The 84,846-nt window shown below is 30.9% G+C and carries 76 protein-coding genes, 1 other RNA gene and 5 pseudogenes; 26 read left to right on the plus strand and 56 right to left on the minus strand.

What is annotated here, in order from left to right; all coding sequences use genetic code 11:
- Window positions 1-240 precede the first annotated feature (240 nt).
- Window positions 241-1,131: an NAD(+) kinase gene (gene nadK, locus CF66_RS04270; protein ID WP_034411824.1), complete on the plus strand. Its 891-nt coding sequence runs from the start codon at window positions 241-243 to the stop codon at window positions 1,129-1,131.
- A 134-nt stretch (window positions 1,132-1,265) separates the two neighbouring features.
- Window positions 1,266-1,628 carry an outer membrane protein assembly factor BamE gene (gene bamE, locus CF66_RS04275; RefSeq protein WP_034411825.1) on the plus strand — a complete coding sequence of 121 codons (363 nt, stop codon included), beginning with the start codon at window positions 1,266-1,268 and terminating at the stop codon, window positions 1,626-1,628.
- Window positions 1,629-1,665: 37 nt separating this feature from the next.
- On the opposite strand, the gene CF66_RS04280 is transcribed toward bamE, so the two are convergent.
- Window positions 1,666-1,971: an RnfH family protein gene (locus CF66_RS04280; RefSeq protein ID WP_034411827.1), complete on the minus strand. Its 306-nt coding sequence runs from the start codon at window positions 1,969-1,971 to the stop codon at window positions 1,666-1,668.
- Window positions 1,946-2,395 carry an SRPBCC family protein gene (locus tag CF66_RS04285; RefSeq protein WP_016503987.1) on the minus strand — a complete coding sequence of 150 codons (450 nt, stop codon included), beginning with the start codon at window positions 2,393-2,395 and terminating at the stop codon, window positions 1,946-1,948. The genes CF66_RS04280 and CF66_RS04285 overlap by 26 nt, the downstream gene beginning before the upstream one ends.
- Before the next feature lie 120 nt (window positions 2,396-2,515).
- On the opposite strand from CF66_RS04285, the pseudogene smpB reads away from it, so the two are divergent.
- Window positions 2,516-2,989 (plus strand): annotated as a pseudogene (smpB, locus tag CF66_RS04290) (SsrA-binding protein SmpB); the annotation flags it as partial.
- A 76-nt stretch (window positions 2,990-3,065) separates the two neighbouring features.
- Window positions 3,066-3,437: a transfer-messenger RNA gene (gene ssrA, locus CF66_RS04295) on the plus strand.
- Window positions 3,438-3,502: 65 nt separating this feature from the next.
- Here the strand turns inward: ssrA and CF66_RS04300 are convergent.
- From CF66_RS04300 to guaB, 4 genes are all read right to left on the minus strand, one after another.
- The gene (locus CF66_RS04300; RefSeq protein ID WP_034411828.1) at window positions 3,503-4,483 is read right to left on the minus strand and encodes an ion channel; all 981 of its coding nucleotides are present in this window, start codon (window positions 4,481-4,483) and stop codon (window positions 3,503-3,505) included.
- A 164-nt stretch (window positions 4,484-4,647) separates the two neighbouring features.
- Window positions 4,648-6,138: an alanine/glycine:cation symporter family protein gene (locus CF66_RS04305; RefSeq protein ID WP_016503984.1), complete on the minus strand. Its 1,491-nt coding sequence runs from the start codon at window positions 6,136-6,138 to the stop codon at window positions 4,648-4,650.
- A 388-nt stretch (window positions 6,139-6,526) separates the two neighbouring features.
- Entirely contained in the window at window positions 6,527-8,083 is a 1,557-nt protein-coding gene (guaA, locus tag CF66_RS04310) for a glutamine-hydrolyzing GMP synthase (RefSeq protein ID WP_016503983.1), read from the minus strand.
- A 193-nt stretch (window positions 8,084-8,276) separates the two neighbouring features.
- Entirely contained in the window at window positions 8,277-9,740 is a 1,464-nt protein-coding gene (guaB, locus tag CF66_RS04315; protein ID WP_016503982.1) for an IMP dehydrogenase, read from the minus strand.
- 219 nt (window positions 9,741-9,959) lie between these two features.
- On the opposite strand from guaB, the gene xseA reads away from it, so the two are divergent.
- On the plus strand, window positions 9,960-11,291 hold the full coding sequence (gene xseA, locus CF66_RS04320; protein ID WP_016503981.1) for an exodeoxyribonuclease VII large subunit: 1,332 nt from the start codon (window positions 9,960-9,962) through the stop codon (window positions 11,289-11,291).
- A 63-nt stretch (window positions 11,292-11,354) separates the two neighbouring features.
- Here xseA and der read toward each other — a convergent pair.
- The 16 genes and pseudogenes from der to CF66_RS04400 form a co-directional block, all read right to left on the minus strand.
- Window positions 11,355-12,707, minus strand: a pseudogene (gene der, locus CF66_RS04325) (ribosome biogenesis GTPase Der); the annotation flags it as partial.
- Between the two features lie 135 nt (window positions 12,708-12,842).
- Entirely contained in the window at window positions 12,843-14,024 is a 1,182-nt protein-coding gene (gene bamB, locus CF66_RS04330) for an outer membrane protein assembly factor BamB (protein WP_052541678.1), read from the minus strand.
- Window positions 14,014-14,652, minus strand: coding sequence for a YfgM family protein (locus CF66_RS04335; RefSeq protein ID WP_034411830.1), 639 nt, complete (start codon window positions 14,650-14,652; stop codon window positions 14,014-14,016). Before CF66_RS04335 ends, bamB begins: the two co-directional genes overlap by 11 nt.
- Window positions 14,653-14,685: 33 nt before the next feature.
- A complete protein-coding gene (gene hisS, locus CF66_RS04340; protein ID WP_034411832.1) occupies window positions 14,686-15,984 on the minus strand; it encodes a histidine--tRNA ligase in 1,299 nt (432 codons plus the stop codon).
- 40 nt (window positions 15,985-16,024) lie between these two features.
- Window positions 16,025-17,140, minus strand: a complete 1,116-nt coding sequence (gene ispG / locus CF66_RS04345) for a flavodoxin-dependent (E)-4-hydroxy-3-methylbut-2-enyl-diphosphate synthase (protein WP_016503976.1) — start codon at window positions 17,138-17,140, stop codon at window positions 16,025-16,027.
- 9 nt (window positions 17,141-17,149) lie between these two features.
- Window positions 17,150-18,049 carry a RodZ domain-containing protein gene (locus CF66_RS04350; RefSeq protein ID WP_034411833.1) on the minus strand — a complete coding sequence of 300 codons (900 nt, stop codon included), beginning with the start codon at window positions 18,047-18,049 and terminating at the stop codon, window positions 17,150-17,152.
- A 183-nt stretch (window positions 18,050-18,232) separates the two neighbouring features.
- Entirely contained in the window at window positions 18,233-19,339 is a 1,107-nt protein-coding gene (rlmN, locus tag CF66_RS04355) for a dual-specificity RNA methyltransferase RlmN (RefSeq protein ID WP_034411834.1), read from the minus strand.
- Window positions 19,336-19,788: a nucleoside-diphosphate kinase gene (gene ndk, locus CF66_RS04360; protein ID WP_034411835.1), complete on the minus strand. Its 453-nt coding sequence runs from the start codon at window positions 19,786-19,788 to the stop codon at window positions 19,336-19,338. Before ndk ends, rlmN begins: the two co-directional genes overlap by 4 nt.
- Before the next feature lie 126 nt (window positions 19,789-19,914).
- Window positions 19,915-20,112, minus strand: coding sequence for a Fe-S cluster assembly protein IscX (iscX, locus tag CF66_RS04365; protein WP_016503972.1), 198 nt, complete (start codon window positions 20,110-20,112; stop codon window positions 19,915-19,917).
- Between the two features lie 64 nt (window positions 20,113-20,176).
- Window positions 20,177-20,515, minus strand: coding sequence for an ISC system 2Fe-2S type ferredoxin (fdx, locus tag CF66_RS04370; RefSeq protein ID WP_016503971.1), 339 nt, complete (start codon window positions 20,513-20,515; stop codon window positions 20,177-20,179).
- An 8-nt stretch (window positions 20,516-20,523) separates the two neighbouring features.
- Window positions 20,524-22,386, minus strand: coding sequence for a Fe-S protein assembly chaperone HscA (hscA, locus tag CF66_RS04375; protein WP_016503970.1), 1,863 nt, complete (start codon window positions 22,384-22,386; stop codon window positions 20,524-20,526).
- 34 nt (window positions 22,387-22,420) lie between these two features.
- Complete coding sequence (hscB, locus tag CF66_RS04380) at window positions 22,421-22,933, minus strand: Fe-S protein assembly co-chaperone HscB (RefSeq protein ID WP_016503969.1); 513 nt, start codon at window positions 22,931-22,933, stop codon at window positions 22,421-22,423.
- 59 nt (window positions 22,934-22,992) lie between these two features.
- Window positions 22,993-23,319: an iron-sulfur cluster assembly protein IscA gene (gene iscA, locus CF66_RS04385; protein ID WP_016503968.1), complete on the minus strand. Its 327-nt coding sequence runs from the start codon at window positions 23,317-23,319 to the stop codon at window positions 22,993-22,995.
- 43 nt (window positions 23,320-23,362) lie between these two features.
- Window positions 23,363-23,749 (minus strand): Fe-S cluster assembly scaffold IscU, encoded by a 387-nt coding sequence (iscU, locus tag CF66_RS04390; protein ID WP_034411837.1) that lies wholly within the window; start codon window positions 23,747-23,749, stop codon window positions 23,363-23,365.
- Between the two features lie 87 nt (window positions 23,750-23,836).
- Window positions 23,837-25,051: an IscS subfamily cysteine desulfurase gene (locus tag CF66_RS04395; protein WP_016503966.1), complete on the minus strand. Its 1,215-nt coding sequence runs from the start codon at window positions 25,049-25,051 to the stop codon at window positions 23,837-23,839.
- 68 nt (window positions 25,052-25,119) lie between these two features.
- Window positions 25,120-25,539: pseudogene (locus tag CF66_RS04400) on the minus strand (Rrf2 family transcriptional regulator); the annotation flags it as partial.
- Between the two features lie 246 nt (window positions 25,540-25,785).
- Here CF66_RS04400 and suhB point away from each other — a divergent pair.
- Window positions 25,786-26,589 (plus strand): inositol-1-monophosphatase, encoded by an 804-nt coding sequence (suhB, locus tag CF66_RS04405; protein WP_016503964.1) that lies wholly within the window; start codon window positions 25,786-25,788, stop codon window positions 26,587-26,589.
- Window positions 26,590-26,618: 29 nt separating this feature from the next.
- Here suhB and CF66_RS04410 read toward each other — a convergent pair whose 3' ends face one another.
- The 3 genes from CF66_RS04410 to rluD all read right to left on the minus strand — a co-directional run bounded on the left by CF66_RS04410 (window position 26,619) and on the right by rluD (window position 30,957).
- On the minus strand, window positions 26,619-29,189 hold the full coding sequence (locus tag CF66_RS04410; RefSeq protein WP_034411839.1) for an AAA family ATPase: 2,571 nt from the start codon (window positions 29,187-29,189) through the stop codon (window positions 26,619-26,621).
- A gap of 66 nt (window positions 29,190-29,255) precedes the next feature.
- Window positions 29,256-29,984 carry a peptidoglycan editing factor PgeF gene (gene pgeF / locus CF66_RS04415; RefSeq protein ID WP_034411877.1) on the minus strand — a complete coding sequence of 243 codons (729 nt, stop codon included), beginning with the start codon at window positions 29,982-29,984 and terminating at the stop codon, window positions 29,256-29,258.
- Between the two features lie 4 nt (window positions 29,985-29,988).
- Window positions 29,989-30,957 carry a 23S rRNA pseudouridine(1911/1915/1917) synthase RluD gene (rluD, locus tag CF66_RS04420; protein WP_016503961.1) on the minus strand — a complete coding sequence of 323 codons (969 nt, stop codon included), beginning with the start codon at window positions 30,955-30,957 and terminating at the stop codon, window positions 29,989-29,991.
- Between the two features lie 133 nt (window positions 30,958-31,090).
- Between rluD and CF66_RS04425 the strand changes: the two genes are divergently transcribed.
- Entirely contained in the window at window positions 31,091-31,816 is a 726-nt protein-coding gene (locus tag CF66_RS04425) for an outer membrane protein assembly factor BamD (RefSeq protein WP_034411841.1), read from the plus strand.
- A gap of 102 nt (window positions 31,817-31,918) precedes the next feature.
- Window positions 31,919-33,109 carry a multifunctional CCA addition/repair protein gene (locus CF66_RS04430; protein ID WP_034411843.1) on the plus strand — a complete coding sequence of 397 codons (1,191 nt, stop codon included), beginning with the start codon at window positions 31,919-31,921 and terminating at the stop codon, window positions 33,107-33,109.
- Here CF66_RS04430 and eno read toward each other — a convergent pair.
- From eno to CF66_RS04485, 11 genes are all read right to left on the minus strand, one after another.
- Entirely contained in the window at window positions 33,093-34,391 is a 1,299-nt protein-coding gene (gene eno / locus CF66_RS04435) for a phosphopyruvate hydratase (protein WP_016503958.1), read from the minus strand. The genes CF66_RS04430 and eno overlap by 17 nt on opposite strands.
- Before the next feature lie 54 nt (window positions 34,392-34,445).
- On the minus strand, window positions 34,446-36,083 hold the full coding sequence (pyrG, locus tag CF66_RS04440; protein WP_016503957.1) for a CTP synthase: 1,638 nt from the start codon (window positions 36,081-36,083) through the stop codon (window positions 34,446-34,448).
- A gap of 228 nt (window positions 36,084-36,311) precedes the next feature.
- The gene (gene relA / locus CF66_RS04445; RefSeq protein ID WP_034411845.1) at window positions 36,312-38,537 is read right to left on the minus strand and encodes a GTP diphosphokinase; all 2,226 of its coding nucleotides are present in this window, start codon (window positions 38,535-38,537) and stop codon (window positions 36,312-36,314) included.
- 159 nt (window positions 38,538-38,696) lie between these two features.
- Window positions 38,697-39,077, minus strand: a complete 381-nt coding sequence (gene acpS, locus CF66_RS04450; protein ID WP_016503955.1) for a holo-ACP synthase — start codon at window positions 39,075-39,077, stop codon at window positions 38,697-38,699.
- Between the two features lie 3 nt (window positions 39,078-39,080).
- A complete protein-coding gene (gene pdxJ, locus CF66_RS04455) occupies window positions 39,081-39,818 on the minus strand; it encodes a pyridoxine 5'-phosphate synthase (RefSeq protein ID WP_034411847.1) in 738 nt (245 codons plus the stop codon).
- On the minus strand, window positions 39,815-40,540 hold the full coding sequence (gene recO, locus CF66_RS04460) for a DNA repair protein RecO (protein ID WP_016503953.1): 726 nt from the start codon (window positions 40,538-40,540) through the stop codon (window positions 39,815-39,817). Before recO ends, pdxJ begins: the two co-directional genes overlap by 4 nt.
- Before the next feature lie 94 nt (window positions 40,541-40,634).
- Window positions 40,635-41,588 carry a GTPase Era gene (gene era, locus CF66_RS04465; RefSeq protein ID WP_034411851.1) on the minus strand — a complete coding sequence of 318 codons (954 nt, stop codon included), beginning with the start codon at window positions 41,586-41,588 and terminating at the stop codon, window positions 40,635-40,637.
- Window positions 41,585-42,265 carry a ribonuclease III gene (rnc, locus tag CF66_RS04470; protein WP_016503951.1) on the minus strand — a complete coding sequence of 227 codons (681 nt, stop codon included), beginning with the start codon at window positions 42,263-42,265 and terminating at the stop codon, window positions 41,585-41,587. Before rnc ends, era begins: the two co-directional genes overlap by 4 nt.
- A 37-nt stretch (window positions 42,266-42,302) precedes the next feature.
- A complete protein-coding gene (lepB, locus tag CF66_RS04475) occupies window positions 42,303-43,175 on the minus strand; it encodes a signal peptidase I (protein ID WP_034411852.1) in 873 nt (290 codons plus the stop codon).
- Between the two features lie 73 nt (window positions 43,176-43,248).
- Window positions 43,249-45,042, minus strand: coding sequence for a translation elongation factor 4 (lepA, locus tag CF66_RS04480; protein WP_016503949.1), 1,794 nt, complete (start codon window positions 45,040-45,042; stop codon window positions 43,249-43,251).
- Between the two features lie 75 nt (window positions 45,043-45,117).
- Window positions 45,118-45,588, minus strand: coding sequence for a SoxR reducing system RseC family protein (locus CF66_RS04485; RefSeq protein ID WP_016503948.1), 471 nt, complete (start codon window positions 45,586-45,588; stop codon window positions 45,118-45,120).
- A 392-nt stretch (window positions 45,589-45,980) separates the two neighbouring features.
- Here CF66_RS04485 and nadB point away from each other — a divergent pair, with 392 nt between their 5' ends.
- Complete coding sequence (nadB, locus tag CF66_RS04490; protein ID WP_034411854.1) at window positions 45,981-47,597, plus strand: L-aspartate oxidase; 1,617 nt, start codon at window positions 45,981-45,983, stop codon at window positions 47,595-47,597.
- Here nadB and CF66_RS04495 read toward each other — a convergent pair.
- On the minus strand, window positions 47,594-47,863 hold the full coding sequence (locus CF66_RS04495) for an FAD assembly factor SdhE (protein WP_034411856.1): 270 nt from the start codon (window positions 47,861-47,863) through the stop codon (window positions 47,594-47,596). The two genes, nadB and CF66_RS04495, sit on opposite strands and share 4 nt — an antisense overlap.
- A gap of 112 nt (window positions 47,864-47,975) precedes the next feature.
- On the opposite strand from CF66_RS04495, the gene ygfZ reads away from it, so the two are divergent.
- Window positions 47,976-48,959, plus strand: a complete 984-nt coding sequence (gene ygfZ / locus CF66_RS04500; RefSeq protein ID WP_016503945.1) for a tRNA-modifying protein YgfZ — start codon at window positions 47,976-47,978, stop codon at window positions 48,957-48,959.
- A 78-nt stretch (window positions 48,960-49,037) separates the two neighbouring features.
- Here ygfZ and CF66_RS04505 read toward each other — a convergent pair whose 3' ends face one another.
- Both CF66_RS04505 and ubiH read right to left on the minus strand, forming a co-directional pair.
- Entirely contained in the window at window positions 49,038-50,255 is a 1,218-nt protein-coding gene (locus CF66_RS04505) for an FAD-dependent 2-octaprenylphenol hydroxylase (RefSeq protein WP_034411857.1), read from the minus strand.
- 23 nt (window positions 50,256-50,278) lie between these two features.
- Entirely contained in the window at window positions 50,279-51,436 is a 1,158-nt protein-coding gene (gene ubiH, locus CF66_RS04510) for a 2-octaprenyl-6-methoxyphenyl hydroxylase (RefSeq protein WP_034411883.1), read from the minus strand.
- Between the two features lie 385 nt (window positions 51,437-51,821).
- Between ubiH and zapA the strand changes: the two genes are divergently transcribed.
- The 3 genes from zapA to rpiA all read left to right on the plus strand — a co-directional run bounded on the left by zapA (window position 51,822) and on the right by rpiA (window position 53,531).
- Window positions 51,822-52,103, plus strand: a complete 282-nt coding sequence (gene zapA / locus CF66_RS04515; RefSeq protein ID WP_016503942.1) for a cell division protein ZapA — start codon at window positions 51,822-51,824, stop codon at window positions 52,101-52,103.
- 58 nt (window positions 52,104-52,161) lie between these two features.
- A complete protein-coding gene (locus CF66_RS04520) occupies window positions 52,162-52,749 on the plus strand; it encodes a 5-formyltetrahydrofolate cyclo-ligase (RefSeq protein ID WP_034411858.1) in 588 nt (195 codons plus the stop codon).
- Between the two features lie 89 nt (window positions 52,750-52,838).
- On the plus strand, window positions 52,839-53,531 hold the full coding sequence (rpiA, locus tag CF66_RS04525) for a ribose-5-phosphate isomerase RpiA (protein ID WP_052541680.1): 693 nt from the start codon (window positions 52,839-52,841) through the stop codon (window positions 53,529-53,531).
- Between the two features lie 292 nt (window positions 53,532-53,823).
- On the opposite strand, the gene CF66_RS04530 is transcribed toward rpiA, so the two are convergent.
- The 6 genes from CF66_RS04530 to murJ all read right to left on the minus strand — a co-directional run bounded on the left by CF66_RS04530 (window position 53,824) and on the right by murJ (window position 61,242).
- The gene (locus tag CF66_RS04530; protein WP_016503939.1) at window positions 53,824-54,096 is read right to left on the minus strand and encodes a chorismate mutase; all 273 of its coding nucleotides are present in this window, start codon (window positions 54,094-54,096) and stop codon (window positions 53,824-53,826) included.
- 112 nt (window positions 54,097-54,208) lie between these two features.
- Complete coding sequence (gene ispH / locus CF66_RS04535; RefSeq protein WP_034411859.1) at window positions 54,209-55,153, minus strand: 4-hydroxy-3-methylbut-2-enyl diphosphate reductase; 945 nt, start codon at window positions 55,151-55,153, stop codon at window positions 54,209-54,211.
- Between the two features lie 49 nt (window positions 55,154-55,202).
- On the minus strand, window positions 55,203-55,700 hold the full coding sequence (lspA, locus tag CF66_RS04540; RefSeq protein ID WP_016503937.1) for a signal peptidase II: 498 nt from the start codon (window positions 55,698-55,700) through the stop codon (window positions 55,203-55,205).
- 56 nt (window positions 55,701-55,756) lie between these two features.
- On the minus strand, window positions 55,757-58,597 hold the full coding sequence (ileS, locus tag CF66_RS04545; protein ID WP_034411860.1) for an isoleucine--tRNA ligase: 2,841 nt from the start codon (window positions 58,595-58,597) through the stop codon (window positions 55,757-55,759).
- Window positions 58,598-58,660: 63 nt separating this feature from the next.
- The gene (gene ribF / locus CF66_RS04550) at window positions 58,661-59,599 is read right to left on the minus strand and encodes a bifunctional riboflavin kinase/FAD synthetase (protein ID WP_016503935.1); all 939 of its coding nucleotides are present in this window, start codon (window positions 59,597-59,599) and stop codon (window positions 58,661-58,663) included.
- 80 nt (window positions 59,600-59,679) lie between these two features.
- Window positions 59,680-61,242: a murein biosynthesis integral membrane protein MurJ gene (gene murJ / locus CF66_RS04555; RefSeq protein ID WP_034411861.1), complete on the minus strand. Its 1,563-nt coding sequence runs from the start codon at window positions 61,240-61,242 to the stop codon at window positions 59,680-59,682.
- A 238-nt stretch (window positions 61,243-61,480) separates the two neighbouring features.
- Between murJ and rpsT the strand changes: the two genes are divergently transcribed.
- Window positions 61,481-61,747: a 30S ribosomal protein S20 gene (rpsT, locus tag CF66_RS04560; protein ID WP_016503933.1), complete on the plus strand. Its 267-nt coding sequence runs from the start codon at window positions 61,481-61,483 to the stop codon at window positions 61,745-61,747.
- Window positions 61,748-61,799: 52 nt separating this feature from the next.
- On the opposite strand, the gene CF66_RS04565 is transcribed toward rpsT, so the two are convergent.
- From CF66_RS04565 to rppH, 3 genes are all read right to left on the minus strand, one after another.
- Window positions 61,800-62,648, minus strand: coding sequence for a thymidylate synthase (locus CF66_RS04565; RefSeq protein ID WP_016503932.1), 849 nt, complete (start codon window positions 62,646-62,648; stop codon window positions 61,800-61,802).
- A 4-nt stretch (window positions 62,649-62,652) separates the two neighbouring features.
- The gene (lgt, locus tag CF66_RS04570; RefSeq protein WP_016503931.1) at window positions 62,653-63,456 is read right to left on the minus strand and encodes a prolipoprotein diacylglyceryl transferase; all 804 of its coding nucleotides are present in this window, start codon (window positions 63,454-63,456) and stop codon (window positions 62,653-62,655) included.
- A gap of 120 nt (window positions 63,457-63,576) precedes the next feature.
- A complete protein-coding gene (gene rppH, locus CF66_RS04575; RefSeq protein ID WP_016503930.1) occupies window positions 63,577-64,074 on the minus strand; it encodes an RNA pyrophosphohydrolase in 498 nt (165 codons plus the stop codon).
- 128 nt (window positions 64,075-64,202) lie between these two features.
- Here rppH and mutH point away from each other — a divergent pair, with 128 nt between their 5' ends.
- The 6 genes from mutH (at window position 64,203) to lysS (ending at window position 70,740) form a co-directional block, all read left to right on the plus strand.
- Window positions 64,203-64,868, plus strand: a complete 666-nt coding sequence (mutH, locus tag CF66_RS04580) for a DNA mismatch repair endonuclease MutH (RefSeq protein WP_016503929.1) — start codon at window positions 64,203-64,205, stop codon at window positions 64,866-64,868.
- A 134-nt stretch (window positions 64,869-65,002) separates the two neighbouring features.
- Window positions 65,003-65,416, plus strand: a complete 414-nt coding sequence (locus CF66_RS04585; RefSeq protein WP_016503928.1) for a DNA polymerase III subunit psi — start codon at window positions 65,003-65,005, stop codon at window positions 65,414-65,416.
- Between the two features lie 103 nt (window positions 65,417-65,519).
- Window positions 65,520-66,422, plus strand: a complete 903-nt coding sequence (locus tag CF66_RS04590) for a 3'-5' exonuclease (protein WP_016503927.1) — start codon at window positions 65,520-65,522, stop codon at window positions 66,420-66,422.
- Window positions 66,423-66,712: 290 nt separating this feature from the next.
- Entirely contained in the window at window positions 66,713-68,035 is a 1,323-nt protein-coding gene (gene brnQ, locus CF66_RS04595; protein WP_016503926.1) for a branched-chain amino acid transport system II carrier protein, read from the plus strand.
- 60 nt (window positions 68,036-68,095) lie between these two features.
- Window positions 68,096-69,194, plus strand: a protein-coding gene (prfB, locus tag CF66_RS04600; RefSeq protein WP_155993939.1) for a peptide chain release factor 2 whose coding sequence is annotated in 2 segments (ribosomal slippage) — window positions 68,096-68,170 and window positions 68,172-69,194 — 1,098 coding nt in all. Because the reading frame shifts where the segments join, the coding sequence is not laid out codon by codon here.
- A 31-nt stretch (window positions 69,195-69,225) separates the two neighbouring features.
- Window positions 69,226-70,740 carry a lysine--tRNA ligase gene (gene lysS / locus CF66_RS04605; RefSeq protein ID WP_016503924.1) on the plus strand — a complete coding sequence of 505 codons (1,515 nt, stop codon included), beginning with the start codon at window positions 69,226-69,228 and terminating at the stop codon, window positions 70,738-70,740.
- Between the two features lie 209 nt (window positions 70,741-70,949).
- Here the strand turns inward: lysS and CF66_RS04610 are convergent, their stop codons facing one another.
- The 3 genes from CF66_RS04610 to CF66_RS04620 form a co-directional block, all read right to left on the minus strand.
- Window positions 70,950-71,867: a DUF368 domain-containing protein gene (locus CF66_RS04610; RefSeq protein WP_034411887.1), complete on the minus strand. Its 918-nt coding sequence runs from the start codon at window positions 71,865-71,867 to the stop codon at window positions 70,950-70,952.
- 124 nt (window positions 71,868-71,991) lie between these two features.
- Window positions 71,992-72,627, minus strand: coding sequence for a pyridoxamine 5'-phosphate oxidase (pdxH, locus tag CF66_RS04615; RefSeq protein WP_016503922.1), 636 nt, complete (start codon window positions 72,625-72,627; stop codon window positions 71,992-71,994).
- A gap of 421 nt (window positions 72,628-73,048) precedes the next feature.
- Window positions 73,049-73,642 carry a YhgN family NAAT transporter gene (locus CF66_RS04620; RefSeq protein ID WP_016503921.1) on the minus strand — a complete coding sequence of 198 codons (594 nt, stop codon included), beginning with the start codon at window positions 73,640-73,642 and terminating at the stop codon, window positions 73,049-73,051.
- Window positions 73,643-73,941: 299 nt separating this feature from the next.
- Here CF66_RS04620 and CF66_RS04625 point away from each other — a divergent pair, with 299 nt between their 5' ends.
- Window positions 73,942-74,367: an RNA recognition motif domain-containing protein gene (locus tag CF66_RS04625; RefSeq protein WP_034411865.1), complete on the plus strand. Its 426-nt coding sequence runs from the start codon at window positions 73,942-73,944 to the stop codon at window positions 74,365-74,367.
- Here CF66_RS04625 and murI read toward each other — a convergent pair.
- Together murI and aroC are read right to left on the minus strand one after the other, a co-directional pair.
- The gene (murI, locus tag CF66_RS04630) at window positions 74,339-75,151 is read right to left on the minus strand and encodes a glutamate racemase (protein WP_016503919.1); all 813 of its coding nucleotides are present in this window, start codon (window positions 75,149-75,151) and stop codon (window positions 74,339-74,341) included. The two genes, CF66_RS04625 and murI, sit on opposite strands and share 29 nt — an antisense overlap.
- Window positions 75,152-75,205: 54 nt before the next feature.
- Window positions 75,206-76,291: a chorismate synthase gene (aroC, locus tag CF66_RS04635; RefSeq protein WP_016503918.1), complete on the minus strand. Its 1,086-nt coding sequence runs from the start codon at window positions 76,289-76,291 to the stop codon at window positions 75,206-75,208.
- A 396-nt stretch (window positions 76,292-76,687) separates the two neighbouring features.
- On the opposite strand from aroC, the pseudogene CF66_RS04640 reads away from it, so the two are divergent.
- Together CF66_RS04640 and CF66_RS04645 are read left to right on the plus strand one after the other, a co-directional pair.
- Window positions 76,688-77,851 (plus strand): annotated as a pseudogene (locus CF66_RS04640) (transglycosylase SLT domain-containing protein); the annotation flags it as partial.
- Window positions 77,852-78,006: 155 nt separating this feature from the next.
- Window positions 78,007-78,721: pseudogene (locus CF66_RS04645) on the plus strand (methyltransferase domain-containing protein).
- On the opposite strand, the gene rnhA reads toward CF66_RS04645, so the two are convergent.
- A complete protein-coding gene (gene rnhA / locus CF66_RS04650) occupies window positions 78,714-79,193 on the minus strand; it encodes a ribonuclease HI (RefSeq protein WP_016503916.1) in 480 nt (159 codons plus the stop codon). The pseudogene CF66_RS04645 and the gene rnhA sit on opposite strands and share 8 nt — an antisense overlap.
- A 54-nt stretch (window positions 79,194-79,247) precedes the next feature.
- On the opposite strand from rnhA, the gene dnaQ reads away from it, so the two are divergent.
- Both dnaQ and CF66_RS04660 read left to right on the plus strand, forming a co-directional pair.
- Window positions 79,248-79,985: a DNA polymerase III subunit epsilon gene (dnaQ, locus tag CF66_RS04655; protein WP_034411891.1), complete on the plus strand. Its 738-nt coding sequence runs from the start codon at window positions 79,248-79,250 to the stop codon at window positions 79,983-79,985.
- Window positions 79,986-80,125: 140 nt separating this feature from the next.
- Entirely contained in the window at window positions 80,126-81,292 is a 1,167-nt protein-coding gene (locus CF66_RS04660; RefSeq protein WP_052541681.1) for a TIGR03503 family protein, read from the plus strand.
- 98 nt (window positions 81,293-81,390) lie between these two features.
- On the opposite strand, the gene CF66_RS04665 is transcribed toward CF66_RS04660, so the two are convergent.
- The gene (locus CF66_RS04665) at window positions 81,391-81,993 is read right to left on the minus strand and encodes a thiol:disulfide interchange protein DsbA/DsbL (RefSeq protein ID WP_034411867.1); all 603 of its coding nucleotides are present in this window, start codon (window positions 81,991-81,993) and stop codon (window positions 81,391-81,393) included.
- A gap of 224 nt (window positions 81,994-82,217) precedes the next feature.
- Complete coding sequence (gene ccoG, locus CF66_RS04670; RefSeq protein WP_034411868.1) at window positions 82,218-83,624, minus strand: cytochrome c oxidase accessory protein CcoG; 1,407 nt, start codon at window positions 83,622-83,624, stop codon at window positions 82,218-82,220.
- Window positions 83,625-83,987: 363 nt separating this feature from the next.
- Here ccoG and CF66_RS04675 point away from each other — a divergent pair, with 363 nt between their 5' ends.
- Window positions 83,988-84,800: a sporulation protein gene (locus CF66_RS04675; protein WP_034411869.1), complete on the plus strand. Its 813-nt coding sequence runs from the start codon at window positions 83,988-83,990 to the stop codon at window positions 84,798-84,800.
- Window positions 84,801-84,846 lie beyond the last annotated feature (46 nt).

Consider the following 84,846-nt stretch of genomic DNA (forward strand, 5'->3'; position numbering starts at 1 on the left):
GATTGTACAGTATTTTCACTTAATTGTTCTGATTGTACAGTATTTTCACTTAATTGTTCTGATTGTACAGTATTTTCACTACTCTTGTTTTCTTCTTTGTTCATGATATCTCCTGAATCTGACATATGCCAGTATTAAACTGCTAAATTTAAATCACACAAAAATTCGCACTAACAGGTGACTTGCATTTATTATGGGGATAAAGATTTTTGATTCAAGTCTAATGAATATGGAAAATTTATGAAAAAAATATTTAATACGATTGCTATTATTGGTAAAGTAAAAAATCAACAAGCAATAGAAACCCATAAGGAACTATATCCCTGGTTAACTTCAATAGGCTACCAAGTTTTTGTTGATGATAGATTAAGTGAAACTCTGCATGATATCGATATACCAAGAAAAAAATTTTTAAATCTTATAGAGCTTGGAAAGAAAGCTGAACTAGCAATTGTCGTAGGCGGAGATGGTAATATGCTTGGAGCAGCACGTGTTCTCTCAAGGTCTAATATTCTCGTAATTGGTATAAATCGTGGCAATCTAGGATTTTTGACAGCTATAGACCCTGAAAATCTTCGATTGATTTTAAAAGATGTGCTTGCCGGAAAATACTTCGTTGAAAAACGGTTTTTATTAGAAACTGAAATTTATCATCATAAACAGATAAAAAGCCAAAATTTAGCACTAAACGAAGCTGTATTGCATTCAAGTCAAGTAGCTCACATGATCGAATTCGAAGTCTATATCGATGATACTTTTGCTTTTTCTCAACGATCGGATGGTCTAATTATATCTACACCAACAGGTTCAACTGCTTACTCACTATCAAGTGGAGGTCCAATTGTATCTCCTGATTTAAACGCTATAACTTTAGTACCAATGTCCCCACATACACTATCAAGTAGACCTTTAGTGATCAATAGCAAGCATATAATAAGACTTATTGTATCTTCTAATAACTATGGTAATCAAGAAATAATCTGTGATGGACAAAACTCCTTGTTAGTATCACCTGGTGATGAAATACTTATCTACCAAAATAGCAATCTTCTACATTTACTTCATCCTAGAAGTTATAACTATTATCATGTATTACGTAATAAATTAGGTTGGTTAAACAAATCATGTTAAAAAAATAGTTATCGAGAATATGTCACTTTTATAATTTAGTATTACTGTTATAATCGGAACACTTTATTTTATTTAAATTCTTAAACTAATTAAGTTGATTTATATAAAAAATACTATTCAGAAGAATTTTAATAGTGATATTTAAAAAATTATTTTTTTCTTGCTTATTACTACTCATATCCGTTATCTCATTAATGGGTTGTTCGAGTCTTCAAAGGCTCGTTTACCGCATTGATATTAGGCAAGGCAATTATGTTGAACAAAAATCTGTAGATAAACTAAGATTTGGCATGTCTAAAGAACAAGTTCGATATATTATGGGTTCCCCAATGTTAATTGAAAATAATCACATTAATACTTGGTATTATATCTATTATTATGCTAAGAATCACAATAATCCAGTGCAAAAAAATCTAATTCTGAATTTTAATTCATCGGAAAAACTTATTGATTTTTCTGGGGACTTTGCAATTAATTTATTTTTTAATAATATTTAATTCAAATATTATTAATAGGTTAAATCTTAGAAACACCTTATTTACGATTCTGTTTTATTCTCTTGATTCGTATTTCTTTAGGGTCACCAAGCAAAGGCCGATAAATTTCAATACGATCTTCATTTTGTGCTTTTGAGTCTAATGTTACATTTCGACCAAATATTCCTATTTTATTTTTAAGAAAATTGATTTCTGGATATAATTTTAATATTCCAGACTGCTTAATAATATTTTCTATAGTCATGCTTTTATGAACTGATAAATAAAATACTTGTTGTTCATGAGGAAGCGCATATACAACCTCAACATTAATTATATTAACTTGAATTTTCACAGCATCCATATACCTGTTTAGCTCGTTTAGTAAAAGCATTTACTATACTATTAGCAGATTCAATTAAAAAAGCATTAAATGCTAGTTCAATCAATCTATTTGAAAACTCAAACTCTAATTCTAACTTTACCTGGCAGGCTGTTTTATTGAGCAAAACAAAATTCCATCCCCCTTTTAAAATTTTAAAAGGACCATCAATTAAATTCATGATAATAGAAGAACTAGCAATAAGTGTATTTGATGTTATAAAAGTTTTAGTAATGCCTAATCTAGATACATTAATAGAAGCAATCATTTGACTATCAGAAGATTCAATTATAGAAGAACCTGAGCAACTAGGTAAAAATTCTGGATACCTAGCTACATCTTTTACTAAATCAAACATTTCTTCTACGCTAAATGAGACTAATTCGGAATAACTGACTCGATTCATAATATCTATCCCTCATATTTTTTTAAAAATGTGAAACATATGTTATTTTTATTGATTGTAATGGTAACTACAGAATTTCTTATACAAAAATTAAATCACATGATGGAAAGATTATGATAAAAAAAAAAAGGGAAAACCCATAGCAATATAATTACTTTTAACAAACAAGCTCAATATGAATATTCTATTAGTGAAGAAATGGAAGCTGGTTTAGCGTTATATGGATGGGAAGTTAAGTCCCTTCGTCATAGAAAAACTAATATTGTAGGAAGCTATGTTTTTATACGAAAAAATGAAGCTTTTATTAGTGGAATGGTTATATCTCCTTTGAATCAAGCATGCTCTCATATAACTAAAAATCCAAACCGTATTCGTAAATTACTGCTGAAACGTATTGAGTTAGATAGCCTATTTGGTTCTATTAATAAAAAAAGTATGACTCTAATAGCACTATCAGTATATTGGGTTCGTTCATGGATAAAAATTAAAATTGGTGTTGCAAAAGGGAAAAAAAGACATGATAAACGTCTTGATTTTAAAGAAAAAGATTGGGCTCGTGAAAAAGCAAGAATTATGAAAAGCAAACTACGTTAATAAAAATAAAAATTCTTGTTAGAAGAACTAGACAAACTATATTTTTATCGGTACCATTTCAGTAGGAGAGAGTATTGGGGCTGTTCCAGGATTCGACAAAAATTTTGAAGTTTGAGGTGCATGTCGTGGGGTGGTTTGCCACGTTAAAAGCCACATTAAAATAGTCGCAAACGACGAAAACTACGCATTAGCAGCTTAATAAACTGTTTATTGCTCTCCCTACTCAGCTTTGGCTCGTTAAGACGAGGATTCATGGGAGATTTAAACTAAAACGCGCTAGCTCAGTATCTTTGCCTGAAAGATAAAGGGTGAAATTAAATCAGGTTAGCCTTTTGTGCAATGCGCTGTCGATTCGCAAGCATTGGTGAATTCTAAAAAATTGACTAAGCATGTAGTGCTGATTATGGATAGTTTTTGGACGCGGGTTCGACTCCCGCCAGCTCCACCAAGACCAAGTTCAAGTTAAAAATCAATATGATACGTTTTTATTTGTTTGAATGTTTTTTTTTAAGGCTACCTAGTCATTTTTTTTACAAAAACCACTACAAAAAGCGCCATAGTAAAGTTTCCAATAAAAGCTTCCAGTGTCGCCACAAGCTTGGCAATACCAACTGGGTATATGTCTCCGTAACCTAAAGTGGTAAATGTAACAACGCTAAAATAAATTGCGTTTAGAAATTCAAATGCATAACGCTCCCAGCTATTCTCAATATGAGAATGAGATAGATTTTCTATTGCAGCAGTACCTAAGATAAAATATGCAACGGAACAAGACATTATTAAAAACAAGGAAAATAAAATAACTTTCGCTGGAGATTCACCATAACCACAAAAAATATCAACAAGCTTAGAGATGGCTCTGCGTGCGCTAATCAATGGTGTTTGATAACGCCTGAAACGCATTTCCTTTTGAAAAAAGGAGCCAGCTGTTTCAAATAAACCTTGCTTATCACACTGTTTTCTAATATTCCGACATACTTCTTCTGCTTCTTGATAAAGTGAAATGAGGTTTTCATCATTTTTGTTTAGGTTTACTAACACCTCTCGTTCTTGTTTTAGCCCTTTCCCCCAATGAATATTTTCAAGACGAGCACGAGATAAATCGGCACCTAATAAATTACAATTATCTAATTTGGCACAATGTAAATTAGCGCAAACTAACTTACACTTCATTAAAGATGAACCTCGTAAATCTAATCGAAAAAAATGCGCTTGACTTAAATCAGCACGATAAAAATCTGCATTCCGACAAGAAAAACCAAATTGATTTCCTTTATTAACCAAATTAAGATCTACTAAATATGTTCTAGCTAATTGAAAACCATCTAAAGGCCTACCAGTAGTAGCCCATTCTTCAATGTCGTCCTTTATATCGTCATTACTTTTATCAATTAAGGGATCATGCCAATAACATAGGCCAGATCTACCGGATGGTTGATCACAATACCAACCATCAAGGTTTTGATAATTACATCGACCTATTTTTAATTTCATATTGTCCGCCCCATACAGGCGGTAATGTTATATTCAAAATAAACCTTAAAAAAAGAAAATTTAGAATTAAGTTTTTTAAACAAATTGAAAAAGAGGTATACATAGGCATTATAATCATATTAAATTAGCTAAAGTTTGGAATAATACTATTTAAATTATCTTATTTAACTACTTTTTTTATTTAATTTTTCTTCCCAATAACTTGCACCTTTAATACCTAATTTTACTGGATTAAAAGTATACTTAACTATGCCTTTTCTTTTTTGATCTTCATAATCTATAAGAGACTTTATAGCTGGTTTAGAAATGAAAAAAATAATCAGCATACTTACAACGTTGCACCAGGCCATTAAACCAACACCAAGATCACCCATTGTCCATGCCAATTCAGCTTCTTCTAAGGTACCGTAGAACACAGCAGTTATTAACACTATCTTCAATATAGTCATTAACCCTTTAACTTTTATAGTACGATAAATGTAGGCAATATTAGTTTCTGCGATATAATAGTAGGCAAGTATAGTAGTAAAAGCAAAAAAGAACAATGCTAATGAAACAAATAACCTATCTATTCCAGGTAGAGCTCTTTCAATAGCAATTTGTGTAAAAATAGGTCCATTTGCACTAACATTATCTGCTAAATTTTGTATTATAAGTCTACCATCTATTCCATAAACATTATAAGCATTAGTGATAAGAATCATAAAGCCAGTTGCAGAACACACTAATAAAGTATCAATGTAAATAGAAAAAGATTGCACAAGACCTTGTTGAGTAGGGTGTTCAACATTTGCTGCTGCAGCAGCATGAGGACCAGTACCTTGACCTGCTTCATTAGAATAAACACCACGTTTAACACCCCAACCAATAGCTGCTCCAATACCTGCCATCGGACTAAATGCATCATTTATAATCATATAAAAAACACGAGGTATTTCTGAGAAATTTAAAGCTATAACGATAAAAGCTACAATCATATAGCCTAATGCCATAAAAGGCACTGCAATTTTTGTAAAATTTGCAATACGTTTTACGCCACCAAAAATGATGCTAGCAAGAAGAATAGAAATAATTAACCCTGTAGAAAATTTTACAAAACTAAATGTACCAAAAAAACTTTCAATTATTAGAACTGGACCTAATGCAGCTTCTACTGCATGAGCAATACTATTAGATTGAACACCTGGAAGAAGTATCCCACAAGATACAATACTCACAAGAGCAAAAATCCAAGAATAGCTTTTGATTCCTATTGTTTTTTCAATGTAATAAGCAGGACCACCACGAAACTCTTTACCATCGTCTTCTTTATAGATTTGAGCAAGCGTAGATTCTATATATGCTGTAGCTGCACCAAATAAAGCAACCATCCACATCCAAAACATTGCACCAGGGCCACCAAAACCAATAGCTGAAGCAACACCTGCAATATTACCAGTCCCTACACGACCAGACAATGATACAGACATAGCTTGAAAAGAAGAAATACCTTTATCAGAGGATTTTCCAAAAAATAATAATCTCCACATTTCAATAAAATGACGAACCTGAACAAATCTGGTTATAATTGAATAAAATAAACCAGCCCCTAAACATAAATAAACTAAAGCAGGGCTCCAGATAATTCCATCTAAATAATTGATTAATGACTGCATAAACATTTCCCTATTGTATTAATTGATTATCAGGTAATAAGTTAACAGATTTATAATTTATCTAAAAAAAACATTAAAACTCCAATCATTCTATATGTTTTACTCTAGCAAATTTTATTTACAAGCGTAAAAAATAAAGCTGTAGCAATCTTGAGTGATTGATTGATAACTACTAAAAAATGGAAGTAAGTGTAATTTCTTAGGTAAGAATAGATAGGAGTATAGATATATTTAAACATAAAAAACGATAATTTTACTTTTAAATTGAACATTGCTATATAATAAACCAAACGCAATTTTTAATGTACGTCCATGAATAAAATATTTCACCTTGATCAATATATTTTTAAAACTAGATATTTTAAGTTAACTAATTTAGTGATTTAATTCATTCCCATTCAATGGTTGCAGGTGGTTTTCCAGAAATATCGTAGACAACACGTGAAATACCTTCTACTTCATTAATAATTCGATTAGAAACCTTATTTAAAAAATCGTATGGTAAATGTGCCCAACGTGCTGTCATAAAATCAATCGTTTCAACAGCACGTAATGAAATAACCCAATCATATTTACGAGTGTCTCCCATTACACCAACAGAACGTATAGGAAGAAATACACAGAATGCTTGAGAAACCTTGTCATATAACTTAGCCCGATACAATTCTTGTATAAAAATAATGTCTGTTTTTCGCAATAAATCACAATATTCTTTCTTAATCTCACCAAGAACACGAACCGCTAACCCTGGACCTGGAAAAGGATGACGATAAAGCATATTACTAGGAAGGCCTAGTTCTAAACCAATTTGACGAACTTCATCTTTAAATAATTCCCTTAAAGGCTCAACAAGACCCATTTCCATACTATCAGGAAGACCCGCTACATTATGATGAGACTTAATAGAATGTGATTTTCCTATCTTGGAAGCAGCAGATTCAATAATATCTGGATAAATTGTACCTTGGGCTAACCAATTAGCATTTTTAAGTTTTTTAGCTTCTTCATTAAAAACATCAATAAATATAGAGCCGATGATCATGCGCTTTTTTTCTGGATCATGTATACCTTTTAGCGCTGAAAGAAAACGATCTTCTGCATTAACATGAATAATTTTAAAATGGAATTGGCTACTAAACATTGCCATAAGCTCGATAGATTCATTTAAACGAAGAAGACCATTATCAATAAATACACAAGTTAATTTATTGCCAATTGCTTTCTGTACAAGCATAGCTGTTACAGAAGAATCAAGACCTCCTGACAAACCAAGAATAACTTCATCTTTACCTACAAGGTTTTTAATATAAGTAATCGCATTTTCAATAATAAAACTGGAAGTCCATAAACGCTTACAATTACATATGTTCAATACGAAATTTGCTAATATTTTAACACCATTTTTAGTATGAGTTACCTCTGGATGAAATTGAACACCATAATACTTTTTTTCTTCATCTGCTATTGCTGAATAAAAACATGAATTAGTTTCTGCAATTTTAAGAAAATTATCCGGAATTTTAATAACTTGGTCCCCATGACTCATCCAAACATCCTGAATCTCTTTAAGACCTTGAAATAATAAATTAGAATTATTGGTAATCTTAACAGATGCATAACCAAACTCTCGATAATCAGAAGATATAACCTTTCCTCCTAACTGTTCAGCCATCACTTGCATGCCATAACATATACCAAATATTGGGACACCAGAATCAAATATATATTGTGAAATACGTGGAGAATTAATTTTTGTTACGCTTTCAGGACCACCAGATAAAATAATACCGCGAGGATTAAATTGGTAAATATCTTCTTTGTCTGCATTCCAATTCATCAATTTGCAATAAACACCTATCTCACGAACACGCCGAGCTATTAATTGTGTATACTGAGAGCCAAAATCTAAGATTAAAATGCACTGATTAGAAATATTCTTACTCATCTTTAGATAGTCTTATTAAAATTACAAATCAGTATTAAATTGCAGATTGCACTGGAGCTATTTCATGAAACTAACTATAAAATAAAAGAAAAAATAGAGCTAAAATCCACTATAACTACAATATCTATTTAATTATTCTTAATTGAGAATTATATTCTATTTTTGACTTATTAAATAATTAAATCTGATTAAATTATCCCAAACGATAATTAGGCGCTTCTTTTGTAATCTGCACATCATGCACATGTGATTCTGTCATTCCTGCTCCTGAAATACGAACTAGCTGAACCTTAGTACGCATATCTTCAATTGTTGAGGAACCTGTTAAACCCATGCTTGAACGAAGACCACCCATTTGCTGGTAAATTATTTCTTTTAGATAGCCTTTATATGAAATTCGACCTTCAATTCCTTCAGGGACCAGTTTATCAGATGAATCACTAGATTGAAAATAACGATCTGAAGAACCTTGGAACATAGCAGCTAATGAACCCATACCACGATATGTTTTATAAGAGCGACCTTGATATAAAATAATTTCACCTGGAGCTTCATCAGTACCAGCAAACATTGAACCGACCATAACACATGATGCTCCTGCTACAATTGCTTTGCATATATCACCAGAAAAACGAATTCCCCCATCCGCTATAACAGGAATACCATGTTTTTCTGCTACTGATGCAGAATCAGAAATAGCAGTAATTTGAGGAATACCCACACCAGTTACAATCCGAGTAGTGCAAATAGAACCAGGACCAATACCTACTTTAACTGCACTAACACCTGCTTCAATCAATGCTAAAGCACCAGAAGATGTTGCAACATTACCAGCAACAATATCAAGATCTGGATATGCAGAACGAGTCTCACGAATACAATTTAAAACTCCTAAAGAATGCCCATGAGAAGAATCTATAAGCAATACATCAACACCTGCTTTAATCAATGCCTCTACTCGTTCTTGATTATGTATAGTAGCACTAACAGCAGCACCAACACGTAATCGACCTTTAGAATCTTTACATGCATTAGGTTTAGATTCTGCTTTATGAAAATCTTTTGCAGTGATCATACCCGTTAATTGAAACTTATCATTTACTACTAATACTTTCTCTACTCGAGCTTTATGCATTTCCTCTTCAACTTCTTTGCGAGATGTTCTTTCCTTAACGGCTACCAAAGATTCTTTTCTAGTCATAACAGTTTCGACTTTTTTAGAAAGATCTGTAACAAAACGAATATCACGACCGGTAATAATACCGACAAGTTCACTATTGTCAGTAACTACGGGGAAACCAGCAAAACCATGTTTTTCTGTTAATGATATAACGTCTGATATCGTAGCGTCTGGTTGAACAGTAATAGGAGAAGATATTACACCTGTTTCAAAAATTTTTACTAAATGGACCTGCTCTGCTTGTTTTTCAATTGACATGTTTTTATGAATAAAACCAATACCACCTTCTTGAGCAAGGGCAATTGCCAAACGAGCTTCTGTTACGGTATCCATAGATGCTGATACCATTGGAATATTTAACATAATATCCTTAGTAAGCTGAGTACGGAGATCAGCAGCATTAGGAAGAATACTTGATTCTGCTGGGACGAGTAAGACATCGTCAAAAGTTAAGGCCTCTTTTGCAATTCGTAGCATCTATAAATATCTCATAACAAAATTATTCACGTAACAAAAATTAACTAACTTATTGTATCCGTATCATCATCAACTACTGCAACAAAGCTAATTAAATTAGTACGACATTATACACAAAGAAAAATCTGTACTAGAAATTTTTATACTTTTTATTTGCATTTAAATGTCACAGTATGTTAGGTATCTCAAAATTATATTCTAAATAAAAGAAATGAAAATATGCTTTTTTCAACCAATCAGAATATTTTTACTGTATCTCGTCTTAACTCTGAAGTTAAGACGCTTCTTGAAAATAAAATTGGCTTCCTTTGCTTAGTGGGTGAAATATCCAACCTATCCATGCCAATATCTGGCCACTGGTATTTTACACTAAAAGACGCTCATGCTCAAATCAAGTGTGCAATGTTTAAAAACAATAATATGCGAGTAAATTTCAAACCTAAAAATGGTGAAGCAGTGATAGTTAAGGCTCGTCTCTCTGTTTATGAACCTCGTGGAGATTATCAGTTAATAATACAAAATATGCAGATAAAAGGTGAAGGAAGACTTCAACAAGAGTTTTATGAATTAAAAATCAAATTAAAAAATGAAGGATTATTCTCAAGTCTCTGTAAGAAAAAAATACCTAAAAAGCTTAAAAATGTTGGAATAATTACTTCAAAAACTGGAGCCGCTCTTTTTGATATACTCAAGGTGCTAAAACGTCGTGACCCTAATCTATCAATAATAATCTACCCTACTGTAGTTCAAGGTGCTCATGCGGTACTAAAAATATCAGAAGCAATTCTTCTAGCTAATAACCGTAATGAATGTGATGTAATTATCATTGCACGAGGTGGTGGTTCTTTAGAAGATTTGTCCTCTTTTAACCAGGAAAGAGTTGCACGTACTATTGCTAATAGCAAAATACCAATAATTAGTGCTATCGGTCATGAAACAGATGTAACCATCACTGATTTAGTATCCGATATCCGTGCATCAACACCTTCAGTAGCGGCAGAAATGGTTAGTCATGATAGAAAAAACCAAGAAAAAAATTTAATGAATATATATTATAAAATAGTTAGCACTATCCAACATCATCTATTTCTTCAACAGAAAAAAATAACTGAGTATTATCATAGTCTAGAAAAAAAACATCCAAATTATCAAATTAATAAAGAATATCAACGACTAGATATTCTAGAAAGTTCTTTAAATTATCTAATTAAAAACTACATTTCTAACTGTAAACAAAAAAATCAGCGCAACAAACAAGAATTAAAATTATATTCCCCAAAAAATCTTTTAGAAAAACTAGAAAAACAACTAATATATGATGAACAAAAATTAATTGATATTACTAAAAAAAAATTGCTTAATAATCAGTATCAATTTTCTTTAATTCTAGAAGCATTAAACGCTATCAGCCCCATAGCTACTCTGAAACGTGGCTATTCAATTACACAAACAAAAGAAGGAATTATACTTCGCTCTAGTTGCAAAATAAAAACTGGAGATCAATTAAAAACAAAACTATTTGATGGAGAAATTCTGTCTACTGTGAATTAAACCATATTATTTTTGAAACAAGATAAAAAGCAATAACTGGAGATTTCTTTAACTTTATTTTAATTTAACACTAAATGGATTATCACTATTATGAAATTTAATATGAATAGGTGTTCCTATAATCCCTAAAGATTTACGATAATAATTTACCAAGTAACGTTTGTAAGAATCTGGGATCCCATTAAGTAAATTGCCATGAATCACTACAACTGGAGGATTATAGCCACCAGGATGTGCGTACTTCAATTTTACTCGATGAAGACCTACTATTGGTGGTTGATGATCAGAAGTTGCCATTTTTAAGATACGCGTTAATGTTGAAGCACCAAGACGCATAGTTGCAGCTTTATAAGATTCCTGTACAGATTTAAATACAGATCTAATCCCATTACCATGAAGAGCTGAAATAAAGTGAATACGAACAAAATTAATAAAGTGTAACCGACGATCTAGTTCTTTCCTCAGATATATTTTTTTTTCTTTAGATAAAGCATCCCACTTGTTAACAACAATTACAATGGAGCAACCAGTATTTAATATCATACCAAGTATACTTAAGTCTTGCTCAGAGATATGTTCATGAGCATCTATAATAAACAAAACAACATTAGAATCTTTTACCGATGCTAGTGTTTTAATTACTGAAAATTTTTCGGCTATTTCATCAATATTTTTACGACGTCGTATACCAGCTGTATCAATTAATATATACTTATGTCCATTTCGTTTTGTTGGAATATAAATAGAATCACGTGTAGTTCCTGCTATATTATCTACTATGACACGTTCTTTGCCCAAAATACGATTTATTAAAGTCGATTTACCAACATTAGGACGACCAATAATGGCAAGCTTAATCGAGGGTACCATTAAGGAGCTAGATTTCTCCTTTGTTATATGATCCTGATGAATCAATGCGTTAGAAAATAAATTCAATCCATACTCAATAAGAATTTTTATACCATGACCATTCAATGCAGAAATTGGAAAGATACACTTAAAACCTAATTGCCAAAATTCTGATATTGCAACACCAGAATCAATACCCTCAATTTTATTGACTACAAGTATAGTTGTTTTTTTAATTCGATGTAAATGTTTAGAAATTAGTTGATCTTTAATTGTTAAACCTACACGGGCATCCAATATAAACAATACGACATCAGCCTCATTAATTGCAGTTGATGTCTGCTTGACTATTTTGCTTTCTAAACTTTGCTGAACATTAGCATTATCAATACCACCAGTATCAACTACTATGAATGATTGGTTATCATATTTAGCACGACCGTATTTACGATCACGTGTCAAACCGGGGAAATTAGCAACAAGTGCCTCCCTAGTATGAGTTAATCGATTAAACAAAGTCGATTTACCAACATTAGGACGACCAATAATAGCAAAAACAGGGAGCATAAAACCTCTTGTCAATATGAATTTCTAGTTTAATATGCTTAAGTAAAAAGAAAGAACAAGGTTTTAAATTACAATAGTCCAACTAAAGTTAACCTATTTATATATGAATATAAATTTAAAATAATAACACATGATCTAATTAATCTTAAATTTCCTTACTTCTCCATTACGTGTAGTTAATAAATATCCCTCAGGAAGTTCAATTGGTCCAACTGAAAAACCACTATAATGAACTCTATATTGAGTAATAAACTCACCAGTTCTTCGATCAATCCAATGTAAATAACCTTTATTATCCCCAACGACAAGATATTCCTTAATAATTTTTGGATCAGTTACAACACGATCTCTTAGTTGTTCATTTTTCCAAATTTCATTTCCATTCTTTATATCTACGGCTACAAGACAATTATTATCAGTTGTAATGAATATACGATTACCATCGCTCTGTATATCTTTTTCAGAAGAATAAGGGCTTTCCCAAATAAATTGGCCAGAATTCAAATCGATGGCAACTAACTGAGTATTAACACCTATTACAAAAATCGTATTTCCTAAAAGCAATGGTGATGCATCTATATCCACAATATGATTAACCTTCATATTCTTTTTACTAGTCGTTTTTCTAATTGCTTTTTTCCAAATTAATTTTCCTTGTTCTAGGTTTGCTGCAGCTAAAAAACCATCTGTAGTTCCCCAAAAAACGGTATCAAAACCAATTACAGGAACACTATCCCCACGCAAACTAATGTTTGGTACTGTAGTACTAATAATCCAATTTTGTTGACCTGTTTGTTGATCTAATGAAAGCAACATACCTTGATTAGTATTAACTATTACCATATTATTACTGGTAACGGGGACAGTAAGCAATTCACTACCAATCCTAACATTCCATATTAGCTTACCAGTCTGAGCGTCTAATGATATTAATTTACCGTTTTCACTACCAATAAATAATTTTCCGTACGCGGCTGAAATTCCACCAGATAAACGAGCTGAAATATTATTTTCCTCAAGACTGGTTTCCCATAGCGTATGTCCATTTTTTGGATCTAATGCTTTAACTAAACCACTTCTGCTTGCTATATAAATTTTTCCATAAGCATACTTTGGACTTAATTTTGAGATATGATATCCAACCCCTTCACCAACGGATGTTTTCCATTCCTGCAGTTGTATAATCTCATTTTTGCTATTTTTGTAAGAAAATGAAGAAGTAGCTAGATCTTTTACCTGAACACAACCTAGACTTAGAAAAACATGCATACATACTATAAGAATAAAAATACTACCAATTCTCTTTTTAGTGTTCATGTATATCTAACCCTATATGACCCAAATCATTTAATTTCATTTTTAAGATTTGGTCCCCTTGTTGTCTTGTCTTTAAAGCTTGGACATACATAGAACGTGCAGATTCTATATCGCCTTTTCTTAACAAAATATCACCGTGAAGTTCTTTAACTCTGCTTTCCCAAAGCTGAACTTTGATAGCAGATAATTCAAAAATAGCAGCGTCAAAATCAGCTTGCTCAAGTTGAATACGAGCAATACGATAAGAAATAATTGAGCTTAATGTTTTATCTCTAGTATTGGTTTTAGCCCATTGTAACCGGGATAATGCTTCATCAAAATTACCTGCTTCTACCGCTACTTTAGCCAATTGTAATGCTGTTAATATAGAATATTCAGAATGCTTATTTGAATCAATAAAGTTCTCAATTTGATTTATATTACTCTCAGTCTGCACTTTTAGCTCTGAAATGAGATTCACATATTCTTGAGAAACTATTTCCTGTTTTCTAAAAATGATATCTTGGTAATAAATCCAGCTGCATAAAATAGCTAAACCTATTATGACAATAAAAAAAACAATCCAAGCATAACTATGCCATTTTTTTTTAACGGTCATAATTGGTTTTTCTTTAACAAAACCAAACAACGTTCTATTGTTCCTATACTATTTATAAAATAATTAATAATTTATATCTACATTTATCTTCTTATTAACTAACTTTTTTATCTGAACAGATAAGTCTCTTTGAAAGCAAATATTTTGATTACCAGACAAAAGGTCCTTAACCACTACTGTCATATCAGAAACCTCTCGTGCGCCAAGAACTAAAGCTACAGCAGCACCAAACCTATCTGCACGTTTAAATTGTTTCTTAAAGCTAGTACCACTAAAATCATTCATTATACGTAAGCCAGGGATTTCTTCACGAAGCTGATTAGCAAGTTTTATAGAGGGAAGCGTAGCATACTTGGAAGAAGCTACTATGTACACATCAACAGTGCGATGAACTTTAGTTAACTTAAGTTTTTCTAGCATTAAAACTAAACGTTCAAGTCCAATAGCAAAACCAATAGCAGGGGTCGCTTTCCCACCAAGCTGTTCAACTAAACTGTCGTAACGTCCACCTCCACAAACGGTACCCTGTGTTCCTAAAATTTCAGTTACCCATTCAAATACAGTACGATTATAATAATCTAATCCACGAACTAAACGAGTATTAATAGTATACTTAATACCAAGTGAATCTAAAGATTCACATAAACTAATAAAATGTTTATGTGAATCTTCATCTAAGTATTCAGAAAGATTAGGTGCATTATCTAATATATTTTGAATACTGGGATTTTTAGTATCAAAAACACGTAGCGGATTAACATACATTCTCTGTCTTGATATCTGATCTAACAAGTCAATATGCTTTTCTAAATATGATATTAAAACACTACGATATCTTATACGAGTCTCTAAAGAACCTAGGGAGTGTAATTCTAAATGAATATATTTATCAATACCTAATTCATACCAAAGACGTGAAAGCATCAGGATTAGCTCTACATCAATATTAGGCCCCTCTAAACCAAATACTTCAGCTCCAAATTGATGGAACTGACGATAACGACCTTTTTGTGGACGCTCATGACGAAACATAGGCCCCATATACCATAAGCGTTGTTCTTGATTATATAATAAGCCATTTTCAATACCAGCTCGTACACAACCAGCTGTGCCTTCAGGACGTAATGTTAAACTTTCACCATTATGATCCTTAAAAGTATACATTTCTTTTTCAACAATATCGGTGACTTCACCAATAGAACGACTAAATAAATCAGTCATTTCAACTATTGGAATACGTATCTCACTATAACCATATTCACCAATTACGTTTCTAATAATATGCTCTAGCTTTTGCCAAAGAGAAGATTGTCTTGGAAGACAATCATTCATACCGCGAATTGCTTGAATTTTTTTTATCACAGAAAATTACCGTAATATAGTTATTATTAATTATAAGTATTTAATTTTCGGTAACATCAATACGATTTTTTTTATCAAGCATTGATGCCTTAATCCGAATTTTTTTTTCTAGCTGACTTATAAGCTTATCATTATTTATTCGCTCTTTTTGACGATTCCCATCTTCATAAAGAGTACTTTTTTTATGGAGTCCAGCTAGACCTAAATGAGAAAGCTTAGCTTCACCTGGCCCATTAACAACACAACCAATAATGGATACATCCATTGAAGTTATAATATCCTCAAGACGCTTCTCCAAAGCATTAACAGTTCCAATTACATCAAACTCTTGACGCGAACAACTTGGACAAGCAATAAAATTAATGCCTCTGGAACGAATTCGTAAAGATTTTAGTATATCAAAACCAACTTTAATTTCTTCAACAGGATCTGCAGCTAATGAAATGCGTAAGGTATCACCAATTCCCTGCATAAGTAATAAACCTAAAGCCAAAGAAGATTTAACAGTACCAGCGCGTCTACCACCAGCTTCAGTAATACCTAAATGTAATGGTTGATCTATTTTTCTTGAAAGAAGACGGTATGAATCAATAGCAAGAAAAATATTAGATGATTTTACACTGACTTTAAATTGTGAAAAGTTTAAACTATCAAGAATATCAATATGTCTCATTGCTGAATCGACTAAAGCAGATGGTGTTAATTCCCCATATTTCAATTGAATATCTTTTTCAACTGAACCACTATTTACACCAATACGAATTGGAATATTTTTATCGCGAGCACAATCTACAATAGAACGAACCCTCATTTTATTACCAATATTACCAGGATTTATACGCAAACAATCGACACCATATTTAGCTACCTGAAGGGCAATACGATAATCAAAATGAATATCTGCCACTAATGGGATAGATACTTGCTTCTTAATTAATTTAAAAGCTTCAGCAGCATCCATAGTTGGTATTGAAATACGAACAATATCCGCACCAACTTTCTCTAAATTATGAATCTGAGTAACAGTTGCGTTAACATCTGTCGTTCTAGTATTTGTCATAGATTGTACTGATATGGGAGCACCATCACCAATGGGAACATGACCAACATAAATACGAGTAGAAGGGCGACGTTTTATAGAAACAGTATATTGCATGTTACTTTTTTAAGCTAAAGTGAATCTAGCTACTTTACCTGAGGTGTATCTAGATAGGTCAATAGATTTACCCGCAAATGTCATGGATACACTTTCTGGGACACCCAAAATAATATTCAATGGTAGTACACTAATTAATTCTAAATTGTGACCTGCTTTTTTTATCCCTGTAGATAGCAATCTTCCAGAGGAATCCTTAACTTGTATCCAACAATCAGATTGAAATGACATCGTAAGTATTTTTTTATCTCTAGATTCCAGAGAAATAGGGAATAATTCGTCTTTAACTAAAGCTAGTTCTAAAGAAGTATCTAACTCTTTAATAGATGAAAATTCATCTAAATTTTCATTATTAGTGGCTTTAGACACTACCATTTTTTCAATAGTAGGCTCATCAAGTACATTAGAGCTTAACATAATATTAGTAAAGTGACTATTATTAGCTAATTGTCCTGTTTCTTGGGTTGAAGAAAATATTCTCGTATTATCACCAAGAGTTACAGCAAGTCTGCTTTGTTCTTTCTGTTGCCACCACCAAAAAAAGGAAATAGCAATAATCATAGAAAATATTCCCCATGTGAGCATCATAATCCAACTATCACGACGGTCTTGTTTAGTTTTTTTTGAAAAACTTAACATTCTATATTCTTGATATTGAATTTCACCATAATTTTTTAAAGCATAGGATACAATTGATTCATCTAGACCGATCACCTTAGCATATGAACGTAAGTAACCACGAATAAACGTTACTGCTTGACTAGATGTAAACTGATTTTCTTCAATGCTTTGGATAACAAATAAACGCAATTTTAGTCGATCTGCAATATCTTTTTGAGAAAAACCAAGTTTTTTTCGGTGAACTTTTAATATAGTTCCAATTTTTTCTTTCTGTTGTTCAGTACTCATTTTTTTATTTATTCTTTGACTGATTTTGAAACTGAGCATTCTACTATTTAAATCCAACCTACCATTTTAATATAGATTCTTGTATTTAAAAAGAACTTGTAGAAATAAAGTAAATAACTAATCGATGTTTTTTTAACCTTTATTAAAAAAATAATACAAATCTAGAATAGCTGTTTTACTTATTTATGGAATTAATTTAGCGTTTATTATACTATTATCTCGACTAGTTCGATCAATAAACCCTCCCACTAACTGTCCACATGCAGCATCAATATCAGCACCACGAATTTTTCGCACTGTAACAGTATAATTATATTCTATTAATTTTTTGAAAAAACGAGACATTCTAGAACTACTCGTTCTATTATAAATAGAACCTGGATATGAATTAAAAGGAATCAGATTAATCTTGCATGGTGTATCTTTCATCAACTCAGCTAGTTCACAAGCATGGTCTACTTCGTCATTAATATGATCCAAAAGCACATATTCTAGTGTAACTTTTCCACGATTAGCGTGTGAAGAACTAATATAACGACGGACCGATTCGAGCAACTCTTTGATCCCCCAACGATGATTTATAGACATGATGCTATTGCGTAATGTATCATTAGGCGCATGTAAAGAAAGAGCCAGAGCTACATCTATATTACCGGTCATTTTATTAATACCTGACACAATACCCGAAGTTGAAACAGTAACATGACGTTTTGATAAGCCAAAAGCAAAATCATCTAGCATTAAACGCAAAGCTGGTAGGAGATTTTTTACATTGAGTAAGGGCTCTCCCATTCCCATAATTACTATATTACTAATTGGATAATAAGAAAACTGTTTTTTCATAACAATTTCACGTGCTGCCTGCCAAACTTGTCCAATTATTTCAGATACTTTAAGATTCCTATTAAAACCTTGCTGTGCTGTTGAACAAAATGAACAATTAAGTGCACAACCTACTTGAGAAGAAACACATAATGTAGCACGAGCATTTTCAGGAATATACACAGTTTCAATATTTTGATCCCCAACTCGCATAAGCCATTTTATAGTGCCATCAATAGAATATTTTGTTTTGCAAATCAAAGGTGCTTGAATTTTACATCTAAACTTTAATTTCTTTATTAATTTTTTATTTAGATTAGTCATTTTATCAAAATCATTCACACCAAAGTGGTAAATCCACTTCATTACTTGCTCAGCACGAAACGCTTTTTCTTTTAATTCTTCGACAAAAAAACTACGCAAACTTGAACGATCAAAATCAAATAAATTTACAATATTAATAATTATGTACCCTCATACCCACAAAGACGGCGTGAATAAATTTCAGAGGAAGAGAAAAAAAAATTAATTTCACGAGCAGCAGATTCCAAAGTATCTGAACCATGAATAGAATTATGACAAATATCTAAAGCATAGTCAGATCGAATTGTCCCACATACTGCTGTTTCAGGAGGTATTGTACCTATCAACTCACGGTAACGAATAACCGCATTTTCCCCCTCTAAAACTTGAATAATAACAGGACCAGAAGTCATGAATTGTTTAAGTTCAAGAAAAAAATCTTTATCCTTATGCTCAAAATAAAAATGATCTACTTGTTTTTCAGTTAGATGAAGCATTTTAACCGCAATAATTTGAAAACCAGCTTTTTCAATTCGGAAAAAAATTTCACCAATCAAATTCCTTTTTACTGCATCAGGCTTAATAATAGAAAATGTTCTTTCTAAAGGGCTCATTTAATCATCCTTATTAAATTTACTTTAAAATTTTTTTCTTCATTAAGATAAAAACACTTCTAGTAATAGAAGGAGGATACTCAAACTTAACCTAAAAAGAGAAATAATCAAAATAAAAAATACACCTTAGTTTTCTGATTCGTCTATCCAACATAAAATAATAGCTTCTAAAATCTTTTCATTTGAATGATTAGGATCATCATCAAAATCATCTAACTCTAAAATCCAACGATACAAATCAGTAAACCGCACCGTTTTTGGATTAATATCAGGAAATGCGTTATATAACTCAATTGCAATATCACGTGAATCTGTCCATTTCATTATAAATTACCTCATTTAATTTGGATAAAGATACCTAATTTTGAAATAATCAATCTAATGATTACTAATATCTCTCAGATATATGATTTAATGTATATTTAGGAATCTCTATCACTAAATCTACATCAAGGATTTTAGCTTGACAAGAAAGACGTGATTGAGGATCAAGTCCCCATGCTTTATCTAACATATCGTCTTCTAATTCATCACTTGGTTCTAAAGAATCAAACCCTTCATGAATAATGACATGACAAGTGGTACATGCGCATGATTTTTCACAAGCATGCTCAATATCTATGCCATATCTCAAGGCTACATCAAGAAGTAACTCACTAGGTTTTGCTTCTAATACCACTCCACTTGGACAAAATTTCTCATTTGGTAAAATAATAATTTTTGACATTTGATCTCTTAAATATCGTTAATTGATTTTCCTGACAAGAGTTTTTTAATTGACTTATTTATTCGACGAGTAGCAAAGTCTGTGCTAGCATCATCTAATTTTTTTATTCCATTTCTAATTTTATCAACACTAATACCGTTAGAAAGTTTAGTTAATTTATTAATTGCATTAAATAGTTCATCCTTTTCAAAATCCGATAACATTTTATCACCATCGATTTGAATCGCTTTAATCAGACTATCAATAATACGCTCCGCCTTTACTCTTTGTTCTGCAAGGGCACGAGCATTTATATCTTGTTTATTATAACGCAAAGATTTTCTCAATATTTCATGAATTTCATCATTACTAAAAGCAAAGGAATGCTTCACTTGAATGGCTACTTTCTTTCCAGTACTTTTTTCAACAGCAGTAATAGACAATAAACCATCAGCATCAACTTGGTAAATTACTTGAATACGAGCAATGCCCGCAATCATAGGTGGAACTTTCAGAGTAAATTTAGCTAATGAACGACAGTTACTAACCATTTCACGTTCACCTTGAACGACATGAATAGTTATTGCTGTTTGAGCATCCTTAAATGTTGTAAACTCTTGTGATCTTTCTACTGGAATCGTAGTATTGCGTGGAATAATTTTCTCAACTAAACCACCTGCAGTTTCAATTCCTAAAGATAAAGGGGTGACATCTAATAAAAGCATATTTTTTGCATTTACATTTAGTTTATTACCAACTAAAAGATCAGCCTGAATAGCGGCACCAATTGCTACAACTTCATCAGGATTAATACTAGTTAATGGAGTACGACTAAAAAAATTAGCAACCATTTCACGTACTAATGGAATACGAGTTGAACCCCCTACCATAATTACTTCCATAATTTCCTGTACATCAACTTCTGCATCTTTTAAAGCTCTATTACATATTAGTAAAGTTTGCTTTACTAAAGGTTTTATAATCTTATTCAAGTCTTCACAAGTGATGATTCCAGTCCAACCAAAAATTGAAACTTCAACTGAAGTTACATTAGATAAAGATATTTTTGCATTAGTTGCAACATCAAGCAATATACGACTCTGTTCAGCAGATAATTCGCCCTCTAGATTAATTTTATTGAGAAGATGCTCTGCAATCAAATAATCAAAATCATCTCCACCTAACTCAGAGTTTCCTCCAGTTGATAAAACTTCAAAAATACCTGATGATAATCGTAAAATTGAAATATCAAATGTACCACCACCTAAATCATAAACTACAATAATGCCTTCTTTACTTGTTGATTCTAAACCATAAGCAATAGCTGCTGCAGTTGGTTCATTTAACAGACGTAAAACATTAAGACCAGCAACAGCTGCTGCATTTTTAGTGCTCATACGTTGAGCATCATCAAAATAGGCTGGTACTGTAATGACCACCCCGTCAAGTTCACTACCTAATGCTTTCTTAGCTCGATAACTAAGGACCTTTAAAATATCAGATGAAATTTGTATAGAACTTTTATCGCCTTGATTAGTTTGAAACACTGGCAAACCACCAGTTCCTTTTTTGAATGAATAAGGCAAAAATGAATATCGCAAGCGAATATCATCAAGTGTACGCCCAATAAATCGCTTTATAGAAGTAATAGTACTATTAGAATCAGATTGGCCTTTTTCTTTTGCATTATAACCTACTAATACATCCTTATGTGTATAATGGACAATAGAGGGAAGAACACTTCGATTTTCATTATCTAAGCAAGTTCTTACTTCTCCATTTTTAACAATAGCTACTAATGAATTTGTAGTACCAAAATCTATTCCTGCAGAAGATTTATTTTTATTCAAAGAATGGTTTTGAACAGGTTCTGAAATTTGAACTAATGCCATATATGAATATGTCCTATTTTCTTTATCCTAGAATCTAGTTAAATAATTGATCTTCAATTTGCTCAATCCGGTTTTTTAATTTATCAAGAAATTTAAGTTGATTAACTCGTCTTTCTGCTTTTATCCACATATTATCCTGAAATTCCTGTTCTAGTAATACCAAATGATGTTCATATAAATTACTAATCTTACCATCAAAATCTGCAAGAGCAGATTTTGGATTAGTACCAAAAGATAGTTGATCTAATTCATCATGTAATTCTATATGCTTCACTAAAAATTCAGTGTCTTTAAATGGTTTTTGTCTAGAAATTTGTATGCCCTTTTCAGCTAACAAGTATTCAGCGCGACTGATAGGAGACTTTAAAACTCGATATGCATCATTAAGTTGCAAAGTTTTTTTAAATGCTGCTGAACGCTTCTCTTCTGAAGCAATTATAAAATTATCTGGATGAAAACATCTCTGGAGTTTTCTAAATTTAATAGAAAGAGAAACCTTATCCAATCCAAATTGCACTGGCAAACCAAACAATTCAAAATAATTCATCAAAAACAGTTCTCAGACCTAAGTTTTTTAATAAAAAAATAAAACAACATAAAATAACATTAAACATTAAAGCTTTCACCACAACCACACTTACTTTTTACATTTGGATTATCAAATTCAAAACCTTCATTCAAGCCATTTTTAACATAATTGAGTTTGGTTCCATCAAGATGGAGCAAACTTCTAGAATCAATAATTAGTTTTACTCCCATGCAACATTCAAAGACCTTATCATCTTTATTCAGTGTATCAGCAACCTCTAGAAAATATGTCATCCCAGAACAACCAGAGGCTTTTATACCAACCCGTAAACCAATACCCGAACCTCTATTTTTTAGGCAACTTTTAATCCTTCTAGCTGCTATTTCTGTCATCGTGATTGCCATATAAAACTCTCTAAATCAGGTTAGAATGCTAAATGCTATCTTTTTAAGCAGTAAAATGTTTTTTTTTATAATCTTCAATTGCTGCTTTAATTGCATCTTCAGCTAAAATAGAACAATGAATCTTTACAGGAGGAAGCTCTAACTCTTCAGCAATTTCTATATTTTTAATAGAAATTGCTTCATCAATACTTTTACCTTTAACCCATTCAGTAATCAATGAACTAGAGGCAATTGCACTACCACAACCATACGTTTTAAATCTAGCATCTTCAATAATACCTTTAGATGTTACCTTAATTTGCAGTTTCATAACGTCACCACATGCTGGAGCACCAACCATACTACTTCCTACATTTGGATCTTCTTTATCAAAGGAGCCTACATTTCTTGGATTTTCATAGTGATCAATTACTTTTTCGCTATATGCCATAACCTTTAACTTTACCTCTAATGACTTAACCTCTAACTAATATCCTTTTTTATTTTACTTATCATGTCATGATATTGAAATTATTATTTAATGATGAACCCATTCAAAAGAGTTTAAATCAACACCATCTTTATACATATCCCAAAGAGGAGACATATTACGCAACTTCTTCACTGAAATACAAATTTGACGTACTGCATATTCAACTTCCTTTTCCGTTGTAAACCGACCAAACGAAAAACGAACTGAACTATGTGCAAGCTCATCATTAAGACCTAACGCGCGTAATACGTATGATGGTTCTAAACTAATTGAAGTACATGCGCTACCTGATGATACAGCAAGGTCTTTCAAAGACATCAATAAGGATTCACCTTCAACAAAAGCAAAACTAATATTTAAGTTATTAGGCAATCGTTGCTTTAAATCACCATTAATTGTTACTGCTTCCATATTTTCAATACCATTTAAGAAAATGTTACGTAACTTCTTGGCATGTATTAAATCTTTCTGCATATCTTCTTTGGCAATACGGAAAGCCTCTCCCATTCCAACTACTTGATGAGTAGCTAATGTACCAGAACGAAAACCACGTTCATGACCACCACCATGCATTTGTGCTTCTAAACGAATACGCGGTTTTCGACGGATATAAAGCGCTCCAATACCTTTAGGACCATAAATTTTATGTGCAGATAGGGAAATTAGATCTGCATGTAACTTTTGTACATCAATAGGAAGCTTTCCCGCAGACTGTGCTGCATCAATATGAAAAATAGCTTTATGCTCACGACATAAATCACCAATAGATGCAATATCTTGAATTACGCCTATCTCATTGTTTACATGCATAATAGAAACTAATATAGTATCCTTCCGTATAGCTGATTGCAGCTTATTAAGATCAATAATTCCATTAACTTCAGGCTTAATATAAGTTACTTCAAATCCCTCTCGTTCCAGTTTACGACATGGATCAAGCACAGCCTTATGCTCTGTTTTACAAGTAACAATATGCTTACCCTTTTTATTGTAAAAATGAGCAACACCTTTGATTGCAAGATTATCAGATTCTGTTGCGCCCGATGTAAATATAACTTCACGAGGATCCGCATTTAGCAGATTTGCAATTTGCTCACGAGCTAAGTCAACTGCCTCTTCTGCCTGCCAACCATATCGATGAGAACGAGATGCAGGATTACCAAAATTACCATCCATTGTCATATATTGAATCATTTTCTTAGCAACACGGGGATCAACAGGACATGTAGCTGAATAATCAAAATAAATAGGTAATTTCATTTTTTACTCCAAAAAATAAAAATTATCATGGAAGATGGCTAATTTAAATAGAACTTTTACTTGAAAATATTTGAAATTTCAAGCAGTTGAGTATTATTCATAAGTTCACCTAGTGTAATAGTATGTAAAAGCTCACTAATACGTGAACCTAACTCTTTCCATAATGCATGCGTTAAACAAGGTGCACCAGCTCGACAATCTGTTTTTCCATTACACTTCGTTATATCAACAGATCCATCTACGGCAGTAATTATAGTACCAATTGAAATTTCAATTGAATCTGCACCAAGTTTATAACCACCTCCTGGACCACGAATACTAATAACTAACCCTGACTTACGTAATTTTGAAAATAACTGCCCTAAATAAGGAAGCGAAATACCTTGGCGTTCTGATATATCTGAAAGAGATACCGCTCTTTCTCTTGAATACAATGCTAGATCTAACATAGCAGTTGTTGCATATCTTCCTCTAGAGGTAAGTTTCATAGCAAAATATTAGATTTCTTTTACATGGGAAGGATTTTTACATACCTGACTAAAATAGTCAAGTATTATAGTGTGTAATCCAAAATAAGATAACAAATATTGAATACTCAAACAATGTTATTAATTTCTTCTAGTGATGCCAGAAAAAGTATAGTTTTCTGTGAATTCTATACTTCCATTTTTTGAGAATCATAGTACACTTGCTTCAAAAGTATTATTCTCTAATATAATAGAGAGGAGAGTTATATGCATCCAATGCTTAATATTGCGATTCGTGCTGCAAGAAAGGCAGGTAACCATATCACTAAGTCCTTCTCAAATTTTGGTAAACTCAAATTAACTCAAAAAGGACCAAATGACTTCGTCACAAATATAGATAAAGAAGCGGAAATTATAATCATTGATATTATTCAAAATGCATATCCTACACATTCCATTCTTTCAGAAGAAGTGGGATTTATCAAGGGGAATCACAGCAATGTGCAATGGTATATTGATCCACTAGATGGAACAAAAAATTTTATAAAATCCTTACCACATTTTGCAGTATCAATTGCAGCTAGTATAAATAATAAAGCCGAGGTTGCCTGTGTATATGATCCAATGCTTAATGAATTATTTACAGCTCAACGTGGGGCAGGTGCGAGATTAAACAATACACGTATCCGTATTAAAGAAGTTAAGGAACTAAAAAATATGATTGTAGCGACTAACTTCCTATTTAAAAATAAAAAATACTCTGATTCTTACATAAAGATAATGACTTCTATGCTGACTAATTTTTCTGGAATACGCTGTACTGGTTCTGCAGCTTTAGATCTTTGTTACCTTGCAGCAAGTCGGATTGATGCTTATTTTGAATTAGCTTTAAAACCTTGGGATATAGCTGCAGGGATACTAATTGCTAGAGAGGCTGGTGCTATTTTAACAGATTATGCTGGGGGTATTGAATATCTGAATTCAGGAAACTTAGTTGGTGCAGGTGCGAGAAACATAAAATTTATCATTAATCAAACTCGTGAAATAGCGGAACTGACTAAAATGCATTAAAAAGATAAATTTTTCAATAATAGTTTCATTTAACTAACGGAAATTGCATTTTTTTTAACTAGTAATTTTATTTTTTTATCTCTATAAAATTCATCAGAGAGAATTACTCTGGCGAGTTGGTTTTCTATTTTTTGTTGTATCGCTCTCTTTAATTGTCTTGCGCCAAATAGCGGGTCAAAACCAATTTGAGCAATAAAATCTAAAACATCGTTCGATACATTAAGTTCGTAACCATTTATTTCCATACGATTAATCAAATTTTCTAACTCAATCTTTGCAATTTTTTTTATATTATCTATAGTAAGAGGATTAAATACAACATTTTCATCTATTCTATTTAAAAATTCTGGACGGAATTGTTTATTAAGTAGACCCATGATTTCATTTTTAATTTCTTGGTAATCTAGAACTGTATTTCTTTGAATCCATTCTGATCCTAAATTGGATGTCATAATTATAACTGTATTACGAAAATTAACAGTACGGCCCTGAGAGTCTGTTAAACGCCCATCATCAAGCACCTGCAATAAAATATTGAATATATCAGGGTGTGCCTTTTCTATCTCATCTAATAATATTACAGAATAAGGTTTTCTACGTACAGCTTCTGTTAAATAACCACCATTTTCATAACCAACATAACCTGGAGGAGCACCAACTAAACGAGCAACAGAATGTTTTTCCATAAACTCTGACATATCTAGACGAATTAAAGAATCTTCACTGTTAAACATAAAATATGCTAATACTTTACAAAGTTTTGTTTTCCCCACCCCAGTTTGTCCTAAAAATAGAAATGTTCCTACTGGTTTATTTGGATCAGATAAACCACATCTATTTCGTCTAATAGCATCAGATACCACCTTTATAGCTTTGCTTTGACCAATGACCCTCTGATGTAGGAAATTTTCCATACAAAGTAATTTTTCTTTTTCTTCTGTAAGTATTTGACATACCGGAATACCTGTTTGCTTAGAAAGTACTTCTGCAATTTCATGGTCAGTTACTTTATTACGTAACAGTGTTGATTCTTTTATTTCAGATTGAATAATTTGCTTTAATTGCCTTTCTAACTTAGGAATACGGCTATACTGTAACTCTGACATTCTATTTAAATCAGCAATTCGAGCTGCACATTCCATATCTATTCGAGCTTGCTCTAATGCACTCTTCATATATTGAGCATCTGATAACATTGCTTTTTCCGAATTCCATATTTTTTCCAGTTTAGAAAAAGCATTTTCTTTATCTTTTAATTCTAATTTAATAGTCTCTAATCGCTTCTTACTAACCATATCATTTTTACTATTTAATGCTTTTTGCTCAATTTTAAGTTGAATAATTTTTCGTTCAAGCTGAACTAAAGATTTTGGTTTAGAATCAATTTGCATACGAATACTTGATGCTGCTTCATCCATTAAGTCGATAGCTTTATCTGGCAATTGCCGATCTGAAATATAACGATGTGATAAACTAGCTGATGCTACAATAGCAAGATCTGTAATTTCGACATGGTGATAAAGTTCATAACGCTCTTTTAGACCACGTAATATTGAAATAGTATCGTTTACTGTAGGTTCATCGATTAAAATTTTTTGAAAACGACGCTCAATAGCAGGATCTTTTTCAATATACTGACAATATTTATCTAAAGTTGTCGCACCTACACAATGTAATTCACTACGAGAAAGAGCTAGTTTTAATATATTTCCAGCATCTATTGCATCTTCAGATTTACCTACACCTGCTATAGTATGCAACTCATCAATAAAAAGTATTATATTACCTTCTTGATGAAAAATTTCATTCAATACTGATTTAAGACGTTCTTCAAATTCAGCTCTATATTTTGCACCAGTTATAAGTGCTACCATATCAAGAATAAGAAGACGTTTTCCTATCAATCCTTCTGGAACTTCATTATTTACAATACGTTGTGCTAACCCTTCAACAATAGCAGTTTTCCCTACACCAGGCTTTCCAATAATAACTGGATTATTTTTACTTCTTCTTTGTAGTATTTGTATAGTCCGACGAATTTCATTATTTCTACCAATTACAGGGTCAATCTTTCCTTCCTTTGCATGCTTTGTTAAATCAATAGTAAACTTGTTTAATACTCCTTTTAATTCTTTAGTATTGCTAATATTAATTTGCTTACTTTTATGCATTTGCTCTATTACATCTAATAGTTTTTCTTCTGTTAGATAAAATTTTTTTAACAAAATACCTAGAACGCCGTTATCTTCAATTGCTGCAAGTAAAAATACTTCAGGTGATATATAAGAATCTTGACGTTTTTTTGCTATAAGATTACATAAATTAAATAATCGTCCTATAGAACTAGAAAATTTCAGTTCATTATCAATACTACTTGCCTTTGATACATTTTCTAAAAAGAAATTTAATCTTGAATTCATTTGAAAAATATCAATATCTAGCATAGTTAATAAAACACGAATAGAATTTGCACTTCGATCATCCAGTAATGCACGCATTAAATGTATGGGTTCTATATATTTATGAAGATGACTTAATGCTAAATCATAACTATTAGAAATAGCTAATTGTAATTTATCAGTAAACCTATCCAGATGCATCTCAACTCTCTTAAAGCAATTTAATTAAAAAATAAATTACCTTTTTTACGTTTATAATTTAGGGTATTAATCTTCAATCCAAATAAAAGAGGCCTGACGTCCAGTAACACCATCTCGCCGATAAGAAAAAAAACAATCATTATTGAAAGTACATAACCCACTATTGACTACCTTTGTTACACCTATTTTATGAAGTAATTTGCTTGCTAGTAAAGGTAGGTTAACTAGATATTTATTAACAGATTGTTTCAATTGAAAAGATTGAAACATACTAATATCAGCATCAACAAATGCCTGTATGACTTCTTCTCCGACTTCAAAAAATGAATTACTAATTGTAGGGCCTAACCAAGCAATAACCTCTCCATCAAATTTATTTAACGCATTCTCAATTATGCCATTAGCAAGACCCCTCCAACCAGCATGCAATGCAGCAATTTGAGTACCTCGTATATCAGTAAGCAAAATAGGAAGGCAATCAGCCGTCATCACAGCACAAATAATATTATCAGATTGAGTGAAAATTCCATCAGCTTTTAGTATATCAATAGGTGGATAAAATACTTCTTCCACGCAATTTGAATGAGTCTGTTTAAGCCAAACAGGATATGATGGCATAGCAGTCAGTTTTGTTAAATACTGGCGATTTTTATGAACTAAATCCAAATCATCTCCAACATGAATGGAAAGGTTTAATTCATTGTATGGAAAGGAAGAAAAACCACCAACTCGAGTTGATGATATAGCTTTAACATGTTTAGGCACTACCCAATTAGGAATGATATAACTGAACATATGTTTATAAATTATAAGATCTAATATCCTCACGAAAAATTTTTATCATTGAAAGGATATCGCTGGGTAAAGAAGAATGAAACTTCATCATTTTTCCTGTTATTGGATGCTTAAATTTAAGGGTACTAGCATGTAAAGCCTGACGATCAAAAGCACGAATCATTTCAACTAATGTTTTTGAAGCTCCTTTTGGAATTTTCATGTAAGCACCATAAGAATAATCACCTAACAAAGGATGTTGTAAATAAGACATATGAACACGAATCTGATGAGTACGTCCTGTTTCTAAACGCAAGTGAAGGTGAGTATATTCACGAAAACATTCAATTACTTGATAATGAGTAATTGCATACTTACCTATTGGAGAAACAGCCATTAAAGTACGTTTAGTTGAATGACGAGAAATAGGCTCATCAATTTTTCCAGAAAAAGTAATTGTACCAATAACAATGGCTTCATATTCACGAATAATATTTCTTTTTTGAAATTCCTGAACAAAATATGTATATGATGGTAATGTTTTTGCGATAATCATTAAACCTGTAGTATTTTTATCCAAACGATGAACAATACCAGCTCTCGGTATTTTTTCAATACCTGGGTAATGATAAAGCAATGCATTCAGCAAAGTACCATCATACGTTCCAGCACCAGGATGAACAACAAAATCACGCGGTTTATTTATCACTAAAAGATAATTATCTTCATAAACAATATCAAGAAAAATATTTTGAGCTTCCAAGTGTTGCTTTTTATTCTGAAACTCAAGTTCAATTCTGATTGTTTGTCCCATTTTTACCTTGGTACTAGGTTTGGTAATTATTAAATTATTAACATACACTTTGCCATCTAAAAGCCATTTTTTTATAAGAGAACGAGAAAAATCACTAAATAATTCAGTTGCAGTTTGATCTAATCTTTGTCCTGACTGATTATTTTTTACTATATCTATTAATTTAATCTGATTGAACATATTTGAACTTTTTTAAAAATTATGAGATCAACAACCACTATTATGGGATAATCTGAACTATTATATCCAGCACTACTATTAATTAATAATAGAAATTGCAATTATTTAAATGCAAGGAAATATATTCTTATATATGAAAAAGAAAGTTTTATCATATTTATTTACATTATTGTTATTGTTTGGTTGTTCAATGCATAAAGAAATAGTTCCTAATATTGAATCTTCTGACTCTTACTTAGAAAGAGAAAATATTTTAAATTCTTCTAACTGGTCAGTTTCTATTAAAAAACTAGAAGAATTACATTATCTTTATCCTTTATCTCCATATGCTAAACAAATACAATTAGATCTTATTTATGCTTACTATAGAAATAATGATTTGACATTTGCTCTTGCTAACATCAAACGTTTTTCTCAATGGAATTCAGCTCATGAGAAAATGGATTGGGTATTATATATGCAAGGTTTAACACATATGAAACAAGACAAAAACAAATTGTATGATTTCTTCCGTATTAATCGAAGCGATCGAGACACTGAACTAACAAACATATCTATAACTGATTTCAAACAATTACTAGAACGTTATCCAACTAGTTCTTATGCTAAAGACGCTAAAAGATATATATTTGAACTTGAAAATCGATTAGCAGAACATCATTTAGCAATAGCTTATTTTTACTTAAAAAGAAGAGCTTGGATAGCGGCAATTAATCGTACTCAGAAAATCCAAAATAAATATCCACATAATAAACGAATAGTTAAAGAATCTCTAAAAATCCAATTACAAGCCTATCAAAAATTGAGATTAAAAACAGCTATTGAAAATACTAAAAAATTAATAAAAACATACCAATAAGATACTAAAAAATAGTCTAATTTATATGCTGTCGTTTCTTTAAATTAATATTTTAGTTATCTTTTTTAAAATCTAACCTATTAGTAAATATGGAAAAAACAAATGCAAGTATACTTAGTTGGTGGCGCTGTACGAGATCAATTGCTAAATATTGATGTAAATGATATGGACTGGGTAGTGGTAGGAAGTTCACCAAAAGAAATGCTATCTCAAGGTTTTATTCCTGTTGGGAAAAATTTTCCTGTCTTTTTACATTCTAAAAATAAACAGGAATACTCCTTAGCAAGACGAGAAAAAAAAACTGGAATAGGACATACTGAATTTGAATGTTATTTTTCTTCTGATGTTACATTGGAAGAAGATTTGATGCGTCGAGATCTAACTATTAATGCAATAGCTAAAAATAATATTGGAACAATTATTGATCCATACAATGGACAAAAAGATTTAGACAACCGGATTCTTCGTCATGTCTCTGATGCATTTTCAGAAGATCCATTACGTGTACTAAGAGTAGCTAGATTTGCTGCAAAACTTGCATATTTAGGATTTAAAATAGAACCTAAAACTATTAAGATTATGACTCAAATAAGTAGTTCAGGCGAATTAAAACAATTAACACCAGAAAGAATTTGGCAAGAATGGCATAAATCTTTAAAAACTAATAATCCTGATGTATTTTTATCTGTCCTATATCAATGCGGAGCCCTTAAAGAAATTATTCCAGAACTACATTCTGCATTTGAATTTTCAAAAAAACAAAATAGTAAAATCTTTCCTCTTATTATTGCAAAACAAATAGCATTACTGTCTACATCATTATCTGTCCGATTTGCCGCGCAAATCCAGTACCTAGATAATCAAATTAATTTTAAAAACCATGTTAGAAAACAAATAATTAAAAAAATATTAAATCGAATAAAAGCACCTAATAAATTTAAAGAATTAGCTGTATTAGTATGTGAAGAATACCAATATATATGCCAAGGTAATACATTATATGCATCTAAAATACTCGAAATTCTTGACAGAGCAAATGTTTGGAGAAAACCAAAACGCTTACAACAGCTAATTACCTGCTGCCAAGCTATCCAGCAAACAGCAGGAATGGAGTTACAAATTAAAACACATTCTTATCCACAAGGAGAGTTTTTTCTTTCCGCTTACCAAGCTGCTTTATCAGTAAATATAAGCACTATTATTCAAAATAATATGCAAGGGAAAGAAATTAAAATGAAGATTAAAAAACTTCGAATTAATGCTATTAATAAATATATTAAAACTGACATTTAACTTCTTTAAGACCATTATAGACAGCGCGTTCACCTAACATTTCTTCTATACGAATAAGTTGATTATATTTAGCAACTCGGTCAGAACGACTAACAGAACCTGTTTTAATCTGACCTGAAGCTGTTCCTACTGATAGGTCAGAGATAGTTACATCCTCAGTTTCACCAGAACGATGAGATATTATAACAGCATAACCTGCATTTTTAGCCATCTTAATAGCAGCTAAAGTTTCTGTTAAAGAACCAATTTGGTTACATTTTATCAAAATAGAATTAGCAATACCTTTCTCTATACCTTGAGAAAAAATTTTAGTATTAGTAACAAATAAATCATCACCTACTAACTGAACTTTATTCCCTAATAGTTTCGTTTGGTACTTAAAGCCATCCCAATCTGATTCATCAAGACCATCTTCAATAGATATTATAGGATACTGTTTAGTTAAATCTTCTAAATAATGATTTAACTCTTTAGAAGAAAAGATTCTATTTTCTCCTTTCATATGATAATGATCAGATATTTTATCGTAAAATTCAGATGCAGCACAATCCATAGCTAAAGTAATATCTTTACCTAATACATAACCAGATGTTTCTACTGCCTCTTTAATAATATCTAAAGCAGCAATATTAGAGGTTAAATTAGGAGAAAAACCACCTTCATCACCAACTGCAGTACTTAATCCTTCTAATCTGAGGACTTTGGCTAAATTATGAAAAACTTCTGAACCAATACATATGGCTTCTTTAAAACTTCTAGCAGACACTGGTTGAATCATAAATTCCTGAATATCAATATTATTATTAGCATGTGCGCCTCCATTAATAATATTCATCATTGGCAAAGGCATAGAAAATTGACCAGAAGTCCCATTTAAATCAGCAATATGCTTATACAAAGGCATGTTTTTAAAGGCAGCTGCTGCCTTTGCATTAGCTAAAGAAACAGCTAAAATAGCATTAGCACCAAGCTGAGATTTATTTTCAGTACCATCTAGCTTAATCATAAGTTCATCAATATAGGACTGTTCTGTTGCATCTTTACCAAGTAAAACTTCAGAAATTGCTTTATTAATAGATGAGACAGCTTTAAGAACACCTTTCCCTAGGAAGCGACTATCTCCATCACGTAACTCAAGCGCTTCACGAGAACCAGTAGATGCACCAGACGGAACAGAGGCCATACCTGCAAAACCACCTTCTAAATGTACTTCAGCCTCTACAGTAGGATTCCCACGTGAATCAATAATTTCACGACCTTGAATTTTAACAATCTTAGACATTAATTTTCTCTCTAATTTATTATAAAAATAAGATTAATAAACATATAATTAATTTTAATACCTATCACCACGCTGAAATTGCCTTGCGGTTTTCACAAAACTAGTAAATAAAGGGTGTCCATCACGAGGTGTAGAAGTAAACTCAGGATGAAATTGTGCGGCTATGAACCATGGATGATCTGGATTTTCAATTACTTCAACTAGTTTTTTATCTGCAGATAAACCAGATACTTTTAGACCAGCGCTTTCAATTTGTAAACGAAAATTATTATTTACCTCATAACGATGACGATGACGTTCATAAATCTTTCTATTGCCATATACTTCATACGTTTTTGTTCCTTTTTCTAAGTAACATAACTGTAGGCCAAGACGCATAGTGCCTCCAAGATAGGAATTTTCCGTACGTTCTTCAATTTCCCCTTCACCATTTATCCATTCTGTTATTAGTCCTACTACCGGATACTTTGTTTTTTTATCAAACTCTGTTGAATGAGCACCTTGCATACCTACAACATTACGTGCATATTCAATTAAGGCAACTTGCATACCTAAACAAATTCCTAGATAGGGAACATTATTCTCACGTGCGTACTGAGCGGCTCGAATTTTACCTTCAATACCACGATCACCAAAACCACCTGGAACTAAAATAGAATCTAAACCATTGAAAATTTCTATACCTCTATTTTCTACATCTTGAGAATCAATATAATGGATATTAATACTCAGACGATTTTTAAGTCCTGCATGTTTTAATGCTTCATTGACAGATTTATACGCATCTGGCAGTTCAGTGTACTTACCAATTAATCCAACAGTTATTTCACCTGTTGGATTTGCTTCTTCATAAATTACTTGCTCCCATTCAGAAAGATTTGCTTCAGGAGCATTGATTTTAAAGTGATCACACACTAAATCATCAAGATACTGAGCTTTAATTAATTGAGGAATCTTATAAATTGAATCAACATCTTTTACCGAAATTACTGCCTTTTCCGGTACATTACAAAAAAGTGCAATCTTTTTACGTTCGTTTGCTGGAAGAATACGATCTGAACGGCAAATTAAAATATCTGGTTGAATACCTATCGATAAAAGTTCCTTAACAGAATGCTGTGTTGGTTTAGTTTTTACTTCACCTGCCGATGCTAGATAAGGTACTAAAGTTAAATGCATAAACATAGTATACCCTCGACCTAACTCAACAGCTAATTGTCGAATCGCTTCCATAAACGGCAAAGATTCAATATCACCAACAGTACCTCCAATCTCAACAATAGCAATATCATATTTTTTAGAACCTAAAATTACACGATCCTTAATTGAATTAGTTATATGTGGAATTACTTGAACTGTTGCACCTAGGTAATCACCACGACGTTCTTTACGTAAAACATCAGCATAGACACGGCCTGTTGTAAAATTATTACTCCTAGTCATCTTAGTACGAATAAATCGCTCATAGTGACCAAGATCAAGATCAGTTTCAGCTCCATCTTCTGTAACAAAAACCTCACCGTGTTGAGTTGGACTCATAGTACCAGGATCAACATTGATATAAGGATCAAGTTTCATAAGTGTTACTTTGAGACCACGGGCTTCTAAAATAGAAGCTAAAGAAGCTGCTGCGATACCCTTACCTAAAGAGGAAACAACACCACCGGTGACAAAAATATAATTTGTAGCCATACTGAACCTAACATTAATTGAAATGTTTTTATCCTTAACTAAAGAAACTTGGAACCTTGCAGAAAGTGTAACAAAAGGTTTTTATCACTACAACGTAAACATACTAACTGTAGAATACTATCTAATAACACTAGATGAATAAGTATAACTTTTCTAAGATATTTCTCAAAATTAAAATTAAAGTAAAAATCATCAAAATAAACTATATTATTACCAATAAATACTAGGTTATAATCGTCTAACTAAAATTACATTCTTAACTTTTTCAAGATACCTTGAAACTGGCAACAACATCTCAACATCAGAAACTTCTAGATCAAGATCTATGACCAAAATTTGACGATTATAATCAGAGTTACTCCTTATATTGCTGACCTTTACTTTTTCATTATCAAGAATACTTATTATATCTCTAAGTAATCCGATGCGTTCGATGGCTTCAATACGAACTGTTAAAATATAAGTACCAATTAACCTATTGCTATCCCATATCGTATTAATAATACGTTTTGGGTCGTGTAATCTAAGTTCTTCTAACTGATCGCAATCATTACGATGCACTGAAATGCCTCGACCTTGAGTAATATAACCTTTAATATTATCGCCAGGAATTGGAGTACAACAACGAGCAAGATGAATCATTAAATTATCAACACCTTCAACAGTAATAGCAGAATTACTAAATTTATTTACTGATAAATCATCCTTTTTAAATCTATTGAGTTTTTTTATAATATGTCTATTTTCTTCAGTGACAGTTTTCCTTTGTATTAAGAAATTATTAATATAATTAATAATTTGATTAATACGTAATTTCCCTGTACCAACACCAAGATATAATTCATCAAAAGTATTCAAATGAAATCGCTTCAAAACAGAAATATTTACCTGCTTTAAAGTGCTTCCAATTTTTATCAATTCATTTCCTAAAAATTCTCGACCTGATTCAATATTTTTCTGACGATTTTTTTTATGAAACCAAGCATTAATTTTAGAACGTGCACGATTTGAATAAATAAACCCATTAGATAAATTTAACCAATCACGAGATGGAGTAGCTTCTCTTTGTGTTATAATTTCAACTTGATCTCCCATCATTAATTTATGAGTAAATGGTACAATACAACCATTGACTTTAACTCCAACACAACGATGACCAATTTCTGAGTGAATGTGATAAGCAAAATCTAAAGGCGTAGATCCTATTGGTAAGTCAACAATATTCCCTTTTGGAGTAAAAGTATAGACACGATCAGTAAAAATTTGACTGCGTAATTGATGAAATAATTCTCTAGAATTTAACATTTCTTCTTGCCAATCGAGTAATTTACGTAACCAAATGATTTTCTTATCACATTCACTCAGACCTTGATTGTTACCTTCCTTATATTTCCAATGAGCAGCAATACCTAACTCAGAATCTATATGCATCTTTTCGGTACGTATCTGAATTTCTATAGTTTTTTCTTCTGGACCCAATATAACAGTATGGATTGACTGATAACCATTACTTTTAGGATTAGCAATATAATCATCAAATTCGCTTGGCAAATAATTATATTTAGTATGAATTATACCTAATACAGCATAACAATCTTCTAATGTTTCAGCTATAATTCGAACAGCCCGAACATCAAACAGTTCATTGAAATCTAAACCTTTTTTTTGCATTTTTTTCCATATACTATATATATGCTTAGGACGACCACTAACCTTAACATTAATACGAAAAACACTCATTTGCGTTGTAAGATTATCAATAAATTTTTTAATATATTCTTCTCGAACAATACGACGTTCTGACAACTGTCTTGCAATTAACTTATAAGTATCTGGTTGCTGATAACGAAATGAATAATCTTCAATTTCCCATTTAAATTGACCTATACCCAAACGACTTGCTAATGGAGCATAAATCTGAGCACACTCCTTAGAAACTGCTTTACGTATATAATCTGGAGCTTCTTTAACTTCAAGTAAATTAACAATACATTCAGCTAATTTAATTAAAACACAACGAAAATCTTCAACCATTGCTAATAACATACGACGCAAACTATCAATTTGACCTGATATTCTATCACCTTTCAAATTTAGATTAAGCTGCGTAACAATTGCCATTTGTTTTACACCATAAATTACTTTAATAATATCTTTATCATAATGTTTTTCTAATACTTTTGCATAAAGCTGATTACTTGAAAAAATAGGAAATAATTGAGCAGAAATCAACGTCATTTTATCCATTGATAAAGTAATCAAGATTTCAATCATTTCACGACCACGCCATAATAGTAAATCACCTTTCTCATGATTAGAAATGACTCTTTCACAATGACGATAAACCTCTTTTAAACACTTGCTAGTTTCTGTATTTTGACCGAGACAAGCTATCCATTGTTCTAAATCAAACTGTCTGTCAGAACTTAGGTGTGTGTTTCTTATCGCTACCATATTGAAATCCTAAATATTTTATCAAATATCTAATAATTTAAAGGAACAAAAATATGCTAACATGATAAAATCATGCATAGTATTCCGGATAACAATAACTTTTATTCAAGAAAAAGTAAAAAGAAAAGAAAAGAGGAATTCTAAGAGATATTTCAAAACTTATGATTCAAAGATAACTGTTGCCATAGCATAATGATATTCATCAGAGATAGAGATGTGATTAAAAGCAACATTGATAGATGAAGCTATCTCTTCAGCTTTATTTATTAGCTTTAAAATAGGCTGTCCGCTATCATTATTACTAACAATAAAATCATGAAAAGAAACTCCATGAGCAACACCTACCCCCAATGCTTTCGCTGCTGCCTCTTTCACTGCAAAACGTTTGGCTAGAAACCTTTCTTTCCGTCTTAATCTATTATAACTTTCAACTTCCAAATCTGTTAAAATCCGATGCGTAAATGACATTCCAAAACGAACCAACGCTTTTTCTATCCTTTTTATTTCTATAATATCAACTCCTAAACCTATAATTGCCATACTTTAGTGTGATTCCCTAGATGCTCTTATAATCGTTTTCATATCAGAAACTGCTTTTTGTAAACCATCAAATAATGCCCTTGCTATAATTGCATGACCGATGTTTAGTTCATAAATCTCTGGCAAAGCAGCAATTTGATTTACATTATGATAGGTTAGACCATGACCAGCATTGACTGATATATTGAGTTCACTTGCATAACTTGCTCCTATTGCAATTTTTTTTAATGCATCTTCTTTTTCTTTTTTTGTTTGAGCATTAGCATAATGACCTGTATGTAATTCAATAAAAGAAACAGAACACTCTTTTGCTGCATTAATTTGTTCACGATCAGCATCAATAAATAACGATACTGTAATTCCTGAAGAAGTTAATATTTCTGTCGCTTTTTTTATCTTGATGAAATTTTTTTTGATATCTAATCCCCCCTCTGTTGTTAATTCTTCACGTTTTTCAGGAACAAAACATACAGATTCAGGTTTAGCATTTAAAGCAATTTTAAGCATTTCATCTGATACTGCAATTTCTAAATTCATACGAGTTTGTAAAGTCTGACGTAAAAGATAGAGATCATTCTCTAGAATATGACGACGATCTTCGCGTAAATGGATAGTGATACTATCAGCACCTGCTTTCTCAGCAACTCCTGCAGCATGAACAGGATCAGGATACTTTTCTCTTCTTACATTACGCAAAGTAGCAATATGATCAATGTTAACTCCTAAGTATACAGAATTCATTCTTTAACACTCCTATGAGATAAATTTTTTCTAAAAAACAGTTCCCTACTTTTTAATGGTTTATTTCCAATATGAGGTTTTAATGCTATCCGAGTAAATCGTTTTGCTACTCTTAACTGTTCTTTAGTTATAAATTGGCGTTTGTTCATTAAAAGAAGTTCATTTCCTAAAAAAGTTGCATCATCCTTTATTATTGATATAATGAACCCTTTCTGACTAGAATAGCGATATAACATGTTAGGATTAATTGGGAAACCTGTTTCCTCACAGTAAAGAAAATTTACTCCATAACCTATAGCAGAGAGCAACTCTAATTCAAAGCATCTTAACGCCGGTTCTGGGTTATCTTCCTGTGCAAGTTTAGTTAAAACAGATAGATAATTATAAAATAAACCGGGCATTGCTACCTCTTGCATCAATAACCGACCTATAAGCTCATTAATATACATCGCTGAATAAAGATTAATACCAGATAATGGTAATCCAATACTTATAGGCTCAGCCTGAATCAAAGTTTTCAATGAACCAAAATTACCAGACCAACAAAGTAACAAAGGAGTAAAAGGTTGTAAAATACCTTTCAAATTAGAACGCTTACGAACACGAACACCTTTTGATATTAGAGTCATACATCCATATAACTCACTAAAAATATTTAAGATTAAACTAGATTCACCATGCAGGCGACGATGTATAATAAAACAACGTTGAAATTCATCCAAACAATCACCTTTAATCTAATCCAGTACGATAAATTCAAATTATTAAGAACATATTTAAGTTATCTGTTTTTTTACTTAATTACATTAAAGGTATTTATAAATAATCTAAATAACCTAATTCAGATAATCTACTTTGATTATTAGTCCAACCAAGTTGTACTTTTACCCAAGTTTTTAAATACACTTGACAACTAAATGCTTTTTGCATATCAATCCGCGCTGCAGAACCAATGGTCTTAATTTTTTTTCCATATTTACCGATTACTATTTTTTTCTGAGCATTACGTTCAACTAAAATAAGGGCATTAATAAATAAAATACTAGTAACAGTGTTATAATCAAAATCTTCAATCTTTACAGTTAAAGAATAGGGTAATTCATCACCTGTAAAACGCATCAATTTTTCTCGTAAAATTTCAGATGCCATAAAACTTTGAGAACAATGTATTATATCCTTACTAGGGAAATGATGCATGGATTTTGGTAGATATCTACGGACATATTTTTTTAATATATCAATGTTTCTACTATACTTTGCTGAAATGGGAATAATTGTAGTAAAATTCATCTTAATTGATACTTCTTGCATTTGCAGCATCACCCTACTTCTATCTTTTAAACAATCAACTTTATTTATACAAAGTATTACTGGAATATTGCAGTTTTTTAATTTAATTAACAGACGCTCATCATCTTTAGTCCATTTCAATGCATCAACTAAAAAAATTAGCAAATCTGCATGATGCAGTGAATTATTTGCTACATGATTCATTACACGGTTAATAGCGCTCTTTTCTTTAATCTGGAATCCAGGAGTATCAAGATAAATTGATTGATAATTTTCTTCAGTATCAATACCAATAATGCGATGACGAGTAGTTTGTGGTTTGCAAGAAGTAATAGAGATTTTTTGACCTAGTATACTGTTCATCAAAGTTGACTTACCAACATTTGGACGACCAATTATAGCAATAAAACCGCAATACTGTAGATTATTTACACTAGATTTTTTATTTTTCAATGAAACATAAACCTCAAATAATTTTATATGCTCATTTCAGGCAATCCAAGCGCTATTTTAGCAGCTTCTTGTTCAGCTTTGCGACGACTAGTACCTTTACCAATTATAAAATTCTTAATCCCTTCGATATTACAAGATACTGTAAATTGTTGATTATGAGCTTCGCCTTTAATTTTAATTATTGTATAAATTGGTAAAGGTTTCTTTTTACTTTGAAGAGATTCTTGCAACCGCGTTTTAGGATCTTTTTGTGATATACCTGGCTTAATTACTTCTAGACGAGTTCGATACCAACTTAGGACAATGAGACGTACCATTTCAATATCACTATCCAAATAAACAGCACCAATAATTGCCTCTACAACATTAGCTAAAATTGAATCTCTTAGAAACCCCCTATTTTTAAATTCACCTAATCCTAATTTTAAGTAATTCCCTAACTTAAATTCACGACCTAACTCAGCCAATGTATTACCACGAACTAAGGTTGCACGCATACGACTCATATCACCTTCACTCACTGTTGGGAAACGATAATAAAGATTATCTGCAATAACAAAACTCAAAATTGAATCTCCCAAAAACTCAAGACGCTCATTGTGCTTTATATTTGCACTACGATGAGTTAATGCTAAATGAATTAAGTTATCGCTAGTAAATTTATATCCTATTCTTCTTTCTAATTTAGAAACTGGAGGATTCATACTTTCTCAATTTATTTCAAATAACCAATTAGTCAGATTAATTAATCCTACCAATTCGTTGGAAACGTATATTAGTTGGAATCCACTGAGGGAAAATACTGTCTGTATTACGTCCAAACTCAAAACTAATCCAAATAGCTACTGCTTTACCCACTAAATTTGCTTTTGGAACGAATCCCCAATAACGACTATCTGAACTGTTATCACGATTGTCACCCATAACAAAATATTGATCGTCAGGAACTACCCATGTATTAATACCATTACTAGTTGCATATATCTCAACATAATCACTACGTAACGGATTTATTAAAATTTGATGGTTAATGTCACCTAACTTCTCATCAAATTGAAATAAATGTACTCCATTTTGAATAAATGAACTTTTGTAAAAATTAAATAACTTTATCTGAGTAAAATGAACTTCATCTTTCTTTTTAATATGAATTTCTTTGTTGGCACTATACCGAATAGTATCACCAGGTAAACCCACTACTCGTTTAATATAATCTATATTTGGTTGACTAGGATATTTAAATACAACAAGGTCCCCACGTTCTGGTTTGCCTGTGTTAATCAATTGAGTACGCCAAACTGGATCTTTTAAACCATAAGAATACTTTTCTACAAGAATAAAATCTCCTACTAACAATGTTGGCATCATAGAACCTGATGGAATTTGGAAAGGTTCATACAAAAAAGAACGAAAAAAAAGAACAAATGCGACAATAGGGAAAATAGAAATACTGTTTTCAATCCACCAAGGTCGAACAGGTGCCTTAATCAATACACTAGAATTTTGTGAATGTTTTTGAAAATGTTGCCTATTCAAAAAAAAACGATCTAATATCCAAATTGCTCCAGTCAATAAAGTTATAAAAACTAAAATGAGTGAAAATGTATGTGCCATTACGCTAACCTTATCTAATAAAAATTAGTCTATATCAACTAATTTTTTCACATTAATTTCTCATACAAAGAGTTCAATTTTTACCAACATGGAGAATTGACAAAAAGACTTCTTGAGGAAGTTCTACATTCCCAATTTGTTTCATACGTTTTTTACCTTCCTTTTGCTTCTTTAGAAGCTTTTTTTTGCGACTTACATCACCACCATAACATTTCGCAATCACATTCTTTCGTAACTGCTTGATAGTTGATCGAGCAATAATATGATTGCCAATAGCTGCTTGAATAGCAATATCAAACATCTGACGAGGAATCAACTCTTTCATTTTTTCAACTAAAAAACGTCCTCTAGATTGCGAATGTTCTTTATGAATGATAACAGCTAGCGCATCAACTTTATTGTTATTGAGTAAAATATCAACTCGTACCATATCAGATTTTTCAAAATGATCAAAATTATACTCTAAAGATGCGTAACCACGTGAAGTTGATTTTAAACGATCAAAAAAATCTGATACGACTTCTGCCATTGGAATATCATAAATCAAGGAAACTTGATTACCATAATAAACCATATCCAGTTGCTTGCCACGCTTATCCACACACAAGGTAATTACATTACCTACATAATTAGCTGGGACTAAAATATTGCAACGGGCAATGGGTTCAAAAATATATTTAATATCATTTACTGCCGGAAATTTAGTTGGACTATCAATATATAAGACCATACCATCATTTTGTTCAACTTGGTAAACTACAGTTGGGATTGTCGTAATAATATCAAGATGATATTCACGTTTTAGACGTTCTTGAATAATTTCCATATGTAACATACCAAGAAAACCGCAACGAAACCCAAAACCCAGCGCTACTGAATTTTCTGGTTCATAAAATAAAGAACCATCATTTAAACTTAACTTTCCTAAAGCATCACGGAAGTTTTCATAATCTTTAGATAACACAGGGAACAAGCCAGAATAAACTTGAGGTTTTATTTTTTTGAAACCTGGTAGTGGTTTTTCGCTAGAAAATTTCTCGTGTGTTAAAGTATCCCCAACAGGAGCACCTAAAATATCTTTGATTCCACAAGCAACCCAACCTACTTCCCCCGTTTTTAGTGCATCAGTATCTATCCGTTTAGGTGTAAAGATACCAATCTTTTCAATACTCCAAACTTGTCCAGTACTCATTACTTTAATTTTATCTTTTTTCTTTAAAATACCATTCTTAACTCTTACCAAGGAAATAATACCCAAGTAGGAATCAAACCAAGAATCAATAATTAATGCCTGCGTTAAAGCACCTAACTTACCTTTAGGTGAAGGAACTTTTTTTACAATAGTTTCTAAAACTTCTGATATACCTAGACCAGTTTTGGCTGAACAATATGTTGCCTCCATCGCATCAATACCAATAATTTTTTCTATCTCCAAAGCTACACGTTTAGGTTCTGAAACTGGTAAATCAATCTTATTTAAAACTGGAATAACTTCTAAACCAAGTTCAACTGCTGCATAACAATTAGCAATAGTTTGTGCTTCTACACCTTGACTGGCATCAATAACAAGTAGTGCACCTTCACAAGCTGATAAAGAACGTGAAACTTCATAAGAAAAATCTACATGTCCTGGAGTATCAATAAAATTCAATTGATAAGTTTTACCATCTTTTGCACAATAATCTAATGTTACACTTTGAGCTTTAATGGTAATGCCACGTTCACGCTCCAAATCCATTGAATCAAGAACTTGGTTTTCCATTTCACGTTCACTTAATCCACCACAAATTTGAATGAACCGATCTGAAAGAGTTGACTTACCATGATCAATATGGGCGATAATAGAAAAATTACGAATATGCTTCATAGATTTCAGATAACTAGACTGGATTTATATAAAGATTTTACTAAATTTCTAAAAAAAACACACAAAATTTTCAACTTAAATAATTAATTTTCCTAATACTCTCAACAAAATAACTTGATTTTGAAATGTTTTTTCTTTAAGAAAAGAAAAATACTTTGCTAAACCTATTCCTAAAATGAAGAAGAATAATGCGAATAATATGCTTGCGTATTCAGCTTTTATCAATATGGAAGGAGATAAATACTCCCCAGTTAGTGAACCAACGATAAGAAATAATATTGGCAGAAAATAAATAATAATCTCTAATTGAAATAAACTTCTATCTGGAAAAGCTATTTCGACTATTTCTCCTACCTTAACAGGTTTTGAAGTCACTACTGTCCAATAGAAATATTTATTACCTATAGTTTCTGAAAGGACTTTAAACCCACAACTTTTTTCTGACAAACAACTAAAACAATTAGGTTTTTTTTGAAAACGTAACTTAGCATTATAATTTACATCAAAAAGCTCAACCTCAATTACAGTAGCGAGTGCCTTTGCCATTTTAATAAAATCTCCTATTTTCTAAGTATACAGGGAACATTTACTCTGAGTAGGAATAAAATAAATTTATTTATATTTGATATATTAATTTGATTATATACCAATAGGCAAAAAAACTTTTCTATAACTAAGCATCACAAGAATATTAAGCTCATAATATTCAATATTGATTTTTCCGTTGGATAGTATCAGTATTTAATACAAATTTGAAACGATTCTATTAAATCTAGTTTAAAGAATATATATTATTATCAAGATGACTTCTCCGTTTGATATCTAATTTTAAAAAGGACTGACATTTTAAAATTTTGTAACAGAATCATGATAGTTTGATTCTTGCATAATATTTCCAATCGGTTAAGTTAATTATAATACAGGTTATTAATAAATTTATGAATATAAACCGTGAACATCAATGTGATGTATTAGTGATAGGTAGTGGAGCAGCGGGTCTATCTCTAGCTTTACAAGTTGCCCCATATGGTAAGGTTATTATACTCAGTAAAAGTTCACTTAACGAAGGTGCTACTTATTATGCACAAGGCGGAATTGCTGCTGTATTTGATGAATCAGATAGTATTGAATCTCATATACAGGATACAAAAATTGCTGGAGCAGGCCTTTGCGAAGATGATACTGTAAAATTTATTGCCAATAATGCTAAACCATGTGTGCAATGGTTAATAGATAATGGAGTTCTATTTGATCGTGAAGAGAATAATGGAAAAAAACCCCGTTATCATCTTACACAAGAAGGAGGTCATAGTCACCGAAGAATACTCCATTCTGCTGATACTACAGGGATGGTGATGCAAAACTCCTTACAAAATAATGCATATAATCATTCTAACATTACTATATTAGAATATTGCAATGCGATCGATCTGATTACTGAAGATAAAATAGGCGGAGAACATAACAAGGTAGTCGGTGCTTATATTTGGAACAGAAGATATGAATATGTAGAAAATATTCGTGCACAATTTATTGTTCTAGCTACTGGCGGTGCATCTAAAGTGTATCAGTATACTTCAAACCCTGATATTTCTTCTGGAGATGGGATAGCCATGGCATGGCGTGCAGGATGTCGCGTAGCAAATTTAGAATTTAATCAATTTCACCCTACTTGCCTATTTCACCCTAAGGCAAAAAATTTACTATTAACTGAAGCATTACGTGGGGAAGGTGCTTACTTAAAAAGGATTGATGGTACTCGTTTTATGATTGAGTTTGATAAACGAGCTGAATTAGCACCGAGAGATATTGTAGCACGTGCTATTGATTTCGAGATGAAGCGTTTGGGAGAAGACTGCATGTATCTAGATATCACCCATAAATCTATTGATTTCATTAAAAAACATTTTCCTTCTACTCATATTCGTTTACAGAATCTTTGCATTGATATGACAAAAGAACTCATACCAATCGTACCGGCTGCACACTACACTTGCGGAGGTATTATAGTTAATCAAAAAGGACAAACTGATTTAAGTCAGTTATACGCAATTGGAGAAGTTAGCTATACTGGTCTACATGGTGCAAATCGAATAGCCTCTAACTCACTGCTGGAATGTATTGTATATGCCTGGTCTGCTTCACAAGAAATTATCAAAAAATTAAGAAAGAAAGAATTGCCTAAAAAATTACCTGAATGGGATGATAGTCAAGTAACTTGTTCAGATGAAGAAATTGTTATACAACATAATTGGAGAGAGCTTCGTTTGCTAATGTGGGATTATATGGGGATAGTTCGAACTAATAAACGCCTAGCACGAGCACTTCGTCGAATTGAATTACTTCAAAAAGAGATATGTGAATATTATAGCAATTTTAAAGTATCAAATAATTTGCTAGAACTTCGTAATTTGCTTCAAGTCTCAGAACTTATGGTGCAATGTGCAATGAAGCGAAAAGAAAGCAGAGGATTACATTATACACTTGATTACCCAGAACTACAGAATAATACTGCTCCAACTATTTTGATACCAAAAAAGAAAAAAAAATATTAATATCCTTGATTTAAATTATAAGAAATGATTTTATCGACTAATAAAGCATGCTCTAAGTTTTTACTACGACTGTATCCTATAATCCAAGAGAAAAGAACTGGATCAGAATATTCCAATAATGTAGCAAAGCTACGTTTTTCATTTTGAGTAAGTTCATCAAAACAATTTTCAAAAAAAGATGTAATAATAATGTCAAGTTCCAACATTCCTCGACGACACGCCCACTCAATACGAGACTTTTCTCTTCTAGTATAGAAATTTTTCATCATGTTACTCTTAAAAGGGTTTAAACAGCATGTTTATTATCAAGAAATCATTCTAAATTCAATTGTTTTTTATGAGTAGTTTTAATGAATAAAATAGTATTAGGTTAAATATATGGACTGGTATAATTCGTTCACTCCACTATCTCTTAAAACTGAAACCAACTTACCAAGTTTAATTATTAGTTACCTAAGCTCTTGGGGTTGCATAACTATAACAGGAAGAGAGAAAGAATCGTATTTACAAGGTCAACTTACTTGTGATGTAATAAAATTAACAAAAAATGAATCAACATTAGGTGCCTATTGTAATGCAAAAGGGAAAGTATGGAGTATATTCCGTTTATTCCATCATAAAAAAGGCTATGCAATGTTTCAGCATATTTCAAGTATTCCAAAAACATTAACTGAAATGCAGAAATATGCTGTTTTTTCTAAAGTTCGCATAGAGCAAAGTAAAGAAGTTTTATTTGGTATTATTGGCAATCAAGCCACAAATTTTATTGATTGCATCTCAGATGATTATACCAATGTTAGAAGTATAAAAAATGGAACGGCAATAAAAATTGATGATAAACGATGGTTATTACTAGTCGATAAAGCATCAGCTAAAGTATTACTTACTAATACTGATGCTATAGTAACAGACGGAACTATTTGGACACGTTTTGATATTGAATCTGGTTTACCAATTATCAAAAAAGGGCAACAAAACACCTATATTCCACAGTCAGTGAATTTAGATTTACTAAATGGAATTAGTTTTACTAAAGGTTGTTATACTGGTCAGGAAACCATCGCAAGATCAAAATATCGAGGAAATAATAAAAAAACTATGTATATACTTAAAGGAACAGTAGAAAAACCGATAGAAACGGAAAAATGTATTCTACTGGATCGTGCAATTGGTAAAAACTGGCGAAAAGCAGGACAACTATTAGAAAGTTATCAGTTTGAAAATTCTTATGGAATTGGATTATTGGTAGCTCCAAAAGATCTTAGTATCAATACAAAGTTTCGTTTAACATCACAACCTAATCAGTTTTGGTATATTCAACCATTACCTTACTATCCTGATAAAAAACAAGAAACTACGTAAAACATAAATTCTTAAATATTTAGTTTACTTAATCAAAGAAAGAGAAACCTATACTAACGTTCTTAAAGAAGTTTTATTTTATTTTAAAAAACTAGTAGCCAATTTAGGCAAATTACCTTTAACTCCTAAAGCTTGCCTTATAATTTCATCTTTTATATAAGGAAATCGATTAGTGAATTCCATCCCAAAACCACGGATTAATTTTTTAATAGGATTACTACCTTGAAATAAATCTCTAAAAGACTGCATTAAAGCAATCATTTTCACAGCCTCGGTTTTTCTCCATCGTTCATACTGACGTAAATTTCTCCTTTTACCAAAATCTTTTCCCTTCCTAGATAAAGCTAATATTTCTTCTGCTAAGCTAGCAGCATCTAATAAACCTAAGTTGACACCTTGTCCTGCTAATGAATGGATAGTATGGGCGGCATCACCAATTAATGCTGCACGTTCAACCACAAAATCTCTGGCATAACGCATTCTAAGTGGATAGATAACACGTTTAGTAATTACTTGGCACAATCCTAAATACGCATCAAACTCTTCAGTTAAGCATTTATTAAATTCATCATCAGATATATATACTAATTGCTTTGCACGACCAGAGTCTGTTGACCAAACAATAGAACTTATATATTCATTGGATATAGGTAAAAATGCTAAAGTTCCTTGTGAGGTAAATATTTGGCGAACTATAGATTCATGATCGTTTTGAGTCTGAACATTTGCTACAATTGCGTTGTGCCCATAATCCCAATATGTTAAGGGAATATCCATTTCCTTACGGATCCAAGAATTAGCACCATCAGCACCTACTAGTAATTTTGCAGTAAGAATATTTCCATTATCTAATGTAAGCCAAACTTCATGTTCTCCAATAGTTATTGAGAAACAACCAGTCGACATGAAAAAATAAACATTTCTTTGTTTTTTCAATGTCTTAATCAAAGAAATCCTAGTTAGTCTATTTTCTACTATATATCCAAGATTAGGATAAATTAATGGATTTGCATTAAATTCAATATGTGCAAAACTATCCTTTTCCCATACTTCCATTGAGGAATACGGGAATATTTGTTTTTCCAAAAAATCAGACCAAACACCTAAGTTTTTAAGAATAGTCATACTAGAACAGTTAAGAGCAGATACACGAATATCAGGAGTTGCATCTAAAAAAGTTTCTGGCACTTTTTTATCAATTAATGCAATTCTAAGTTCTGAATTTTTTAAAGCAGCTGCAAGTGTTAAACCCACCATTCCAGCACCTACAATGATAATATCAACACTCTGAATCATTTGTGAATTACTCCAAAGAAAAGTTAATGATTAACAAAACCTAACATACGATGTAATAAAGACATTTTCAAAAAGAAAATGTTCTCTATAGCAAATAAACCAACACTTCTACCAATTTTTATTGACAGTGAATTACTTGCAAAGAGTTTGACTAAACTTGAAGTTAATTTAATTGTAGCTTGTCTATCTGCATTTCTATGTTTATTAAAACGTATCAAGTTATCATAATCACCTATATCATGAGGTGATGATATAATTTCTTCGGCTAAACTAGCAACGTCACGCATACCTAAATTAAAGCCTTGAGCTGCCATAGGATGTAATGTTTGAGCAGCATTCCCAATAATTGCAAAACGATGAGAAATATTTTTTCTTTGATACCTTAAATACAAAGGATAAGTAGCTTTATTGCTAGCTTTTAATAATTTACCTAAATACCAACCAAATTCTTTTTGTAAACTATCTAAAAATTTCTCCTCATTATAAAACATAACTTCTCTTGCTAAATTTGGAGATAAACACCAAACTAAAGAGAAATTATTGCTACTTATTGGTAGCAATGCAATGGAACCAGATTTAGTAAAACGCTTGAATGCCATACCATTATTTTTTTCACTTGAAATAATCTTAGCAACTACTGCCGCTTGTTTAAAATCATATTCTTGATAATCTAATCTAATTTTTTTACAACAAGCAGAAATAGAACCATCAGCAGCAACTAATAACTTTGCTGTTAGCTGTTTAGAATCCGTTAGAATAATTTTTACTTTATCTATTTTTTGCTTAACACCAGTTACTGATTTTGAAAAAAATAATTCGATATTATTCATTTTCTTTAACCGATTATAATAAATGTCTAATACATGAGACAACTCAACTACATACCCTATAGCGTCAATAAAATAGTTTTCGGTACAAATATTCACTATACCTAAATTTGAACGTTCTGAAATCTGGATCTGATTAATAGGTGTTGCAATATCAATAATAGCTTCCCAGAGCTTAAATTTTTTCATTAATTCTACCGTTCCATGTGACAAAGCAATAGAACGATTTAGGGTATTTTTAAAAGGCTCAATTAATGCGATAGAGAATTTTTCGTTACTTAATACATTAAGTGATAAGGCGAAAGTTACTCCAACTATTCCACCGCCAGCAATTATTACATCAAATTTTTTCATAGACTGAACACTCATTTATTAACAACTTTAGGAATCCTTAAAAAATATGTGATAAAAATGCATTTTTTTAAAAAATTAATTTTAAAGCTAACTAATTTATAGAAATTATAATGTACAAATAAAACTAACAATTCTAAATTTATTTAGTCAATTTAAGTACAAAAACGATTAACTACTTATCCTCGATTAAAGAGACTAGAACTCGTTTTTCTATTAATTAACTAGCTTGTATTATTGACCTTTCATTGTATATTTTATATTTTTATCTTGATTTTAATGAAAAACTTGAATGTTACTGGAGATTTTTTTATAGTTTTTGATTCAACAGTTATATTGCTAGCGTTCCGATTAATTTAACAATAGCATAAAAAAAGAGCTTATCGATATGAGTAATCAAGCAGTAAACGTTGAAATTTTAGGTAAACTAACCCGAGTAAGCTGTCCATCTGGGCAAGAAGATTCTCTTATTGAAGCTGCAAAAGATTTAGACAATAGATTGAAAGAAATGATAAAACGTACTAAAGTGACTAATGAGGTACAGCTTTTAACTTTTGCAGCTTTGAATGTTTGCTATGAATTACAGGAAAACAATAAAATTAAAGAACGAATAAAATTACTGGCAAAATCATTAGAAAATGCGCTTTGTAAAGTAAACCTGGCGCAATAAAATTCATAGTTATGATTCTCATTTATGAGGATGTTAACTGTTTCAGGTTAGTTAGACTATGTCTTCACGTCAAAATCTAAGGAAACAAATTCGTTTTAAACGTAATCTACTATGCAAAAATGAGCAATATCAAGCAAGCTTTAATCTGCTTGCTCGTTTTTTAACCTTACCAGAATTAATTCATTGCCAGCATATCGCTTTATATATTTCGTTTGATGGTGAAATAGATACGACTCCACTTGTGAAATGGCTTTGGCAAAATAAGAAACAAACTTATTTACCTGTGATACATCCTTTTCTTGAAGGTCATCTGCTTTTTCTATCTTATGAAAAAGATACATTAATGACTAAAAATAGATATGGAATTCTAGAGCCAAAACTTAAAAAAAAATTTATAAGACCAATAAATCAATTAGACCTTATTTGTACTCCATTAGTTAGCTTTAATGCATTGGGTTATAGGATTGGTATGGGGGGCGGTTATTACGACAGAACATTTAAAGCTGCTAAAATAAAAGATGTTTCACCAACATTAATTGGACTTGCTTATGATTTTCAGTATAGCAATAAACTTTCAATAGAATCCTGGGATATGCCCTTAACTAAAATAGTGACACCAAGCCAAATCTGGCAATGTAAGCCCTAGATTAATCTAGCCACAATGCTAAACTCATTCATCATCTAATTTTAGAACTATGTAGATTACCGTTCACATTAGAAATTAGGAGAATGAGCATGACACAAGATGAAATGAAAAAATCAGCTGCTGTAGCAGCATTAAAGTACGTAGAAGAAGGCAGCATAATCGGAATTGGCACAGGTTCTACAGTTAATTACTTCATTGATGCTTTAGCTTCAGTTAAGGATAAAATTAAAGGGGCTGTATCGAGCTCTAATATCTCCACTAAAAAGTTAAAATCTTTAGGAATCAAAGTATTTGATTGTAATGACGTTATTAAGTTAAATACTTATATTGATAGTGCAGATGAAATTAACCCAAGCTTTGATATGATTAAGGGAGGTGGAGCAGCATTAACTCGAGAAAAAATTATCTCAGCTATTTCAGAAACATTTGTTTGTATTGTCGATAAAACTAAGCTAGTTAATATTCTTGGCAATTTCCCCCTTCCAGTTGAAATCATTCCTATGGCTCGTTCCTACGTCGCACGCCAATTATTAAAACTTGGTGGAGATCCAGTATACCGAGCAGGAACAATTACTGATAACAATAATGTTATTGTTGATGTATACAATCTCAAAATTAATGATGCAAAATCACTAGAAAATCAAATTAATGCTATAACAGGTGTTGTAACAGTAGGACTATTTGCTAACCGAGGTGCAGATATAATTATTACCGGTACACCTGAAGGTGTACAAATTAAAAGTTTAGCAATAAAAAAAATAAATACTACTTCCTATCAGTAATATTTAAATAAACATTAGTTTTTATTAAAAATAGGAGAATTGTAGTCATCGGTTACTATTATTACTATTAGGTAACGTAAAGAGTCCATCTACAATTAATTTTGGGAACTAATTTGAAAAATTTATCGATAGTACCTTTCAAAAAGTTGACTCATAGTCAATTCTTCTTGATTGTACTTTTATAATAAGTAGCACCTAACAATTCATTAGTTAATAAAACGAATTTAGCAGTAATGGAAAGATTCAGAAAGATCAACTATTTAATCATCTTTAGAAGATGTAAAAAAATAATTCACTCTTTACGTGAGATACAACGCATAGACTCATTTATAATCTGAGAAAGAATATCTCGAATAAATTGAGGAGAAAGACCTAGTTTTATTGCTTCATCAGAACGTTCTTTAAGAATAAATGCTTCTCTATCTGGTGAATAAAATGGTAATCCGTATTTATGCTTAAATCTACAGATCTTTTTTACCAAAAAAAAACGTTTTGAAAGCAAATTCAAAACTTGTTGATCAATGGTATCTATTTGATTACGCAATTTGTTTAGTTCAACAATCATAATAATTCCTTATGCAATAGCTATACTTAAAAATAAAAAGTAAACACATAATTTACGAATGTCAAAACAAATATCAACGATAAAGAAGACAGGCTATTTGCTATCATTTAAATTATCGGGGTTCCAATTCTTTAGGTAATTCAAAAAATACAGTTTCTTTACAACCTGAAAGTTGTTCAGTAACAAATTCTCCTGAGATTTTAATACGTTCAACAATTTGGTCTACTAATTCCTGAGGTGCAGAAGCTCCAGCTGTAACCCCAACTTTAAGTTTACCTTTAAGCCATTCTAATTTAATATTTTCTGGACAATCAACTAAATAACTAGGTATACCCAAATTTTCCGCAATTTCTTTAAGACGAGTAGAATTAGAAGAATTGTTAGAACCAACAACAATAACTAAATCAGTGTAACTAGCAAGCTTATGTACAGCATCTTGCCGATTCTGAGTAGCATAACAAATATCATCCTTTTTAGGGCCTTGAATATTTGGAAAAATACGATTTAATTCATTAATAATCTCTTTCGTTTCATTTACAGATAAAGTAGTTTGAGTAACATAGCAAAGATTATTTGGATCTTTTATCTTACTCTTTAAGAACTTTTTTATATCTGAAAGTACTTCTATCAAATATATACCACCAATATGACTAGTATAGTGACCCATCGTACCCTGAACTTCAGGATGACCAGAGTGTCCAATTAATACAATCTCCATATGTTTACGGCTTGCACGAGCAACTTCCATATGAACCTTTTTTACTAATGGACAAGTGGCATCAAATACTGTTAACGATTGTTCTTTTGCTTTCTTACGTACTGTCTTTGAAACACCATGAGCTGAGAAAACGACGACACTGTTATTAGGTACTTCGTTCAACTCTTCAACAAAAATAGCACCACGCTGTTTTAAATCATCTACCACAAAACGATTGTGAACTATCTCATGACGAACATAAACTGGGGCCTGATATATCTCCAACGCACATTTAACTATATTAACAGCGCGCTCAACGCCAGCACAAAATCCACGCGGATTAGCTAACACAATTTTCATTTAAATGATTCTCCTTTCTTAAAAGAGAATTAACTTAATAGTAAGGTAACTAATAACTTTTCTTAAAAGAATCTAATAAAATTATTATAATAACACCAATAAAAATGCATGAATCAGCAAAATTAAATGCTGGCCAATGGTAATTTCCTAAATAAAAATAAAGGTAATCCACTACAAAACCATGAATACAGCGATCTAACAAATTACCTAATGCACCGCCAATAATTAATGAATAAGCAATATTATTCCATTTGCTTTGATTAAAAAAAACTACCCAATAAATTAATATGATTATTATTATTAAAGCACTACCAATAAATAACCAACGCTGCCAACCATTTTGATCACTTAAAAAACCAAATGCAGCACCATAATTATGAATATAAAGAAAATCAAAAAATGGGAAAATCTCAACACGATTTTCCCAACCATATCCCATATTATCCATGATAAAAAATTTAATACTAATATCAACCAGAAATACTAAAATTGACAAACATAACCAGGAAATACCAGACTGTTTTCGTCTAAATCTTCCTTGATTCATCCTTTCCTCCAAAAATATTCTAATTAAAACTTTCACCTTTAATGATAAAGTCTTAATCAGGCAAATCGACGAATTTCTCCTTTACCATGCATATTAGATATACAGCGAACACATATTTTCTCATATCCTTTTACGCTACCAACATCAGATACATAATGCCAACATCGATCACATTTTTTAGCTTTTGTTCTAACTACTTTAATAAATAAATTAGCAACTTCTGTTGCTTGAGCAGTATCAGTTTTTTCAGCAATATTTTTTACTTTAGCTTTAGATGTTAATAAAACAAAACGTAACTCACTTTTAAGTTTATTAAGCCTATTAGCTAACGAATCATCAGTATATAAGGTAATTTCTGCTTGCAATGCACTACCAATAATTTTCTTTCTACGAGCATCCTCTAACAGTTTATTTACCTCTGAACGAACTATCTGAATTTCATCCCAAAAATCGTGATTTAATTCTTCTTCTTCTGAAAGATCAAATAACTTTTCATACCATTCACCAGTAAAAACAAACTTATCACGTACACCAGGCATTTCATTCCAAATTTCATCAGCCGTGAATGACATGATTGGTGCTATCCAACGAACGAGTGCTTCTACAGCATAATACAGTGTAGTTTGACAACTTCTTTGAGCATGTCCTCCACTTTTTGCAGTATATTGACGATCTTTAATGATATCTAAATAAAATGAACCCATTTCAATAGAACAAAAATGCATTAAACATTGAGTGACCCTATGAATATCATACTTATCATAAGCTTTAATAATCTCTTTTTGTGAAGCAAATACTCGTGCAACAGCCCAACGATCAAGTGCAACCATATTACCTGAAGAAATTAAATCTGTTTCAGGATTAAAACCATTTAAGTTAGCTAAAAAAAACCGGGCCGTATTACGAATACGACGATAGGTATCGGAAGATTGCTTTAAAATTTCATTAGAAATAGTTACTAAACCAGTATAATCTGTTGACGCAACCCATAAACGAAGAATATCGGCACCTAACTTATTAATCATATCTTTAGGAGAAACAACGTTGCCAAGAGATTTAGACATTTTACGTCCATGGTTATCTACAACAAAACCATGAGTTAAAACAGCCTTATATGGAGCTTTATTTTTCATAGCGAGTGATGAAATTAAAGAAGATTGGAACCAACCACGATGTTGATCAGAACCTTCTAAATAAAGATCTGCTTTCTTTCTATCATATCCTTCACGAATATCAATAATAGAATAATGTGTTACCCCTGAATCAAACCAAACATCCAATGTATCAAATGTTTTTTCATAATTCTTTGCATCGTTAACAGTTAAAAAATCTGAAGTATCAAGATCCCACCACGCTTGAATACCATTTTTTTCAACTAATTTTGCAATTTGTTCTATAAAATAAGAAGTATTTGGATGGAGCTCTTCTGTCTCTTTATGAACAAAAAAAGCAATTGGAACTCCCCAAATACGTTGACGAGAAATACACCACTCCGGGCGCTCTTCAATCATTCCTGCAATACGATTTTCTCCCCATTTAGGTAACCAATGAACATTTTTAATTTCTTGGAGCATTTTTTCACGCAAGCTAGTTTTATCCATTGAAATAAACCATTGCTTAGTTGCCCGAAAAATAATTGGTGTATTATGACGCCAACAATGTGGATAACTATGCTTATGAGGAGAATAACTCAATAGTGCGTTATGTTTTTCTAGTATATCGAGAATTACATTATCTGATTTAAAAATATGATGACCAGCCAATAACTCAGTATCAGGCAAGTAAATACCATCTGAACCTACTGGATTTGAAATTTCTAAATTATAATTTTTTGCAACAATAAAGTCTTCTTGACCATGGCCTGGAGCTGTATGGACAATACCTGTACCCGAATCAATTGTGACATGATTCCCAAATACAACAGGAACAGTAAAATTATAAAATGGATGCTTAAACTTAAAAAATTTTAAACTCTCTCCCTTAACAATACCAAGAGTATAAAAATGTTTGATATTAGAATGCTTCATTACTTCTATTAAAAGCTCAGAAGCGATAATGAGACGCTGTGCTGGGTGCGTTTTATATGCTTCAATTTGAATAAGGGAATATTCTATCTCAGCACACAAACAAACTGCTCGATTTGCTGGTAATGTCCATAAAGTAGTCGTCCATATAACAATTGAAATATTACCTCGACCAGAATGATGTCTTATTAAAGAAAACTTTTTAATTAGCTTTTCTTCATTTTCTGCCAAAAATTTAACATATACAGAAGAGGATACTTTATTTTTATACTCTACTTCTGCTTCAGCAAGAGCTGAACGACAACTTGTACACCAAAGAACTGGTTTAAATCCTTTTAATACATGACCGTTTTTAGAAATTTTCCCTAATGCACGAATTATATTTGCTTCAGTGGAAAAATCCATTGTTTTATATGGATTATCCCAATCTCCTAGAATACCAAGACGCTTAAAACTATTTTTTTGCACATTAATTTGATCAGATGCATATTGACGACATTGTTTACGAAATTCAGCTGAAGTTATTTTTTTACCTAACTTTTTTAATTTTTTTTCTACAAATAATTCAATTGGTAAACCATGACAATCCCAACCAGGAATATATGGGGCATCAAAACCAGAAAGAGTTTTAGACTTAATAATAATATCTTTAAGAATCTTATTAAGAGCATGACCGACATGAATATCGCCATTAGCATAAGGAGGACCATCATGCAATATAAAAGATTTTTTCCCTTTTTTCGCTTTACGAATTTCAGAATAAAGATCTTTTTCATTCCAACGTTTTAGCATTTCTGGTTCACGATTAGCAAGATTTCCACGCATTGCAAACCTTGTTTTGGGTAAATTCAAGGTATCTTTATAATTACTCATTAATCCTAATCCGTTGTCAAAAATTATAAAAATGACATCAATTGATCAAAATAAATAAATTAACTAACTTGTTAAGTGGCTAAAAAACCAACTTCTAGCTAATTTAGCATCTAATTCTATTTGTTTTTTAAGCAATTTAAATGAACTAAATTTTTGTTCATTTCTGATCTTATGTAAAAAAAACACTTCTAAGTAATTACCATAAAAATCGTCATAAAAATCAAATATATGTACTTCTAATTGCCGGGAAAGAGCATTAATAGTTGGTCTATTTCCTATATTAGCAACACCATTAACACTTTGTTTTCGTAAACCTAAAACATGTACAACATAAACACCAGAAATAGGAACTACAAAACGTTTTAATGGAATATTAGCTGTAGGAAAACCAATAGTACGACCTAACTTTTGGCCATGAGAAACACGTCCACTAATGCTATATTTTCTTCCAAGCATTTGACTAGCCTGACTGAGCTTACCATGTGCTAAAGCAGAACGAATGGAAGTGCTACTGATTCGAGAATATTTAAAATGAAAACTTTTAGTGCTAATAACCTGAAAAGCATGATTTTCTCCTGCTTTTTTAAGCATGGAAAAATTTCCCATCCGATCTCTGCCAAAACAGAAATCATCGCCTAAAATTAAAAGTTTAACATCTAACCTAGAAACTAAAAAATCAAGGATAAAGGATTCCGCTGACAAATTTGCAAAATATTTATTAAAATGTATACACAATACATAATCCAACCCAAATTTACTCAATTGAATAAACTTATCTCGAAATCGAGTTAATCGAGCAGGGGATTGATTTTCAGAGAAAAATTCTAATGGTTGAGGCTCAAAAATCATTACAATTGAAGGTAAGTTTAAAATTTTTGCATGCTTAACTAATTGATTTAGAACATAACGATGTCCCAAATGGACACCATCAAAATTACCTATGGTTAATACGCAACTTTTATGTTGCACTTTAATATTTTTAATACCTCGGATTAGTTCCATTAAAAACCTTACTATTTCAGTTTAGCATTATAGCAATAGCGCAACATAAATACAGGCTAATTATACATTCTATCAATTTTTTAAGTTGTTATACTTTTAAAATCTTTCAAGCGTATACCAAGAAAAAAAATACTTACTAAGTAAGAAAAAATACCTAATATTATCAATATACATAAACTAACTACTCTATCAAAAATATGTAAAGTTAACCAAATTGATATATCATCAAGTTGATAAAATAGTATTATTCCCATAAAACAGCTAGCCAAGATTATCTTACAAATTAAGAATACAGTTTGTTTTGTTAATTGGTAAACACCTTGCAGATATAATCCTTTATATAAAAGAAACATATTGACAAAAGCGGATAAAGCAGTAGAAATTGCTAATCCTAAATAACCATAAAACCAAGAAAGTATCAAATTTAATATAATATTGAACAACATAGATATTATACCGTACTTTACTGGTGCTCTAGTATTCTGCCTACTATAATATCCAGAAGCAAATACTTTAATTAACATACAATTAATTAAACCAGATGAATATGCTAATAGTGATAGAGATGTATTATGAACATCATTTAAAGTAAATTCTCCGCGCATAAATAAAACAATTAACAAAGGCTTAGAAAGAACCATTAATCCTAACATAGCAGGAACACCAAACAAAGTTACCATTCGAACTCCCCAATCTACCGTACTAGTAAAGATTTTACTTTGAGAGTTTAGATAACTTCTCGATAAAGTAGGCAAAATAATTGTTGCAATAGCAACACCAAATAATCCTAATGGAAATTCAAATAAACGATTTGCATAATACATCCAACTAATTGACCCGGTAGATAAAAAACTTGCAATTAAAGTATCAAACAATAAATTTATTTGACTTACAGATACTCCAAATAAAGCCGGAATCATTAAAGTCCTAATCTGGATTAAACCTGGATAGTTCCAATTCCATTTAGGTTTAACAAGTAATTTTTCTTTTATAAGAAAAGGAAGTTGAAATAAACACTGGAAAAGTCCACCACAAAATATCCCAATTGCCAAACCAATTTCAGGTTGATCCATATTTGGGGAAACAAACCATGCAAATCCTATAAGAATAACATTTAAAAAAACTGGAGTAAAAGCAGAAACAGAAAATTTCCCCATAGTATTAAGAATAGCTCCAGATAAAGCAACGAAGGTAATAAACCATAGATAAGGAAAAGTAATTTTGAGCATACAATTTGCTAATTCGAATTTTTTAGCTTCAGGACCATCAGTTAGCCAATCTATAAACCAACCTATTCCAAATAAAGCCGTTAATATGCTAGATCCTAAGACTCCAAAAATCGTAACGATTAAAACAATTAAGCCTAATGTTCCGGATGTTACTGAAATTAATTCACGAGTTTTTTTTATATTATTATATTTATAGTATTCAGTTAAAATAGGGATAAAAGCTTGTGAAAAAGCTCCTTCTGCAAATAAACGACGTAAAAAGTTAGGAATTTTATTAGCAAAAAAAAATACATCTGCATTCATACTAGATCCAACTAAACTAGCTATCACTATATCACGCATAACTCCTAATATACGGGAAATTAAAGTCATTGTACTAACTATAATTCCAGATTTTAAAAGATGTTTGCTCATAGTAAACCTCAATAAAAATTTATTTTATTCTATGTTTTCTGATAGATGTAATGATAAAAAAATAAAGTATTAGTACTAACATTAAAATACTGATATAATGATCGGATGTTGATTTCTAGATGGCTTATCCTACTACTAGGAGTTAGAATAGTTCTCTGGAATATGTTTGATAAAAAGGATTGATTAAAATCATTTTTATATTTTATCCCTAAACTAGTTTTTTTTGGAGTTTAATACATTGGCAAATAATAAATCTGCTAAAAAACGTGCAATTCAATCTGAAAAGCATCGTCGCCATAATGCAAGCCGCCGTTCTTTTATGCGTACTCATATTAAAAAAACTACTGCTGCTATTAAGACTGGCAATAAGGAAGCTGCAGAAATTGCACTTTCTAAGGTAATCCCTATATTAGATCGAATGGCTACTAAGGGTCTTATTCATAAAAATAAGGCTGCTCGTCATAAATCACGTTTTTCAGCTGCAGTTAAATTAATGGCAGTATAATTATTTCTATACTAAAAAGTCCATTATTAATAATTAATTAGACAGTTTCTTTTCAAACAGAGAAGGGGTATTTGATCGGTCCATAACTCTTATAGTCTTTAATCCAAAAGTCATCTAATGTTACCCAAGTTTCTAGATCTTCTAGGGAATTGATATCTTGGTTAATGTGAAAAGTTGCAGGTTTTAGGGGTATACGCTTCAATTGAATTTCTTTCATTAATTTTAGTTGATCTTCATATATGTGAGCATTTACAATTTTATGATATGCCATACCTGCCTTTTTATTAGTAATTTTTGCTATAATCTTTAAAAAAGCATATACCTGGACCATATTGAATGTTAATCCAATTGGGACATCGCATGAACGTTGTGTGCTATTTAAATGTAAAGTATTACCCAATAATGAAAAATGGTGACTATACATGCAAGGCCTTAAACATCCCATGTGGAATTCACCAGGATTATAAAAAGAAAGAATCTCTCCACGATCATCAATTCCTAGCAATAAATCATTCACTATATTTCGCATCTGATCAATATAACCACCATCATACTTCCATCTACGTCCTTGTACACCGTATACCCTACCCATATCATCTTTTCCCTTGCGATATGGACTATTTAACCACACTTTATTTAAATTTGCATTAGCATCCCAAGTTTTAGTGCCTAATTTTCGAAAATCTTCTGCATTATCATAACCACGGATATACCCAATTAATTCAGCGATTGCTGGTTTCCAAAAACCTCTTCGAGTAGTTACAAGAGGGAATTGATTATTAGCTACATCATAACTAAGATCTGCATTTATGACAGTAAGACAACGTTTCCCTGTACGTTTATTTATAATCCAAACACCATTATCAACAATACGTTGACATAGCTCTAAGTACTGTTTCACTTAATTAAACCTGTTGCTTTCTAAAAAATATATAAGAATACAATATTATTAATATCCCAATAATAAACATAGGTAAAGATAAAATCTGTCCCATTGTAGTATATCCAAAAAATAAACCTAAATGTTCATCAGGTTCACGAAAATATTCAATAAAAAATCGAAATGTAGCATATCCTACTAAAAATAATCCTGATACAGAACCCACAGGAGGTGTTTTTTTAGTAAACCAATTGATTATTAAAAATAATACTAAACCCTCAAGAAAAAATTCATATAATTGAGAAGGATGGCGAGGGAGATTGCCTCCATTGGGAAAAATAATAGCCCAAGGTACGTCAGTTACTCTTCCCCACAACTCACTATTAATAAAATTACCGATACGGCCCATTCCTAAACCAAATGGAACTAGTGGAGCAACAAAATCTGCTACACTCCAAAAATTACATTTATTTTTTTTAGAATACCAAAATATTGCACTAATAACTCCTAATAAACCACCATGAAAAGACATTCCTCCCATCCATATTTTAAAAATGTATAAAGGATTATTAAGAAAGAAATTAAATTTATAAAATAGAACATAACCAATACGACCCCCTAAAATAGCTGAAATAAAACTAATAAACAATAGATCAGATATTTGATCAGAAGTCCAATCGATATCTAAGCAACGTACACGATATTTAGCAAAGCAGATAGCAAATATAAAACCAACTAGGTACATTAATCCATACCAACGTATCGAAAATGGACCAAGAGAAAATAATATAGGGTCAAGATTAGGAAATACTAAAAAACTTTCATACATTAAAGAATTTTCCTTTACTACTGGGCAGTAATAATTTAAAAATAGCTTATAAAAGAGCACTTAATGTAAAGTATTTTTAAAAAAATCTAAAGCACTAGCATCAAGTTATTAAAATTCTTATCAATTACTGTATTTTTTATTTTTAAAAGGCATTGCTATTCTAGAAAATTCTTTCATTGCACGTCGATATACATCTCGTTTAAAAGAAACTACCTGCCTTACTGGATACCAATAACTTACCCATCTCCAACCATCAAATTCAGGAACATTTCCCAGTTGCATATTAATGCGTGATTCATCACAATCGAGAATTAACAAAAACCATTTTTGTTTTTGTCCAATACAAATAGGTTTTGAATTCCATCTTACCAATCTTTTTGGTAGTTTATATCGTAACCAATAACGACTACTTGCTACAATTTTTACATCTCTTTTTTTTAATCCTAGCTCCTCATAAAGTTCTCTATACATTGCCTGTTCAGCAGTTTCTCCTTTATGAATTCCACCTTGAGGAAACTGCCACGAATGTTGCTTATATCTTTTAGCCCAGCAAACCTGGCTATGATTATTATAAATTACAATTCCTACATTTAAGCGGTAACCATTATTGTCTATCACTAAACAAACCTCAAATAAAATTACAACTGAAATAATTTATCTGCTATCTTAAAAAATAGGAGTAAATCTATAAAAAATCTATTGTTTATTATTATAATTTCCCTACCCTCTATTGATATAATTATATTATGAAAACAACTCCAAAATCTGAAGAAGAATTATTTGAAAGGGCAAGAAATATAGCTGGATTTACTGTCTTGGAGCTCGCGATTGAAGCAAATATGCTAGTACCATCAAACTTAATTAAAGATAAAGGATGGATAGGTCAACTTTTAGAATGGCATTTAGGTGCTTGTTCGAGAAATAAACCAAAACAAGATTTTGAACATCTAGGAATTGAACTTAAAAGCATACCTATAGGACATAAAGGCCAACCTTTAGAAACAACCTCTATATGTATCGCGCCTTTAGTTCAAGTACATGAACTTAGCTGGGAACAAAGCTATCTTCGGAAAAAAATATCACGAATTCTATGGATTCCAGTTGAAGGTAAACGCGAAATACCATTATCCAAACGTTTAATAGGATATCCAATACTTTGGTCTCCTTCAAAAACACAAGAATTACAACTAAAAACTGATTGGGAAGAAATTATTGACATGATTGCTTTAGGTCAAATAGAACAAATAACTGCTCGACATGGCGAAGTATTACAACTGCGACCAAAAGCAGCAAATAGCCAAGTACGTACCAATGCTTACGGTACTGATGGAAAATTAATCAAAACATTTCCTAGAGGTTTCTATTTGAGAACCTGCTTTACTGCTAGTATATTGCAATCGCATTTTATCTAAGAACAAAATGATACAATATTCATATTTATAACAAATAACTAAAGCAAATGTTATAATTACAAACTAAACAAAGCATATACTGTTAGTATACACTTATTATTTTTACCAGTACCATATACTAGTTTTTTTAAACGATGAAAAAAAATACTTCATCAAGCAATTATTTTAATTACCTAAAAGAAATGGGCATTACTCAATGGATTTTGGCACATCCTGAAAAATTATCTGGCTATCAATTAAATCAAATTACCTTGCCGTCTTATTTTAATTTTCTATTAGTATCTCCAGTTTATCCTGAAAATGAAACAGCTAAACTATTTGAAAATGTATTAAAAAGCATGCAATTAAATCCATCAGAAGCTTGTCATGTTTTACCAGAATATTTTAATTATATCGAAGCAAACCAACTAAAATGGATTTGGTTTGCTGGCCATCCGCCTATTAGAAACACTATAAAGAAATCTTTAGTTTCACCTTTATTAGAAAAAATCATTGGTAATAAGAAAGAACGCTATTTACTTTGGCAACAAATTTGTTCTCTTAAATAATTCTAAGAAAGTAATAATTACTCATATAATGTTTTTCTTGATAATATTAACCTGGCAACCTTATATCAATCAGAAAAAATAATCCAAAAAATAGATCATTAAAATGAAAAAAGAACGTGCAATATTTCCTTTAGAGCGAATTACAGAAATCTTAACTCGACCTGATGATTTTCAACTAATTGAACGTATTTCTTTAACTAAAGCAGAACAAACTTGGCCATTACAGCTATCGTCACCAATTGGAGATGAATTACCTATTGTTTTTTTAGATACAGAAACTACTGGTCTTTCTGAAAAAAATGATACTATAATTGAGTTGGGTATGGTAAGAAGTTTGTATAGTCCATCACAAGGTTGCATTGTGTCTATTTTGGATGTTATAAACCTCTATGAAGAACCTACTAATCCTCTTTCTAAATTTGTCAAACGGTTGACAGGAATTACAGATGAAATGCTGCATGGAAAATTTATTGATGATCAATTAGTGGCTAGTTGGCTGGACAATGACCCGATGATAGTAGCTCATAATGCTCAATTTGATCGTCCATTCTTTGAAAAGCGCTTTACAAAATTAAAAAATTTTTCATGGGCTTGTTCAGCTAATGAAGTTGATTGGAAAACTTTAGGATTTGAAAGTTATAAATTAGAGCACTTATTACTACGTCTTGGCTGGTTCTATGACGGTCATAGAGCAGTTAATGATTGTTTATCTATGGTTTGGTTATTTCATTTATTGCCAGAATCTCTGTTAAATTTGCTTTCCAAATCAAAACAAAAAACGATTGTAGTTCGAGCATTTGGTGCTCCTTTTTCTGTAAAAGACTCTCTTAAAGAACGAGGATATCGTTGGAATACTCGAATCAATAAAATAAAAAATCATTGGTATCGTGAAATTCCTGAAAAAGAACTAATAAAAGAAAAAAAATATCTAGATAGACTATATAATCTTGGTTCAAAGCACGCGCATTATGAATATAAAAATTCTAGAAATCGCTTTAAAGATTAGCAAGCAATTTTATTATTGTTTATATTCGAACTAATAGTTTTTTATGCAACAAAAAAAGATATTGATAAACACATCAAAAAAAACTAAAAATTAAATATCGTAATCTAAAATAGATATAGTTTTATGCATCTAATTTTGCGTTTAATTTTGCGTTTTATTTAAAAAATATGTTATTTTACTTTTTTCAGATAAATTAAAAGGATTGATTCATTATCATCCGGTATACAAAATATGCGCTTATTTTTGGGCTTATTTAATTAAATAGAATTTATAAATTATAAGGATTAGCTGTGAAACAAACTTTGAAACTGACAGATATTGTTTCACTAGGATTTATGTTATTCGCATTTTTCCTGGGAGCTGGAAATATTATATTTCCTCCATTATCTGGTCATCTGTCTGGTGATAAAGTACTTTTATCTACCTTTGGATTTTTAATAACAGCTGTTGGACTACCTATTATAACTCTTATTGCTCTCGCAATAAGAGGTGGTTCCTGGAAAGATGTTTCTCAAGATCTTCCAAAATGTGTGGCGCTAATCATTTCTGTTTCAATGTTTGTTATTATTGGACCTGCTGTTGCAGCTCCTCGAACTGGTCTTGTAGCTTATGAAATGCTTGTTAAGCCTTTTTTAACTAATACACAAGATGAGTTAAACTTAGCTCTATTTTCCTTTATCTTTTTTGCAATTACTACACTATTTGCTTGGTCTAGAGGAAATTTAATTAATATTATTGGCAATCTACTAACGCCTATACTTTTGATAAGTTTAATTATACTAGCAATAGCAGTAATGCTAAATCCTCAAGGTGAAATCATCCCTGCACAAGGTGAATATTTAACACATGCTCTGCAAAAAGGCTTCCTAGAGGGTTATAATACCATGGATACATTTGCTGCTTTAATGTTTGGAGTACTACTTGTTGATGCTTTACGTAATAAAGGAATCAATCAACCTAATTCATTAGCTAAGTATTTAATCATTTCAGCATTAATTGCTGCTTTTGGTCTTACATTTGTCTATGTATCACTATTTTATTTAGGTTCTACTAGTTCATATTTAATATCTAATCCTGATAATGGTGCTGTAATATTATCCTTATATGTTAAAGCGTTATTTGGCTCTTATGGGCAAATAGCACTTTCATTAGTTGTATTTCTAGCCTGCTTAACTACCGCTATTGGTTTGGTTTCATCCTGTTCTGATTACTTTAGTTCACTAACCTCCATTTCATATAAAAAATGGGTCATTATTAACGGCATTGCTTGTTCAGTGGTAGCTAACATAGGCCTTTCTAATTTAATTACATTATCAACCCCTGTTCTTTTCACACTGTATCCAGTACTAATCGCTCTTGTTACTCTTGCATTTTTACGTAAGAAATTACTACATCCTAAAATAGTTTACCGTGTAGTTACCTTCGTTGCACTTATATTTTCCATTGTTGATTCAATAAAAATAGCTGGTTTTGACATTGAAATATTTAAATCATTTCCTTTTTTCGAAGTTGGAATGACCTGGTTATTACCAACAACAATAACAATAATTAGCATGTTTCTAATTGAATTCTATATCAAAAGTAAACGAAGTCTGAAAAGTATTACAAAATAGATTGATTTTTTATTTATAGTTATTTTGCTATTCATTTAAATTTCATACCACTGAGGAATTATGGTTCTAATTAATCAAATTAAAAATCGTCTTCAAAATCTCTCTGAACGAACTAATATTATGAGGAGGTATCTTTGACTATGAAACTAAAAAAAGAAATTTAAAAGAGATTAATAAAGAACTTCAGTGTCTTAATGTTTGGCAAAAATCTGATTATTCAAAAATTTTAGCTAAAAAGCGTTCTTCATTAGAAATAGTAGTTACAACAATTGAATCACTTGATCAAAATATTCAGGACCTTTTCACTTTATTTCAATTATCTATTGATGAACAAGATCAAGAAATATTAGAGGAAATTACATTTGAACTTGATCAACTTAATATTCAATTAAAAAAACTAGAATTTCGTCGAATGTTTTCTCTTGAGTATGATTCTTTAAACTGTTACATGGATATACAATCAGGTTCTGGTGGAACAGAGGCACAAGATTGGGCTTCGATGATACTTAGGATGTATTCACGCTGGGCAGAAACAAAAGGTTTTAAAATAGAAATAATAGAGGCATCTGAAGGGGAAATCACTGGACTAAAAAGTGCTACTCTTCGCATTTTTGGTGAATACGCTTATGGCTGGCTCCGAACTGAAACTGGTATCCATCGACTGGTGAGGAAATCACCATTTGATGCAAATCACCGACGTCATACTTCCTTTGCATCTGCTTTTGTTTATCCAGATATTGACAACAATATTGAAGTTAATCTTAAACTGTCTGATCTACGAATCGATGTCTATCGAGCATCAGGAGCAGGAGGACAACATGTAAATACCACAGAATCTGCTGTTCGAATTACTCATCTACCAACAAACATAGTGGTACAATGTCAAAATGAGCGTTCCCAACATAAAAACAAAGATCAAGCGATAAAACAATTACGTTCTAAACTATTTAAACTAGAAAAACAAAAGCAAAATGCTAAAAAGCAAGCTGATGAAGAAATCAAATCAAATATTGGATGGGGAAATCAGATTCGTTCTTATATACTAGATAATTCACGAATCAAGGATCTTCGTACAGGTTTAGAATGCCGTAATACACAAGCTATTCTTAATGGTGATTTAGATAAATTCATTGAAACAAGCCTGAAAGCTGGATTGTAAGTATTATTACTATGAGATGTACATAAATATTATGATAGATTCGATTCAACATAAGCAGCATACCAAAGAAGAAAGTACATTAACTAAAGAACGACGTAAGAAACTACAACATATACGAAAGAATTGTGATTCTAATGGATATCCAAATAGTTTTCGTCGTGATAATTTCGCTAATGATCTTCAAGTTCAATTCTCTAATCATACTAAAGAGGAGTTAAAGGAACTTAAGTATTCAGTATCTGTTGCTGGTCGTATTATAGCAAAACGCGGACCTTTTTTAGTCATTCAAGAAATATCGGGATGTATCCAAATATATTTAAATAAATCTCTTCAAACAGAGTTAAAAAATCGATATAAACAATTGGATATAGGAGATATTATTGGTATTAAAGGCATTCTAGATAAATCTAAAAAAGGCGATTTATATATCAAAACCAAGACGTATGAATTATTAACTAAAGCACTTCATCCATTACCAGAAAAATTCCATGGTTTATCTGATCAAGAAATTCGTTACCGTCATCGTTATATTGATCTGATTGTTAACAAAAAATCTCGTGAAGTATTCATCATCCGTTCTAAATTGATAGCTGCTATTCGTAGCTTTATGATATCTAATAACTATATAGAAGTTGAAACTCCAATGATGCATACAATTCCTGGTGGTGCTACAGCACGTCCATTCGTTACGCATCACAATGCTTTAAATAGTGACTTATATCTACGCATTGCACCCGAATTATATCTAAAACAATTAGTTATTGGAGGGTTTGAACGAGTATTTGAAATAAATAGAAATTTCCGTAATGAAGGGTTATCTCCACATCATAATCCAGAATTTACAACGATAGAGTTCTATCAAGCATATTCTGATTATAATGAACTCATGAACTTTACTGAAAATATGTTAAGCTCTATTTCACTTGAAGTCCTGGGTTCAACCTCAATAAGCTATGGAAATATAAAAATAGAATTTTCTGGTCCTTATGTCCGTATGAGTATGTTTGAATCTATTAGGCGCTATAATATAAATCATGCTCAGATTCAAAGTTTAAAAGAAAAGGATCTTCAAAATCATAACCTAATGCTTAGAATAGCAAAATCCATAGATATTACTATTGAACGGTTTTTTACTTGCGGTCAATTGATTGAAAAGATATTCACTGAAACAGTAGAACCTTACCTTATTCAACCAACATTCATTACTGACTATCCAGCAGATATTTCTCCTCTTGCTCGTCATAATGATAAAAATCCATTTTTTTCTGATCGATTTGAATTTTTTGTTGCTGGTCATGAGATTGCAAATGGTTTCTCAGAATTAAATGATTCAGAAGATCAAAATGCTCGATTTAAGTCTCAAGTTTATGCAAAAAATGCGGGTGATGATGAAGCAATGTATTATGATGCTGATTATATTACTGCATTAGAATACGGTCTACCCCCTACAGCAGGTCAGGGAATAGGTATTGATCGCTTAGTTATGTTATTTTCTGATACTCACAATATTAAAGATGTGATTTTATTTCCAGCAATGCGAAAATAACTAGATTAGTTCAATAAATAAATGAGGCTAATTAATAATTAGAATGATAAATATGCATCGAAAAAACATGCATATTAGGATACTTAAATTCATAAGTCATCTTTTTTAATCAACTATCGTTGTTTTTTATTGCATAAAGATCAAAGCTATAAATGTATCCAGAGCTAATGTTTAAAAATCACTTCAAAAAAAATATAAAGATAGGTCAACTATTCTTGAGATGAAAGTTTTTTTAATCCTAAAACGAAAAAAATAGCTAAAAACATAAAGATCACAGCATAAAAAAGTTGAGATGACTCAGAAAATAAGGATTCAAACTTAAATGGAGAGAGATTATTCTGAGACAATGGAACCTGGTCACCCTTATAGTTAGTATACCAAGAAGTAGTTTTTTTCCAAGGCCATAATTTAGGTAATGTACCAAACATTAAACCTGCTAAAAATATTAATGTATAATCCCTAAATCGTTTTAATAAAAAGTAAATTAAATGAGAAAAAGAAAGAAGTCCAACTACACAACCAGAAAAAAAAATCATTAATACATCAAATTGAAACAACTGAACAGCTTCAAGAATAGGAAAATACATCCCAATTAGAAGTAAAATTAACCCTCCGGAAATACCTGGTAAAATCATTGCACACACCGAGATCAAACCAGTAAAAAATAAAATAAGGTTATTAAAGTAAAGTTCAATTGGCTTAAATACTGTAATGCTATATGAAACAGCACTACCAAACATTAGGAATAAAGGATGAAAGAAGTCGCTAAGATGTTCTATTTCCTTAATCAAAACAAAGACTGATGCTAAAATCAGTCCAAAGAAAAATGACCAAATTAATATTGAGTAAGTGAGTACAAGCCAATTAACTAACCTCGCTAATATAAGAATACCTGTTAGTATCCCGGAAAATAAAACAACTAGAAAAGAAACATTAATATCCTGACAGGAAGGAGGAAAACCATCATTTTTACAAGCCGAAAAAAGACACAAACTGATAGATCTAATATTTTTAAGAAAAGTATCATAAACACCGACAATTAAAGCAATACTACCTCCAGAAACTCCAGGAATAATATCAGCTGCACCGATAAGTACACCCTTCAAAAAAAGACTAAAATAATTTATTTTCCTCATATTATTTTAATTTAACTAAATTGTAATTATAGAATTTTAATCTGAAAAATAAAGCAAAAATATATTTACTCTAAGATAGAAATAGGAATTAGCATAGGATAAAGTAAAAGAAAACTTAAGGAGCTAACCGATCAATAGTCCAATGATTATTATTTCTTGAAAATAAGAACCTGTCATGAAGTCTGTACTTTCCTCCTTGCCAAAACTCAATAGTTTCTGGATTAATTCTAAATCCACCCCAAAATTTTGGGGCTGGAATATTTTCCTGATCAAATTTTTTTTTCAATTTTAGAAAAGCATTTTCTAAAATACTATAAGAAGTAATTTTACTGCTTTGCTTACTTACAAGAGAAGCAATCTGGTTTTCTTTTGGTCGTGAATAAAAATATCTTATATTCTCTTTTAAACTCATTTTTTTTGCTATACCAGTAATATGTACTTGGCGTTCCATTTTGCCCCAAAAAAATAGTAAACTTACTTTTTTATTCAATGCAATCTGCTTAGCTTTACGGCTAGAAAAATTCGTATAAAATACGAAACCATTCGTATCAATACCTTTTAGCAATACAATACGTTGAAATGGTTGATTATTTTTATCAACTGTTGCAATTGTCATTGTTGTAGAATCAATTACTTGTTCATCAATAGATTGCTGCAACCATAATTTAAATTGTTCAATAGGATCAGGATTTAAATCTCTTCGTCTTAAAATACTGCGAACATATTCATTTCGAATACTTAAACACTTCATTTCTATTCCTTGTGCACTATATTTTTCAAGGTTTGGAATTGTATCTCCTTAAAAATTAAATAAAATCGTAAATACTATATATGATTAATTAGTCAACACAATAACATTATTTGAACTTAGCAACAAAAAAATATCAATAATGCTATTGACATTAGTAAGAAAAATTATTTTGTAATACTTATAACGACTTATTACTACAAGATGAATATTAAAAACTATAATTATTTATCTAAAATCGTACCTCATTTACAATAAAATATAGAATAAATTTCTTGTTAAAAAACACGAATTAAAATAGAGTATAATAAATTAAATTTCAAAGGAAAAGGTATCACTTATTCATATCTAATAGCTCGTAAAGGACCTATCTTTACTTTACTTAACACAATGCATGGATTATGAGTCAAATTAAAAATCATTTCTAGCTACTACCTAAAATTGCATAATTTTTAATTCCATTAATCAACATCTGAATTGAAATCATTACTAATACTAATCCCATTAATTTTTCAAAGGCTTTTAAACCTTTCTCTCCTAGAATATGGTGAAAAAAACCATGAAATATTAAAATTAAAAAAGTTGCTATCCAAGCTATCAGTAACGCGCATAACAAGCTTAGTAAACTTTCTGGATACTGACTGGAAAGCAACAGTAACGCAGCAATAACAGAAGGACCAGCAATCAGTGGAATCGCTATAGGAACAATAAATGGCTCTTCATCCTTTACTACACTATTATTACTGCTTGCTGGAAATATCATCTTAATTGCTATAATAAACAGTATAATACCACCTGATATACTTAATGTTCCATGTTCTAAGCGCAAAAAGGTCATTATGCTCTCACCTAAAAATAGGAATATTATTAATATAAACAATGCAATTAATAATTCACGAATTAATACTTTTCGTCTACGAACTGAGTCTAAATTCTTAAGCATAGACAAAACAATAGGTAAATTACCAAGTGGATCCATGATTAGAAAAAGCACAGTTGCTGTAGATAACATATCCATAAAACTGTCCTTCTATGAAAATTAAAATAGGTAAGTAATAGTATATAATAATAAATATTTTAAACATGATAAGTAATATATAATTACCTATTTTTTTATATAGCATCTAGACTGAAATAAACAAATTGCTAAAAAATAACATGTATTTTACTTTAAATTTATTAAATAAAATTTGAACATTTGAAATATATCACATCAATATGTTGGAAAATATTAAGTATCCACGTAGACTTTCTTATGTCCGGTTCGTTGTAACGAACTTTTTTTCCATAATTTATAAAAAATGTAGTATTCCAATTATGAAATCTTATAAACTCTTCTTGATGACCATCACCTTAGCAATATTAGGTGGAATTATTTTCTCACAATTAACAACAATCCCACCATCAATTTCTTTTATTATCGGTGTCTTCACTTCTATTTGTATTTTTAAATTTGCTAGCAAAAACAATACTGAAACGATAACACTCTATGTAGGAAATTTACCCTATAAAGCAAATGAAGTTAATGTAAAAGAACTTTTTTCTAAACATGCTGAAGTATTTGCTGTTCGTTTAATGAAAGATAAACGTACAGGAAAAAGAAAAGGAGTCGGTTTTATAGTTATTGCTTCTGATGATGCTACAAAAACGATCAATGCACTTAATGGAATAGATTATATGCAACGAACCCTAAAAGTGCGTATTGCTAACGATCCTAAACACATTGGAGTAAACGAATCCTAACAGAGCAAAACCCAATATCATGTAGCACATCGTTCAGTATATCTTGCTTCCAAGGACGTGTGCTACAGTAAATTAAGTCCTTCCTGTCTTTTTTAAATTCTAAATCTTTTGATATACCTAACAGTTCTCTTACTCTTTTTGCAATAGCTTTTCCTGAATCTACTAATATAACTTTATCCCCAAAAACAAGTTGAATTTCTTCTTTAATTAATAAGAAATGCGTACAACCAAGAACAAGAACATCAATATTCCCAATTAATGGCATCAATATTTCAGCTAATTCATTGATATTAACCTTTTTACCTCTAATTTTTTCTTCTACTACATTAACTAATCTGGTTGAACCCAACATTTTAACAGTGTTTTTTTTTGCAAAATTGTTAACCAAATTCTTAGTATATTGACAATTAACAGTAGACAATGTACCAATAAGTCCAATTATTCTATTAGTTAAAATAGATGCCGGCTTAATTGCTGGTACAACACCAACACAGGGAATCGATAACTTTTCTCTTAATACAGGAAGAACTACTGTACTTGCAGTATTGCAAGCTATAACAACTAAATCAATAGGGTAAGCTTTTATAAAACTGCTAACGTAAGAAGTAACTCGTTTGATTACTACATTCTGTGTTAATTCACCATAAGGATAAGCTTCATTATCAAAAATATAAGTACAAGTAAGATTAGGTAAAATAAATTTTATTTCCTTATAAATAGATAAACCACCGACACCTGAATCAAAAATAAGAATATGTTTATTACTTTTTAAGGTAATCACCATAAAAATTCCAATAACTTTCTATAGAAATATTTCTAATGAAGGTCTTCTTCACATTTAAAAATTAGATTTTTCATTCATTTCTCTAAAGTTCTGTGCTCGATGACGAAGCAAATGATCAAGCAAAACAATTCCAAGCATAGCTTCTATAACCGGAACTGCACGAATACCAACACATGGATCATGACGGCCCTTAGCAATAAATTGAGTCAAATTACCTGCCATCGTAATAGTTTCTCCAACGATAGAAATGCTTGAAGTTGGCTTTAGCGCAATCTTAGCAATTATATCTTGACCAGTAGAAATTCCACCTAAAACTCCACCAGCATGATTACTAGAAAATCCATTAGGTGTCAATAAATCTCTATTCTCACTACCTTTTTTTTGAATAACGTTAAAACCATCCCCTATTTCAACACCTTTTACTGCATTAATACTCATTAAGGCATGAGCAATATCTGCATCTAACCGTTCAAATACTGGTTCGCCTAACCCAACTGGTACATTAGTTGCAACTACATTTACTTTAGCACCAATAGAATCACCTTCTTTTTTTAATTGATCAATTAATTTTTTAAACGCATTAACTTTATCGATATCAGGACAGAAAAATATATTATTATCTATTTCGTTCCAATCAACCTTATCTATTGAAATATGACCAATTTGAGATAAATACGCACGAATCTGTATACCACATTCTTGTTTTAAATATTTTTTAGCAATTGCACCAGCAGCGACACGCATAGCTGTTTCACGAGCGGAAGAACGTCCACCACCTCGGTAATCACGAATACCATATTTTTGATAATACGTATAATCTGCATGACCTGCTCTAAATTTATTTTTAAGTTCTAAATAATCGTCAGAACACTGATCAGAATTTTTAATTAATAAACCAATAGGAGTACCTGTTGTTTTTCCATTGAAAATACCAGATAAGATTTTTACTTCATCAAGCTCAGAACGCTCTGTTGTATAACAGGAAGCACCTGGACGACGACGGTCTAAATCTTTCTGCAGGTCTGATTCTTTAATTTCCAGTTTAGGTGGACATCCGTCAACAATACATCCTAGTGCAATGCCATGACTTTCTCCAAACGTTGTCACTCGAAAATTTTGGCCTATGCTATTCCCTGACATAATTACCTTAACTGAAATTAGTTGATCCAGATTAAAATACTCATAACTAAAATTAATCTGCATATAAATAAATTGACTGATATGTTCTAAAATCTGATTACGTATAATTATAAAATTTCATCACTGCTATTTTAAGTTTAAGGAGAATAAAAATGAAGCTAGCTTAAAGATAAAAAAAAGTCCAGCAGTATTATTAAGTAATGTTAATTTATGTCGAACTAAAAACATTAGTTATTTTATAATAGTATTACTATATTAAAAATAACTAATAATATGAAAAAGGATAACTTTTATTATATTATATAGTTTTGCGCAGTTTACCTAAATGTAAATTCTTATCTAATAATCAAAAAATCGTTATAAAGCTAATGCAGAATTAACAGCAAGGATTGTACAATGAGGATACTATGTAATTTTTTTTTGTTTTTCTTAACAGGATGTCAATTAACCCAATCCCCAAAAACTTTTTTTTCATTACCAACTGATATTGCTGAAAAAAAAGCTGAGAAAAAATTAAGAATCAATCAATCTCAGGTAGAGATTCAGGAAAATTCTATTCTCTCAACACCTCAATCTCAAGAAGACGCTTGGAAACGGATTGCCATGCAACTAAAAATGGAAATTCCAAATCATGAAACAATAGAACGTTATCGAAATTGGTATATTAAGAATCCTAATCACTTAAACACAGTATCAAAACGTGCTGAACCATTTCTATACCTTATTATTGATAAAATTGAACAACGTAATATGCCATTGGAACTTGCTTTACTTCCTGTTATTGAAAGTTCATTTGATACATTAGCTTACTCTCAAGAGAAGGCTTCTGGACTTTGGCAATTTTTGTCAAATACAGGAAAAAGCTACGGATTAGAACAAAATTTTTGGTATGATGGCAGACTTGACGTGGCAGCTTCTACAGATGCGGCGCTTGATTATCTGACCCATTTAAATAAACGTTTTAATGGAAACTGGAAACAAGCAATTGCAGCTTATAATAGTGGCGGAGGACGTATATCTAGCGCTATTCGAAAAAATAATAGACTCGGAAAACCAATTGATTTTTTATCACTTGATTTACCAAAAGAAACCACTAGTTATGTGCAAAAGCTTTTAGCACTAGCTGACATTATTTCTAATTCTGAAAAATACGGTATAAAAATTCCAGCTGTTGCAAATAAACCAGTAGTTAAATTAGTTAATCCTAAAATACAACTGGACTTGACTGTGGCAGCTAAATATGCAGGTATATCTATTCAAAAATTACAAAAGTTAAACCCAGCTTATAATCAATATATAACAGCACCCGATGGTCCCTATCAACTATTATTACCAATTGATTCTATACAGTCTTTTAATGATAATATCAAAAAGCATCAAGGGAAAGGAATAAAAGTAATTTGCTATCAAGTAAAAGCAGGAGATAGTTTAATTCTGCTTGCTAAAAAATATAAAACAACAACTAAACTAATTCAAAGAACAAATAATTTATCAAATAATAAAATATTTATAAATCAATACCTCCTGATTCCTAGTTTTAGTAAAAATCAGCATAAGTATATTAAACACTATCAATAAATTAATAGCAAATTATCTGTATTTTTTAATAAAATTCATAATGAAAAATAATTAAAAATTTTAATAGACTCATATACTTTCAAATCTAAAACTATTAATACTCATTATAATGAAAACAAATTGGATGAACTTGAATTATGTTCTTGAAAAATAAAAAAATTAAGAAACCTTATTCATGGTTACAACTCAAAAATAGTCACTGGCTCAAATCAACAATTCAAACTCGATTGGATTACTTGGTGCGATAAACTATTTGGCTATCATATGCTCAAACTAGGTGGATTAAGTTGTGAGCTTACTAGTTATAACTGCAAGATACATCATCAAGTAAACCTAGATCTTCATAGCAAGTTCCATATCATAGCAAATGAGGATGCAACTACCTTTCTTAGAAAAAAGCTTTTATGCTGTAATTTTATTCCATCAACTTAATTACTGCATAAAACCTCATCAAACATTTCACGAAGTGAATCGTGTTATGGTTGATAATGGTTATTTGATTCTTACTGGATTTAATCCAATTAGCTTTCTTGGACTAACTAACTGGATCCATTTAAGAAAAAATAATTTATTACTATTAAATCAAAAAATTGCTAGTACTACTTAATTATTAAGTAATTTATTTTGACTCTTATGCATTAATTACTACCTATTCAAAACTATCAAAATAGTTGGTTCTATTGGTTTATTGAACATTACTTAGGTAATTGGACTTCACCAATCAAAAGTTTATATTTTATTATAGCAAGAAAACGAACTTATTTACTTCACCCAATTAAACTTAATTGGAAATTAAGAGGACCAATATCATCAGCAATAACTAGTAAAACCGTTAAATCTACAATTAATTAATACAGTTAACTGAATTTTGATATCCAATATCTTCTTCAGTTGGATTTTTTGCAGATAAATAAGCTAATCTATCACACCTTTGATTTTCCTTGTGACCTGAATGACTTTTTACCCAACACCATTGTATTTGGTGTAGCAAAACTACTTGATCTAATCTTTTCCAAAGATCAAGATTTTTTATAGGTTTTTTGTTTACAGTTTTCCAATTAGATTTTTTCCAATTATGAATCCACTGAGTAATTCCTTGACGTACATATTTACTATCTGTTGTTAATACAATGCTACAAGATTCTTTAAGATTTTGTAATGCGACAATAACTGCAAGAATTTCCATTCGATTATTAGTAGTTAATATATAACCTTTTTTTACTATTTTTTCTAAATTTTTATAGCGTAAAATAATTCCATAACCACCAGGACCTGGATTTCCTAAACAAGAACCATCTGTAAAAATTTGTACTTGTTTTATCATAATTTGGTATTATTAAAATTAACTAAATTAATCATATTGTGCATAAAATTAACTATGAGTACTAGAAATAACAATTCTATATGTAAAAAACGTCTTATTGCTTTAGATACAGAAACGACAGGTATTAATAAAGATAGCCGTGTGCATTATCATGGACATAGAATCATAGAAATTGGTGCGGTTGAAATAATTAACCGTAAACGCACTGGAAATAATTTTCATGTTTATATCAAACCAGATTGTAATATTCATCCTGATGCGATTAAAATTCATGGCATTACTAATGAATTCTTGATGAATAAACCTAAATACCATGATATTCATCAAGAGTTTTTAGCCTTTATTAAAGATACAGAACTCATAGCTCATAATGCTCCTTTCGATATCGGTTTTATAAACCAAGAATTTTCAATGCTTAATAAAAAAATTGGTAAAATAACTGATTATTGTAAAGTAACTGATACACTTGCTATTGCTAAAAAAACGCCAAATATTCCAGCTAAAAAAAATCTAGATTCACTAGCTAAGCATTATAATATTAACATTTCTTCACGTGTTCTTCATGGTGCATTACTAGATGCAGAAATTCTTGCTGATGTATATTTAGCAATGACAGGGGGACAAACTAGTTTAAATTTTAAGTTTTCTGATTCAAAAAAAAAACAATTAATGAAAACAAATGATACCAAAAAAAGAACTTTAAAAATTTTATTTGCTACATCTAATGAAATAGAAGAGCATGAAAAGAGATTAACTTTTCTTAAAAAATCTGGAAATTGTTTATGGATTTAATAAAAAAATTAATATTGATAGATGATTGACTAATAAAAAAAACTTAGATATTTCTCAAATAATAAGAAGAAAAAAAGGAAATACAGTTTAATACTAAATGCAATAATTCATTGTTTTATCACCTATAAGGAGTTTAAACATTGAGACTGATAGTTTTATTAAAAATACTATTTTTTATAAGTAATAGCTTTTCAAATGAAATATCCTCCTCAATATCACTACTAAATAATCGATTTCGAGTAGATCCTGCTATTAAACAAATAACTTTTATCATTTATCGTACAGAGTTAACACAGCCTGTTATTCTCATTCGTCCTGACGGGAAAAAATATTATTCATGGAAAAAACATAAAAATGTACATTGGTACCATACATCAGATATGGATATTATATCGATTGATAAACCAATGCCAGGACCATGGCAAGCTATAGGTAAAGTAACTCCTAAAAATAAGATTAAACTTATTTCTAATTTAACAATTGAAACAGATCCTTTACCTAGTCATTTTTTTAATGGTGAAACAATTAAATTTACTGCTAGATTATTAAATGATAGGAAACCTCTTCTTTTAGAAGATTTTCTAGAAGAACTTAATCTAAACATTACTTTTACTAAATTTCTTGAAAAAAAAATTTTCTTGTTCAAAAAAAAAGCACAATCAGCACCAAAAATAATTGAACAATTTTCTGATGACGGTCGAGGATTAGATGAATATCCAAGAGATGGGGTATTTACTGTTCCTTTATTAATTAAAGCAAAACCTGGTAAATATAAAGTTAGAATTACATCAGGCAATGGAATTTTTTTAAGAGCTCGAGAACAAGAGACTTTTATTTATCCTAACCCTATACAAATTAAATTTATTCAATCAGAACAAGAAGAAACACCACATAGAATTGTATTTTCTGGGAAAAATGGAACTATTGTTCCAGGCTCTTTAGCTGCATCCATTACGTATCATAATAAAAAAAAGAACACAATAACTACAATTCAAGGAATGGCAAAAAATGAAGATACTAAACTAACAATTGAGCTTGAAAATAAAAAGAACATCAGATGGTATGGACATGTATATGCAAATGATATCGAGTCTAACCGTCCATTAAGCTTTATTATTCCAGAACAAAATCAAAGTATATTACAGACAGAAGAACAGAAAGAAAATAACAGAATTGGGATAAAGGTTGAGTCTGAAAAAAAGATAAAGCATGCAAGAAATATTATAGTTATTATCGTGGGAAATAGCATTACAATCCTATTAGGATTAACGTGTTGGTTTTTTTTATCTAGAGAACAGAAAAAATGAAAAAATAATCAACACGCACAAGTTAGCAGTATCTATTTATTTAATGTAATGAATGTTAATGAATGAATTAAATAAACTATAAAGTTTTGCGTTTTAGTTTATTTATTTAATAAATAACGTATCAAACCAACATAATCATCTATACTTCTAACTGATTGGGATTTAACAAGATATCGATTATTTACAATAATTAAAGGTACTCCTTTAAGGTGACTTTTTTGAAATTCTTTATCAAAACGACGTACCATTGAATCAACAATAAAACTGCTAAATGCTTTATTATATTTATTGCCATCAATACCTTCATCGATAAAAATTTGACGTAACTCAGTATTATTCTTAGGAGGAGTTCTTACACCATGAATACGATTAAACAATATCGGAACCATTTGTTTTTCAACATTTAAAACAAGCATAGTTGCATAGGCTTTACTCATAGGAATGGCCATTTCTCCACCCATGAAGGATACATGTTTTCTTTGAAATTGTACATGTGAAAATTTTTTCTTTAACTGCATAATCACTGGTTCTAATGAATCGCAGTGTGAACAGTAAAAAGAGAAATACTCAGTTATAATTGGTTCACGAGATACTTCAGAATTTAATATTGTATAGTCTTTTCCTTCCTGATAAAATGGAGCTGTATAAGCACTTAAGCTTATGATAATACTTGTCATCATTATCACAATTATTTTTTTCATTTCAATAAAAACCTGTTACTATATTGATATCAGCCTAAATCGATCTTCTCAAGGTTATCGAGATTTTTTTTCTTATGTAATATAAAAAACACTTTGAGAATACCAAAATTATATAGATAAACTTTTTCTATTAGGTACTTCTTTATCTGGACACTTTACATAGATATCATAAAAAAAAACAAGTCAAATTTTTAAAAAATGTATTATCTATTGAATTTTATATCTTAAAATCCTTTAATAAATCGACTTTCAACTGAAACATTAAAATCTTCATCATCTGAAATTATAAATTGAATTTTTGTAACTGGTAAATTTAATCTATCTGGATAAATACCCAAACTCAATGGAACATTATATACTTCTCCAGGTCTTACTTGAACAAGTCGTTTACCGTACCAAGAAATGTTGTTTAAACCTTTTATATCTAAATAATATTTCTTCGACTTTTTTGTTTTATTGATAATTTTTAGTATATAAGTGTTTTCAATTTCACCTAAATAATTACTTTTAAATAGCTGATTACGATCACGTAATACAGTTAAGCCTATGGGTTTAAGATTAATAATCTCTAGCAAAAAAAGACCAACCATAAATAATAATAGAATAATGCAGCTAAATAACTTTATTTTTATTATTTTAGTATTCAAACTTAATAAACGATTTTTAGTTATATAACTAATAAGATTAGGTTTGTATCCCATATAAGACATGGTTTTATTACATGCATCAATACAAGCACCACAATTAATACATTCATATTGCAAACCATCACGAATATCAATACCAGTTGGACAAACTTGAACACAAAGATTACAATTAATGCAATCTCCTAGTCCTAAGTTTTCAGAATCTACTTGTCTTGAACGTTTTCCACGATTTTCACCACGATTAACATCGTAAGCAACCATCAAAGTGTTTTTATCAAATATAACTGATTGAAAACGAGCATAGGGGCATACATGAATGCAAATAATTGAACGCATCCAAGCCGAATTTATATACGTCAATACAGAAAATAATAAAACCAAAAAACTAGAATTAAAAGAAAAAAAATTACTTATTAAATCCTTGATAGGTAAAAAATAACCCAAAAAAGTTAAACCTGTAAGAAAAGCTATTAATATCCAAAAAACGTGCTTAGTTATTTTTCTTATAATAATATTAATAGTAAGAACAGAAGAATCCTGTTTACGACGCTTATTAGCGGATCCTTCAAATTTTTCTTCAAACCAAATATATATGAATGACCAAATAGTTTGTGGACAAAAATAACCGCACCATATTCTACCCACAAACATAGTTAAAAAAAATAAACTGAATAAAATAATCAAGAGAAAAAAAAATAATATTTTAAGATCTTGTGGATAGATAGTAATACAAAAAAAGTTAACTTGTTGATTACCAATATCTAATAAAATAGCCTGACGTTCATTATAACTAAACCATGGTAGAAAAAAAAACAGGGATAATAAAAAACAAGCAACATAACGGCGTAACCTTTGAAAGGTCCCTTTACTTTTTCGAACATAGATATGATTGCCAAGATTGAATCTATCAGGATTTTCTTTATTAGATTTTCGCTTCGCTGATTGCAGCATAATATTTTTAATAGGAATTCTATCCTGATTCATGTGGTTATAACTTTCTCCTAATTAACCTAATTAAATTATTTAAATCTATTAACTACTTACTAAAGCATATAAATAAAAACCATTTTTAATAACATAAAAATTATATCTAAAGCATTGAGTAAATCCATTTGTTTTAGTTTTTTATCTAACTCAATCAAGATAGATAACATCTATATCAGTAATAATATCAATATCTTATTATTATATTTTAATGGAAAAAACCATGAATAATCATTATTATTATTCAAGCAAGAACCAGTAAATTAGCATACTAACATAAACAATAATAATAAAAGAAAGATTTTAATTTTAAATAAGTCTAAGGTTATTATGTGTAATCTTTATCTAGGAGCTATTTTCTTCATGTCATTTTTAAAAAAAATCCTAGCAAGTTTTGAGAACAGTTTTATAACAGCTAATTCAATTATACAACAAGCAGTACTTTTTCCAGGAAAAGATATTAATATTAAAATCAATATTCATGGAAAACATAAAAAACAAATTATTAGTAATATTAATTTAAAACTATATTGTCATTATTTTGAAAAAAAGCATACTCAAAAAGATAACTTTTTCTATAAAAAACACTTTATTAAAATATCTCGATCACACACCCTATCTAATTGGAACCTAGCATTCCCTTTCAATATTAAATCTGGAGAAATTCGAGATTTCAATATAAGTATGAATGTACCATGGAACACACCAATTACCATTAATAATACAAAGGTATGGCTTGAAACAAAAATACATACCTCTATGTCTATAAATTCAATAAGTAATAAAGAATTACTTACAGTACGTCCTGATGCATTAATGGATCAAATTTTCACAGTACTTGAGGAACAAGGATTGCGTATTCGTCACGTAAAATGCGAAACGATTGAAGGTTTTATTTCTCCATTCATACAAAAATTTGAATTTGTTCCAACAATGGGACCATATCATGGCTATTGGCGTGAAATAGAAATAATCACACATAGGAGTAATAATTTCCTAAAACTATGGTTCGAAATTAATCGTAATCAAACAAAAAATTCAAAAGAAACATTGGGTAAATTATTAAGTATTGGAAAACTAAAATATCAATTAGAAATTTCTACTGAAACATGTATTCAAGAAGTTAGAAATATAGTATTAAACTACATTAATAGCACCTTATGGAGAAAAAAGTAATTTTTGGCGGAGTGGACGGGATTCGAACCCGCGACCCCCGGCGTGA

Source organism: Candidatus Photodesmus anomalopis (assembly GCF_000731785.2).
Lineage (GTDB): Bacteria > Pseudomonadota > Gammaproteobacteria > Enterobacterales > Vibrionaceae > Vibrio > Vibrio anomalopis.

Excerpts from the sequence above, each read along its gene's own strand:
- nadK (WP_034411824.1), top strand. The coding sequence starts at position 241 with ATGAAAAAAATATTTAATACGATTGCTATTATTGGTAAAGTAAAAAAT.
- CF66_RS04280 (WP_034411827.1), bottom strand. The coding sequence starts at position 1,971 with ATGGATGCTGTGAAAATTCAAGTTAATATAATTAATGTTGAGGTTGTA.
- CF66_RS04285 (WP_016503987.1), bottom strand. The coding sequence starts at position 2,395 with ATGAATCGAGTCAGTTATTCCGAATTAGTCTCATTTAGCGTAGAAGAA.
- CF66_RS04300 (WP_034411828.1), bottom strand. The coding sequence starts at position 4,483 with ATGAAATTAAAAATAGGTCGATGTAATTATCAAAACCTTGATGGTTGG.
- CF66_RS04305 (WP_016503984.1), bottom strand. The coding sequence starts at position 6,138 with ATGCAGTCATTAATCAATTATTTAGATGGAATTATCTGGAGCCCTGCT.
- guaA (WP_016503983.1), bottom strand. The coding sequence starts at position 8,083 with ATGAGTAAGAATATTTCTAATCAGTGCATTTTAATCTTAGATTTTGGC.
- guaB (WP_016503982.1), bottom strand. The coding sequence starts at position 9,740 with ATGCTACGAATTGCAAAAGAGGCCTTAACTTTTGACGATGTCTTACTC.
- xseA (WP_016503981.1), top strand. The coding sequence starts at position 9,960 with ATGCTTTTTTCAACCAATCAGAATATTTTTACTGTATCTCGTCTTAAC.
- bamB (WP_052541678.1), bottom strand. The coding sequence starts at position 14,024 with ATGAACACTAAAAAGAGAATTGGTAGTATTTTTATTCTTATAGTATGT.
- ispG (WP_016503976.1), bottom strand. The coding sequence starts at position 17,140 with ATGCAATATACTGTTTCTATAAAACGTCGCCCTTCTACTCGTATTTAT.
- CF66_RS04350 (WP_034411833.1), bottom strand. The coding sequence starts at position 18,049 with ATGAGTACTGAACAACAGAAAGAAAAAATTGGAACTATATTAAAAGTT.
- ndk (WP_034411835.1), bottom strand. The coding sequence starts at position 19,788 with ATGAGCCCTTTAGAAAGAACATTTTCTATTATTAAGCCTGATGCAGTA.
- iscX (WP_016503972.1), bottom strand. The coding sequence starts at position 20,112 with ATGAAATGGACAGATTCACGTGATATTGCAATTGAGTTATATAACGCA.
- fdx (WP_016503971.1), bottom strand. The coding sequence starts at position 20,515 with ATGTCAAAAATTATTATTTTACCAAATGAGAAATTTTGTCCAAGTGGA.
- hscA (WP_016503970.1), bottom strand. The coding sequence starts at position 22,386 with ATGGCATTAGTTCAAATTTCAGAACCTGTTCAAAACCATTCTTTGAAT.
- hscB (WP_016503969.1), bottom strand. The coding sequence starts at position 22,933 with ATGAATTATTTTGAATTGTTTGGTTTGCCAGTGCAATTTGGATTGGAT.
- iscA (WP_016503968.1), bottom strand. The coding sequence starts at position 23,319 with ATGGCAATCACGATGACAGAAATAGCAGCTAGAAGGATTAAAAGTTGC.
- iscU (WP_034411837.1), bottom strand. The coding sequence starts at position 23,749 with ATGGCATATAGCGAAAAAGTAATTGATCACTATGAAAATCCAAGAAAT.
- CF66_RS04395 (WP_016503966.1), bottom strand. The coding sequence starts at position 25,051 with ATGAAATTACCTATTTATTTTGATTATTCAGCTACATGTCCTGTTGAT.
- suhB (WP_016503964.1), top strand. The coding sequence starts at position 25,786 with ATGCATCCAATGCTTAATATTGCGATTCGTGCTGCAAGAAAGGCAGGT.
- CF66_RS04410 (WP_034411839.1), bottom strand. The coding sequence starts at position 29,189 with ATGCATCTGGATAGGTTTACTGATAAATTACAATTAGCTATTTCTAAT.
- pgeF (WP_034411877.1), bottom strand. The coding sequence starts at position 29,984 with ATGTTCAGTTATATCATTCCTAATTGGGTAGTGCCTAAACATGTTAAA.
- rluD (WP_016503961.1), bottom strand. The coding sequence starts at position 30,957 with ATGTTCAATCAGATTAAATTAATAGATATAGTAAAAAATAATCAGTCA.
- CF66_RS04425 (WP_034411841.1), top strand. The coding sequence starts at position 31,091 with ATGAAAAAGAAAGTTTTATCATATTTATTTACATTATTGTTATTGTTT.
- CF66_RS04430 (WP_034411843.1), top strand. The coding sequence starts at position 31,919 with ATGCAAGTATACTTAGTTGGTGGCGCTGTACGAGATCAATTGCTAAAT.
- eno (WP_016503958.1), bottom strand. The coding sequence starts at position 34,391 with ATGTCTAAGATTGTTAAAATTCAAGGTCGTGAAATTATTGATTCACGT.
- pyrG (WP_016503957.1), bottom strand. The coding sequence starts at position 36,083 with ATGGCTACAAATTATATTTTTGTCACCGGTGGTGTTGTTTCCTCTTTA.
- relA (WP_034411845.1), bottom strand. The coding sequence starts at position 38,537 with ATGGTAGCGATAAGAAACACACACCTAAGTTCTGACAGACAGTTTGAT.
- acpS (WP_016503955.1), bottom strand. The coding sequence starts at position 39,077 with ATGGCAATTATAGGTTTAGGAGTTGATATTATAGAAATAAAAAGGATA.
- pdxJ (WP_034411847.1), bottom strand. The coding sequence starts at position 39,818 with ATGAATTCTGTATACTTAGGAGTTAACATTGATCATATTGCTACTTTG.
- rnc (WP_016503951.1), bottom strand. The coding sequence starts at position 42,265 with ATGAATCCTCCAGTTTCTAAATTAGAAAGAAGAATAGGATATAAATTT.
- lepB (WP_034411852.1), bottom strand. The coding sequence starts at position 43,175 with ATGGCACATACATTTTCACTCATTTTAGTTTTTATAACTTTATTGACT.
- lepA (WP_016503949.1), bottom strand. The coding sequence starts at position 45,042 with ATGAAGCATATTCGTAATTTTTCTATTATCGCCCATATTGATCATGGT.
- CF66_RS04485 (WP_016503948.1), bottom strand. The coding sequence starts at position 45,588 with ATGGCAAAGGCACTCGCTACTGTAATTGAGGTTGAGCTTTTTGATGTA.
- nadB (WP_034411854.1), top strand. The coding sequence starts at position 45,981 with ATGAATATAAACCGTGAACATCAATGTGATGTATTAGTGATAGGTAGT.
- CF66_RS04495 (WP_034411856.1), bottom strand. The coding sequence starts at position 47,863 with ATGAAAAATTTCTATACTAGAAGAGAAAAGTCTCGTATTGAGTGGGCG.
- ygfZ (WP_016503945.1), top strand. The coding sequence starts at position 47,976 with ATGGACTGGTATAATTCGTTCACTCCACTATCTCTTAAAACTGAAACC.
- CF66_RS04505 (WP_034411857.1), bottom strand. The coding sequence starts at position 50,255 with ATGATTCAGAGTGTTGATATTATCATTGTAGGTGCTGGAATGGTGGGT.
- ubiH (WP_034411883.1), bottom strand. The coding sequence starts at position 51,436 with ATGAAAAAATTTGATGTAATAATTGCTGGCGGTGGAATAGTTGGAGTA.
- zapA (WP_016503942.1), top strand. The coding sequence starts at position 51,822 with ATGAGTAATCAAGCAGTAAACGTTGAAATTTTAGGTAAACTAACCCGA.
- CF66_RS04520 (WP_034411858.1), top strand. The coding sequence starts at position 52,162 with ATGTCTTCACGTCAAAATCTAAGGAAACAAATTCGTTTTAAACGTAAT.
- rpiA (WP_052541680.1), top strand. The coding sequence starts at position 52,839 with ATGACACAAGATGAAATGAAAAAATCAGCTGCTGTAGCAGCATTAAAG.
- CF66_RS04530 (WP_016503939.1), bottom strand. The coding sequence starts at position 54,096 with ATGATTGTTGAACTAAACAAATTGCGTAATCAAATAGATACCATTGAT.
- ispH (WP_034411859.1), bottom strand. The coding sequence starts at position 55,153 with ATGAAAATTGTGTTAGCTAATCCGCGTGGATTTTGTGCTGGCGTTGAG.
- lspA (WP_016503937.1), bottom strand. The coding sequence starts at position 55,700 with ATGAATCAAGGAAGATTTAGACGAAAACAGTCTGGTATTTCCTGGTTA.
- ileS (WP_034411860.1), bottom strand. The coding sequence starts at position 58,597 with ATGAGTAATTATAAAGATACCTTGAATTTACCCAAAACAAGGTTTGCA.
- ribF (WP_016503935.1), bottom strand. The coding sequence starts at position 59,599 with ATGGAACTAATCCGAGGTATTAAAAATATTAAAGTGCAACATAAAAGT.
- murJ (WP_034411861.1), bottom strand. The coding sequence starts at position 61,242 with ATGAGCAAACATCTTTTAAAATCTGGAATTATAGTTAGTACAATGACT.
- lgt (WP_016503931.1), bottom strand. The coding sequence starts at position 63,456 with ATGTATGAAAGTTTTTTAGTATTTCCTAATCTTGACCCTATATTATTT.
- mutH (WP_016503929.1), top strand. The coding sequence starts at position 64,203 with ATGAAAACAACTCCAAAATCTGAAGAAGAATTATTTGAAAGGGCAAGA.
- CF66_RS04585 (WP_016503928.1), top strand. The coding sequence starts at position 65,003 with ATGAAAAAAAATACTTCATCAAGCAATTATTTTAATTACCTAAAAGAA.
- CF66_RS04590 (WP_016503927.1), top strand. The coding sequence starts at position 65,520 with ATGAAAAAAGAACGTGCAATATTTCCTTTAGAGCGAATTACAGAAATC.
- lysS (WP_016503924.1), top strand. The coding sequence starts at position 69,226 with ATGATAGATTCGATTCAACATAAGCAGCATACCAAAGAAGAAAGTACA.
- pdxH (WP_016503922.1), bottom strand. The coding sequence starts at position 72,627 with ATGAAGTGTTTAAGTATTCGAAATGAATATGTTCGCAGTATTTTAAGA.
- CF66_RS04620 (WP_016503921.1), bottom strand. The coding sequence starts at position 73,642 with ATGGATATGTTATCTACAGCAACTGTGCTTTTTCTAATCATGGATCCA.
- CF66_RS04625 (WP_034411865.1), top strand. The coding sequence starts at position 73,942 with ATGAAATCTTATAAACTCTTCTTGATGACCATCACCTTAGCAATATTA.
- murI (WP_016503919.1), bottom strand. The coding sequence starts at position 75,151 with ATGGTGATTACCTTAAAAAGTAATAAACATATTCTTATTTTTGATTCA.
- aroC (WP_016503918.1), bottom strand. The coding sequence starts at position 76,291 with ATGTCAGGGAATAGCATAGGCCAAAATTTTCGAGTGACAACGTTTGGA.
- rnhA (WP_016503916.1), bottom strand. The coding sequence starts at position 79,193 with ATGATAAAACAAGTACAAATTTTTACAGATGGTTCTTGTTTAGGAAAT.
- dnaQ (WP_034411891.1), top strand. The coding sequence starts at position 79,248 with ATGAGTACTAGAAATAACAATTCTATATGTAAAAAACGTCTTATTGCT.
- CF66_RS04665 (WP_034411867.1), bottom strand. The coding sequence starts at position 81,993 with ATGAAAAAAATAATTGTGATAATGATGACAAGTATTATCATAAGCTTA.
- ccoG (WP_034411868.1), bottom strand. The coding sequence starts at position 83,624 with ATGAATCAGGATAGAATTCCTATTAAAAATATTATGCTGCAATCAGCG.
- CF66_RS04675 (WP_034411869.1), top strand. The coding sequence starts at position 83,988 with ATGTCATTTTTAAAAAAAATCCTAGCAAGTTTTGAGAACAGTTTTATA.